This is a genomic window from Nocardioides sp. NBC_00163, from assembly GCF_045206295.1.
Taxonomy (GTDB): Bacteria; Actinomycetota; Actinomycetes; order Propionibacteriales; family Nocardioidaceae; genus Nocardioides.
This window is the reverse complement of sequence record NZ_CP108155.1, coordinates 1863862-1978939: the sequence shown is the minus strand read 5'-3', so window position 1 is coordinate 1978939 and position 115078 is coordinate 1863862. Positions and strand designations below refer to the sequence as shown.

The 115078-nt window shown below is 69.7% G+C and carries 108 protein-coding genes and 2 tRNA genes (2 of these 110 running past the window's edge); 78 read left to right on the top strand and 32 right to left on the bottom strand.

Going from position 1 to position 115078, the window contains the following annotated elements; genetic code table 11:
• The 9 genes from OG801_RS09465 to OG801_RS09425 form a co-directional block, all read left to right on the top strand.
• A protein-coding gene (locus OG801_RS09465; protein WP_406035438.1) for a hypothetical protein crosses the window boundary here: on the top strand, positions 1-513 show its final stretch. Its footprint begins 639 nt before the window's first position; 513 of the gene's 1152 nt are visible here — the last part of the coding sequence; its start codon lies off the left edge, out of view; its stop codon occupies positions 511-513.
• 32 nt (positions 514-545) lie between these two features.
• Entirely contained in the window at positions 546-1475 is a 930-nt protein-coding gene (locus OG801_RS09460) for a glycosyltransferase family 2 protein (RefSeq protein WP_406035436.1), read from the top strand.
• Between the two features lie 49 nt (positions 1476-1524).
• Positions 1525-2559, top strand: coding sequence for a MaoC family dehydratase (locus OG801_RS09455; protein WP_406035434.1), 1035 nt, complete (start codon positions 1525-1527; stop codon positions 2557-2559).
• A gap of 9 nt (positions 2560-2568) precedes the next feature.
• Positions 2569-3363, top strand: coding sequence for an SDR family oxidoreductase (locus OG801_RS09450; protein ID WP_355022122.1), 795 nt, complete (start codon positions 2569-2571; stop codon positions 3361-3363).
• 36 nt (positions 3364-3399) lie between these two features.
• Positions 3400-3954: a histidine phosphatase family protein gene (locus tag OG801_RS09445; protein ID WP_406035431.1), complete on the top strand. Its 555-nt coding sequence runs from the start codon at positions 3400-3402 to the stop codon at positions 3952-3954.
• A gap of 48 nt (positions 3955-4002) precedes the next feature.
• Positions 4003-4662, top strand: a complete 660-nt coding sequence (locus tag OG801_RS09440) for a DUF6758 family protein (protein WP_355022124.1) — start codon at positions 4003-4005, stop codon at positions 4660-4662.
• Between the two features lie 39 nt (positions 4663-4701).
• Entirely contained in the window at positions 4702-5547 is an 846-nt protein-coding gene (locus OG801_RS09435) for a PHP domain-containing protein (protein WP_406035429.1), read from the top strand.
• Positions 5544-6143, top strand: coding sequence for a MarC family protein (locus OG801_RS09430; protein WP_355022126.1), 600 nt, complete (start codon positions 5544-5546; stop codon positions 6141-6143). The genes OG801_RS09435 and OG801_RS09430 overlap by 4 nt, the downstream gene beginning before the upstream one ends.
• A gap of 263 nt (positions 6144-6406) precedes the next feature.
• A complete protein-coding gene (locus OG801_RS09425) occupies positions 6407-7309 on the top strand; it encodes a hypothetical protein (RefSeq protein WP_406035427.1) in 903 nt (300 codons plus the stop codon).
• Between the two features lie 69 nt (positions 7310-7378).
• Here OG801_RS09425 and OG801_RS09420 read toward each other — a convergent pair whose 3' ends face one another.
• Complete coding sequence (locus OG801_RS09420) at positions 7379-8143, bottom strand: SDR family NAD(P)-dependent oxidoreductase (RefSeq protein WP_406035425.1); 765 nt, start codon at positions 8141-8143, stop codon at positions 7379-7381.
• A gap of 190 nt (positions 8144-8333) precedes the next feature.
• Between OG801_RS09420 and OG801_RS09415 the strand changes: the two genes are divergently transcribed.
• Entirely contained in the window at positions 8334-8981 is a 648-nt protein-coding gene (locus OG801_RS09415) for a L,D-transpeptidase (protein WP_355021579.1), read from the top strand.
• 6 nt (positions 8982-8987) lie between these two features.
• On the opposite strand, the gene OG801_RS09410 is transcribed toward OG801_RS09415, so the two are convergent.
• A complete protein-coding gene (locus tag OG801_RS09410; RefSeq protein ID WP_406035422.1) occupies positions 8988-10460 on the bottom strand; it encodes a DEAD/DEAH box helicase in 1473 nt (490 codons plus the stop codon).
• Between the two features lie 172 nt (positions 10461-10632).
• On the opposite strand from OG801_RS09410, the gene OG801_RS09405 reads away from it, so the two are divergent.
• Together OG801_RS09405 and OG801_RS09400 are read left to right on the top strand one after the other, a co-directional pair.
• Positions 10633-11334 carry a ferritin-like fold-containing protein gene (locus tag OG801_RS09405; RefSeq protein WP_355021581.1) on the top strand — a complete coding sequence of 234 codons (702 nt, stop codon included), beginning with the start codon at positions 10633-10635 and terminating at the stop codon, positions 11332-11334.
• On the top strand, positions 11324-12385 hold the full coding sequence (locus OG801_RS09400; RefSeq protein WP_406035420.1) for a C39 family peptidase: 1062 nt from the start codon (positions 11324-11326) through the stop codon (positions 12383-12385). Before OG801_RS09405 ends, OG801_RS09400 begins: the two co-directional genes overlap by 11 nt.
• Before the next feature lie 89 nt (positions 12386-12474).
• Here the strand turns inward: OG801_RS09400 and OG801_RS09395 are convergent, their stop codons facing one another.
• From OG801_RS09395 to OG801_RS09385, 3 genes are all read right to left on the bottom strand, one after another.
• Positions 12475-12786, bottom strand: a complete 312-nt coding sequence (locus tag OG801_RS09395) for a hypothetical protein (RefSeq protein WP_160027379.1) — start codon at positions 12784-12786, stop codon at positions 12475-12477.
• Positions 12787-12941: 155 nt separating this feature from the next.
• Complete coding sequence (locus tag OG801_RS09390) at positions 12942-13163, bottom strand: DUF3107 domain-containing protein (RefSeq protein ID WP_091052608.1); 222 nt, start codon at positions 13161-13163, stop codon at positions 12942-12944.
• A gap of 86 nt (positions 13164-13249) precedes the next feature.
• Positions 13250-13882, bottom strand: coding sequence for a TetR/AcrR family transcriptional regulator (locus OG801_RS09385; RefSeq protein WP_328529078.1), 633 nt, complete (start codon positions 13880-13882; stop codon positions 13250-13252).
• A 127-nt stretch (positions 13883-14009) separates the two neighbouring features.
• Between OG801_RS09385 and moeZ the strand changes: the two genes are divergently transcribed.
• From moeZ to OG801_RS09330, 11 genes are all read left to right on the top strand, one after another.
• Complete coding sequence (moeZ, locus tag OG801_RS09380) at positions 14010-15224, top strand: adenylyltransferase/sulfurtransferase MoeZ (protein ID WP_355021583.1); 1215 nt, start codon at positions 14010-14012, stop codon at positions 15222-15224.
• Between the two features lie 154 nt (positions 15225-15378).
• Positions 15379-15669, top strand: coding sequence for a hypothetical protein (locus tag OG801_RS09375; RefSeq protein ID WP_406035417.1), 291 nt, complete (start codon positions 15379-15381; stop codon positions 15667-15669).
• Complete coding sequence (locus OG801_RS09370) at positions 15666-16292, top strand: class F sortase (RefSeq protein WP_355021585.1); 627 nt, start codon at positions 15666-15668, stop codon at positions 16290-16292. Before OG801_RS09375 ends, OG801_RS09370 begins: the two co-directional genes overlap by 4 nt.
• A 60-nt stretch (positions 16293-16352) precedes the next feature.
• Positions 16353-17222, top strand: coding sequence for a hypothetical protein (locus tag OG801_RS09365; RefSeq protein ID WP_378674863.1), 870 nt, complete (start codon positions 16353-16355; stop codon positions 17220-17222).
• A 21-nt stretch (positions 17223-17243) separates the two neighbouring features.
• Positions 17244-17564 carry an MGMT family protein gene (locus tag OG801_RS09360; RefSeq protein ID WP_406035414.1) on the top strand — a complete coding sequence of 107 codons (321 nt, stop codon included), beginning with the start codon at positions 17244-17246 and terminating at the stop codon, positions 17562-17564.
• Positions 17564-18229 (top strand): lysophospholipid acyltransferase family protein, encoded by a 666-nt coding sequence (locus tag OG801_RS09355; protein ID WP_406035412.1) that lies wholly within the window; start codon positions 17564-17566, stop codon positions 18227-18229. The genes OG801_RS09360 and OG801_RS09355 overlap by 1 nt, the downstream gene beginning before the upstream one ends.
• Positions 18230-18307: 78 nt before the next feature.
• A complete protein-coding gene (locus OG801_RS09350; protein ID WP_406035411.1) occupies positions 18308-19006 on the top strand; it encodes a hypothetical protein in 699 nt (232 codons plus the stop codon).
• Positions 18987-19436 carry a cupin domain-containing protein gene (locus OG801_RS09345; RefSeq protein WP_355021589.1) on the top strand — a complete coding sequence of 150 codons (450 nt, stop codon included), beginning with the start codon at positions 18987-18989 and terminating at the stop codon, positions 19434-19436. The genes OG801_RS09350 and OG801_RS09345 overlap by 20 nt, the downstream gene beginning before the upstream one ends.
• A 3-nt stretch (positions 19437-19439) precedes the next feature.
• Complete coding sequence (locus tag OG801_RS09340; RefSeq protein WP_355021590.1) at positions 19440-19742, top strand: DUF1905 domain-containing protein; 303 nt, start codon at positions 19440-19442, stop codon at positions 19740-19742.
• A gap of 32 nt (positions 19743-19774) precedes the next feature.
• On the top strand, positions 19775-22993 hold the full coding sequence (locus OG801_RS09335; protein WP_406035408.1) for an ATP-dependent helicase: 3219 nt from the start codon (positions 19775-19777) through the stop codon (positions 22991-22993).
• Complete coding sequence (locus OG801_RS09330; RefSeq protein WP_406035406.1) at positions 22990-26226, top strand: UvrD-helicase domain-containing protein; 3237 nt, start codon at positions 22990-22992, stop codon at positions 26224-26226. The genes OG801_RS09335 and OG801_RS09330 overlap by 4 nt, the downstream gene beginning before the upstream one ends.
• A 599-nt stretch (positions 26227-26825) precedes the next feature.
• Here the strand turns inward: OG801_RS09330 and OG801_RS09325 are convergent.
• The gene (locus tag OG801_RS09325; RefSeq protein ID WP_355021593.1) at positions 26826-28631 is read right to left on the bottom strand and encodes a hypothetical protein; all 1806 of its coding nucleotides are present in this window, start codon (positions 28629-28631) and stop codon (positions 26826-26828) included.
• Between the two features lie 37 nt (positions 28632-28668).
• Between OG801_RS09325 and nudC the strand changes: the two genes are divergently transcribed.
• Complete coding sequence (gene nudC / locus OG801_RS09320; RefSeq protein ID WP_406035403.1) at positions 28669-29580, top strand: NAD(+) diphosphatase; 912 nt, start codon at positions 28669-28671, stop codon at positions 29578-29580.
• Between the two features lie 6 nt (positions 29581-29586).
• On the opposite strand, the gene OG801_RS09315 is transcribed toward nudC, so the two are convergent.
• A complete protein-coding gene (locus tag OG801_RS09315; RefSeq protein ID WP_406035401.1) occupies positions 29587-29832 on the bottom strand; it encodes a mycoredoxin in 246 nt (81 codons plus the stop codon).
• Positions 29833-29940: 108 nt separating this feature from the next.
• Here OG801_RS09315 and OG801_RS09310 point away from each other — a divergent pair, with 108 nt between their 5' ends.
• The 4 genes from OG801_RS09310 to OG801_RS09295 all read left to right on the top strand — a co-directional run bounded on the left by OG801_RS09310 (position 29941) and on the right by OG801_RS09295 (position 33063).
• The gene (locus tag OG801_RS09310; RefSeq protein ID WP_355021595.1) at positions 29941-31992 is read left to right on the top strand and encodes an ATP-dependent DNA helicase UvrD2; all 2052 of its coding nucleotides are present in this window, start codon (positions 29941-29943) and stop codon (positions 31990-31992) included.
• Positions 31993-32130: 138 nt separating this feature from the next.
• Entirely contained in the window at positions 32131-32346 is a 216-nt protein-coding gene (locus OG801_RS09305; protein WP_355021596.1) for a hypothetical protein, read from the top strand.
• Positions 32347-32450: 104 nt separating this feature from the next.
• A complete protein-coding gene (locus tag OG801_RS09300) occupies positions 32451-32750 on the top strand; it encodes a WhiB family transcriptional regulator (RefSeq protein WP_355021597.1) in 300 nt (99 codons plus the stop codon).
• Positions 32751-32898: 148 nt separating this feature from the next.
• Positions 32899-33063, top strand: coding sequence for a hypothetical protein (locus tag OG801_RS09295; RefSeq protein ID WP_229788002.1), 165 nt, complete (start codon positions 32899-32901; stop codon positions 33061-33063).
• 111 nt (positions 33064-33174) lie between these two features.
• On the opposite strand, the gene OG801_RS09290 is transcribed toward OG801_RS09295, so the two are convergent.
• Complete coding sequence (locus tag OG801_RS09290; protein ID WP_355021598.1) at positions 33175-34821, bottom strand: GMC oxidoreductase; 1647 nt, start codon at positions 34819-34821, stop codon at positions 33175-33177.
• A 140-nt stretch (positions 34822-34961) separates the two neighbouring features.
• Here OG801_RS09290 and OG801_RS09285 point away from each other — a divergent pair, with 140 nt between their 5' ends.
• Together OG801_RS09285 and OG801_RS09280 are read left to right on the top strand one after the other, a co-directional pair.
• Positions 34962-36062: a dihydrodipicolinate reductase gene (locus tag OG801_RS09285; protein ID WP_406035398.1), complete on the top strand. Its 1101-nt coding sequence runs from the start codon at positions 34962-34964 to the stop codon at positions 36060-36062.
• A complete protein-coding gene (locus OG801_RS09280) occupies positions 36059-36541 on the top strand; it encodes a carboxymuconolactone decarboxylase family protein (protein WP_355021600.1) in 483 nt (160 codons plus the stop codon). The genes OG801_RS09285 and OG801_RS09280 overlap by 4 nt, the downstream gene beginning before the upstream one ends.
• A 251-nt stretch (positions 36542-36792) precedes the next feature.
• Here the strand turns inward: OG801_RS09280 and argS are convergent, their stop codons facing one another.
• The 3 genes from argS to OG801_RS09265 form a co-directional block, all read right to left on the bottom strand.
• Positions 36793-38490 carry an arginine--tRNA ligase gene (gene argS, locus OG801_RS09275; protein WP_406036262.1) on the bottom strand — a complete coding sequence of 566 codons (1698 nt, stop codon included), beginning with the start codon at positions 38488-38490 and terminating at the stop codon, positions 36793-36795.
• 158 nt (positions 38491-38648) lie between these two features.
• Positions 38649-39422, bottom strand: coding sequence for a hypothetical protein (locus tag OG801_RS09270; RefSeq protein ID WP_406035396.1), 774 nt, complete (start codon positions 39420-39422; stop codon positions 38649-38651).
• 206 nt (positions 39423-39628) lie between these two features.
• The gene (locus OG801_RS09265) at positions 39629-39787 is read right to left on the bottom strand and encodes a DUF5679 domain-containing protein (protein WP_091051197.1); all 159 of its coding nucleotides are present in this window, start codon (positions 39785-39787) and stop codon (positions 39629-39631) included.
• A 554-nt stretch (positions 39788-40341) separates the two neighbouring features.
• On the opposite strand from OG801_RS09265, the gene OG801_RS09260 reads away from it, so the two are divergent.
• Positions 40342-41367 carry a PHP domain-containing protein gene (locus OG801_RS09260; RefSeq protein WP_406035394.1) on the top strand — a complete coding sequence of 342 codons (1026 nt, stop codon included), beginning with the start codon at positions 40342-40344 and terminating at the stop codon, positions 41365-41367.
• 11 nt (positions 41368-41378) lie between these two features.
• On the top strand, positions 41379-41933 hold the full coding sequence (locus OG801_RS09255; RefSeq protein ID WP_350717389.1) for a M48 family metallopeptidase: 555 nt from the start codon (positions 41379-41381) through the stop codon (positions 41931-41933).
• Here the strand turns inward: OG801_RS09255 and OG801_RS09250 are convergent.
• On the bottom strand, positions 41843-42493 hold the full coding sequence (locus OG801_RS09250) for a dihydrofolate reductase family protein (protein ID WP_406035392.1): 651 nt from the start codon (positions 42491-42493) through the stop codon (positions 41843-41845). The two genes, OG801_RS09255 and OG801_RS09250, sit on opposite strands and share 91 nt — an antisense overlap.
• 83 nt (positions 42494-42576) lie before the next feature.
• Here OG801_RS09250 and OG801_RS09245 point away from each other — a divergent pair, with 83 nt between their 5' ends.
• Positions 42577-43443 carry a helix-turn-helix domain-containing protein gene (locus OG801_RS09245; protein ID WP_406035391.1) on the top strand — a complete coding sequence of 289 codons (867 nt, stop codon included), beginning with the start codon at positions 42577-42579 and terminating at the stop codon, positions 43441-43443.
• On the opposite strand, the gene OG801_RS09240 is transcribed toward OG801_RS09245, so the two are convergent.
• Together OG801_RS09240 and OG801_RS09235 are read right to left on the bottom strand one after the other, a co-directional pair.
• Positions 43440-43979, bottom strand: a complete 540-nt coding sequence (locus OG801_RS09240) for an NUDIX hydrolase (RefSeq protein WP_406035389.1) — start codon at positions 43977-43979, stop codon at positions 43440-43442. The two genes, OG801_RS09245 and OG801_RS09240, sit on opposite strands and share 4 nt — an antisense overlap.
• The gene (locus OG801_RS09235; protein WP_355021607.1) at positions 43976-45310 is read right to left on the bottom strand and encodes a zinc-dependent metalloprotease; all 1335 of its coding nucleotides are present in this window, start codon (positions 45308-45310) and stop codon (positions 43976-43978) included. The genes OG801_RS09240 and OG801_RS09235 overlap by 4 nt, the downstream gene beginning before the upstream one ends.
• A 56-nt stretch (positions 45311-45366) precedes the next feature.
• On the opposite strand from OG801_RS09235, the gene OG801_RS09230 reads away from it, so the two are divergent.
• The 7 genes from OG801_RS09230 to OG801_RS09200 all read left to right on the top strand — a co-directional run bounded on the left by OG801_RS09230 (position 45367) and on the right by OG801_RS09200 (position 50964).
• Positions 45367-45804 carry a molybdenum cofactor biosynthesis protein MoaE gene (locus OG801_RS09230; RefSeq protein ID WP_355021608.1) on the top strand — a complete coding sequence of 146 codons (438 nt, stop codon included), beginning with the start codon at positions 45367-45369 and terminating at the stop codon, positions 45802-45804.
• A gap of 35 nt (positions 45805-45839) precedes the next feature.
• Positions 45840-46076, top strand: coding sequence for a hypothetical protein (locus OG801_RS09225; RefSeq protein WP_160027430.1), 237 nt, complete (start codon positions 45840-45842; stop codon positions 46074-46076).
• A gap of 33 nt (positions 46077-46109) precedes the next feature.
• Positions 46110-47156: a PDZ domain-containing protein gene (locus OG801_RS09220; RefSeq protein ID WP_355021609.1), complete on the top strand. Its 1047-nt coding sequence runs from the start codon at positions 46110-46112 to the stop codon at positions 47154-47156.
• Positions 47153-47749, top strand: coding sequence for a PPA1309 family protein (locus OG801_RS09215; RefSeq protein WP_406035386.1), 597 nt, complete (start codon positions 47153-47155; stop codon positions 47747-47749). The genes OG801_RS09220 and OG801_RS09215 overlap by 4 nt, the downstream gene beginning before the upstream one ends.
• A complete protein-coding gene (locus OG801_RS09210) occupies positions 47746-50646 on the top strand; it encodes a UPF0182 family protein (RefSeq protein ID WP_355021611.1) in 2901 nt (966 codons plus the stop codon). The genes OG801_RS09215 and OG801_RS09210 overlap by 4 nt, the downstream gene beginning before the upstream one ends.
• Before the next feature lie 54 nt (positions 50647-50700).
• A tRNA-Met gene (locus OG801_RS09205) sits at positions 50701-50774 on the top strand.
• Positions 50775-50890: 116 nt separating this feature from the next.
• Positions 50891-50964: transfer RNA gene (locus OG801_RS09200), tRNA-Met, on the top strand.
• A 45-nt stretch (positions 50965-51009) separates the two neighbouring features.
• Here the strand turns inward: OG801_RS09200 and OG801_RS09195 are convergent.
• Positions 51010-51975, bottom strand: a complete 966-nt coding sequence (locus OG801_RS09195) for a GlxA family transcriptional regulator (RefSeq protein WP_406035384.1) — start codon at positions 51973-51975, stop codon at positions 51010-51012.
• A gap of 70 nt (positions 51976-52045) precedes the next feature.
• Between OG801_RS09195 and OG801_RS09190 the strand changes: the two genes are divergently transcribed.
• The 3 genes from OG801_RS09190 to OG801_RS09180 are packed head-to-tail and all read left to right on the top strand — an operon-like array spanning position 52046 to position 54644.
• The gene (locus tag OG801_RS09190) at positions 52046-53089 is read left to right on the top strand and encodes a saccharopine dehydrogenase family protein (protein WP_406035382.1); all 1044 of its coding nucleotides are present in this window, start codon (positions 52046-52048) and stop codon (positions 53087-53089) included.
• On the top strand, positions 53086-54126 hold the full coding sequence (locus OG801_RS09185) for a lipase family protein (RefSeq protein ID WP_406035380.1): 1041 nt from the start codon (positions 53086-53088) through the stop codon (positions 54124-54126). The genes OG801_RS09190 and OG801_RS09185 overlap by 4 nt, the downstream gene beginning before the upstream one ends.
• 50 nt (positions 54127-54176) lie before the next feature.
• Complete coding sequence (locus tag OG801_RS09180) at positions 54177-54644, top strand: SRPBCC family protein (protein WP_406035379.1); 468 nt, start codon at positions 54177-54179, stop codon at positions 54642-54644.
• A 23-nt stretch (positions 54645-54667) separates the two neighbouring features.
• Here the strand turns inward: OG801_RS09180 and OG801_RS09175 are convergent, their stop codons facing one another.
• From OG801_RS09175 to OG801_RS09150, 6 genes are all read right to left on the bottom strand, one after another.
• Positions 54668-55453: a hypothetical protein gene (locus OG801_RS09175; protein ID WP_355021941.1), complete on the bottom strand. Its 786-nt coding sequence runs from the start codon at positions 55451-55453 to the stop codon at positions 54668-54670.
• A complete protein-coding gene (locus OG801_RS09170) occupies positions 55450-55983 on the bottom strand; it encodes a SigE family RNA polymerase sigma factor (protein WP_355021940.1) in 534 nt (177 codons plus the stop codon). Before OG801_RS09170 ends, OG801_RS09175 begins: the two co-directional genes overlap by 4 nt.
• A gap of 72 nt (positions 55984-56055) precedes the next feature.
• Positions 56056-57015, bottom strand: a complete 960-nt coding sequence (locus tag OG801_RS09165) for an expansin EXLX1 family cellulose-binding protein (protein WP_406035376.1) — start codon at positions 57013-57015, stop codon at positions 56056-56058.
• 115 nt (positions 57016-57130) lie between these two features.
• Positions 57131-59449 (bottom strand): carbohydrate-binding protein, encoded by a 2319-nt coding sequence (locus OG801_RS09160; RefSeq protein WP_406035374.1) that lies wholly within the window; start codon positions 59447-59449, stop codon positions 57131-57133.
• A 147-nt stretch (positions 59450-59596) separates the two neighbouring features.
• Positions 59597-60733 (bottom strand): alkaline phosphatase PhoX, encoded by a 1137-nt coding sequence (locus OG801_RS09155; RefSeq protein WP_406035372.1) that lies wholly within the window; start codon positions 60731-60733, stop codon positions 59597-59599.
• A 122-nt stretch (positions 60734-60855) separates the two neighbouring features.
• Positions 60856-62211, bottom strand: a complete 1356-nt coding sequence (locus tag OG801_RS09150; protein ID WP_406035370.1) for a flavin monoamine oxidase family protein — start codon at positions 62209-62211, stop codon at positions 60856-60858.
• 118 nt (positions 62212-62329) lie between these two features.
• Here OG801_RS09150 and OG801_RS09145 point away from each other — a divergent pair, with 118 nt between their 5' ends.
• The 12 genes from OG801_RS09145 (at position 62330) to OG801_RS09090 (ending at position 76439) form a co-directional block, all read left to right on the top strand.
• On the top strand, positions 62330-62983 hold the full coding sequence (locus OG801_RS09145; protein ID WP_406035368.1) for a hypothetical protein: 654 nt from the start codon (positions 62330-62332) through the stop codon (positions 62981-62983).
• Complete coding sequence (locus OG801_RS09140; protein ID WP_406035366.1) at positions 62980-64833, top strand: YhgE/Pip family protein; 1854 nt, start codon at positions 62980-62982, stop codon at positions 64831-64833. The genes OG801_RS09145 and OG801_RS09140 overlap by 4 nt, the downstream gene beginning before the upstream one ends.
• 138 nt (positions 64834-64971) lie before the next feature.
• A complete protein-coding gene (locus tag OG801_RS09135) occupies positions 64972-66150 on the top strand; it encodes a mandelate racemase/muconate lactonizing enzyme family protein (protein WP_406035364.1) in 1179 nt (392 codons plus the stop codon).
• A 29-nt stretch (positions 66151-66179) separates the two neighbouring features.
• Positions 66180-66938, top strand: a complete 759-nt coding sequence (locus tag OG801_RS09130) for an SDR family NAD(P)-dependent oxidoreductase (RefSeq protein ID WP_406035362.1) — start codon at positions 66180-66182, stop codon at positions 66936-66938.
• Complete coding sequence (locus tag OG801_RS09125) at positions 66935-68074, top strand: aldose 1-epimerase family protein (protein WP_406035360.1); 1140 nt, start codon at positions 66935-66937, stop codon at positions 68072-68074. The genes OG801_RS09130 and OG801_RS09125 overlap by 4 nt, the downstream gene beginning before the upstream one ends.
• A gap of 36 nt (positions 68075-68110) precedes the next feature.
• On the top strand, positions 68111-69331 hold the full coding sequence (locus OG801_RS09120; protein ID WP_406035358.1) for a CaiB/BaiF CoA transferase family protein: 1221 nt from the start codon (positions 68111-68113) through the stop codon (positions 69329-69331).
• Positions 69328-70467, top strand: coding sequence for a hypothetical protein (locus OG801_RS09115; protein ID WP_406035356.1), 1140 nt, complete (start codon positions 69328-69330; stop codon positions 70465-70467). The genes OG801_RS09120 and OG801_RS09115 overlap by 4 nt, the downstream gene beginning before the upstream one ends.
• Entirely contained in the window at positions 70464-71252 is a 789-nt protein-coding gene (locus tag OG801_RS09110) for an enoyl-CoA hydratase/isomerase family protein (RefSeq protein ID WP_406035355.1), read from the top strand. Before OG801_RS09115 ends, OG801_RS09110 begins: the two co-directional genes overlap by 4 nt.
• A 14-nt stretch (positions 71253-71266) precedes the next feature.
• Positions 71267-72454 carry a fumarylacetoacetate hydrolase family protein gene (locus OG801_RS09105; RefSeq protein ID WP_406035353.1) on the top strand — a complete coding sequence of 396 codons (1188 nt, stop codon included), beginning with the start codon at positions 71267-71269 and terminating at the stop codon, positions 72452-72454.
• Entirely contained in the window at positions 72451-73953 is a 1503-nt protein-coding gene (locus tag OG801_RS09100) for an aldehyde dehydrogenase (NADP(+)) (RefSeq protein WP_406035352.1), read from the top strand. Before OG801_RS09105 ends, OG801_RS09100 begins: the two co-directional genes overlap by 4 nt.
• 211 nt (positions 73954-74164) lie before the next feature.
• Positions 74165-75343, top strand: coding sequence for a CaiB/BaiF CoA transferase family protein (locus tag OG801_RS09095; protein ID WP_406035351.1), 1179 nt, complete (start codon positions 74165-74167; stop codon positions 75341-75343).
• A 76-nt stretch (positions 75344-75419) separates the two neighbouring features.
• Positions 75420-76439 carry a LacI family DNA-binding transcriptional regulator gene (locus tag OG801_RS09090; protein ID WP_406035349.1) on the top strand — a complete coding sequence of 340 codons (1020 nt, stop codon included), beginning with the start codon at positions 75420-75422 and terminating at the stop codon, positions 76437-76439.
• A gap of 41 nt (positions 76440-76480) precedes the next feature.
• Here the strand turns inward: OG801_RS09090 and OG801_RS09085 are convergent, their stop codons facing one another.
• Complete coding sequence (locus OG801_RS09085) at positions 76481-79246, bottom strand: glycosyl hydrolase family 95 catalytic domain-containing protein (RefSeq protein ID WP_406035347.1); 2766 nt, start codon at positions 79244-79246, stop codon at positions 76481-76483.
• 297 nt (positions 79247-79543) lie between these two features.
• Here OG801_RS09085 and OG801_RS09080 point away from each other — a divergent pair, with 297 nt between their 5' ends.
• The 10 genes from OG801_RS09080 (at position 79544) to OG801_RS09035 (ending at position 91553) form a co-directional block, all read left to right on the top strand.
• On the top strand, positions 79544-80827 hold the full coding sequence (locus OG801_RS09080) for an ABC transporter substrate-binding protein (RefSeq protein ID WP_406035345.1): 1284 nt from the start codon (positions 79544-79546) through the stop codon (positions 80825-80827).
• Between the two features lie 105 nt (positions 80828-80932).
• On the top strand, positions 80933-81904 hold the full coding sequence (locus tag OG801_RS09075) for a sugar ABC transporter permease (RefSeq protein ID WP_355019295.1): 972 nt from the start codon (positions 80933-80935) through the stop codon (positions 81902-81904).
• Positions 81901-82851, top strand: a complete 951-nt coding sequence (locus OG801_RS09070) for a carbohydrate ABC transporter permease (RefSeq protein ID WP_355019294.1) — start codon at positions 81901-81903, stop codon at positions 82849-82851. Before OG801_RS09075 ends, OG801_RS09070 begins: the two co-directional genes overlap by 4 nt.
• Complete coding sequence (locus OG801_RS09065) at positions 82851-83951, top strand: Gfo/Idh/MocA family protein (protein ID WP_406035343.1); 1101 nt, start codon at positions 82851-82853, stop codon at positions 83949-83951. The genes OG801_RS09070 and OG801_RS09065 overlap by 1 nt, the downstream gene beginning before the upstream one ends.
• A 58-nt stretch (positions 83952-84009) precedes the next feature.
• Positions 84010-85164, top strand: a complete 1155-nt coding sequence (locus OG801_RS09060) for a CaiB/BaiF CoA transferase family protein (RefSeq protein WP_406035341.1) — start codon at positions 84010-84012, stop codon at positions 85162-85164.
• Positions 85161-86330, top strand: coding sequence for an extracellular solute-binding protein (locus OG801_RS09055; protein ID WP_406035339.1), 1170 nt, complete (start codon positions 85161-85163; stop codon positions 86328-86330). The genes OG801_RS09060 and OG801_RS09055 overlap by 4 nt, the downstream gene beginning before the upstream one ends.
• The gene (locus tag OG801_RS09050) at positions 86327-86800 is read left to right on the top strand and encodes a MaoC family dehydratase (protein WP_406035337.1); all 474 of its coding nucleotides are present in this window, start codon (positions 86327-86329) and stop codon (positions 86798-86800) included. Before OG801_RS09055 ends, OG801_RS09050 begins: the two co-directional genes overlap by 4 nt.
• Complete coding sequence (locus OG801_RS09045; RefSeq protein WP_406035335.1) at positions 86797-88095, top strand: L-fuconate dehydratase; 1299 nt, start codon at positions 86797-86799, stop codon at positions 88093-88095. The genes OG801_RS09050 and OG801_RS09045 overlap by 4 nt, the downstream gene beginning before the upstream one ends.
• Entirely contained in the window at positions 88092-88985 is an 894-nt protein-coding gene (locus OG801_RS09040; RefSeq protein ID WP_406035333.1) for an amidohydrolase family protein, read from the top strand. The genes OG801_RS09045 and OG801_RS09040 overlap by 4 nt, the downstream gene beginning before the upstream one ends.
• A 162-nt stretch (positions 88986-89147) precedes the next feature.
• Positions 89148-91553: a glycosyl hydrolase family 95 catalytic domain-containing protein gene (locus OG801_RS09035; RefSeq protein ID WP_406035331.1), complete on the top strand. Its 2406-nt coding sequence runs from the start codon at positions 89148-89150 to the stop codon at positions 91551-91553.
• 50 nt (positions 91554-91603) lie between these two features.
• Here OG801_RS09035 and OG801_RS09030 read toward each other — a convergent pair whose 3' ends face one another.
• From OG801_RS09030 to OG801_RS09015, 4 genes are read right to left on the bottom strand one after another with little or no spacing between them, the layout of a single operon-like run.
• Positions 91604-92584 (bottom strand): D-glycerate dehydrogenase, encoded by a 981-nt coding sequence (locus OG801_RS09030; RefSeq protein WP_355019286.1) that lies wholly within the window; start codon positions 92582-92584, stop codon positions 91604-91606.
• The gene (locus OG801_RS09025; protein ID WP_355019285.1) at positions 92581-93279 is read right to left on the bottom strand and encodes a FadR/GntR family transcriptional regulator; all 699 of its coding nucleotides are present in this window, start codon (positions 93277-93279) and stop codon (positions 92581-92583) included. Before OG801_RS09025 ends, OG801_RS09030 begins: the two co-directional genes overlap by 4 nt.
• Before the next feature lie 16 nt (positions 93280-93295).
• Positions 93296-94063, bottom strand: coding sequence for an SDR family NAD(P)-dependent oxidoreductase (locus tag OG801_RS09020; protein WP_406035328.1), 768 nt, complete (start codon positions 94061-94063; stop codon positions 93296-93298).
• Positions 94060-94920 (bottom strand): fumarylacetoacetate hydrolase family protein, encoded by an 861-nt coding sequence (locus OG801_RS09015; RefSeq protein WP_406035326.1) that lies wholly within the window; start codon positions 94918-94920, stop codon positions 94060-94062. The genes OG801_RS09020 and OG801_RS09015 overlap by 4 nt, the downstream gene beginning before the upstream one ends.
• 149 nt (positions 94921-95069) lie before the next feature.
• Between OG801_RS09015 and OG801_RS09010 the strand changes: the two genes are divergently transcribed.
• The 7 genes from OG801_RS09010 (at position 95070) to OG801_RS08980 (ending at position 102745) form a co-directional block, all read left to right on the top strand.
• On the top strand, positions 95070-96020 hold the full coding sequence (locus OG801_RS09010) for an aldo/keto reductase (protein ID WP_355019282.1): 951 nt from the start codon (positions 95070-95072) through the stop codon (positions 96018-96020).
• A 5-nt stretch (positions 96021-96025) separates the two neighbouring features.
• Positions 96026-96757: a (Fe-S)-binding protein gene (locus tag OG801_RS09005; RefSeq protein WP_406036261.1), complete on the top strand. Its 732-nt coding sequence runs from the start codon at positions 96026-96028 to the stop codon at positions 96755-96757.
• On the top strand, positions 96757-98193 hold the full coding sequence (locus OG801_RS09000; RefSeq protein WP_406035324.1) for a LutB/LldF family L-lactate oxidation iron-sulfur protein: 1437 nt from the start codon (positions 96757-96759) through the stop codon (positions 98191-98193). Before OG801_RS09005 ends, OG801_RS09000 begins: the two co-directional genes overlap by 1 nt.
• Positions 98180-98785 (top strand): lactate utilization protein C, encoded by a 606-nt coding sequence (locus OG801_RS08995; RefSeq protein ID WP_406035323.1) that lies wholly within the window; start codon positions 98180-98182, stop codon positions 98783-98785. Before OG801_RS09000 ends, OG801_RS08995 begins: the two co-directional genes overlap by 14 nt.
• A gap of 33 nt (positions 98786-98818) precedes the next feature.
• Entirely contained in the window at positions 98819-99142 is a 324-nt protein-coding gene (locus tag OG801_RS08990; protein ID WP_406035322.1) for an L-rhamnose mutarotase, read from the top strand.
• The gene (locus tag OG801_RS08985) at positions 99135-99983 is read left to right on the top strand and encodes an amidohydrolase family protein (protein ID WP_406035320.1); all 849 of its coding nucleotides are present in this window, start codon (positions 99135-99137) and stop codon (positions 99981-99983) included. Before OG801_RS08990 ends, OG801_RS08985 begins: the two co-directional genes overlap by 8 nt.
• A 98-nt stretch (positions 99984-100081) precedes the next feature.
• Positions 100082-102745 (top strand): right-handed parallel beta-helix repeat-containing protein, encoded by a 2664-nt coding sequence (locus tag OG801_RS08980; RefSeq protein WP_406035318.1) that lies wholly within the window; start codon positions 100082-100084, stop codon positions 102743-102745.
• 19 nt (positions 102746-102764) lie between these two features.
• Here OG801_RS08980 and OG801_RS08975 read toward each other — a convergent pair whose 3' ends face one another.
• From OG801_RS08975 to OG801_RS08965, 3 genes are all read right to left on the bottom strand, one after another.
• Positions 102765-103457, bottom strand: coding sequence for a sugar phosphate isomerase/epimerase family protein (locus tag OG801_RS08975; protein WP_406035317.1), 693 nt, complete (start codon positions 103455-103457; stop codon positions 102765-102767).
• Positions 103458-103531: 74 nt separating this feature from the next.
• On the bottom strand, positions 103532-105007 hold the full coding sequence (locus OG801_RS08970) for a hypothetical protein (RefSeq protein WP_406035315.1): 1476 nt from the start codon (positions 105005-105007) through the stop codon (positions 103532-103534).
• Positions 105004-105990: a hydroxyacid dehydrogenase gene (locus tag OG801_RS08965; RefSeq protein ID WP_406035314.1), complete on the bottom strand. Its 987-nt coding sequence runs from the start codon at positions 105988-105990 to the stop codon at positions 105004-105006. The genes OG801_RS08970 and OG801_RS08965 overlap by 4 nt, the downstream gene beginning before the upstream one ends.
• Positions 105991-106205: 215 nt before the next feature.
• On the opposite strand from OG801_RS08965, the gene OG801_RS08960 reads away from it, so the two are divergent.
• Genes OG801_RS08960 through OG801_RS08950 form a run of 3 tightly spaced genes read left to right on the top strand, consistent with a single transcriptional unit; the run spans position 106206 to position 109351 of the window.
• A complete protein-coding gene (locus OG801_RS08960) occupies positions 106206-107465 on the top strand; it encodes an ABC transporter substrate-binding protein (protein WP_355019273.1) in 1260 nt (419 codons plus the stop codon).
• Positions 107466-107504: 39 nt separating this feature from the next.
• The gene (locus tag OG801_RS08955; protein WP_406035312.1) at positions 107505-108482 is read left to right on the top strand and encodes a carbohydrate ABC transporter permease; all 978 of its coding nucleotides are present in this window, start codon (positions 107505-107507) and stop codon (positions 108480-108482) included.
• Positions 108479-109351: a carbohydrate ABC transporter permease gene (locus tag OG801_RS08950; protein ID WP_406035309.1), complete on the top strand. Its 873-nt coding sequence runs from the start codon at positions 108479-108481 to the stop codon at positions 109349-109351. Before OG801_RS08955 ends, OG801_RS08950 begins: the two co-directional genes overlap by 4 nt.
• Before the next feature lie 35 nt (positions 109352-109386).
• On the opposite strand, the gene OG801_RS08945 is transcribed toward OG801_RS08950, so the two are convergent.
• On the bottom strand, positions 109387-110151 hold the full coding sequence (locus OG801_RS08945; protein ID WP_355019270.1) for a FadR/GntR family transcriptional regulator: 765 nt from the start codon (positions 110149-110151) through the stop codon (positions 109387-109389).
• Between the two features lie 233 nt (positions 110152-110384).
• On the opposite strand from OG801_RS08945, the gene OG801_RS08940 reads away from it, so the two are divergent.
• Positions 110385-112277: a right-handed parallel beta-helix repeat-containing protein gene (locus tag OG801_RS08940; RefSeq protein ID WP_355019269.1), complete on the top strand. Its 1893-nt coding sequence runs from the start codon at positions 110385-110387 to the stop codon at positions 112275-112277.
• A 59-nt stretch (positions 112278-112336) separates the two neighbouring features.
• Here the strand turns inward: OG801_RS08940 and OG801_RS08935 are convergent, their stop codons facing one another.
• Together OG801_RS08935 and OG801_RS08930 are read right to left on the bottom strand one after the other, a co-directional pair.
• Entirely contained in the window at positions 112337-113104 is a 768-nt protein-coding gene (locus OG801_RS08935) for a hypothetical protein (protein ID WP_406035307.1), read from the bottom strand.
• 14 nt (positions 113105-113118) lie between these two features.
• A complete protein-coding gene (locus OG801_RS08930; RefSeq protein ID WP_406035305.1) occupies positions 113119-113451 on the bottom strand; it encodes a PepSY domain-containing protein in 333 nt (110 codons plus the stop codon).
• A gap of 79 nt (positions 113452-113530) precedes the next feature.
• Between OG801_RS08930 and OG801_RS08925 the strand changes: the two genes are divergently transcribed.
• Both OG801_RS08925 and OG801_RS08920 read left to right on the top strand, forming a co-directional pair.
• Positions 113531-114208 (top strand): response regulator transcription factor, encoded by a 678-nt coding sequence (locus OG801_RS08925; RefSeq protein WP_406035303.1) that lies wholly within the window; start codon positions 113531-113533, stop codon positions 114206-114208.
• Positions 114205-115078: the 5' portion of an ATP-binding protein gene (locus tag OG801_RS08920; protein WP_406035301.1), read on the top strand. 473 nt of this gene lie beyond the right edge of the window; only the first 874 of its 1347 coding nucleotides appear in the window; it begins with the start codon at positions 114205-114207; its stop codon lies beyond the right edge, outside the window. Before OG801_RS08925 ends, OG801_RS08920 begins: the two co-directional genes overlap by 4 nt.

Genomic DNA, 115078 nt, shown 5'->3' with positions numbered 1-115078 from the left:
AAGAGCCCGCCGCCGAAGAACACCTCCCTCGGCTCCGCGACCGTCGAGGTGCTGCGCGGCCTCAATGCAGAGCTGGACCGGCGAGGCCTGGCCTACCCGGCCGCGATGGGGCTGCGCAAGCACGTCCTCGGCAAGCGCCTGATGCCGGAGCTGACGGTCGACGACCCGCGTATCGGGCTCCAGGCACCGCGCTGGACCGCAGCGTTCACCCGCGACCAGGCAGCCGAGCTGAGCGGTCTGGACGCGACCATCCACGGGGATCTCGATGACCTGGCTCCTGTGGACGTACGCGGGATCGACCCGCGCAAGGTCACCGACAAGCAGGTTCGAGACGCCGCGGTGGCTTCCTATGCGGCGCTGCGTACGGACCTCAACAAGAAGCTCGCCGACCCGACCATCCCTGGTGAGGCCATCGACCCGGGGGAGGGCCGCAAGGCCCCGGCGCGCGCCGTCTCCGCCCTGGCCGACCTCGTGGAGTGGTCCGTTCGGCGAGAGGAGCTGGTCCGCACGTAGGGCCTCAACACACACATATTCGGGGGAACTCTTTGTCAAGCAGCTGGAGCCTGCGCCGTCGTCGCAGACTCGCCGAGGAGGCGGGCGGCACGTCGGCCGCGCCGCCACGGATCGCGGTGCTCACCATCGCCCGCGACGAGGGCGAGATGCTCGCCCGCTGGGTCGACCACTACGGCCGGGCGGCGGGTCACGAGAACCTGATCGTCTTCGACGACGGTTCGACCGACGGTTCCACCGACGACCTGTCGTGCACGGTCCAGCGCCTGCCGGGCTTCCGGAAGGGCAACTTCGAGGCCGGCCGGATGGGCCTGGCCAGCGGGGTCGCCCACGGTCTCCTGGGGATCTACGACGTGGTCATCTTCACCGACGTGGACGAGTTCCTCGTCCCGGACCCGGCGAAGTACGCCAACCTGTCCGACTACCTGACCCGGCGGCCCGAGCGGGTGATCGCCCCGTTCGCCCTCAACGTGGTCCACCACACCGCGGTCGAGGGACCGCTGGTCAGCGGCAAGCCGATCGTCGGCCAGCGGGCGTACGCCCAGTTCGCGCCGTTGATGTGCAAGCCGTCGGTCAAGCGGGTGCCGGCCGCGTGGACGCTCGCCTCCCACGGGGTCAAGGCGCCGTACGTGCCCGATCCCGGGCTGTTCATGCTCCACATGAAGTTCGCCGACCTGGATCTGCTGCGCCGACAGGCCGACCGCCGCAACGAGCTCGCCAAGGCGGTGGGTCGCGGCAAGGGCAGCTCGTGGGGACGCTCCGGTGACGATCTCGCCAGCCTGCTGACCACCGCGACCGCCTCGGTGAGCGCCGACGTCGAGGAGTTCGACCCGGCCTCGGTCCTGCCGGCCAGGCTCGTCCGTGAGGAGGACGGAGTGCACCGTGCCGTCGGCCCGGGCCACATCGACAACCTCCGCAACCAGCCGCTGTTACGCATCCCGGAACGCCTCCACGGGATCGTCTGAACTAGGTTACCGTCCGGTAATCCACGCACTCACCGACGAGAGGCCGCAGATGAGCAAGACGAACCCCGGCAACTTCTTCGAGGACTTCCAGGTCGGCCAGGTCATCGAGCACGCCACGCCGCGCACGCTGACCGAGGGCGACCGGGCTGCGTACGGGGCGCTCTACCCGACCCGCTTCGCGGTGCCCTCGAGCGCTGCCTTCGCGGCCTCCGTCGGGCTCGAGCAGCACCCTGTCGAGGAGCTGATCGGCTTCCACATCGCCTTCGGCAAGACCGTGCCGGACGTGTCGCTGAACGCGGTCGCCAACCTCGGCTACGCCGAGTGCCGCTTCCACCAGCCGGTGGTGCCGGGCGACACGCTCTCGACGAAGTCCGAGGTCATCGGCCTCAAGCAGAACTCCAACGGCAAGTCCGGCGTCGTCTACGTACGCTCGACCGCCACCAACCAGCGCGGCGAGGTCGCCATCGACTGGGCGCGCTGGGTGATGGTGCACAAGCGGGACCAGGAGGCCGGCGCTCCCGAGACCGTGATCCCGGAGCTGGCCGCGGTCGTCGACGCGAAGAACCTGATCGTGCCCAAGGGCCTGGACTTCTCCTCATACGACTTCACCGCCGCCGGGGAGCCGCACCGGCTGGCCGACTACGAGGTCGGCGAGAAGATCGACCACGTCGACGGGGTCACCCTCACCGAGTCCGAGCACCAGCAGGCCACCCGGCTGTGGCAGAACACCGCGAAGGTGCACTTCAACGTCGAGGCCCGGCCCGACGGCCGCAACCTCGTCTACGGCGGCCACATCATCTCGCTGGCCCGTGCGCTGTCGTTCAACGGCCTCGCCAACGCCCAGCTCGTCGCCGCGATCAACGCCGGCGCCCACACCTCTCCGGCCTTCGCCGGCGACACCGTCTACGCCTGGTCCGAGGTGCTCGACCGAGTCGAGACCGATGCTCCCGGTGTCGGTGCCCTCAGGCTGCGCCTGGTCGCCACCAAGGGCCGCGACGAGTCGATGACCCTGCGCGGCGAGGACGGCAAGTACGCCCCCGGGGTGCTGCTCGACCTCGACTACTGGGCGCTCATTCCTGCGTAAGGACACGTCATGGCAGTGAAGAAGGCACTCTTCGTCTCCGGCTCGGCCCAGGGGATCGGCAAGGCGATCGTCGAGAAGTTCGCGGCGCAGGGCTGGTTCGTCGGGATCTACGACATCGACGCCGACCTGGCCCGCGACGTCGCGGCTCTTCTCGGCTCCGACTCGGCCATCGGCGGCACGCTCGACGTCACCGACCCGGCGTCCTGGAACGCGGCGCTGGAGGAGTTCGCCACCGCCGCCGGCGGTCGCCTCGACCTGCTGGTCAACAACGCCGGCATCCTGCGTGCCGGCCGCCTGGCCGAGGTCGACCTGGCCCAGCACCACCAGACCATCGAGATCAACGTCAACGGCGTGATCAACGGCTGCCACACCGCCTACCCGTATCTCCGGGCCACGCCCGGATCCGGCGTCATCAACGTCTGCAGCGCGAGCGCGATCTACGGGCAGCCGGAGATCGCCTCCTACAGCGCGTCGAAGTACGCCGTGCGCGGACTCACCGAGGCGCTGGAGCTGGAGTGGCGCAAGGAGGGCATCCGGGTGCAGGCGGTCTGGCCGCTGTGGGTGAAGACCGCCCTGCTCGACGGCAACGCCGCCTCCTCCCACGAGACCCTGGGCATCCGGCTCACCGTCGAGGACGTCGCCGACCAGGTCTGGGAGATGGCGCAGCCGCGCAAGGGGCTGCGCGGGCGAGTGCCGAAGGTGCACACGACCGTAGGGTTCCCGGCCAGAGCGCTCTCGACTGCTGCCGACCTGGCGCCCAACGTACTCGTCCGCGAGGTCAATCGGTTCATCACTCGGGCGTGAGACAGCGGCAGGGCGGACGGCTGGTTGGATGGGGGCATGGCCCTCTACCTCGTCAGGCACGGCACCACCGAGTGGTCCCTCAACGGCCGGCACACCTCCCACACCGACCTTCCCCTCCTACCCGAGGGGGAGGAGGCCGCCAAGGTGCTCGCCTCACGCCTTCAGGACCAGGAGTACGCCGCGGTGCTGACCTCCCCGCGGCAGCGGGCGCTGCGTACGGCTGAGCTCGCGGGCTTCCCCGACGCAGTCGTCACCGACGACCTGGTCGAGTGGGACTACGGCGACTACGAGGGCATCACCACCGACGAGATCCACCGCACCGACCCCGGCTGGAGCCTGTGGACCGGAAAGACCCCCGGCGGAGAGCCCGCGGCCGCCGTCCAGGAGAGGCTGGGCCGGGTCGTCTCGGCCGCGCGCGAGCGCGACGGTGACACCCTGGTCTTCTCCCACGGACACGCGCTGTGCGCCCTGGCCGCGGTGTGGCTGGGACTCCCGGTCACCGAGGGCCGGCTCTTCCGGCTCGACACCGCGACCGTCTCGATGCTGGACGCCCACCACGGGCAGCCGGTCGTCAAGTACTGGAACACATAGTCACCTCCGACGCTTGACCAGACGGATGCCACGGGTCACCGTTGTGGGGTGGCTCTTGCGGTTGGCTGTCCACGCTGCGCGACACCGGTGGCGAGCATCGGTGCCGGCGGCAGCAAGTCGTGTCCCGAGCATGGTGTCGTGACGCCGGTGTGGCGATCCGATGCGGCCTCCTACGAGGACCTCGTGCAGGTCCTCTCGCTGGCCGGTGAGGTGCCCACCTACGTTCCCTGGCCGGTCGAGTCGGGCTGGTCGATCGCCGACCTCGCCGTGGTCGGCGACGAGAACAAGGGCGCGGCGACGCTGCTCACGCTGACGGGTGTGACCCCCGACGACGGACCGGTCGAGATGACCGTCGTCACCGAGGAGGCCGGCGTCGGGCTGGGCGCGCGGTGCGCGCGTACGGATGGACCGGACCCGGGCATCGACGCCTGTGCCGGCCCGCCCACGACGAGGGTCCGGGTCGCCGGGCAACGGCAGCTGGTGCCGCTGTGGCCGATCACCCAGTGGACCAACGGCGCCGAGGAGTGGGAACGGTCCGTGGTCGTCGGCGAGGCCGCCGGCCGCTGGCTGTGGCTGGTCTTCCGCCCGGCCACGGCGATGCTGATGCTCCAGGACGGCTGGCACCTACGCCAGGTCGGGGACCTAGGCGTACAGATGGTCGAGCTGCCCTTCGGTGGCCCCGGTGGATCTTGGTGGAAGTCGCCCTAGGATGGGCGGGTGCGCATCGACCTCCATACTCACTCGCGAGTGAGCGACGGGACCGATTCGCCCACCGAGCTGGTCCAGGCGGCGAAGGCCGCGGAGCTCGACGTCGTCGCCATCACCGACCACGACACCGCTGACAGCTGGGACGAGGCGACCACAGCTGCCGCCGAGGCCGGGATCGAGCTGGTGCGCGGCATGGAGATCAGCACCGACTACGTCGGCCACAGCGTGCACCTGCTGGCCTACCTGCCCGACCGGACCCATCCGCTGCTGACTGCCGAGCTCGCCCGAATTCTGGCCGGCCGGGACGGACGGCTGCCGCTGATGCTGGCCCGGCTCGCGCGGCTCGGCATCGAGGTGTCGCTCGAGGACGTCGCCGCCGTCTCCGGTGATGCCGCCGCCTCCGGGCGCCCGCACCTGGCCGACGCGCTCGTCGCGAAGGGGTACGTGCGCAGCCGCGACGAGGCGTTCAACCGCTACCTCGGGGCCGGCAAACCGGCGAACGTCAGCCGTTACGCGGCCCCGCTCGAGCCGATGATCCGCACCGTCGCCGCTGCCGGAGGAGTCACCGTGATCGCCCATCCCTGGGGCCGGTCCGGACGCGAGCAGCCCGACGAGGCAGCCCTCTCCGCACTGGTCGACGCGGGCCTGTCCGGGCTCGAGGTCGACCACCAGGATCACAGCCCGGAAGTGCGCGAGAAGCTGCGGGTGATCGCCCGCAATCTCGACCTCGTGGTGACCGGATCCAGCGATTACCACGGCACCGGGAAGGTGGGTCACCATCTGGGAGTGAACACCACTGCACCCGCTGAGTACGAGCGGCTCCTGGAGCGCGCCGCCGCAGCCGCGGCCGCCTCCGGACGAGCCACCCCCGAGGTCGTACGTTGACCGAGATCTTCGTCTCCACGTTCGTGACACTCTTCGTGATCATGGACCCGGTCGGCACGATCCCGATCTTCCTCTCGCTGACCGCGGGACAGTCCCCGGGCAAGCAGCGCCGGGCGGCGCTCCTCGCGGTCGCGGTCTCGTTCCTGGTGATCACGATCTTCGCGCTCTTCGGGCAGGCGATCCTGCACTTCCTGCACATCTCGCTCGAGGCGCTGCAGTGCGCCGGCGGCCTGCTCCTGCTGCTGGTCGCCCTCGAGCTGCTCACCGACAACTTCGACGACCCCGTCGCCGCCGCCGGAGCCAACGTTGCCATGGTGCCGCTCGGCACCCCGCTCCTGGCCGGCCCCGGCGCGATCGTCGCCACGATGGTCTTCACCCAGGAGGTCGACTCCGTCGCGGACGGCTTCGGGCTGGGCCTTGGGCTCGTCGTAGTCCACCTCGCCCTCCTGGTCGCGATGATCTTCTCCATCCCGATCCTCAAGGTCCTCAAGGAGTCCGGCGTCCTGCTCATCACCAGGATCGCCGGTCTGCTCCTCTCGGCGATCGCCGTTCAGATGGTCGCCGACGCGGTCACGACCTTCATCGCGAACGCCTGAGGCTGGTAGTCCGAGACGTTCGAGCCCGTCTACCGGGCGGTAACGGGCCGAAGTGTCTCGGACTACCCGGTGGCCGGCAACATGTCGGTGGTCGCGGCCATCATGAGGTCGTGGCTTCCCGCGCCTCTCACTTCAGGCCGCCCGACGTTCTCGGGCGGCCTGGGCTGGTTCGTCCTGTGCGGACGGATCCCTCGGGTGTGCTCGGGCCGACGCCGAAACAGGCGAGGGGGCGGGCGTGGCGGCGGTCGTCGCGGGGGCTCTACGTGCCTGCGTACGTCCCGGACTCACCGCAGCAGCGCGTTCTCGAGGCCTCCGCGGTGGTGCCTGCGGACGGCGCGGTGACGGGCTGGGCCGCTCTGGCATGGCAGCGGGTGCGCTGGGTCGACGGTTGCGACGCTGACGGCAGCGAGCTGCCGGTGACCATCCTCAGCCCGGGATCGCAGGCACGCGTGCAGGCGGGGATCGAGGTGAGCAAGGAGCGCATGCTGCCGAGAACGCGTCAGGTCGTGGACGGGGTGGTGCTCACGGATCCGCATCGGTCGGTGGCGTTCGAGGTTCGTAGAGCGGAGAGGCCGTTGTCGGCCGTACGCTGGCTCGATCTCGTCGCGGCCAGCGACCTGATCTCACTGGCGGAGATGGCGGCCTATGCCGAGACGCTCAGCGGTTGGACCGGCATCGATCGCCTGAGGCGTGCGATCTCGCTTGCCGACGAGAATGTGTGGTCACCGTCGGAGACCGATCTGCGACTCACTCTCAAGGTGCGGATGGGGATCGCGGGCGTGGTCAGCAACCGTCCGGTCTTCGACCTCGATGGCCGCCACATCGGAACTCCGGATGTCCTGGACCTGGAGCGTGGGGTGGTTGCGGAGTACGACGGTGCGCTGCACCTGGCGGGCAAGCAGCGGGCCAAGGACCTGCGGCGTGAGGGCGCCTTCCGGCGCGTCGGCCTGGAGTACGTCACCATGGTCGCCGCCGACCGCCGCGACCCCGCTGACTTCATCAGAAGGACGCACGAGGCACGGGCGCGAGCAAGCCGGACACCGATGGCCGACCGACGGTGGACGATCGACCCGCCATGTTGGTGGACCCCCACCCACACCGTCGAGATGCGCCGAGCGCTGGCGGACTGGCAACGCGAGCGCTACCTGAGGGCCCGCGCTGGGTAGTCAGAGACCTTCGGGCCCGTCTACCGGGCGGTAACGGGCCGGAAGGTCTCTGACTACCTGCTGAGTCGCCTACTTGCGGCCCAGCGACTGGAACTTCTGGAGCACGCCGGACGGGACGACCCGCGCCATGGTGGCCAGGGCCTTGTAGCGCTTGCTCGGGATCGAGAAGGTCTTGTCGGCGTCGTAGTCGTCGAGAGCCTCGCGGACCAGATCGTTGACGTCGAGCCACATCCAGGAGGGGGCCGAGTCGTAGCCGGAGCCGAGGCGCTCGTGGAACTCGGTCTTGGTGAACCCCGGCAGCAGGGCCATCACCTTGATGCCCTGGCCGGCGTACTCGTTGTGGGCCCACTCCGTGAAGGAGTTGATCCACGCCTTGGCGGCCGAGTAGGTGCCGCGGGGCAGGTACGAGGCGACCGAGCCGACGTTGATGATGCCGCCGTGGCCGCGGGCCGCCTGGGCGCCCAGCGCGGCGTGGGAGAGGCGCAGCGGGGCGATGATGAGCACCTCCGCCATCGCGGTCTCCTCGTCGGCGGTGTTGTCGAGGAAGCGGTGCTTGAGGCCGTGACCGGCGTTGTTGACCAGCAGGTCGACCGGGTGGTCGGCGTCGGCCAGGCGCGCCTCGACCTTGGCCAGATCGGCGCTGTCGGTCAGATCGGCGCGGAGCACCTCGACGCCGATGCCGTGAGCGTCCGTCAGGTCCTTGGCGACGCCGTCGAGGCGCTCCTCGTCACGGGCGACGAGGACGAGGTCGTGTCCGCGGGCGGCGAGCTGCTGGGCGAAGGCGAGTCCGATGCCGGCGGTTGCGCCGGTGACCAGGGAGGTGGGGTTCGACATGAGGCAATCCTGCCACCACCGGTCGCGCGGGGGATCCAGGCGCCGGGCCGTCGGTTCGTACGCGGAATCACGGTTTCTGTCTGTCGTGTGACAGTTGACTTGCGGTGATACGTGTTTGGATGATGTTCGACGTGGATTTCGTAGGGGGACTCGGGCGCGTGATGAAGAAGTGAGCCGCACTGCGCGCCACATGAGATCTCGGCCTCTCCGGCGCACCAAGATGCTCTTCGCCGCGTCCTTGCTGACGTCGGCCGGTCTGTTCGTCGGGATCGAGGTCATCGCCGAGCCGGTGGCCAACGGCCGGCCCAGCGTGGCCGACAGCGGGATGAAGCTGGGCGCGGACGCCGGGGCACGCACCCCGGTCTGGCCGCACGAAAGCCAGCGTGAGGCCGCGATCGACCGTCACATCGATGCGCGGATCGCCGCCGCTGAGAAGGTGCTTCCGGACGACTCCGGCACCGGTCGCCGGGCCGTCTTCTCGATCAGCCGGCAGCGGGTCTGGATCGTGTCCGCGGCCGACCGGACGCGGCGTACGTATCCGGTATCGGGCAGCATCTACGACAACCTCGAGCCCGGCACCTACAAGGTCTTCTCCCGCTCCCAGCACGCGAGGGGGATCGACGACTCGGGCCGGATGAAGTGGTTCGTACGCTTCACCAAGGGCCCCCGCGCGGCGATCGGCTTCCACAACATCCCGGTGGACAAGGGCAAGCGCGTGCAGAGCCGCGCCCAGCTCGGCACCCCGCTGTCGCACGGGTGCATCCGCCAGGCCGAGCCGGACGCGAAGGCGATGTGGCGCTTCGCGCGGCTCGGCACCAAGGTGGTTGTGATCCCTTAGACAGGCTCAGGCGTCGGCCTTGGGCGCGGAACCGCCCGAGCCCGATGACCGGCGACGACGGCGGCGACGGGGCGCGGAGCCCTCGGCCTTGGCCTCGCCGTCGGCGGGCTTCGTCGACTCGGCCGACTCGGCGGTCGCCGGAGCAGCGGACTTGTCGACGACCTGGCCACTGCGGGAACGGGTGCGCTGACGGTCGCGGTTGCGGGGAGCGCGCTCGCGCTTCTCGCCGTCCTTGTCGGAGTCCTTGTCCTTGGGCTTCGCAGGCGCAGCGGCCTTGATCCGGCCCTTGGTGCCCTTCGGGATGCCCATGTCGTGGAGGAAGTGCTCCGAGGAGGAGTAGGTCTCCTGCGGCTCGTCGAAGGGAAGGTCGAGAGCCTTGTTGATCATCTTCCACTTGTGGAGATCGGCCCAGTCGACGAACGTGACCGCGACACCGGAGGCGCCGGCGCGGCCGGTACGGCCGATGCGGTGGACGTAGGTCTTCTCGTCGTCGGGGGTCGTGTAGTTGACCACGTGGGAGACGCCGGTGACGTCGATGCCGCGGGCGGCGACGTCGGTGGCCACCAGGACCTCGACCTTGCCGTCACGGAACTTCTGCATCACCCGTTCGCGGGCGGCCTGCTGCATGTCGCCGTGCAGGGGAGAGGCCGGGAAGCCGCGCTCGGCGAGGTCGTCGGCCACGCGCTGTGCCTGCCGCTTGGTGCGGGCGAAGACGACGACCTTGTCGTGGTCCTCGCACTGCAGCAGGCGGCCGATCATCTCGGGCTTGTCGAGGTCGTGGGCCTGGTAGACGAACTGCGCGGTCGCGGGCACGGTCTCGCGCTCGCTCGCGGACTCGGCGCGGATGTTCATCGGGTGGCGCATGTAGGAGCGCGCCAGCGCCACGATCGCACCCGGCATGGTGGCCGAGAAGAGCAGCGTCTGGCGGGTCTCCGGGGTGAGGGTGACGAGCTTCTCCACGTCGGGCAGGAACCCGAGGTCGAGCATCTCGTCGGCCTCGTCGAGAACGAGGGCGTGCACGTGGGAGAGGTCGAGGACCTTCCGGTTGGCCAGGTCGATCAGGCGGCCGGGGGTGCCGACCACGATGTCGACGCCCTTCTCCAGCGCGTCGATCTGGGGGTCGTAGCCCGCGCCGCCGTAGACGGTCAGCACGCGGAGGCCGCGGTCCTCGGAGATCATCGAGATCTCGGCGGAGACCTGCATGGCCAGCTCGCGGGTCGGAGCCACGATCAGAGCCTGCGGCTTGCCCTGCGGAAGGTCGATGTAGTCGCGGTCCTTGGGGGACACGCTGCGCTGCACGACCGGGATGCCGAAGGCCAGCGTCTTGCCGGAGCCGGTGCGGGCCTGGCCGATCAGGTCGGTGCCCTGCAGGGCGACCGAGAGGGTCATCTCCTGGATGGCGAAGGGGGTGGTGATGCCTTTGCGCTCGAGGGGAGCGCAGATCTCGGGATGAACCCCGAGCTCCTTGAACGTTGTCATGATTCGTCGCTACTCGCTTGTCTCATCGAATGCGGCGAGCGACTCACGGGTGTCTCGAGCTTGCCAAGCGAGTGCCACGCCGCGCACATACGGGAACCAGACCACCGCGATATGAAGTGCATTACAGCGGCGCTGGGTCGGTCAAAAGGCATTCTATCGGTAGGGTTCTCCCGTGGTTGCATCGTCAGAGTTCACGGGTCCTCAGGATCCCTTCGGTGATCCTGTTTACAAGGCCGCCGTCATCGACCTTCTCGGAGCGGTCGCCTATGGCGAGGTCTCAGCTGTCGAGCGGCTGACCGACGACGCCAAGATGGCGCCCTCGCTGGAGGACAAGACGGCTCTGCTCGCGATGGCGGCTGCCCAGCACGCCAAGATCCAGCCGGTCCTCGACCGGCTGGTGGAGCTCGGCACCGACCCGTACGCGGCCATGGAGCCGCTGCGCGAGGGGTTCGACGAGTTCCACATCCACACCAAGCCCGCGGACTGGTGGGAGTCGCTGGTCAAGGCGTACGTCGGTGACGGGCTCGCCAACGACTTCTACCGCGAGGTCGCCGGCTTCCTCGACGAGGACACCCACAAGCTCGTGGTCACCACCCTCGAGGACGCCGGGCGGGCCGACTTCATCGTCGACCGGGTGCGGGCCGGCATCGAGGCCGATCACCTCATCGGCGGACGCCTGGCGCTGTGGGGCCGTCGCCTCATGGGCGAGGCGATCACCCAGGCGCAGCAGGTCGCCGCCACCCGCGAGGGGCTCAGCGAGCTGATCGCCGGTGACCACCTCCCCGGTCTCGACCTCGGCGCCATCGGCGAGATGCTCACCCGGCTCACCCAGCGTCACGTCGAGCGAATGGGCAAGCTCGGGCTTGAGCACTGACATCCGCTGGACCGGCTGGGCAGGGACGCAGATCGTCCCCGAAGCCGGTGTGTGGACGTCTTCCGAGGTCAGCCCCGGGTTCTGCTTCGACGAGCTGGTCGCCTCCTGGAACGTTGTGACCCCACCCGGGACCTGGGTGGAGGTCGCGGCTCAAGTGGTCGCCGAGTCGGGGGAGCGGAGCGGCTGGCTGGTGCTCGCTCGCTGGTCCTCGGACCCGGCCTTCGCCTCCACCTCCGTCGCCGGTCAGGACGACCCGGTCGCAGTCGCTTCGGACGACACCATCCTGGGGCGGGACGGGCGCAGGTTCACGCAGTTCTCGTTGCGGCTGAGCCTGCACGGCCCCGCCGGGAGCCAGCCGCGGGCGAGCCTGCTCGGGGCGATCGTCTCGGCCGACGCCCGGGATTCGGCGCCGGCCCCGGGGGCCGTGCCTCGCGGGACGGTGGTGGGTGGCGTACCCGCCTATTCGCAGCAGCTCCACCGTGACCGCTATCCGCACTGGGACGGTGGCGGACAGTCCTGGTGCAGCGCCGCCTCGACCGCGATGATCGCCGACTTCTGGGGCGCCGGGCCGACGGCCGCCGAGACGGCCTGGGTGGACTACGAGACCCCCGACCCGCAGGTGCCGTTCACCGTCCGGGAGGTCTACGACGAGTCCTTCGGTGGCGCCGGCAACTGGGCCTTCAACACCGCCTATGCGGGCGCCCGGGGGCTGGTCGCGTACGTCACCAGGCTCCGCTCCTTCGCCGAGGCAGCCCGGTTCCTCGAGGCCGGGATCCCGCTCGTGCTGGCCGTCTCGCACCAGGCCGGCGAGCTGACCGGCGCCGGGTACGTCACCAACGGTCATCTGCTCGTGCTGACCGGCTTCGACGAGGGTGGCGACCCCATCGTCCACGACCCCGCCTCCCACAGGATCGTCAGCGATGCCGAGGTGCGGGCGACGTACGACCTCGGCGAGCTCGACCGCGCCTGGGCACGCTCCGGGCGGATCGTCTACGTCATCCGGCCGCCGGACGTGGTCCCGCCGGAGCCGCCGGCGCAGCCCAACTGGTGAGGTGCCGGCACGGGGCCGGCGCCACCGCCACAACAGAAGCGGCCCCGCCCACAAGGGGCGGGACCGCTTCGAGGTGACCTGGACGAGGCTCAGGCCTTGGACTTTCCGGTGACACCGGAGGCGACGACCACCAGAACGGCGGCGATCACGACCTGCCAGATGTGACGCCACCAGTCGATGCCGTTGGTTGCGTTGTCCCACGTAGCCGCATGGCCGTCGAACGGCCCGTTGTTCTGGCCGAAGACGAACCAGTAGATGAAGCTGCCGATCAGCATGCCGCCGATACCGCAGACAATCGTCAGCCAGAACGGAATGTTGTCCTTATCGCCCGGCGCGAAGAACTTGCCGAGGGCCCCGATGATGACGCCGCCGATGAGGGTGACGAGGATCGTTGAGATCATGCCCTTTTCCCTTCAGGTTGTGAGTGGCGCCATGAATGCGCCCATCTTTTGATATTGCACCTGTTGGGACTGGAATGCACGGACAACATGGCCCAAACTCGGAAGTTCGCCACCGGAATCAGGGCCATCCCTGAGTAGTGACAGTCCGGAGTGGTTCAGCCGGCGAAGCCGACCTTGCCGACCTTGGCCGGGCCGATCTCGATGTAGGCGAGCTTCTCGGTCGGGACGATGACCTTGCGGCCCTTGCTGTCGGTCAAAGCGAGCACAGCGCCGCCGCCGAGGGCGTCGGCGATGAGCTTCTCCACCGATTCGCTGGACTCCTCGGTCTCTACGACGAGCTCACGGGCGGCCTGCTGGACGCCGATCTTGACCTCCACGGGTCCTCCTTGCGATGGGTCGATCAATGCTCCGGAATCCTCTCACACGGACCGTGAGGAACCCCGCCGTTGCGCTACGAGCGGAATCAATCAGTCTTGGGATAGCCGCCGATGCCGCGCCAAGCGAGCCCGGCGACGAGACGAGCCGCGTCGGCCTGGGAGAGCTCGCCGTTGTTGTGGAGCCAGTAGCGAGCGCTGACCTGGATCTGGCCGACCAGGCCCACGGCGAGCAGGTGGGAGGCGGTGGGAGCGAAGCCGGTGTCCTCGGCGATCACCTCGGCGATCACCTCGGCGCACTCGTTGGTGACCCGGTCGACCTGCTCGCGTACGGCGGGGTCGTTGGTGAGGTCGGACTCGAAGACGAGCCGGAAGGCGCCGGACTCGGAGGCCACGTAGTCGTAGAAGACCTCGACCGTGCGGGCCACACGTTCCTTGTTCTCATCGGTCGACGCCAAGGCCTCCCGGCAGCGATCGATGATCTCGTTCGCGGACTTCTCCAGCAGGGCCAGGTAGAGGTCGAGCTTGCCGGGGAAGTGCTGGTAGAGAACGGGCTTCGAGACCCCTGCCCTCTCGGCGATGTCATCCATCGCGGCGGCGTGGAAGCCGTAGGCGACGAAGACCTCGAGGGCGGAATCGAGAAGCTGGGCTCGTCGTTCCGTCCGGGGCAGTCTCGCCCCTCGCGGTCGAGTGGGGTCGAGCTCGGATTGGTGCGTGGTCACCCCAGCAGCCTACCCGCTGGTACTCGGATCGCGGGACGCGTCGTTGCCTCGTCCACGGATGAGGGAACATGGAGGAGTGCCTGCGGTGTTCAAGTAGGCATACGTACGCCCGAACTGAGGAGCAGTTGTGTCCCTAGCCCCGCTCGTGGAGCCCGCTGACGAGCTGACGATCGACGAGGTGCGCCGTTACAGCCGCCACCTCATCATCCCCGACGTCGGCATGGCCGGGCAGAAGCGCCTGAAGAACGCCAAGGTGCTGGTCATCGGCGCCGGCGGTCTCGGCTCGCCCGCCCTGCTCTACCTGGCCGCGGCAGGCGTCGGCACCCTCGGCATCGTCGAGTTCGACGAGGTCGACGAGTCCAACCTGCAGCGCCAGATCATCCACAAGCAGTCGACGGTGGGCCAGCCGAAGGCCGAATCCGCCGCGGCGGCGATCAAGGAGGTCAACCCGTACGTCAACATCGTGCTGCACGACGTGCGGCTCGACAACGACAACGTGCGCGAGATCTTCACCGGCTACGACCTGATCGTCGACGGCACCGACAACTTCGCGACCCGTTACATGGTCAACGACGCGGCGTACTTCCTGGGCATCCCGTACGTCTGGGGCTCGATCTACCGCTTCGACGGACAGGCGTCGGTGTTCGCGCCGACCCTGACTGACGACGCCCCGTGCTACCGCTGCCTCTACCCGGAGCCCCCGCCCCCGGGCATGGTCCCCTCCTGCGCCGAGGGCGGCGTGCTGGGCGTGCTTTGCGCCTCGATCGGCTCGATCCAGGTCAACGAGGCCATCAAGATGCTGACCGGCATCGGCGAGCCGCTGGTCGGCAAGCTGATGATCTACGACGCACTCGAGATGGAGTACCGCAAGCTGAAGGTCCGCAAGGACCCCAACTGCGCGCTGTGCGGCGAGAACCCGACGGTCACCGACCTGATCGACTACGACGCGTTCTGCGGCGCGATCTCCACCGAGGCGGCCGACGCCGCGGCCGGCTCGACCATCTCGGTCAACCAGCTCTCCGAGATGATCAAGGAGCGCGAGGAGGGCAGCCGTGACTTCGTCCTCGTCGACGTGCGCGAGCCGAACGAGTACGAGATCAACCAGATCCCTGGCGCCGTCCTGATCCCCAAGGGCGAGTTCCTCAACGGCAACGCGATCCCGCAGGTCGCCGAGCTCACCGGCGACGGTGCCAAGCCGCTCGTGTTCCACTGCAAGAGCGGCGTACGCAGCGCAGAGGTGCTCGCGATCGCCAAGGGCGCCGGCTACGCGGACGCGGTCCACGTCGGTGGTGGCGTGGTGGCATGGGTCAACCAGATCGACCCGTCGCAGCCCTCGTACTGAATCGGTACAGCTGAGCATTACTGAACTGTTGGCCAGCGGTGGCTCCTCTGGGGCCGCCGCTGGCTTTATCTGTACGTGGCGATACCGATAGTTTTGCGATCGCAGCTGCGGGGGGCGGAGTTGCATCAATGCCCGAACCTCGGAGGATTCGACGTTGTCCACACGCGCTCGTCTCAGCGCGACGCTCGCCGGTGCCACCCTGGCCGGCGGACTGTTTCTCGGTGCCCCTGCCAACGCGAGCGACCAGGTCCCGGAGCCGGCCTCCGGCGCGGCCGTAGGCTCTGCGATCGACCCGGAGAGGCTGGAGTCGAACGTCGCGGACCCGACCCCTGGCGTACCTCCGTCCTATGTCTTCGCCGGGGTCGGTGCTCTGCTGATGGGGGCGGGGGCCGGACTGGCCGTACGTCGCAAACGGGCTGAGGCTGTGGCACGCTCGGCCGAGTGAGCAACGGTCAACCCAGCCTGAGGACCTTCCTCGGCGAGATCTTCGTCGTCGTCCTCGTGGTCGCGGTCGCTGTGCTCGGCTATGCCGCCTACGACTACTACACCAAGCTCGACGACGCGAAGAAGACCAACGCGACCCCACCGGGGACGACCTCGTCGATCCCGGCCGAGGCGCTGGCCGAGGTGCCGAAGAAGAAGGGCAAGGTACGCGGCGTCTCGATCGAGTCGCTCAACGTGCATGCCGACGTGGTGCCACTGGCCATGGAGGACGGCACGCTCACCCCGCCCGCCGACGCCTCGCTCATGGGCTGGTGGAAGGGCGGCGCGAAGCCCGGGGCCGATGACGGCTCGGTGCTGATCGTCGGCCACACCCTGCACAACGGCGGCGGCATCCTCGACCGGCTGGGCGAGGTGAACGAGGGCGACGAGATCGTCGTGCGGACCAAGGACGAGGAGTTCAGCTACACCGTCCGGTCGGTGCGCGACCTCTCCAAGGAGCAGGTCGCCAAGCGCAGCGAGAGGCTCTTCGACACCGACGGCGAGCCGAGGCTGGTCGTGGTGACGTGCGACGACTGGGACGGCACCTCGTTCCAGGGCAACACCGTGGTGGTCGCCGTCCCGTAACCCAGGGCAGTCGAGCCTCGTTACTTGTGAGTCACATCACCTACAGACCGAGGCCCCCACATGCTCCGCACTCGCCGTTCCGTACGCCGCGCCGCAGCCGTCGCCGCCGGCACCCTGACCGCCGCGCTCGTCCCGGCCCTGATCCCGTCCGCGGCCCACGCCTGGGCCCCGGCCGACACGGCCACCATCACCCCGGGCGTGCAGATGTACACCGGTGGTGCCCAGTGCACCGCCAACTTCGTCTTCGCCGACTCCGCCGCGAACGTCTACGTCGGCTACGCCGCCCACTGCGCGGGTCTCGGTGAGGCCACGGACACCAACGGGTGTGCCGCCAAGTCGCTTCCGCTGGGCACCGAGGTCACCTTCAACGAGGGCGGCTCCCTGCTGAGCGAGGGCACCGTGCTGGGCAAGGGCAAGCTGGCGTACTCGTCCTGGCTGACCATGCAGAAGTCGGGCACGAAGGACGAGAACACCTGCGCCTACAACGACTTCGCCCTGGTCAAGGTGAACGCCGCCGACGCCGGCAAGGTCAACCCGAGCGTGCCGATCTGGGGCGGTCCGACGGGCATCGACACCGACGGCACCGTCGCCGGCGACAAGGTCTACTCCTACGGCAACTCCTCGGTGCGCGCCGACCTGGACCTGCTCTCGCCGAAGATCGGCCTCTCGCTCGGTGACAGCGTCAACGGCACCCGCTGGTCGCACCCGCTCTACAACCTCACCCCCGGCATCCCCGGTGACTCCGGCTCCGGCTTCCTGAACGCCGACGGCAAGGCGGTCGGGACGCTGTCGACCCTGGGTCTGCTTCCGCTCGCCGGGTCCAACAACATCGGCGACATGGACCTCGAGCTGAAGTACGCCCAGGCGAACTCGGGCATCTCCGGTCTGCGTCTGGTCCAGGGCACGGAGCCGTTCAGCCCCATCCTGTAGCACCGCGCTAATGTGCCCGGCATGACGGACCGGGAGGCGTACGTAGAAGCCGTTCTGCGTCTTGTCGAGCAGATCCCACGCGGGCAGGTGACGACGTACGGCGCGATCGCCGATGCCCTCTTCGACGAGTTCGGAGGCGGGCCTCGGCAGGTCGGCGCGGTGATGGCGCGCGAGGGCGCGGGAATGCCGTGGTGGCGGGTGGTGCGGGCCGATGGCTCGCTCCCCGCCTCCCACGGCGAGGAGGCGCGGCAGGCGTATCTCGAGGAGGGCACCCCGCGCCGCGTCTCGGGGGCGGTGGACCTGCGCGCGGCGCTGTGGCTGCCGCCTACGATGAGCACGTGATGTATCGCGTCCTCCACGCCGTCGTGCCACCCCTTCTACGGGCCGTCTGGCGTCCCACGGTGACGGGGGCAGAGAACGTCCCGCGCACCGGTGGCGTGCTCCTGGCCAGCAATCACCTCAGCTTCGCCGACTCGATCGTGATCCCGTCGGTCTCGCCCCGGCCGGTGCACTTCCTGGCCAAGTCCGACTACTTCACCGGCACCGGCCTCAAGGGTGCTGCCCAGCGGGCGTGGTTCGAGGGCCTGGGCATGCTGCCCGTGGACCGCGACGACCCGCAGGCCGCGCTCGGCTCGCTGGAGGTGGCTCTGGAGGTCCTCAACAAGGGTGAGGCGTTCGGGATCTACCCGGAGGGCACCCGGTCGCGCGACGGCCGGCTCTACCGCGGACGCACGGGGGTGGCCCACCTGGCGCTGACCGCCGGCGTGCCCGTGGTGCCGGTGGGTCTGCGGGGGACCGCGGAGCTCCAGCCGGTCGGGTCGAGCCTGCCGCGGCTGGCGAAGGTCACCGTCGAGTTCGGGCAGCCGATCCAGGTGGCCGGGCGCTTCGACGGCGTACCTCTCGGCAAGGCCCGCCGGTCCCTCACCGACGAGGTCATGGAGGCGATCGCCGCGCTGAGCGGCCAGGATGTGGCCGGGGTCTACAACGAGCGGCCCGCCGACGTCTGATCGCAGATTTGCCTGTTGCGCCGGGCCGAGAAGGGGCGCATTCTGGAGGGTGGATCCCTATCAGCCGAGGTGAGGCAGATGGCCACCACGACCGTGTTGCAGGACGAGCTGCGACGCAAGCACGACGAGCTCGCTGGGCGCCTGGCCCACGCTCGGAGCATCATCGCCAGGCCGGAGCAGACCCGCCGGGGCTGCCCGCCGATCGACCAGTTCAACGCCGGTACGTCCCGCCACCTGCACGCGGTGGACGAGGCACTGCTGCCGGCGGTCTCCGCTCACTGCGAGGGCGGAGCCGCTCTGGTCCATGACTACCTCCCCATGGCGCGGCACCTGGAGGTGCTGCTCTTCCACGTGAAGGCGCACGAGTACGGCTCCACCTGGGAGACCACCCATCGGTGGCCGACGCTGTGGGGCGAGGTCGAGGAGGCGCTCATCGACCAGGAGGAGAGGGAGGGCGAGCTGGTCTCGCGCCTCGCCGAGGAAGCCTCCGACGACGAGCTTCTCCTGATCGCGGAGCGGATGGCCGCGGCCGAGCGGAGGGCACCTTCGCGTCCACATCCCCACCTCCCGCACACGGGTCTGCCTGGAAAGGTCGTACGCCGCGTGGCCCGTCCCGTCGACGCCGTCTGGGACGCGGTCGAGAACCGCTCCGTCGGTGGTCCCAAGCCGTTGCCGCACAAGAAGCCGGGGTTGATCTGGCAGTACCTGCTCGGCGACCCGCGCTTCCCCGACGACCCGGCCAACGAGACCCGGCACAATGAGCCGGGTGACCGCTGACTCCATCACCTCCGCCCTTGACCTCGCGCCGCACCCCGAAGGCGGGGCGTTCCGGCAGACCTGGGCTGCCGCCGAGACCGTCACCCTGCCCGACGGGCGGGTGCGCCCGACCGCGACCTTGATCTACTTCCGGCTCCTGGCCGGGGAGTCGTCCGCGTGGCACCGCGTCACCTCGGACGAGATCTGGCTGGCGCACACCGGCGTCGTGTCGCTCCAGTTCGGCGGCGCCGGTTCGGCGCCGGTCGAAGGCGAGACCGTGCTCGTCGGGGTCGACGTCGCCGCCGGCCAGGTGCCGCAGGCGGTCGTGCAGGCGGGGGTGTGGCAGCGTACGGTCCCCTCGACCGAGGACGCGCTCGTCTCCTGCGTGGTCTCACCCGGGTTCGACTTCGACGACTTCGAGCTCGCCCCAGAATCAGGCACTGCGGAGTAGGAGATGGAGTACGCGTTCGAAGGAGCCGTCATCGAGTGGCGCGGACCGGCGCCGTTCTACTACGTGCCGATGCCCGTCGAGGACGCCGAGGACCTCAAGGAGGATGCCCGGGGCCTGGAGTACTGGGGCCAGGTCGCCGTCACCGCCACCATCGGCGCGACCACGTTCACCACCGCGCTCTTCCCCAAGGACGGCACCTATCTGCTGCCGTTGAAGGTGGTCGTCCGGAAGGCGGAGGGCCTCGACCTCGACGACGTCGTCGCGGTGAGGATGCGTCTTGGACATGACGTCCGAGGGGACGCCTGAAACTGTCGGCGCCGTCTGATTGGGTGGGACTCGTGAGTGTCGCCTACCGCCTAGCCCCGCCGCCGAGTGCTGCCGCAGTGCCGGTGCTCGACGAGCACCAGCGGTCGGTCGTGGAGCATCCCGGCGGACCGCTGCTGGTGCTGGCCGGACCAGGGACCGGCAAGACGACCACCCTGGTGGAGGCGGTGGTCGACCGGATCGAGAACCGCGGCGTACGTCCTGACCAGCTGCTGGCGCTGACCTTCTCCCGCAAGGCCGCCGAGCAGCTGCGCGACCGGGTGACCGCGCGGCTGGGGCGGACGCTGTCCGGGGCGGTCTCCTCGACCTTCCACTCCTTCGCCTACGGGCTGGTGCGCCGCTACGCACCGGCCGAGCTCTACGCCGCCCCGCTGACCTTGCTCTCCGCGCCGGAGGCCGATGTGGTGCTGCAGGAGCTGCTGGCCGACCACCCGGAGTCGGTGAGGTGGCCGGAGCGGTTCCGGATGGCGATCGGCACCCGCGGGTTCGCGCGTGAGGTGCAGACCGTGATCGCGCGGGCGCGCGAGCGTGGGCTCGACCCCGACCAGCTGGTGGCGCTCGGCCGGGAGGAGCGCATCGAGGAGTTCGTCGCGGCCGGGTGGTTCCTGGAGCAATATCTCGACGTGCTCGGTGCGCAGTCGGCGATCGACTACCCCGACCTGATCATGCGTGGGGTGATCGAGGCCGAGCGGCATGCGGCCGAGCTCCGGGCCGAGTTCGCGTGTGTGTTCGTGGATGAGTATCAGGACACCGACCCGAGCCAGGTCGCGCTGCTGCAGGCGCTTGCCGGCGACGGGCGCGACCTGATCGTGGTGGGTGACCCCGACCAGTCGATCTATGGGTTCAGGGGCGCCGACGTCAACGGGATCCTCGACTTCCCCTCGCAGTTCCTGACCCGGGAGCGCCGGCATGCGCCGGTGGTGGCGCTGGGGACGACCCGCCGGTTCGGGTCGCGGCTGCTGCGGGCGTCGCGGTCGATCGCGGCGGGCATCTCGGTGCGCGGCTCGATCCCGGCCGCGGCCTACGACACCTTCCGCAACCCGCATCCGCTGGCCCAGGACCCCGGCCGGGCCGAGGTGCTCACCTTCGACACCGACCGAGCCGAGACCGAGCACATCGCCGACCTGCTCCGCCGGGCGCATCTCGAGGACGGCATCGACTGGTCCGACATGGCCGTCCTGGTGCGTTCCGGCCGCACCTCGATCCCGCAGCTGCGCCGGTCGCTGACCGCCGCCGGCGTACCGGTCGAGGTCGCCGCCGACGAGACCCCGCTGGTCCGCGAGCCCGCCGCCGCGGTCCTCCTCGACGCTCTCGGGATCGTCGTCGACGCCGACGTCGAGTCCGACCTCGACGAGCGCTACGTACGCCCCGACCGCTGCGAGGAGCTGCTCACCGGTCCTCTCGGCGGCCTCGACGCCACCGACGTCCGCGCGCTCACGCGCACCCTGCGGGCGAGGTTCCCCGACGTCGCCGCGCACGATCTCGTACGCCGCGCCGTGCTCGATCCGTCGCTGCTCGACCCGGAGGAGAACGGGGACGGCGAGGAGCGGGTGCTGGGGCGGGTACGCCGGCTCGCGGCTCTTCTCGCTGAGGCGCGTGTCGCGCTGAAGGAGGGGGCCGGGGCGGAGCAGGTGCTGTGGACGCTGTGGGACGGTGCCGAGTGGGGGCAGCGGCTGCGGGCGCAGGTGGAGTCGGGTGGTGCGGCGGCGCGGCTGGCCCACCGTGACCTGGACGCGGTCGTGGCGCTCTTCGACACCGCCGCCAAGATCGAGGGCCGCCAGGAGTTCACCTCGGTGGAGACCTTCCTGGCCACGCTTCGTGCCCAGGAGATCCCGGCCGACACCCTCGCCGACAAGGGCGTACGCGGCTCGGCGGTGCGGCTGCTCACCGCCCACCGCTCCAAGGGGCTGGAATGGGGGCTCGTGGTCGTCGCCCACGTCCAGGAGGGCGCCTGGCCAGACCTGCGCCGGCGCGACTCGCTCCTCGGCCCCGACCGGATCGCCCCGGCGCTGCCGGACGGCCGTCACGGCGGGCTGCTGCCGCCACTGACCCGCTCGGCGATGCTCGCCGAGGAGCGCCGGCTCTTCTACGTCGCCGCCACCCGCGCCCGGTCCCGGCTGGTCGTGACCGCGGTGAAGTCGCCCGACGACGACGGTGACCAGCCGTCGCGGTTCATCAACGAGCTCGGCCTGCGCGAGGACCAGATTCGTCACCGCGTCGGCCGGCCGACGCGACCGCTGTCTCTGGCCGGTCTGATCGCCGAGCTGCGCCGCACCGCCGCCGATCCGGCGCAGCCCGACGCGCTGCGCGAGGCGGCCGCGAGAAGGCTGCAGAAGCTGGCCGCCACCGAGGTGCGCGGCAAGCGGATCGCGCTCGCGGCCGACCCGTCGACCTGGTGGGGGCTGCGGGCCCCGACGTACGCCTCGGCCGCGGTGCGTCCCGAGGGCCGTCCGATCACGCTGAGCGCGTCGGCGCTGGAGGCGATCCTGACCTGCCCCGCGCAGTGGTTCCTGGCCCGCGAAGCGGGCGGGGCCGTCACCGACTCCTCGAGCCAGGGGTTCGGCAAGGTCGTGCACGCGATCGCCGAGCAGCTCGCCCGCGGCGACCTCGATGCTGCCACCGTCGAGGACCTGATGCCGTTCGTGGACGAGGTCTGGGGCCGCCTCGAGTTCCGTACGCCGTGGTCCGCTGCCCGCGAGCGCGAGGCGGTCCAGGACGTACTGGCCAGGTTCCTGACCTGGCACCGGCGCCCCGGCGCGCGGACCGTGATCGGCTTCGAGGAGCAGCTGACCGCGAAGGTCTCGCTGCCTAGCGGCGAGACGGTGCGGCTGAACGGCTATGCCGACCGCCTGGAGCTCGACGAGAGCGGCCGGATCGTGGTCGTGGACCTGAAGACCGGGAAGTATCCGCCCACCGCGCAGGAGGTCAAGGAGCACGGCCAGCTCGGCCTCTACCAGTTGGCCGTCGAGCACGGCGCCGCGTCCGAGCTCGCGCCCGGGGCGACCTCCGGGGGAGCGGAGCTTATCCAGCTGCGCCATCCCGCGGGTTCGGGGAGCGAGCTGCCGAAGGTGCAGGTCCAGGCCCCCGAGCCGCCCGAGATCGTCGCCCAGCTGGAGAAGGCGGTGGCAACGGTCCGGGCCGAGGAGTTCGTGGCCCGGCCCGGCAAGCAGTGCGACCGGTGCCAGTTCGTCGCGCTCTGCCCGGCGCAGACCTCCGGATCGGTGCTGTCATGAACGCCGGAACGAGCACCGCGATGAAGGTCGAGACCCCCGAAGAGCTCGCCAAGCTGATGGGCCACGACTGGCTCTACAGCGAGGAGCAGTTCCGCGCGATCACGGCTCCGCTGGAGCCGGCCGTGGTGATCGCCGGCGCGGGATCCGGCAAGACCGCGGTGATGGCCGCTCGAGTCGTCTGGCTGGTCGCTACTGGCCGCGTACTCCCCGGGGAGGTGCTCGGTCTGACCTTCACCACGAAGGCGACCGCCGAGCTGGCCACCAGGATCCGGGAGTCGCTGCAGAAGGCGGGGCTGTGGCCCGAGCGGCGCGAGGGTCCGCCGCGGCCCGGTGAGGAGGACGACGAGCCCACCGAGCCGACCGTTTCGACCTACCACTCCTACGCCTCCGGCCTGCTCTCCGAGCACGGGCTGCGGATCGGCCACGAGCCCGACACCCGGCTGATCGCCGACGCGACCCGCTACCAGCTCGCGGCTCGAGCCGTGGCCCGGCACACCCACCCGGTGGAGAAGCTGACCGACTACCCGAAGCTGGCCGTCCAGCAGCTGCTCGCGCTCGACTCCGAGCTCTCCGAGCACCTCGTCGACCCCGCCACGCTGCGGGCCTACGACCGCAACGAGCGGTCGCTGTTCGCGCTGGAGGTGGCCGACCTCAATGCCCAGCTGGCCGACGGGAAACGGGTCAAGACCAAGCTGACCAAGGTCGAGAAGGCGATCGACGCGATCGACAAGCGCTACGAGCTGCTCGACCTGGTCGACGGCTACCGGCGGCTCAAGGACCGGCTCGGGCTGATGGACTTCTCCGACCAGATCGCGCTGGCCGCTCGGCTGGCCGTGGAGACGCCCGAGGTCGGCGAGATCGAGCGCGGGAAGTTCAAGGTCGTGCTGCTCGACGAATACCAGGACACCTCGGTGGCCCAGGCCCAGATGCTCGCCCGCCTCTTCGGCGACGGACACCCCGTCACCGCCGTCGGCGACCCCAACCAGGCGATCTACGGCTGGCGCGGTGCCTCGGTGAGCAACATCCTCGAGTTCGGCCGCGACTTCCCGGCGAAGGACGGGAGACGCCCCGCCTACTCCCTGACCGTCAACCGCCGCTCCGACGCGCGCATCCTCGACACCGCCAACCATCTGGCCGCCCAGCTCTACGAGGGCCGCGAGAAGGAGCGCCTGGTCGCCGCCGAGGGCGCGCGGGATGGTGAGGTGCGGGTGCATGTCCACGAGACGTACGACGATGAGCTGCTCTGGCTCGCCGACAAGGTGATCGAGGCCCATGAGGCGGTCGGGGAGTGGAAGGAGATCGGCGTGCTGACCAGGGACAACTCGCAGGCGGCAGCGGTCTTCGACGCGCTCACCGCTCGCGAGATCCCGGTCGAGATCGTCGGCCTGAAGGGGCTGCTACGGCTGCCCGAGGTGGCCGAGGTCGTGGCCACGATGGAGCTGCTCCACGATGTCACCGCCAACGCCGCGCTGCTCACGCTGCTCGCCGGTCCACGGTGGGCGATCGGGCCGCGCGACCTGGCCATCCTGGGTCGACGCTCCCGCGACCTGGCCGGCGTCATCGGCGGCGCGGAGGAGTTCGCCGACATCGAGCGGCAGCTGGAGGCGGCGGTCGAGGGCACCGACCCCACCGAGATCCCCTCTCTCAACGACGCGCTGGAGGATCCCGGCGACACCTCCGACTATGACTACTCCCCACAGGCCAGGGAGCGGTTCAAGCTCCTCGCCGACGAGCTCCGCGGGCTGCGCCGGGCGGTCAACGAGCCGCTCCTCGACCTGGTCCGGCGGATCATCGACGTCACCGGCATCGATGTCGAGCTGGCTGCCTCGGTCTCCCCGGCAGCCTCGGCCAGGCGAGACAACCTCGACCTCTTCGTCCAGGCGGTCGCCGACTTCGAGGGTCTCGACGGTCAGGTCACCCTCGCCGCGCTGCTGGCCTACCTCGAGGCGGAGGACGAATACGGCCAGGGCCTCGACGTCGCCACGCCCTCGGAGGCCGACTCGGTCAAGCTGCTCACCGTCCACCGCGCCAAGGGCCTGGAGTGGGACGTCGTCTTCCTGGTCGGGGTCACCCACAAGAAGTTCCCGACCGGCCAGACGCGCTCGTCGTGGCTGACCGTCCCGTCGGTGATGCCCGCTGCCCTCCGCGGGGACCGCGCCGATCTGCCGCAGCTCCACGGCCACGACGCCGACTCGATCGACGAGCTCCTCGCCGAGCGCAAGGAACACGAGCGCGTCGAGGAGCTCCGGCTGGCGTACGTCGCCTGGACCCGCGCCCGCCACATCCAGTTCGTCTCGTGCTGGCGCTGGTCACCCTCGCTCAAGGAGGGGCGTGGGCCGTCGGTCTACATGGACAAGACCCGCGAGGCGCTGCTCCAGTGGGGCGCCAAGCCCGACCGGTGGGCCGAGGTCGTTGTGAAGGGCGAAGAGGAGAGTCCTTACGCCGCGCAGGAGGTCGACCTGCCCTGGCCGATCAACCATCACACTCCAGAGGTGGAGCGCCGTCTGGAGGCGGCGAGGTTGGTCCGGGAGGTGACTCCGGGACCTGACGATCTCGACGACCTCACCCTGCTCGAGACGGTGAACCAGTGGGACGAGGAGATCGAGCGGCTGCTCACCGAGGCGGAGCGTGAGCGCGCTCCGGAGGTGGTCGTACCGCTGCCGTCGTCGCTTTCGGCCACCGCCATGTCGAAGCTGCGCGACGACCCGCTCGGCTTCGCCGCCGACCTGGTCCGCCCGATGCCCCGCAAGCCGTCCTCCCAGGCCCGCTTCGGCACCCGGTTCCACGCCTGGGTCGAGGCCCGCTTCGGCCAGCAGGACCTCTTCGACCCCGACGACCTGCCCGGACGTGCCGACCACGGCATCGAGGACGAGTCCGGTCTCGAGGAGGTCATCGCCGCCTTCGAACAGGGCCCGTTCGCCGACCGCCCCCCGTACCGGGTCGAGGCGGCCTTCGCGATCGTCCTGGCAGGTCAGGTCGTACGCGGCCGGATCGACGCCGTCTATCAGGAGCCCGACGGGAGCTTCCTGATCATCGACTGGAAGACCAACCAGACCCAGAACGCCGACCCGCTCCAGCTGGCTCTCTATCGGCTTGGGTGGGCTGAGCTGATGGGAGTGCCGTTGTCGCGGGTTCGGGCGGCGTTCTACTACGTGCGCTCTGGCCGGCTTGTCGAGCCTTCTGCTCTTTCTGATCGGGAGGAGCTGGAGAGGATCTTGGGCGGGGGGCGCTGACCCGTTTTTCGGGGGACTGTTTGCCGCCGACCCTTTCGGGGAGGGTGTTCTCGGCGTCGCCCGGAGTAAAGGACGGCCTTCGGCCGCCGGCTGACGCCGGTCGCCTTCGGCGATCATCTCGACAAGCTCGATACATCGCCTTGACACCGGTCGTCGCCGAGAATTTTGGCTGGTTATCGGGTCGGCGGCAGGGGTTTGGTGCGGAGATTTGGGTTGGGCGGGGGATTGGGAGCTCGGGCGGTCGGGTCGACCAGTGGAAAGAATTTTCTTTCCGCCCGGGGACCAGCTCGGCAGACGGGTCGGGGAGGCGAACGAATTTTCGTTCGCCTCAGAGATGGCTAGACCGGGGTGGGGTTGTCGGATGGAAGAAATTTTTCTTTCATCCGGAGACCCCATGTCTGGCGTAGGCGTGGAACGGTCACCTTCCGTGGGTGAGTGTGCCGTGGCCACACCCGGGCCGAAGGCCCGTCCTTGACGCCGGTCCAGATCGAGAGACCCTCAAAGAACGGGTCGGCGGCCCAGCCCAGCCAGAGAAATCGGCCCCCATCCAAACGCCAGACCAAGACCCCAACCGAATCCAAACGGCGAGCAGCCGAAAGCTACTTCACCGTCCGCGCAACCTCCGGCAACTCACCCGACTCACGCAACGAGTCGAGCAGGTCGCCGGGCATGATCCAGACGGTGGCAAGTGGGAACGGACGTTCGCGCAGCATCACCGCACCGGTGACGAAAGCCGGCTCGCCGGAGGGGCAGGAGAAGACGATGTCGTCGCCCCACTCCCACTCGCGCTCGACGATGGTGGGCAGCATCCACCACATCAGCCAGTTGCGCTCGGAGTTCATCGCCGAGGGGCGGCGGGGGCAGTTGTCGTCGTAGGCGACGACCGCGTCGGGGTGCTCGGCGAGGATCGAGCGCAGGTCGTCGACGACCGGGGTGGCGTGGTCGAAGTGGTCGTGGAACTTGTCGGAGGCCACGTCGGCGACGGCAGACCCGGCGGTGCCCACGACCAGGACGAGCGCGGTGACGACCACGGCGCGTACTCGGTCAGCTCTCGCTGAGCTCAGCCGAGGGCTGAGCCGGGAGAGGGCGGCGAGGAGCGTCCAGATCGCCAGCGGTACCAGGGCGCACAGGGTCGCGATCAGCCAGAAGCGGTTGTCGTTGGTGAACGACGGGATCGGCCCCGGCTGTGGGAACTCGCCGCCCGGAAGCGCCCACCACCACGGGATCGCGCCGGGGATGTGTGCCGGGGTGGTGTAGGCCCAGGTGGGTGCGTCGGGGGCGACCACGAGGATGGTCACCAGTGAGATCCCGGCGACGATCACCCAGGTCCAGACGAGGACCGCACGGGAGCGTACGGCCTGGATCGCCGCGCACACCCCGGCCAGCACGAGGACCGCGAAGACCGGGTCGATGTAGCGTCCGTAGATCCAGTAGTCGAAGCGCCGCCACTCCATGGTGAACAGCGAGTACTCGTTGCCCCAGTTCAGGCAGCTGAGGACGTACATCGACCCGGCCGCGATCAGCACGAACCCGGCCGGCCCCACCTGTCGTGAGCGGAGCTCCTTCCAGAACAGAGCGGTCACCACGACCAGGCCGACGACCACGACGCCGAAGCTGCCGATCATCTGGGTCCAGGCCTCGCCGGCGAAGGTGTCGACCCAGTACCGGGGGTTGGCCTGGGTGACCTTCTCGAAGAAGCCCTGCGCCTGGATGAACTTCCACGGCACCAGTTGCGCGTGGAACCAGAGCGCGGCCTTGTTGGCAATCACGGCGAGCACGCCAGTGGCGACCAGTCCGACGAGGGCGATCTGCCACCTGCGTACAAGAAAGAAGATCAACCACAGCGCTACCGCAGCGACGAAGACTTGCATCCGGGCATGGGAGAAGAGCGCGAGCCCGGTGAGCAGGCTGAGCAGGAGTACGCCGCGGTAGGTCGGTTTCTCCCATAGCCGGAACGCGGCCAGGGTCGCCAGGACGACGAGCAGCGTGACCAGCCGCTCGGAGAGGATGTAGTCGGCCTGGATCGCGCGCGGCGGTAGGGCCATCACGATGGCGCCGGCGACCACACCCTGCGCCGGCGTGACCCCGCTGAGCCGCACCGCGACCCGAGCCAGCGGCCAGATCGTGAGCATGCTGATCACCAGACCGACGACGATCGCCAGCTGGTAGAACGTGAAGACGTTGGAGGTGACCAGCCACAACGGCGCCAGCAGCACGCCCCACCCGGGGTAGTAACCGGGGGTGTTCAGCTGCGGCGAGTCGAGTCCGAGGACGGTCCGTCCGTGGATGACGGTGCCGATCTCGTCGTACATGAACGAGAGGTTGGAACCCCAGGCGATGTAGACGTTGATCGCCAGAGCGACCACGACGGAGACGACAGCGGCGATGCGCCAGAACCGATCCACGCGGCGGAACATATACCCACCTCATAGGCTCTGACGGGTGGACTCCCCGAAGCTGCCCATCCATCTGCGAATCATTCAGGATCCCCACGACCGCTCCGGCCACCTGCGCGCCGACGACGGCTGGGTCGACAAGGCTTGGTCGGACGAGACCACGAGGGTCCTCGTGGTCGCCGGCAACAGGGTCGAGCCGTCAGGCAGGACCGGCGTGAGGTGGCGTACGCCGGGGGACTCGCCGGAGGGGATCCGGCTGCTCCTCGGAGACACCGCCGAAGGTGCCCGGTTCGCGGTGCTCACCGGTCGCGAGGAGGCCGGCGAGACGTGGCGTGATCTGCGCGGGCTCTTCCCCGCACTGCTCGCCGACACGACCGAGGCGAGCTTCCTGATGCACGCGATCGGACTGGCCGAGTGGCACCGGGCGACCCGGTTCTGCTCCCGGTGCGGCGGCAGCCTCGAACCGCGCTCAGCCGGTCACGAGCTGGCCTGCGCGGAGGGACACGTGATCTTCCCGCGCACCGACCCGGCGGTGATCATGCTGGTGACGTCAGGGGAGCCCGGGAGCGATGAGGAGCGTTGCCTGCTCGGCAACCACACCCGCTGGCCCGCGCCCAACTTCTCCACCCTCGCCGGCTTCGTCGAGCCGGGGGAGTCGCTCGAGGACGCGGTCCGCCGCGAGGTCGCCGAGGAGGTCGGCGTACGTGTCGGGCAGGTCGACTACTTCGGCAACCAGCCCTGGCCGCTGCCGGCCAGCCTGATGCTCGGCTTCTTCGCGCGCGCGGCGTCGACCGAGATCACGGTCGACGAGGACGAGATCCGCGAGGCGCGCTGGTTCACCCGCGCGGATCTCGCCGCGGTCGCGAAGAGCGGTGAGATCAAGCTGCCCAGCGGCATCTCGATCAGCCGCTCGCTGGTCGAGGAGTGGTACGGCGGGGAGCTGCCCGGCTCGTGGTGACCGGCGTCAGACCAGCTCGGCGAGCTTCGCCTTGACCTGAGCGATCGACGGGTTGGTCATCGCGGTGCCGTCTGAGTAGACGAGGGTCGGGACGGTCTGGTTGCCGCCGTTGACCTGCTCGACGATCTGCGCGGCCTCCAGGACCTGCTCGATGTCGACCTCGTCGAAGGTGATGTCTTCACGGCCGAGCTGACCCTTGAGTCGCTGGCAGTATCCACACCAGGGTGTGGTGTACATCGTGAAGCTGCTCATCGGGGGCTCTCCTCATTCAGAACTGTCGGTGCGAGCCAATAGTCTTGGCCTGCAAGGCATAACGTTCCCACCCCGAGGAGCCATTCCCAATTGAACCCTGCCCCGCCCATGACCCCCGAGTCCCTCCTCGCCGCCCTCGACCCTGAGCAACGCCGGGTGGCGGAGGCACTGCGGGGTCCGGTCCGGGTGCTGGCGGGTGCGGGGACCGGCAAGACACGGGCGATCACCCACCGGATCGCCTACGGCGTCGCCACCGGCGTCTACGCGCCCCCGGAGGTCCTCGCGGTCACCTTCACCACCCGGGCGGCGGGGGAGATGCGGCAGCGGCTGAGGGCGATGGGCGCCGGCGCGGTCCAGGCGCGCACCTTCCACTCCGCGGCCCTGCGCCAGCTGCGGTTCTTCTGGCCGAAGGTCTACGGCACCGAGCTGCCCAACCTGACCGAGTCGAAGATCCCGCTCATCCGCGCGGCCGCGCAGCGCCAGCGGATCAACGTCGACCAGGCCCAGGCGCGCGACCTGGCCTCGGAGATCGAGTGGTCGAAGGTCTCCAACGTCCACCCCGACGACTACCCGAAGTCGGCCGAGGCTCGGGGCCGGGAGGTCGGCGGGCTGACGCCGGCGATGGTCGGACACATCTATGCGGCCTACGAGGACGTCAAACGCACCCAGGCGCGCATGGACATGGAGGACGTGCTGCTCCTGACCGCCGGCCTCCTGGAGCATGACGAGCGCGTCGCGGCGCAGGTCAGGCGACAGTACAAATGGTTCACCGTCGACGAGTTCCAGGACGTCTCGCCGCTCCAGTCGGCGCTGCTCGACCTGTGGCTGGGCGGGCGCAGCGAGCTCTGCGTCGTCGGCGACCCGGCGCAGACGATCTACACCTTCGCCGGAGCCGACGCCGCCTACCTGCGTGACTTCCCGAAGAAGCACCCCGGCGCCACATCGGTCGAGCTGGTCCGCAACTACCGCTCCTCGCCGCAGGTCGTGAAGGCCGCCAACAAGATCCTGGAAGGTACGCCGAGCGCCGGTGTCCAGCTGCAGGCCCAGCGCGACTCCGGGCCGGCCGTCGAGCACGTCGAGCAGCCAGATGAGGTCGCCGAGGCCGAGGGCGTCGCCGCCGAGATCCTGCGTCTGCACCAGTCCGGCAAGCCCTACAACGAGATGGCGATCCTGTTCCGGATCAACGCCCAGTCGGAGGCCTACGAGGACGCGCTCACCGCGCGCCGGATCCCGTACGTCCTGCGCGGGGCCGCCAGATTCTTCGATCGGCCCGAGGTCCGCGAGGCGGTGACCCGGATCCGCGGTGCGGCGCGAGGCGGCCAGGGTGCCGTGATCGGCGACGAGCTGCTGGAGTCGGTCCACGGGATCCTCGCCGGGATGGGCTGGACCTCCGAGCCGCCCGAGGGCCGGGGGCAGACCCGCGACCGCTGGGAGTCATGGCAGGCGCTGATCGACCAGGCGCGCACCTTCTCCGCGGCCGGCGGCGACCTGGCCGGGCTCGTCGCCGAGCTCGACCGCCGTGCGGCCGAACAGCACGCACCGGTCCCGTCGGGAGTGACCCTGGCGACCTTCCACGCCGCCAAGGGCCTGGAGTGGGACTCGGTGTTCCTGGTCGGCCTCCAGGACGGCACGATGCCGTTCATCCTCCGTGGCGAGGAGCCGACCCCGGCCGAGATCGAGGAGGAGCGTCGGCTGCTCTACGTCGGCCTCACCCGGGCGCGGGTGGACCTGACCCTGTCCTGGGCGCTGGCACGCCAGCCGGGCCAGGCCGCGCGGCGCAGGCCGTCGCGGTTCCTCGACCCGCTGCGACCGGCTCGGTCCGCGGCGCCGACCCGTCGCCCCGGCTCCGGGAAGGCGCGGATGTGCAAGGCCTGCGGCGGCCCGCTCGGCTCGGCGGCCGAGAAGCGGATTGGCCGTCACGAGGGCTGCGACGCGCCTTACGACGAGGAGCTCTACGCCCGGCTGAAGCAGTGGCGCAAGGAGACCGCCGAGGAGATCCGCAAGCCGGCGTTCGTGGTCTTCACCGACGCGACCCTGGAGCAGATCGCCGAACAGAAGCCGGGCACGCTCCAGGATCTGCAGCGCATCGCCGGCATCGGCCGCAGCAAGGTGGAGACGTACGGCTCGGAAGTCCTTCAGGTGATCTCCGCCGAGGCCTAAAAGTCCTTCACGGAAATTCGTCGAAATCAACGGGTTTAATCGTTTGCGGCCGACCTGTCCGGCCGGTTACTGTTCTTTCATCAAGTAAAGCCGCGCGCCGATGAGGCGCGCCCGACAGCCCCGAAGGAGGTGGCCCCGATGAAGCTCAACATGATTCAGACGCCGATCAATGGCATCGCCATGTCCGCGTGCGGCCACCCCGAGCTGTCCAGCCCGACCTGGGCCACCCCGGCTGCCGGTGCCTTTATGGGCGCCGGTTACGGCACGCGCTTCGAGGGACTCGTGTCCCCGCAGGCGGATGCCATCAAGGTCAAGTCCCACGGGATTCGAGCCTGGAGCTGTCCGACTACGTAGAACCACGTAGTCACAGCAGCCTCCAGGCCGCGGAACCCGAAACCCGGGATCCGCGGCCTTTCTGTTTCTCAAAACCCGCGATCAGTCACAAAGGAGGTGTACATATGACCAGCATTCTCGAGCCCGAGGTCACTCTCGGCGTTCTCCACGACCGCGCCAACCGCTACGACGAGGACCAGCTGCCCTGCCGGGTCAACAACCCGGAGCTGTGGTTCGCCGAGTCTCCCGCCGACGTCGAGTTCGCCAAGACGCTCTGCGCGACCTGCCCCGTGCAGCCGCTCTGCCTCGCCAGCGCCCTCGACCGGCGTGAGCCCTGGGGCGTCTGGGGCGGCCAGCTGCTCCTGCAGGGGAAGGTGATCCCCCGCAAGCGGCCCCGTGGCCGGCCCCGCAAGGACGCCGCCTGAACGACCGAGCACCTCAACACCAGCAGCCGTTTCAACGACGAAAGGCCAACAGCCATGAACCCGATCGTGATGACCATGGGCGCCGGAGCCCGCTGACCAGCAGGAGAAGCAAACAGACATGAACACCAACCGAGTACGGAGCACTCAGATGAACTTGCTTTACGAAGACCTGGCGCGCGCGCAAATGTCCGCGCGCCTGGGAGAGGCGCGTGAACTGCGGCGAGGCCATGCCCTCGTCAAGGCCGCTCGCCTGGGCCGCAAGGCCGAGCGAGCCGCCGTCCAGGCGAAGCTGGCTCTTGCCCGCGCGCTGTAAGTCCCCCATGGGACCCCAGACCTCACCCCTCTGATCGCGGGTGTGGAAGATGACCGGCCAGTCCGAGAAACCCTCGGACTGGCCGGTCCTATGTTTCTGTCCCCATTCGGGTCAGAGGTCGGTAGCGATGATCCTCTCGATGTTCCGCTCCGCGAGGGCGGTGATCGTGACGAACGGGTTGACGCTGGTGTTGCCTGGGATGAGCGCTCCGTCGATGACGTAGAGACCGTCGTAGCCGTGCAGCCGGCCGTAGTTGTCGGTCGCCTTGTTCAGGACGGCGCCGCCCAGCGGGTGGTAGGTCAGGTGGTCGCCCCAGATCTTGTTGGTGCCGAACAGATCGGTGCGGTAGATCGTCCCCTCCTTCTTGTTGATCTTGTCGAAGATGGTCTTCGCCATCGTGATCGAGTCCTGCTTCCACGCGGTCTGCCAGGACAGGTCGACGTTGCCGCTGGCCGAGTTGTAGCTGAACGCTGCCCGGCGCTGGGTCTTGGTGATCGCGAGATAGAAGGACGCGAACGTCTCGAGACCGGCAGGCAGTGGCGCGACCTCGGCGAAGGCGCCGCCGGCGTCCCAGTTGTCGATGCCGGAGCACGGGATCGTCGACTGCACGTCACCGGTCGGGTCCCACATGTGGTTCGCCCGCCCGACCATCACGTTGCCGTTGTCGCCCCATCCCTGGCCGACGTCGCCGTTCAGTGCGGGCAGCGCGCCGGTCGCCTTCATCTTCACCAGCAGCTTGCTCGTGCCGACGCTGCCGGCCGCGAAGAACACCTTGCCCGCGTTGACCGTCTTCGTCGCCACCACGTCGCCGGCGGTGTTGATCTGCTCCAGGACGACGTCGTACCCACCGGCTGCCGCGGGCCGGACCGAGGTGGCCCGGTGCAGAGAGGAGATGGTGACCTTCCCGGTGGCGGCCGCCTGAGCGAGGTACGTCTTCGGCAGCGTCCTCTTGCCGTGGTTGTTTCCGTAGATGACCTCCTGGGCCAGCGCCGACTTCGGGACGCTGCCGTTGTCCTCGGCCATCATGTAGTTCCAGTCGTACACGTCCGGGACGAACGTCCACGCGAAGCCTGAGCGCTGAGCGTGCTTCCGGCCGACGCGTGAGTACTGGTAGTAGGAGGTCCGTTCGAACCAGTCGGGGTCGACGGATCCGACGCCGAGGGCGGCATTGGCCCGCGGGTAGTAGGTGGAGTACATCTCCGCGGCATCCACCGAGGGGAGGACGGCTCCGAAGTTCTCCCGCTTCGGCGTGACGGCCATGCCTCCGTTGACGAGCGAGCCGCCGCCGACGCCGCGTCCCTGGTAGACGGAGATGCCGGCGAAGTCCTCGGCGTCCAGGATGCCGGCATGCTTGGTGATGTTCGTGTCGATGGGGAACCCGAGGAAGTTGCTGAGTGGCTGCTTGGTTCGGGTGCGCATCCAGAAGGCGCGGTGATCTGGGCTGGTGATCTTCGGATGGATCTTGCCGTCGCTCCCTGGTGCGACTGTGGCCCAGTCCTGCCCCATCTCGACCATGTGGACGTTGATGCCGGCCTGGGCCAGCCGCAGGGCCGCGACCGAGCCGCCGTAGCCGGTGCCGATGACCAGCACCGGGACCTGTGCGCCGTTGCCGATCGACGACGCCGCAGCTGATGCCCATGTCGGGCTGGCTCCGAATGCTCCTCCCAGCATCCCGACACCAGCCAGTGAGCCCGCGCCGAGCACGAACCCTCGGCGTGACAGGCCCCGCGACCTGTCCTCTCGTGGTGTGTTGCTCAAGATGACCTCCCTTTTCATCACTGATCTTCATCACTGTTTGCTAGAACATGTTCTAGTATGCCGGTGGGGGTGTCACAGGTTCGCAACATTCACGCAATCCGGCAGAGCAAACCAACAGGGCAACCGGCAAGGGAGATCGCATGGTCAGCGCATGCGTTTGGGGCACGGGAAACATCGGTCGACTCGCGATCCGCGCGGTCGACGCACATCCACGACTCGAGCTGACGAGCGTGCTCGTCCACGACCCCGAGAAGGTCGGCCGGGACGCAGGCGACCTCGCGGAGCTCGGCCGTGATCTCGGTGTCGCCGCCACCGACGACATCGAGTCTGTGCTCGCGACACGTCCGCAGGCGGTGGTGTACGCCGCATCGGGCGACATCCGTCCGGACGAGGCTCTCGCCGACATCGTGCGAGCTCTCGGAGCCGGGGCCGTGGTGGTCACGCCAGCTCTCTACGCGCTCTACGACCAGCGCAACGCTCCGCCGGAGATGCGTGAGCCGGTGCTGGCCGCGATCGCCGAGGGCGGCGGGTCGCTCTTCGTCTCCGGTGTCGACCCGGGGTGGGGCAACGACGTACTGCCGCTGCTCGTCAGCGGCCTGGGCAGCACCGTGGACGTCGTCCGCTGCCAGGAGATCTTCGACTACTCCACCTACGACCAGCCCGACTCCGTCCGCTATCTCGTCGGGATGGGCCAGTCGATGGACTACGACGCCCCGATGCTCGCTGAGACCGTCCCGACGATGGTGTGGGGCGGCCAGGTCAGGCTGTTGGCCCGTGGCCTCGAGGTCGAGCTCGACGAGATCCGGGAGACCGTCGAGCGGCTGCCGCTGGACGAGACGGTGACCACCGCGTCGATGGGCGACTTCGAGAAGGGCACCCAGGGTGCGGTGCGATTCGAGGTCCAGGGGATCGTCGCCGGGGAGCCGCTCATCGTCGTCGAGCACGTCACCCGCATCCATCCCTCATGCGCCCCGCACTGGCCGACGCCACCCGACGGCGACGGCGCCCACCGGGTGATCATCGAGGGGGATCCGCGCATCGAGGTGACGGTCGAGGCGACCGACAAGGCCGGCAACCGGGCGGCGGGCGGTAACGCCACCGCGGTCGGACGGCTCGTCGGCGCGATCGAGTGGCTCGTCGACTCGGCCCCTGGCCTCTACGACGCGCTCGACGTACCGCTGCGTCCGGCGACCGGCAAGCTCGGCGCGGCCAAGGCCGCCCAGGAAGGTGTGACCGCATGATCGTCGACGTTCCCGACGGGCGGGATCCGATCGAGTACGTCTGGGGCGAGATGGTCCCCGGAATCGGTCCGGCTGCCGCCGGCCTCTCGCTCGCGGTCTACGAGCACACCACGCTCGGGCTCCGCGAGTTCGAGGCCGCCCGGTTGCGGATCGCGCAGATCAACGGCTGCGTCTTCTGCCTCGACTGGCGCACCGAGCGAGACGGCGAGATGGTCGAGGAGTCGTTCGCGGAGGCGGTCGAGGAGTGGCGTACGACGGACGCCTTCGACGACCGCACCCGGCTCGCCGCCGAGTTCGCCGAGCGCTACGCGATCGACCACCACGGCATCGACCAGGACTTCTGGGACCGGATGTCGGCCCACTACACCGATGCCGAGATCGTCGAGCTGAGCATGTGCCTCGGATCGTGGCTGGCGTTCGGCCGCCTCAACCACGTTCTGGGCCTCGACACCGCCTGTGTCCTGCCTTCCCGGAGGTAACACGGCGCTGACATTCAGGTGATGCAGAATTTCGGTGTTGCACCCTCTGAAGCGCAGGATTTCGACCTATCGTTGAGCCATGAAGACCTGCGATTTCTGCGGATGCTACGAGGCCGACCCCAACCGCCTCCTCGCGTGGACCACCGCGGTTGAGCGTGGGCGTGCGAAGTCGTTCTGCGAGGCCTGCTCGCGACGTCACGTGCGCTCCATGGAAGCCAAGCTCGACTCCGACTGGTGGGCCTGACCCCACTTCACATCCTCTGTGGCGCCTCGATCCCGAGGAGCCTGAGTCCCTCTGACAGCACTCGCCGGGTCGCCTCGCACAATGCGAGCCGGGTCTGCCTGACCTCACCCTCCGCCTTGAGCACCGGACAGTTCTCGTAGAACGCCGTCAGGGCGGTCGCCAGGCCATAGAGGTACGCGGTCAGGTGATGCGGTTCCAAGGTGTCGGCGACCTTGGCAACCACCGTCGCGAAGCCGGTCAGCTCCAGCGCCAGCCGCTGCTCGGCCGGGTGGAACAGGGTGTTGATGGCGTACGTCTGCTGCGGAGCCTGCGCGAGGATGCTGCACACCCGGGCGTGGGCGTACTGCAGGTAAGGGCCGGTCTCGCCGGTGGTGGCCGACATCCGGGCGAGGTCGAAGACGTAGTCGCGGGCGAGGTTGTTGGAGAGGTCGGCGTACTTCACCGCGGCGTTGGCCACGGCGCGTACGACCCCGGGGCCGGCGTAGCTGGCCGCTGCGGCCTCCTCGGCGGCGTCCAGCAGGGCGGTCAGCGAGACCGTCTCGCCCGAGCGGGTCTTGAACGGCCGGCCGTCGGGGCCGAGCACGGTGCCGAAGCCGATGTGCTGGACCTCCACCGAGTCGGGCAGCCAGCCGGCGGCGCGGGCGACGGCGAAGACCATCTCGAAGTGCTGGCTCTGCCGGTGGTCGACGATGTAGACGACCCGGTCCACAGCGAGGTCGTCGACACGGTGCCGGATCGTGGCGAGGTCGGTGGCGGCGTACCCGAACCCACCGTCGGCCTTCCGCACGATCAGCGGCAGCGGGGCGCCGTCACGGCCGGTGAAGCCGTCGGGATAGACGACCTGGGCGCCGGCCGACTCGGTCAGCAGACCCGATGCCCGAAGGTCGTCGACGACGCCCGGAAGCTGCGGGTTGTAGCGGCTCTCGCCGTCGAAGTCGTCATCGGTGAGGAGTACGCCGAGCCGGCTGTAGGTGGCCTCGAACTCGGCCATCGAGGCGTCGACGAGCGCCTGCCAGAGCGCGAGGGTGGTCGGCTCGCCGGACTGGAGCGCGACCACCCGCTGCCGGGCGGCGCCGGCGAAACCCTGATCGTCGTCGAAGCGCGCCTTGGCCCGCTGGTAGAGCGCGAGCAGCTCGGTCATGCCCAGGTCGGCCACCGTCGCCGGGTCGGTTAGACCCTCGCCGAGCAGCTCCTCGACCAGCATGCCGAACTGAGTGCCCCAGTCGCCGAGGTGGTTCTGCCGTACGACGTCGTGGCCGGCGTAGGCCAGCACCCTGGCCAGGGAGTCGCCGATGACCGTGGAGCGCAGGTGGCCGACGTGCATCGGCTTGGCGACGTTGGGGGAGGAGTAGTCGACGACGACCCGCTGCGGGCTCTCCGGGGTGGGTACGCCCAGGTGGGGGTCGGTCAGCAGGTCGCCGACGACCGCGCCGAGCACGGCCGGGGACCAGGTGATGTTGAGGAACCCGGCGCCGGCCAAGTCGAGGGTGCCGAGGCGATGTATCGAGCTTGTCGAGATGGCGCCCAGATCGACGGCGTCGATGAGGCGGGCGCCGATCTCCCGCGGCGGCACGCCGAGCGGACCGGCCAGCCGCAGCGGCAGGTTGGACTGGAGGTGGCCGAACTCGGGCCGGGTGGCCGGCCGCAGCTCGGGATCGATACCGGCGTAGGCGTCGCCGAAGCATGCGACGACGGCGTCCTGCAGGTATGCGGACAGGGCAAGAGTGTGCTCGTGCACGAGAGTGGTCCTAGGAGGTGAAGAGGGCAGGCTGACGCGAGGGCGGGGTCAGAGACCCATGCCTCGTCGTCGCAGCGCGCTCTTCGTGACCATGTCCGCAAGGGTGCCGGAGGCGTCGGCGCAGGTCAAGCCGGTTCGCCCGCCGCCGTGCCGGCAGAGGCGATCAGGTCCCAGGCACATCCGCAGTAGGGATGCCGCAGCCAGGGCCGGACGGTGGGGGCGTCGTCACGGGCGAGGACCACCGACGCCGACCACGAGGCCGGGGTGCGTCCGGCGAGGTAGGTGCGGGCGTCGCGTACTGCCCAGGAGAGGGCGAGGGACTGCAGCAGCGCGTCCCTCGGCACCTCGTTGCCGACGAGCTGGCTCACGACCACGGCCCTCCGCTCGTCCTCCTCGGCGAGGGCCGCGTCGACGCAGCGTAGGCATGCGGTGACGCCGGGTACGACCAGCGGGCCCACCGTCCAGGTGTCGGGTCCGCTCTCGACGACGAGGTGTGCCCGGCCCTCGCGCACCAGCTCGTCTGCTCGTTCGCGGTCGAGCGGTCCCTCGGAGAGGAGCACGACGATGTCCGGGATGCTCGGCGTTGCCGGCGCAGGTCCGATCAGCGCCCGTGCCGCCGAGAGCAGGGCCGGCGGACCGTCGAAGCCCACCGGTGGTGGCGGGTCGCCGCCGTCGGCGTCCATGAGCAGACCGGCGTTGCCGAGCTGCTGCATCGCGTGCCGCCCGGGCAGGTGGTCGGGCTCGACCGCCCGGCCGGCGGCGAGGTCGGTCAGCAGGCGGCGTACCTCCACGCCGTCCTGCACGATCGCCCGCCGTGGCGGGTCGATGCCGATCTGGAGTCGGGTCTCATCACGTCGTACGGCCACATACCCCGGCCGAATCCGGTAGCGCGTGCTCATGCCGGGGAGTCTCACACCACGCTGGAATTCCTGCACCGACAATCCACAATGCCTGTGGATAACCTGCCGAGGCGTCACCTGCGTCGGCCGAGTCGGCACTCGGGTGACGCTTCGGCCGACGGGGCTGACGCTTCGGCAAAACGTGGCAGCGGCGCCGCCGGACATGCCGGGGACGCCGCCGCGTGGGCTCAGGATGAGCTCAGTGATCAGGCCTTGCCCAAGATGCGGTTGAGGTTGGTGCTGCAGACGGGGCAGACGGCCTTGGCCATCTTGGTGCCCTTGTCGTTCACCCGGATCTCACCGGTTGCCTCGCGCTTCTCCTTGCACTTCACGCAGTAGAACTCGCCGCTCCAGGTCTCCGCCATGACGGCCTCCTTGCCTATATGTAACTGGTCGTCGCGACGGGGTTGTCAGGGAAGCCCGTCGGAAGCTCGTCATGACGAGCCAACTCGACCCTACGACACGCGGCGCTTCCTGCGGCAACACGGGCTATCAAGCGAGTGTCGGCGTGTTGGCGTCATACCGGGGGATTCGGGGCTTTCGAGGACGCATCGAAGGTCTGTCGAAGGCGCTCGCCGAGGTCGCGGAGGCCACCCAAAACTGGAGGGACCCCCGGTGCCTGGATCGTCCTTCGCCTTCCCCTTGCGAAGGCCGTCCGGCGGCGCCGGGGGTCCCACTGACAACGAACTTAAAGAGGATGTGGGAGCGCGTCAACGTGCCACTCCGCGTTGCTTGTGGACAAGATGTGGACAACCCCGCTTTGCTTGGGGACAGCCGGTGGAAGACAAGCGCTTTCCTGTGAGTAACCAAGTGACCGGAAGGAGAATATTCGGTTGAATCAGGACCTTGACCTGGGAAAAGCATTCTCCACCGGTTATGAAGGCAAAAATAGTTGGAGGAAGATTTGGTAGGCGAGCCGTTGTCCCCCGTCGCAGCGCTGCGTCGGATCGCATTCCTGCTCGAGCGCGGGCGCGAGGACACCTACAAGGTGAAGGCGTTCCGAGCCGCGGCGGCAGCGATCCTGCCCCTCTCCGAGGAGGACGTACGCCGCCGGGCGGCCGAGGGCATCCTGACCGAGCTGGGCGGGGTCGGGGCCAGCACGGCCAAGGTCATCATCGAGGCCGCGCGCGGCGAGGTTCCGCAGCGGCTGCAGGAGACCGAGCGCGTCCACGGTGGTCCGCTGACCGCTGCCGGAGCGGGCGAGAAGCTGCGGAGCAGACTCCGCGGCGACCTGCACAGCCACTCCGACTGGTCCGACGGCGGGTCGCCGATCGAGGAGATGGCCTTCACCGCGATCGAGCTGGGCCATGAGTACCTCGTGCTCACCGACCACAGCCCGCGGCTGACGATCGCCAACGGCCTCAGCGCCGCCCGCCTGGAGCGCCAGCTCGGTGTCGTCGACGCGGTCAACGACCACCTCGCCGGACACGGGTTCACCCTGCTGAAGGGGATCGAGGTCGACATCCTCGACGACGGCAGCCTCGACCAGAGCGACGAGATGCTCGCCAAGCTCCAGCTGCGGGTCGCCAGCGTCCACTCCAAGCTCAAGATGGAGAAGGAGCAGATGACGAAGCGGATGGTCACGGCGGTCTCCACGACCCGGATGAACGTGCTCGGTCACTGCACCGGCCGGCTGGTCACCGGCAACCGCGGCACCCGGCCCGGCAGCCAGTTCGACGCCCGCAAGGTCTTCGAGGCGTGCGCCGAGCACGAGGTCGCGGTCGAGATCAACTCCCGGCCCGAGCGGAGAGACCCGCCGACCAAGCTCCTCGAGCTCGCCCGCGACGCCGGTTGCCTCTTCTCGATCGACTCGGACGCACACGCTCCGGGGCAGCTCGACTTCCTCGTCCTGGGGTGCGAACGAGCCGAAATGGCGGGTATCGAAGAGGAACGGATCATCAACACCTGGCCTCGGGATCGCCTGCTGGCCTGGGCGAACAGGTAGTTTCTTGACCTATGGACGGCCCGGAGATCGAGGTGCGACGCAGCAAGCGGCGTCGGCGTACGGTCTCTGCCTACCGTGACGGCGACCGCATCATCGTGATGATCCCGGCTGCGATGTCCCAGCGCGAGGAGGCCGAGTGGGTCGAGCAGATGGTCGCCCGCCTGGAGAAGGCCGAAAGGCGTCGCAAGCCCAGCGACGATGATCTGATGCGGCGATCCGCCGCGCTGAGCGACCAATACTTCGGCGGCCTGGCCAAGCCCGACTCCGTACGCTGGGTCGACAACCAGAACAGCCGCTGGGGCTCGTGCACCCCGGGTGACCGCTCGATCCGGCTCAGCGACCGGCTCCGCGGCATGCCGAGCTGGGTCGTCGACTACGTCCTCGTCCACGAGCTCGCCCACCTCTTCGAGGCCAAGCACAACGAGGCGTTCTGGGCGTGGGTCGACCGTTATCCCCAGGCCGAGCGTGCCAAGGGCTACCTGGCCGGCTGGTCCGCAGCCGCCAAGCTCCCCGCCCCTCCGGGCGAGGAGGACGACGATGTCGAAGGGGCCGAAGAGATCGACTGACCCACGGCGTAGGTGAGCGCGACCGTGCCGAGACTCGTCGAGGCGATGTCCTCGAGCCGGAGCGAGCACGGAAACGGCAGATCGCCGAAGAGTCGCTTGCCGGTGCCGAGCAGCAACGGATGCACGAACAGCCGTAGCTCGTCGATGAGCCCGGCACTCATCAGCTGACGGACGAGATCACCGCTCCCGAGCGCGACGATGGCCCCCTGCCCCTCGGTCTTGAGGCCGGCGACCGCATCGACGACGTCTCCCTCGAGCACGCTCGCACCGCTCCAGGCCAGGTCGTCGAGCGTGCGGGTCGCGACGTACTTCGGGGCGGAGTTGAGGCTCGCCGCCATCGGGTTCGTGTCGGGCTGGGTCGGCCAGAACTCCGCCATCTTCTGGTAGGTCCGCCGGCCCATGACGTACGCCGAGGTCTGGGCGCCGATGTCGGCGGAGAGGACCTCCCCGAGCGCGGCGCCGTACGGCGCGCCCCACCCGCCGTGCTCGAAGCCACCCTCCCGGTCCTCGTCGGGGGAGCCCAGTCCCTGCATGACTCCGTCGACGCTCAAGAACTCCACGATCGCCAGTTTTCGCATGACGACAGCCTGCGCCCTGCTCGAATCGGCTGGCTTGAACGAAATCGACCGGCGATCATCGATAGATGACGGGCGTGACTCCCGAGGTCGTACGACTGCCCACCCACCCTGGGCTGCAGGGTCTGGTGGCGGGCATCGTGGGCTTCCGCGAGCAGTCGGCCGTGCCGCTCGAGCGGCGCCAGCCCGCCGGGACCCTGCTGCCGCTGGTCCTCTCCTTCGGAGACCCGTTCGAGATCGTCGAGGTCGCCGCGGGGGAGGGCGTTGGGACGTACGGGTCGTTCCTCTCCGGCTTCATGCCCGGGCCGGTCTCGACCCGGTCCGGGCGCAGTCATGCGTGCGTGCAGGTCTATCTGACGCCGCTCGGTGTCTCCCGGCTGCTCGGTGTCCCGGGTCAGGAGGTGGCCGGCAGGGTGGTGGCGGTCGAAGATCTGATCCCCCAGCTCGGAGCGTCCTTCTCGGAGCGGCTCGCAGCGGCCGGCACCTGGCGACCGAGGCTCGACCTGGTCCAGTCCGCGCTGCTGGCACGGGCCGGTGGTGTGGCTGGCGATCCGGTCGATCCGCTGGTGTCGTGGCTGTGGGACCGGATCACCGAATCCGGAGGTCAGGCGCGCATCCGGGACCTCGTGACCGAGACCGGATGGAGCCACCGGTACGTCACGACCTGCTTCCAGCGCGCCGTCGGGCTCACCCCGAAGGCAGCTGCCGGTGTCGTACGTTTCGAGCGAGCCGCCGCAGACATCTCGACAAGCTCGATACATCGCCTCGGCACGCTGCCCGTCGCCGAGGTCGCCGCCCGTCACGGCTACGCCGACCAGAGCCATCTGACCCGCGACGTCGTCAGGTACGCCGGTGAACCGCCCTCCGCGCTAGCCGTCAGCCGCCGTCCGACCGCCCACACGGCGCTCGGCACGACCCCGGGAGGTCGGCGCTAGAGGCGAGCCTGGGCGAGCTTGATGAGCTCGATCATCTCCGGCTCGGGATCGGGGATGCCGTCGACCGGCCACCAACGTACGTCCAGCGACTCCTCGCTCACCTCCGGAACCGCACCGGCGGGAGCGACGGCCATGAAGCGTACGTCGAGGTGGTGGACGTCGCCGGACGGCGCACAGAACGGGACCGGGTGCTCGGAGAGCTGCACCAGCCCGGGCAGCGGCGCCAGGTCCGGCACGCCGGACTCCTCACGCAGCTCACGGGCGGCGGCGGCCCACAGGGTCGCGTCGTCCTGCTCGAGATGACCACCGAACTGGAACCAGCGCCGCGCCTTGCGGTGGTGGGTCAGCAGCACCGAGGAGCCGTCGTCGGAGAGCACCACGCACGAGGCCGTCAGGTGGTCGGGGACACACGACTTGAAGACCCCGGTGGGCTCGGCCTCGAGATGGGAGACGTAGCGCTGCCGCAGGGTCTCCTGCGGAGACGACGGCGCCTCCCACGCCCGCAGAGCCGCGAGCGCGTCAGCGTGCAGATTCACTCGTCAGCGTCTCCGCCGAGCAGCTTCTTGAGCTCCTCGTCGAAATCGATCGAGTCGACATCGGGAGCCTCGGCGCCCTCACGGAAGCCGAGCGGGTCGTCGAGGTCGGCCGAGGTGGGCAGCAGCGCCGGGGACATCCAGACGCCGTCGCGCGCCTCGATGCCCTGACGGGTGCGCAGCGAGCCCCACAGGGCAGCCGCGTCCCGCAGTCGCCGCGGCCGGAGGTCGAGACCGACCAGGGTCGCGAAGGTCTGCTCGGCCGGACCGCCGGCAGCGCGGCGGCGGCGTACGGCCTCCTGCAGCTGCGCCGCGACCGGCATCCTCTCGGCGGTGGCCAGGGCGACGACCTCGTCGACCCAGCCCTCCACGAGCGCCAGCACGATCTCGAGCCGCTCGAGCGCCGCCTTCTGTGCGGGCGAGTCGGGCACCTCGAACATGCCTTCCTCGAACATGTTCTGCAGCTGGGACGGGTCCTGCATCGCGGAGAGGTCCAGGCCGCGCATCTGCTCCTCGATGCGCTGCTGCATGGCCTCCATGTTGAGCTCGACGCCGCGCGCGTAGTCGGTCACGGCCGAGACCACGTGGTCACGCAGCCACGGCACACCGGCGAAGAGCCGCTGGTGGGCGGCCTCGCGCAGGGCCAGGAAGAGCAGCACGTCGTCGGTGCTGACGCCCAGGCCCTCGGCGAAGGGCTCGACGTTGACCGGCAGCAGCGCGGCCTGACCGGGCTCGGTCAGCGGGATGCCGATGTCGGAGACGGAGATGACCTCGCCGGCGAGATGGCCGAGGCCGGTGCCGGCCTGGTTCGCGTACAACGCGCCCATCGCCTTGCCGACGAACCCGATCATCGGGCCCATCTGGGCCTTCATGTCCTCGGGGAGCTGGCCGCTCATGGCGGCCGCGGTCGAAGCCGCGACCGGCTCGATCAGCGGCTTCCACGCGTCCAGCGTGTTGACCAGCCATTCGGCCTTCGACCAGGCGGTGGCCGACTTCACGCCGGAGGGGAACGACGTGGTCTCCTCCAACCAGTGGTCGGCCAGCTGGATCGCGTCGGCGACCGCGTCCTTCTGCTTCTGCGAAGGCGTCGGGTCGGGCGAGGACGCGGCTACCTTGCGGGCGAGGTCCATCGCGACGTCCCAGTTCAGCGGGCCGTCATAGGGCTGTAGCAGCGACTGGATCTGACCGAAGATCTGGCTCAGGTCAGGCATGCCGCCGGGGCCTCCGCCAACGCCGCCGATGGGAAAACCACCGAAGAACGCTTCAAAGGGCGTGCCCTTGAAGGGGTTCTCCGGCTCCTCCGGCTCGTCGGGGCCACCTGGGGTCTGACTCATGTGTCCAGCCTACGCGGTTACGGAAGCCCGCTGTCAGCAAGGACTACGCTGTTTCCATGGCTGAACCGAAGAATGGCGCCGTCAAGCTTCTCGACATCAGGGAGACCCCTCTCGATGTCACCGAGGTGCTGGCCGCACTCGACGACGACGCTTCCGGCGGGGTGACGCTCTTCGTCGGCCGCGTACGTGACCACGACGGCGGCAAGGGCGTGACCGGCCTCGACTACCAGGCCCATCCGAGTGCCCTCGCCCGCCTCGCGGATGTCGCCGAGAAGGTGGCCGCCGACCACGGCGTCGCGGGTCTCGCCGCCGTCCACCGCACCGGTCACCTCGACATCGGCGACATCGCCGTCATCGTGGCCACCGCCTCCGGCCACCGTGGCGAGGCCTTCGCCGCCTCCCGCGACCTCATCGACACCCTCAAGGCCGAGGTGCCGATCTGGAAGCACCAGGTCTTCACCGACGGCACCGACGAGTGGGTCGGCGCGCCCTGATGCGCGGCGTTGGCACGACCAAATAGGCTGCGTACGTGGACATCCTGCTCTGGCTCGTACCGTCTGCGGTCATCACCGTGCTGGCGATGGCCTGGGTCGCGTTCCTCGGACGTGAGGGGCGCGAGCAGGACCGCGAAGAGGTCGTACGCCGCCTCGGGATCGCGCTCGAGAAGGAGAAGACGCGCGAGCGCTCGAGAAGGTACGCAGCGCCTCAGCCGCCGCCCGACAGGTCGACCGGAGTCGCGGTCCGTGTCAACCGCGATGCCTCTTAGTGTGCACTTGGTCTTGAATGAGAAGGTGACGCTATGACACAGCGCACCCTGGCCGGCCTTGTCGCCCTGCCGCTCGTGGTTGCCCTGATCGTGATCGCCTGGGTCGTTCCGCTGCCTTTCACGATCTACAGCCCCGGGCCGACGGTGAACGTCCTGGGCGAGTTCGACGGCAAGGACATCGTCCAGGTCGAGGGCCACAAGAGCTACCGCGACGAGGGGCAGCTGCGGATGACCACGGTCTCCGAGACCACCCGCGAGGCAAGGCTCGGGCTCTGGACCCTGCTCGGCGCATGGATGAGCGACACCGAAGCGGTCTACCCGCGCGAGGTCGCCTACCCCGACCAGGGCACCGTCGAGGACGACCGTGAGGCCGGGCAGGTGCAGATGGCCAGCGCCCAGGACGCGGCGATCGCCGCGGCGTTCACCAAGCTCGGTGAGGACGTCGACGAGGTCTCGGTCGCCGAGGTGACCGAGGACGCGCCGGCCGCCGGCAAGCTGAAGGCCGACGACGTGGTCACCAAGGTCGGCGACAAGGCGGTCGACACCCCCGAGGAGGTCGTCGCGGAGGTGCAGAAGGTCGAGCCCGGTGACACGGTCGAGCTGACCATCGAGCGCAAGGGCAAGACGCTCACCGAGACCATCAAGACCGGCGAGAAGGACGGCAAGGCCTTCATCGGCGTCTCGCTGGGAGCGACCTACGAGTTCCCCTACGACGTCAAGATCACCCTCGACCCGGCCATCGGCGGACCGAGCGCCGGGCTGATGATGGCGCTCTCGGTCTACGACACCCTCACCGAGGGGCCGCTGACCGGCGAGAAGAAGATCGCCGGCACCGGCACCATCGACGGTGACGGCAACGTCGGCCCGATCGGCGGGATCCAGCAGAAGATCCCGGGTGCGGCCTCGGACGGAGCCGAGCTCTTCCTGGTGCCTGCCGGCAACTGCCAAGACGTCGAGGGCGCCGAGAACGGTGACATGCGCCTGACCCGTGTAGAGACTCTCGACGACGCCGTCAAGGCGATCGAGACCTGGACCGAGGACCCGAATGCCAAGCTGCCGACCTGTGGGAGCACGAAGTGAACGACACCCCTGAGCCCACCCCTGAGCTCAGCCGCGGTCTCGACCTGGAGACCGACCCTGCCCTGGCCACGGCCGTCCTCGAGATCGAGGCCCACGTCGCCGGCGAGGGCTGGGACGGGCCGGCGAGGCTCTTCGCGCTCGTCGACACCGCCGCGCTGGTCGAGGCCGAGCCCGCGCTCGCCGCGATGATGGGCCTGGATGCTCCCGATCAGGACGGGTCGCTGACCCCGATCGAGCAGGACCAGGTGCCGGTGACGACCCAGCTGGAGGAGGTCCTCCAGACGACCGCCTGGCCCGCCGGGGTCACCGGCTGCGCAGCGGTGGTCGAGCGCCTCGTGCTGCCGCCCGACGCCGACGGCAAGATCCCCGATGACGCCGAGGCGGCCGCGGAGTTCGCCAAGGCGCACCCCGACCGGCAAGAGGTACGCATCGTGGCCGGCGCGACACGTGCTGGTGCTACGTACTGTGCTCTGCGGTTGAAGGCGCACGACGACGACCAGTCGGTCATCGGCGGCGTCGACCTGGTCCCCGAGCTCCTCGAACTGCTGCGTGTCACTCTTGAGGAGAACCCAGACAGCGAGGCTGACGCATGAGTCTGTTCGACGACGACGACCCGGCACAGGCGCCGGCGCGCACACAGAGCACCGGCCGCAACCGATGGCTGGCGATCTCGGCCGTCTCGGTCATCGTGCTCTTCTTCGGCATCAGCGCCTTCGCGGCGATCTACACCGACGCGCTGTGGTACGACGCGATCGACTTCAGCAGCGTCTTCGGCACGGTCTTCTGGACGCGTACGGCACTCTTCGTCATCTTCTTCGTGCTGATGGCGATCATGATCGGGCTGCCCGCGGCTCTCGCCTACCGCACCCGTCCCTACTTCCACCCGGCCGACGACATCGGTGGCCTGGACCGCTACCGCGACGCGATCGCACCGATCCGCACCTGGCTCCTGGTCGGCGTCGCTGGTGTATCGGGGATCTTCGCCGGCTTCTCGGGCGCCGGCCAGTGGCGTACGTATCTGATGTGGCGCCACGGGCACGACTTCGACAAGACCGATGAGTTCTTCGGCAAGGACATCGGCTTCTACGTCTTCGACCTGCCGTGGTGGCACTACCTGGTCAACTTCGCGCTGACCGGGCTGATCCTCGGCACCATCGGCGCGATGATCGTGCACTACGTCTACGGCGGGATCCGGCTCACCGCGCAGCGCGATCGGTTCACCCGCTCCGCGCAGATCCAGCTCAGCGCCATGCTCGGGATGATCCTGCTGGTCAAGGGGCTCGACTACTGGGTCGACCGCTACGACCTGGTCAACGGCTCCGGGCCCCGCCTGGACGGAATGACCTACACCGACGAGCACGCGGTGCTCCCGGCCAACCAGATCCTGCTCGGCATCGCGGTGATCTGTGGGGTGCTGTTCATCCTCAACATGTGGCGGCGCAGCTGGCAGCTGCCGTCGATCGCGATCTCACTGTTCGCGATCTCGGTGCTGCTGATCGGGATGATCTGGCCCGCGGTCGTGCAGGGCTTCCAGGTCCGGCCGAGCGAGCAGGACAAGGAGAAGCCCTACCTGGCCGCCAACATCAAGGCCACCCAGGACGCGTACGGGATCGCCAAGGACGACCTCGAGGTGACCGAGTACACCTCGCAGGCGGAGGCCGACGGCGCCTCGCCCGAGCAGCTCGACGAGACCGCTTCCTCGCTGCCGATCGTCGACCCCGCGGTGGTCCACCGCGAGTTCGAGCAGGTCCAGCAGGGTCGCTCCTACTACTCCGTGCACGAGCCGCTGGACATCTCCACCTACGAGGTCGGCGGCAAGGAGCGGGCGGTCGTGCTCGGCGTACGCGAGCTCAACCAGGCCGGCATCTCCGACTCCGACCGCACCTGGACCAACCTGCACACGGTCTACACCCACTCCAACGGAGTGATCGCCTCCTACGCCAACATGCGCGGAGCCGACGACAAGACCGAGTCGAACCAGATGCAGTGGGCCGAGGGCGACCGCACCGGCCAGCACGACCTGACCTCGGGCCAGGGCAAGTTCCAGGACAAGGTCTACTTCGGCGAGGACTCGCCGGAGTACTCGATCGTCGGAAAGGCCGGCAAGGGCAACCCGGTCGAGCTCGACTACAACTCCGAGGACGGCGAGACCAGGACGACGTACGAAGGTGCCGGCGGTGTCCCGATCGGCTCCAACTTCCGGCAGCTGATGTACGCCATCCAGTTCGGCTCCACGAACTTCCTGCTCTCCTCGCGCGTGAACGAGAACTCCGAGATCCTCTACGACCGCTCCCCGAAGGAGCGGGTGCAGAAGGTGGCGCCGTGGCTGACCCTCGACGACGACGTCTACCCGGTCGTCGTCGGTGGGCGGATCCAGTGGGTGGTCGACGGCTACACGACCACCGACCGCTACCCGCAGGCCGCGCGTGACTCGTTCGCCTCGATGACCGACGACGCCACCCAGACCTCGACCGGGGTGCAGACGCTGCCGACCGATGAGATCAACTACATGCGCAACGCGGTGAAGGCGACCGTGGATGCGTACGACGGCACGGTCACCCTCTACGAGTGGGACGAGGCGGACCCGATCCTGCAGACGTGGGAGGCGGCCTTCCCCGGCACCGTGATGCCGAAGTCGTCGGTCCCGAAGGAGCTGATGGAGCACCTTCGCTACCCCGAGGACCTCTACAAGGTGCAGCGCTACCAGCTGGCGCGCTACCACGTCTCCGACCCGGACGTCTTCTTCTCCGGTAACGAGCGCTGGGCCGTACCCGAGGACCCGAACGACGACAACCACCAGCAGACGCCCTACCGGATGTTCCTCTCCGACGGCTCGGAGGCCGCTCGGTGGTCGCTGACGTCGGCCTTCGTGCCCTACAACCGTCCCAACCTGGCGGCGATGATGTCGGTGGACTCGGACGCCACCTCGGAGAACTACGGGAAGATCCGGATCACCACCGGCTTCCCCGAGGACACCCAGGGTCCGGGCATGGTCTCCAACGAGTTCCGTACGGACAAGGCGATCGCTGACGAGGTCGCCTCGTTCAACCGCTCCGGATCTGCGCCGGTGTGGGGCCAGGTCATCACCTATCCGACGGCGAAGAACGGCCTCCTGTACGTCGAGCCGATCTACGCCCGCCGAGCGACCGCCTCGACCTCGGGGTATGCCCAGCTGGCCTTCGTGCTGGTCTCCTACGACGGACGGGTCGGCTACGGTACGACGCTGAACGAGGCCCTCGAGGTCGCGCTGACCGGCGCCGCGCCGACGCCTCCGACGGCCTCCGATCCCGACGAGGAACCAGCCGAGACCAACCCACCTCCCTCCGGTGACTCACCGGGCGAGGTCGGCCAGCTCCTCGAGGACGCGCGTGCTCTGTTCGCCCAGGCCGACGAGGCCGGCAAGTCCGGCGACTACGCCGAGCGCGAGCGCCTCATCGCCGAGGCTCAGGACAAGGTCGACCAGGCTGCCGACCTCATCTCGGGCGGCTGAGGACACCTCCGATTAGGGGTTCGTTTCCCCTCGCGTGTAATGTTCTTCTTGCGACGCGGGGTGGAGCAGCTCGGTAGCTCGCTGGGCTCATAACCCAGAGGTCACAGGTTCAAATCCTGTCCCCGCTACTCCAAGACGAAGGCCCGGACCGAAAGGTCCGGGCCTTCGTGATTTCGGGCTCGACGAGAGCCAGGCGCCCGAGATTGGGGTTCGGGTCAGTTCGCGGGTAGTGTTGTTCTTGCGACGCGGGGTGGAGCAGCTCGGTAGCTCGCTGGGCTCATAACCCAGAGGTCACAGGTTCAAATCCTGTCCCCGCTACTCCAAGACGAAGGCCCGGACCGAAAGGTCCGGGCCTTCGTGATTTCAGGGCCCGAGCTGGGGGTCGTCGGTCAGCCGGAACGTCGTCCGGTACGCCGTCGGCGTGACGCCGAGCGTGCGGTGGAAGTGGCGGCGCAGGGTGGTGGCGGTGCCCATGCCGCAGCTGGTCGCGATCTGGTCGATCGAGGCATCGGTGCTCTCGAGCAACTCCTGAGCGCGGGCCAGCCGTTGACGGTGGAGCCAGTCGAGCGGGCTGGCCTCCAGCTCCGTCTGCATCCGGCGGGTGAGCTGGCGGGGGCTGAGGTGGGCGTTGGCGGCGAGGTCGGCGACGGTGAGGGGCTGGTCGAGTCGAGCGCGGGCCCATTCGAGAGTGGGGGCGAGCCCGTCCGGGCTGCGTGGCGCCGCGGGCGGGGTGATGAACTGAGCCTGTCCGCCGGTGCGGTGTGCGGGTACGACCATCCGCCTGGCCATGGCGTTGGCCACGGCGGCGCCATAGTCGCGGCGTACCAGGTGCAGGCAGAGGTCGAGCGCTGCAGTCTTGCCTGCGGAGGTGAGCACGCCCCCGTCGTCGACGTAGAGGATGTCGGGCCGTACGTCGACCTGGGGGTAGCGGCGGGCGAGGTCTTCGGCGTGCATCCAGTGAGTGGTGGCCACGCGGCCGTCGAGCACGCCTGCGGCCGCCAGCACGAACGCGCCGGTGCAGAGGGCGGCAAGTCGGGTGCCTCGCCGCTGGGCGGCGACGAGGGCGTCGATGAGCGCCGGGTCCACTCGGTCGTCGAGCTCGTCGGCCGAGGGCACGACGACGGTGTCGACGTGGGCGATCTCCGCGTAACCGGCGGTGCGCACATTGGGTAGCCACGGATGGGGACCGCCTTCAGCGGTGCAGATCACGAGGTCGTACCACTCGCCTGCGGGGGCCCGGTCCGGGCGGTCGGTGCCGAAGATCTCGGAGGCGATCGCAACCTCGTAGAGCATCGCGGTGTCGTGTAGGACGAGCGCAATCCGGTGCATGTCGCAAACTGTACGGTGCATGTCATTTCGGACACTCGTCTCGGCGGCCCGACCTCGACAGGATCGAGGCATGAACACGAACGAACGAGTCCTTGTCTATGGCGCCACCGGTCACACGGGGCGCTTCGTCGTCGACGAGCTGCTGCGCCGCGGGCTCGAGCCCGTGCTCGCCGGCCGCGACGCCGAGCGACTGGCCGCTGGTCCCGCGCGGTACGCCGGCCTCGAGCGGAGGGTGGCCACGGCGGACCCGGCCGGCCTCCGACGTGCCCTGTCCGGGACCGCGGCCGTCGTCAATTGTGCGGGTCCCTTCCTGGACACCGCGCTTCCGCTGGCCCGGGCAGCCGTCGACGCCGGCGCGCACTACCTCGACGTCACGGCCGAGCAGCCGGTCGTGCAGGCGCTGTACCGCGACCTCGACGCGCCCGCCCGGTCGGCGAACGTGGCTGTCGTCCCGGCGATGGCGTTCTACGGTGGCCTCGCCGACCTGCTCGTCACGGCACTCCTCGAAGGGCGTTCGCACGCAGAGGTGGTCGACGTGGCCATCGGTCTGGACCGGTGGTGGCCGACCGCGGGGACGCGCGTGACCGGGGTGCGGAACACCGCGACCCGACTGGTCATCCGCGATGGTGTGCTGGCACCCCTCGAGAGTCCTGCGCCCTTCGAGACGTGGACCTTCGACGAGCCGCTGGGTGAACAGGCCGTCGTCCAGCTGCCGTTCTCCGAGGTGATCACCATCGACCGTCACCTGGAGGTGAAGGAGCTGCGCTCTCATCTCAACACCGGCTCGCTCGACGAGCTTCGCGACGCCGACACACCGGCGCCAGAGGCCGTCGACCAACGTGGCCGCTCGGCCCAGAGGTTCTTCGTCGACGTCGTGGCTCGAGACGGCGGCGACGTACGTCGAGCGAGCGTGAGTGGTCGTGACATCTACGCCGTCAGTGCGCCGATCATCGTCGAGGGTGTCGCCCGCCTCCTGGATGGGCGCCATCACGGATCCGGTGCCTGCGCACCGGGTCAGGTCTTCGACGCCGCCGACGTCCTGAGGACCCTTCAGCGGGACGGCGCGATCGCGGTGCGGTCGACGCGCCAGAGTCCGAGCAAGACGGCAGCGTGATCCGGCGCCGTCCGCTCCACGGCGACGCGGCGTACGACGGCGCTCGCAACTGGCTGGTCCTCTACCGCTCCGTCACGCCTCAGGGCGAGCCGGTCGCGGTCTCGGGCACCGTCGCCATCCCTAGTGGCCGGGCCCCGAAGGGCGGCTGGCCGGTGATCTCGTGGCTGCACGGCACGACAGGTGTCGCCGACGTCTGCGCGCCCTCTCGTGACACAGCCGGCCATCCGACCCACGACTACCTGCAGGTCATGCACGAGACGGTGCAGCGCTGGGTCGACCGTGGGTACGCGGTCGTCGCCACCGACTATCAGGGATTGGGCACCGACGGTCAGCACAGCTACCTCGTCGGTGAGGCCGAGGGACGCGCCGCGGCCGACATGGTGCGCGCCGCACACCAGATGCCTGGTCGGCCGGGACAGCTGAGTGCCGAATGGGTTGCCGCGGGGCACTCCCAGGGCGGCCACGCGGCCCTGTTCGCCGCCGACGTCGCACCGCGCTGGACGCCCGAGCTCCCTCTGATCGGTGCGGTCGGTCTTGCGCCCGGCTCTCAGCTGAGCGGCTTCGTCGAGCAGATCCGCAACCTTCCGCTGCGCGGCATCACCGGGTTCCTGCCGCTCATCATCCGTGGCGTCGAGACCACCGGCGTGTCGATCGACGGACTGCTGACTCCCAGCGCCGACCAGTTGATGCGGCACGCCGAGGATCGCTGCGTCGGCCAGCTCAACGCGTCGGACTCCTGGGGTGCGCTCAGTACCGACCAGGTGTTCCGGCCGGGTGCTGACTTCGCCGCCTTCGACCGGGCGATGGCCGACAACGAGCCGGGCCGGCTTGCGCCGTCGGTGCCGGTGTTCCTAGCGCAGGGCGACGGTGACACCACCGTGCTGCCGGCATGGACGCAGGCGCTGACGTCCCAGCTGACCGCCAACGGTGTTGCTGTCACCTCCGAGACGTACGCCGGGGTCGACCACCGCGGCGTGATCGCCGCTTCGTACGACGACGTCACCGGGTGGATCGACGGGCTCCACGGTCAGAGCTGACCTGCTTCGGCGCTGCTCTCGTCGCCCTACGCCGAGTCCGGCTACTCGCCGTGGACGCTGACTCGGAGGAGGATGCCGTCATGGCCGTCGACGTGCTGGTGGAAACGACGATTCATCGATCGCCGGCCGAGGTGTCCGCGTACGCCGGCGATCCGACCAACGCGCCGACCTGGTACGCCAACATCCGCTCGGTCGAGTGGCGTACGGAGCCGCCGGTGCGGGTCGGGTCGAGGATGGACTTCGTCGCGCAGTTCCTGGGGCGCAGGCTGGCCTACACCTACGAGGTGGTCGAGTGGGTGACGGGGGAGCGGCTCGTGATGCGTACGGCCGATGGACCGTTCCCGATGGAGACGACCTACACCTGGGAGCCTGTGGGGGAGGGCGGCACCCGGATGACGCTGCGCAACCGCGGCAACCCGTCCGGTTTCTCCCGGGTCGCTGCGCCGGTGATGGAGCGGGCCATGCGGCGAGCGACGACCAAGGACCTGGCCAGGCTCAAGGAGACCCTCGAGCCCTGACGACGAGGCAGTCAGCGAGCTCCTCACCGGGTCGGGGCGAACCCTCCCCAGACTGCGATGGAGTCGCCTGAGCTCTGGGCGTCGACGTGGTAGCTGTCGCGCTCGAGATTGCGGACACCAGTCGCGTGGTTGTACTGGCTGGCGAACTCGTGCTGTCCGGCCGGCACGGTGCGGCCTGGCTTGAGGTCCCAGCGGTAGAGCAGCGCACCGCCGGACTCCTGAACGGTGACCGTGAAGTCGTCGCTCGGCAGGGTCCGCCAGTGGCCGGTGTTCCGCACGCCGCCGGTCTGGGCAATGCGCATTTCCACGGTGACTGAGGTGAGCGGCTTGGTGGTCTTCAGGGTCAGGTTGTTCTGAGCCCAGTAGATGTTGCTGTTGGCACCCAACGAGCCTTCGGACCACAACGGCCCGTCCTTGACCCGGCTGCCGTCCGACGGAGTTGGTCGCGCGCTGCCCGAGGTGGGGGCCGGGGCCGGAGCGGTAGTGGTGGGGCGGGCTGATGGCGTCGGAGCGGACGTGACGGTCGTGGTCGCGGACGGGGCCGTGGGAGTGGGTGCGGGTGTGGTGGCCGGCAGCAACGGATCTCCGCCGATGGCGGCGACAGCGACGGCGAGACCGCCGGTCGTCAGGGTGGCGGCGGCGACGAGACCGACGATCGCTGCCCGGGGCCCTGACCTCGCGATCGAACGTGTGCGGCGCCGGACACTGGGGTCGGCCGCGCCGCGCTCCACGCGCGCCAGGATCCGTGCGCGGTTGGGCTCGTGAGCCTCGGCGGCCTCTCGCAGCCGTCGGCTGATCTCGTCGTTCATCGGTTCCTCCCCCCTGTCGCCAATTCGCCGGCCGCTTCCGCGCCGAGCAATCGTTCCAGTTCGGCCATCCCCTTGGAGGTCTGGCTCTTCACCGTACCGACCGAGATGCCCAGCGCAGCGGCGGTGTCCTTCTCCGACAGGTCGAGGGCGTGGCGCATGACCACGCACGCCCGCTTGCGGAACGGCAGCCGGGTGAGCGCGGCGCGGACGTCCAGCACGACCGCAGCGTCCGGCCCGTCCACCAGTTCCGTACTGAGGGACGAGAACAGCGCTACTCGCCGTCGCTCGCGCACGCTGCTCCGGATCCTTTCCCGCGCCAGATTGGCCACTACGCCGCGGGCGTAGGCGACCGGGTGTTGCGCTGCCCGCAACCGGTCCCAGCGCTGCCACAGGGCGACCAGCGCATCGGCGGCGAGGTCGTCCGCCGCATCCTTCTCGCCGGTCAAGAGGTGGGCGAGACGGGCCAGTTCGGAGTAGTGGCGTTCGAAGAAGTCGTGGAACTCTGCGGACACGTCGTCGTCGGCGAGCATCTCCCGCGGTTGCCCTCTCCCTACGATGTGCGCGTTAACAAATCGGCCTGAGCGTAGCAGCGCCCCGCACGGTCAGTGCCGGGCGAGCTGGACCGGGGTCGGCTGCGCGACGCCCGGTTTGAGGGCGATCCCGCGGATGGTCAGCCGCTCACCGTAGATGTCGGTGATCCTGATCTTTCTGCCGCATCCGTTGCCGTCGGCGGCGAGGAAGTAGTTGTAGTCGGTGCGGGGCAACTTTCGCCAGCCGTTGGCGGTCCGGACCTCGAGCGCCGCCAACGGGTTGCGGTGACCGATCGCCTGGATGCCACACCAGTACTGACTGGACCCGTCCTTGTATCGGATGGAGATCGTGCCGGACTCGGCGGGGCTCTGCAGCGTCCAGGTGATCGGGAGCCGGCCGACGGAAAGGTCGGCGAGTTTGGCGAAGGCCTGTTGGCTGAGGTCGATCTGCCCGGGCGCGCAGGGCAACGGGCACTCGTTGACTATCCGCACCTTGATGGAGGCCCCGTTGGCGGCGCGGACCAGAACGTACGCCCCGCATGCCTTGGCCGACTCGTAGTCGGTGTGGTTCATCGCCGCGACCATGAGGTCGTCGGACGGGCCATAGAGGCAGGCGCCATTCCCGTCGCCCGCCTCGTAGGCGGTCGCGACGCCCCGGTAACGGACGGCCGGCCTGATCCGTCCAGTCAACGACCCGGTGGACTCCGCGGATTCCGTGCGAGGGGTGCTGGAAGGCGTACGTGGCCTGCTTTTGGTCGACGGTGTTCGGGTACCGCGGGGCGATGGCAGCGGACTCGCGTCTGGTGGCTGCGCCGAAGCGATCGTGGCATCGGGTGCCGCGGTCGGAGACCCGCTCGCCGACGCAGCCGTGACGGACCCGTCGGTGGTGCGCCACGCGTCGGTGCTGCCCCCGGTGAGGAGCACGGTGACGAGGCAGGCCACAACGCCGACAGCCAGCAGTGCCAGCGGAATGCCGATGGCCCGCCGTTGCTTGCGCAGCGGCTGCGCCGCGCCGTGATTCGTTGTCCTCATGTCCATCCGTTCGGTAGATCGAGTCGACGTTCCGCAGCGCAGTTGCCGCCGGCGCCGAAAAGGTTGCCGCCCCGGCGCAGCCCGCTGACGGGCCGGGGCTCGATGGGCCGTGGGGTCAGGACGGGTCGCCGTACTGCAGACCGCGTCCGTTGGTGCCGATGTAGACGCGGCCGTAGGTGTCGGGGTCGCCGGTGATGACGCCGACGGCGCCGATGGCGCCCCACTGGTGGGCCTTGTCGTTGACGCGTAGCCAGGTGGCGCCCTTGTCTGTGGAGCGGAAGACTCCGGTGGCGTCCTTGACGGTGCCGATCAGGTACAGGGCCTGGTAGCCGGTGCCCGGTTTGGCCTTGCCGAAGCCGAGGGCGGAGGCGGACTGCACCGATTTGAGCGTGGTGAAGTTCAGGCCGCCGTCGGTGGAGTGCAGCAGTCCCTTGTCACCGCCGGCGATCCACAGGTCCCCGGCGATGCCGGGAACGGCCGTGAGGCGGCCGGTGGGCAGGTTGCCTGCGCGGGCGGTGAAGGACGCGCCGCCGTCGGTGCTGGCGTAGAGCGTGCCGCCGGACAGTGAGTAGAAGGTCCTGGCCGAGGAGCGGTCGGCGACGACCACCGCGCCGTTGCCCAGGCCGCCGACCTTCGACCAGCTCGCCCCCTTGTCGGTCGAGCGGTACGGGGCCTGACCCTCCTCGGTCCAGACGATGACGGAGCCGTCCGCCGAGAGCGCGACCTGGCCGCTGTCGGCACTGCCCACCGGCTCCGACTTGAAGCCCTTCCAACTGCTGCCGCCGTCGGTGGAGTAGGCGCCGTCCTGCTCGGCGCCACGGCCGACGCGGACCATCACCGAGGGCTTGGACTGGGCGAAGTCGATGTCGGTGCTGGTGATCATCATCGGGTTCTTGAGCCGCCCGACGGGCACCTTGGCCAGGGAGCCGGAGGTGCCGTAGCGGAAACCGCCGAGGTCACCCATGGAGGAGATGACGGTGGCGCCGCCGGGCGGGGCGATGGCGTCCAGCACCGCGGTCTCCTCCAGCCCTCGAGCGCCCACTCTCCAGTGGCTGGTGCCCCCGCTGTCGGTGGCGTTTGCGTCCTTGCTGCGCCAGATGCCGCTGCCGGTGCCGTACAGCACGTGCCCGGAGTTGAAAGGGTCGATGGCCAGGGCGGTCATCCAATGCCCGGTGCCGGTACCGACGTACGGAGCGCCGGAGGCGTTCCGCTTCGACTTGTCGGCCAGTGCCTTCCAGTGCGCGCCGCCGTCGGTGCTCCGGTAGATCTCGTCCTCGGGCCACCAGCGGTCGAGGGTGGTGACCATCACCGTGGACGGCTTCCGCGGGTCGACGGCCAGACCGGAGAACCCGTAACCGCCCTGGGACGGCGAGACGTTCTTCCACGCCCCGCTGGCGGGCATGTACTTCCACACCGAGCCCGCGGTGACGCCGTTGGGTCCGACGACATCGGTGTACGTCAGGTACAGCGAGCCGTTACCGGAGAGCACTCCGTGCTGTGGCATCTGGCCGGTGGGCTGCCCGGGGACGGCCTGCCAGGTGCTGCCGCCGTCGGTGGAGCGGTACAGGGAGGTGGACTTGTCGGCGACGCCGACGTAGATCGTCTTGCTGTTCTTCGGGTCGTACGTCACGAAGGAGATGCCCACGCCGCTGCTCGCCCCGTCCTTGACGGGGAACGAGGAGACCTGACGCCATGTCACGCCGCGGTCGGTGCTGCGCCACAGGCCGTTCTTGCGGGTGCCCAGCAGCAGGGTCCCGTTGTCCTTGGGGTTGATCACCAGCCGTTCGCCCGCCCCGCGGCCGTCCTCGTTGGCGCCCAGCTTGAAGGGCAGAGGGGTGCGCTTGAAGGTGCGGCCCCGGTTCGTGGAGCGCAGAAGCGCGCCGTTGCCGGCCCACTCGTTGGTGTAGGTCCCCGCCGCGAGGTAGAGCCGCTTGGGGTCGACAGGGTCGGTGGCCACCGAGTCGATGCCCAGCAGGTTCCAGTCCTTCTCACCGACCCAGTCGGTCAGCGGGATCCAGTGCTTGGCCGCCACGTCCCAGCGGTAGGCGCCGCCCATGTCGGTGCGGGCGTACAGCAGGCCCTTCTCCCGCGGGTTGAATACCAGCCCGGTGACGTAACCGCCGCCCACCACCTGGGTGTTCTTCCACCTGTACGGTCCGGACCCGGCCGTCTTGGGCTGGGCCGACTTCACCAGCTTCCGCTGCTGGATACGGGTGCCGCCGGCGGTGGAGGAGCCGTTGGCGTCGAGCACCTTGCCACTGCGCACGGAAACCTGCTGGTCGTAGGCGCTGCCGTCGACCGTCGCGGTCTGCGACCCCTCCTGCGCGAACAGGAGGTACGGCACGACGATGGCGGGCACGCCGACCAGCAGACCGGCGGCGGTCCAGCGCCGGCGGTGACGCCCGCGGCGCGCGCGGTACGTGGGGTTGTTCATGGGGGGATGTACTCCTTGCGTGTCGTTCCCGGAGGAAGGCGGATCCAGGCGACTGGATGACCTGGATCCGCTTCCTAGTGGTCACAGGCACTGCAAAGGGTTGCCGCTGGGCCGGGATCTTTTCAGGTCCGTCTGTCGCGGCCCCGGCTACGCGCGGAAGGGGCCGCTGATCTCGTAGGTGATGCCGCCGCTGGACGAGCCGCTCGTGCCTCGCTGGGAGGAGAAGTACATGCGGTTGCCGGCCGGGTTGAACGCCACGCCGCACAGCTCCGACGAGCTCTGCCCGGTGACGCGGAGGAACGGGGCCACGACGTCGTCGGACGTGATGATGCAGATCTCCATGTTGCCGCCGTCCTCGGCGACGTAGAGGTCTCCTGCCCCGGCGCCGGTGAGGTTGTCGACGCCGGTGAGCGGTGGGTTGCTGGTCAGGTTGTCGTCGTAGACCACGTCGAGGGTGTTGGCGGCGGCGTTGTAGGCCCACACCTTGTTGTCGCCCTTGGTGGTGAAGTAGCAGATGTCGTTGCGGTAGTAGGCGCCTTCGCCGCCGTTGAACAGCTTCATGTTCGACACCTGGTCGCGCGTGGGCGTGGGTGAGCCGTCGGGGTCGGGGACATCGGCCCAGGTGAGGCTCGTGGTGAGCACCTGCAGCTTCCCGGCGGACAGGTCTCCCCAGGTGGTCGGGACGAAGCGGTAGAAGCCGCCGTCGCTCTTGTCCTCGGTCTGGTAGACGACCTTGCGGACCGGGTCGCAGGCTGCGGCCTCGTGCGTGAAGCGGCCCATCGCGGCCCGACGGACGGCGGGCTTGACGCCCCACGGGTCGGTCTCCCAGCTGTAGCCCGTGTCGTGCTCCTCGCACGAGATCCAGGTGTTCCACGGCGTCGGTCCACCCGCGCAGTTTCGGGTTGTGTTGCCGAGGATCCGGTAGGCGCTGGTGATGTTCGCGTTGCTGTCGAACTTGAGGGCGCTCGCGCCTCCGCCGCCGCTGCTCATCTCCGAGTTTGAGACGTAGATCCAGCCGGTTCCGTCGGCGAAGCAGACGCCGCCGTCCGGGGCGCTGTGCCAGGTGTACCCGGTGTTCGCGACAGTCCTTGTCGAGCGGGCGACCACCCGGCTGGTGAACCCTGCCGGCAGCATGATGCCGTTGGCATCGGCGCCCAGGAGAGCGCCATAGGGGCTCGGCCCGGTCTTGGCCGGGTAGGCGATGGCGGGACGAGTGACGCTGAACCCGAAGGCGACGGTTCCAGCGCCGACAACGGCGGCACGTAGGAAGTTGCGACGATCCATGGTGGAGTCCTTCTGGAGTCTCGGCAGATGGAAATGTGCCCGACATACGCTAGAGATCCGGACCCTGGTCGAGGCGTCTTCAGGACGAACAATGCTCAACGCAGAGGCGCCGACCGCGGCGGTCACGCCAGTGCTGCGAGCATCTCGTCGGCGGTCCGTCGGCCCGAGCGGACGGCTCCCTCCATGTAGCCGCTCCATTCGGTGGCGTACTCCGCGCCGGCCCAGTGGATCCGTCCGACGGGCTCGCGCAGGATGGGTCCGTAGTTCGTCCAGACACCGGGTCCGAAGCCGGCGCCGTAGCAGCCGCGGGTGAACTCCTCGGCGCTCCAGTCCTTCTCGACGTACGAGATCGGGGTGGCTGCCTCGCTCCCGAAATAGCGGACGAAGCAGTCGATGACGCCGCGGCGGCGCTCGTTTTCGGGAAGGCTCTGCCAACGTCGCGCGTCGCCTGCCTCGACGAAGCCGATCAGGATGCCGACCTTCGCGCCGGGAGGGGAGACGTCGAAGGTGATCTTGACCGGGCCTCGGTCGGTGAACGCCTGGCCGTTGAGCCCCCGCTCGCGCCAGAACGGCTTCGGGTACGCCGCGAAGCACTTCACGACCGTCCCGGCCGGCACGCGCTGGGTGAGCTGGTCGCGGCCGGCGGGAAGGATCGGGTCGTAGTCGAGCCGTCCGGCGAGGGTCGGAGGCAGGGTGACGAGGACGTGTCGCGCCGTGTGGGTCTCGCCATCGCGGGTGATGGCGCTGGCAGTCTCGCCGGTCTGGACGATCCGGGCCACGGGCGACCGGAACCGTACGTCCTGGCCTTCGGCGAGGCGCTGTGAGACCAGCACCGATCCACCGACGACGCGGTCCTTCTGGGCTCCGCTGTCGGTTGAGGCGAGCGTCTCGAGATCGCCGTTGCTGATCGTGTAGAAGAGCGTGTGCAGCAGGGAGAGGTCGGCTGCGTCGGCCGAGTAGAGAGCCTCGGCCAGCACGCGGAAGTAGGAACGACCGGTGGGCGTCCTCAGGTTGCGACGGATCCATGACTCGAAGGTCTGCCCGTCCAGCAGCGCGGCCTTGGGGTGGGCCCACGGCCGCTCGACGTCGACGCTGCGCGCGAGCCTTTCGTAGCGGGCCAGGCCCTGGACGAGGTCGGCCAGGGCGATCGGGTTGAACTTGGGTGTGGCCCCCTTCTGCGGACCGAGCCGGGTCTGCTTGCCGCCGAGTTCGAGGAGCAGCTCGCCGGCGTCGTTCCAGGTCGGGAAGGTCTCCAGGCCCAGCTCGTCGACGAGCCGGTACATCTCGGTGTGGCCCTCGCCGATCCAGGTGCCGCCGAGCTCGATCGGGTGCCCCTCGAGGATCCCGCCCTCGGTGCGACCGCCGACCCGGTCCCTGGCTTCCAGCACCAGCACGGACCTGCCGGCGCCGGTGAGCTTGTCGGCTGCGCTCAGGCCCGCCAGGCCGGCTCCCACCACGACCACGTCCACATCGGGCATCGCGGGAACCTCCGTTCGCGTCGTACGGCTGAAATCACGGTACGACGTTCTCGGTGCGGCTGCGGCGGGATCGTTGTGCCTGACGGTCTTTGCCGACATTTGGTGACAGGGTTTGGCCATGAGCGAGGACGCGGTCGACGAGGAGAAGACGAGGCTGCGAGCCCTCGGGATGCGGGTTCAGCAGGGGGCTCGGGACCTGCTCCCGACCACGTCGCTGACGTTGCACGGGGGAGAGGTCGCGGTGGCTGTCGGCCCGCCGGGAGGTGGGCACACGTCGCTGGCTCTGGCGCTCGCCGGGCGGCTCCGGCTGGACGCGGGAAGGGTGGAGCTGGACGGGGACGCGTCGCCTCGGGTCCTGCAGGCCGCGGTGGCGCTGATCGACGTGCCGGGGGTCTCCGAGCCCGACGAGGTGGTGCCGTTCCGCACGATCCTGGGCGAGGAGCTCGCCATGGCGAAGCACAAGCCGAGCGCTGCGGCCATCGACGGCTGGCTGGGGGAGTACGACCTCGCGACCGGCATCACCACGCAGGCGGTCCCGCCCGTGCCGCGCCTGGAGATCCTCTCCCGGATGGCGCTGCTGCGGCCAGGCACCCGCTTCCTCGTCCTCACCTACCCTGAACGCCTCGGCCTGCCGGTCGCACAGTGGCTGGACATCGCCAGCGACCTCGCCGGCTCCGAGAGCCGGCCCGGCGTCCTCGTCACCGCGAGTCGTGCGGTCACCATCCCCGCCGGCGTGCGTACGTTCACCATCGGTCCGACGGAGGAAGCATGAACTCGCTGCGTATCGCCCTGACCGAGCTGCGCCGGATCACGGCCGGGCGGCTGGCGAAGCTCGTCATCGTGGCGCTCGTCCTCGTCCCCACGCTCTACGCCGGGCTCTACCTCTACGCCAACCACGATCCGTACGCTCACTTCGACGAGCTCCCGGCGGCGCTCATCGTGGAGGACACCGGGGCCACCACGACCGACGGCACGAAGATCGAGGCCGGGCGCGATGTCGCCGACAAGCTCCTGAAGTCGGGCGACTTCGACTGGTCGGAGACCTCTGCGGCCGAGGCGGAGGAGGGCGTCCGTGAAGGCGACTACTACTTCGCCCTGCGGATCCCGGAGGGGTTCTCCCGGACGCTGACCGGTGCGGAGCGGCTCGACCCGGAGCAGGCGCAGATCCAGGTCATCACCAACGACGCCAACTCCTACCTGTCCACCACGATCGCGACCAACGTCACCGACAAGGTCCGCGACGCCATCGCCAGCGAGGTCTCCGAGCAGGCCGCGGCCAACTTCCTGCTCGGCATCTCCGACCTCCGCTCGGGTCTGGTGAAGGCCGCCGACGGCGCCGCGAAGCTGGAGAAGGGCGCGGTCACGCTGCGCGACGGAGCCGGGAAGCTGGCCACCGGAGCAGGGGACCTCGAGAACGGCCTGAACACCATCGAGGGCAAGGTCACCGACCTGCCCACCAAGACGCGCGAGCTCGCCACCGGCGCCCGCAAGGTCGCCGACGCCAACGGCGAGATCGCCGCCACCGGGCAACGGGCCGCGACCGCAGTCGATGACGCCGTCGCCGCCTACGAGTCGAATCGGGACGACCTCGACGCCCGGCTCCAGGCGCAGGGGCTCGATGAGCAGCAACGAGCCGAGGTGCTGGCCATCTACGACCGCGGCTCCGCCCCGCTCGACCGCGTCGACCAGCGCGTCGGCGACGTCTCCGGTCAGCTCGACCAGCTCGCCACCGGTGCGGACCAGGTGGCCGACGGCAACGAGCAGCTGGCCGAAGCGATGCCCGATCTCGTGGCCGGGATCTCCTCGGCTGCTGATGGTGCCGGCGAGCTCAGCACCGGAGCGACCAAGCTGCATGACGGTGCCGCCCAGCTCGCCACCGGCGCCGGCGACCTGAAGAAGGGACTGCAGGACGGCGCCGCGCAGGCACCCGCCACCAACGAGGAGCTGCGCGACCGGATCGCCTCGACGATCGCCGACCCGGTCGCCATCGACTCGGTCTCCGAGGCGAAGGCATCCTCCTACGGAGCCGGGCTGGCGCCGTTCTTCCTCGCCCTGGGCGCATGGATCGGCGGGTACGTCCTCTTCCTGCTCGTCCGGCCGATCTCGACCCGCGCGCTGGCCGCCAACCAGACCCCGCTGAGGGTGGCCCTGGGCGGCTGGCTCACCCCGGCGCTCATCGGCGTCGCGCAGATGGTCGTCGTGCTCGTGGTCGTCGGTCTCGCCGTCGACATCACGCCGGTGAACTGGCTCGGCACGTTGGGGTTCCTGCTGCTCACCTCCGCGACCTTCATCGCGATCGTGCACATGCTCAACGCGCTCCTCGGCGCGCCGGGCCAGTTCCTCGGCCTGGTCCTGATGGTCGTCCAGCTCGTCACCGCCGGCGGCACGTTCCCCTGGCAGACCATTCCCGAGCCGCTGCACTGGCTCCACCACATACTGCCGATGAGCTACGCCGTCGACGGGCTGCGCCAGCTCATGTACGGCGGGCTCTCCGGGCGGGTCGTCGCCGACGCCCTCGTCCTGACTGCCTTCCTCGTCGGCGCGCTGCTGCTGACCAGCTACGGCGCTCGCCGGCAACGAGTCTGGACGCCCAAGCGGGTGCGTCCGGAGATCGCCATCTGACCGTCGCGCCCATCGATCACCGGTGCTCCCTGAGCACCGGTGATCACTTCTGCCTGCAGACAGCATACAGTTGACAACAGACAAATGATGTCTGATGATTCACGGACTCCATGAAAGAGTTAAAGGGGCCGCCGAACCATGCGCATCACGGGCTATCGCACGCTGACGACCGTGCACGACTGGGGTCGTCCCATCGGCGACGTCAACGGCGCTGTCGGATCGGGCAAGACAGTCGTTCCGATCGTCGTGCTCACCACCGACTCGGGACTGGAGGGCATCGGCCTCGGCCACCACCAGGGCCTCGACGTCGTCTTCCCCGCTCTGGAGGGCGAGGACCCGATCGCCGTGCAGGCGCTCTACGACCGGATGCTGTCGTGGGTCTTCAAGTCCGGGCACGGCGGTGCGGTGTTCGGAGCGATCGGAGCACTCGACATGGCGCTGTGGGATCTCAAGGCCAAGGCGGCAGGCCAACCGCTGTGGCGCCTGCTCGGCGGACGCGACCGGATCGTGCCGGCGTACGCCTCCGGCCTGGACGGTCCGTTGACCGACGACGAGCTCGCCGCCCTCCAGACCCGGTTCGCCGACCACGGCTTCACGGCCGTCAAGATCAAGGGCGGGCTCGATGTCGAAGCCGATCTGCGGCGCCTCCACCTCGTCAGCGACGTCTTCCACGACCGGACGGGTGCCGCGCCGGCGCTGATGCTCGACGCCAACGAGTCCTGGTCGCGCAAGGAGGCCGTACGCCACATCGGCCGCCTCGAGGAGTCGGTCGACCTCGCCTGGGTCGAGGAGCCGGTGCGCCGGTGGGACGTCGATGGCCTGACTCGCGTCTCCCAGTCGGTGCGTGCGGCCGTCGCGACCGGGGAGAACCTCACCGGGCTCGAGCAGTTCCGGCCGCTGCTGCAGGCCAACGCGGTCGACGTCGTGCAGACCGGCAGCGTCTGGGGGATCAGTCACTTCCTGCGCGTGGCCGCCCTCGCGCTCGCCTTCGACCTGCCGGTGAGCCCGGTCGGCTACAACGCCAACCCGATCGCCCACGCAGCCACGGTCGTTCCCAACCACCTCTCGCTGGAGGTGCAGGACCTGCACCTGCCCTTCGGTATCGAGTCCGACCAGGAGATCGAGGACGGGCACCTGGTGCTCGGCGACCTCCCCGGTCTCGGCCTGGTCGTCGACGAGGCGGCGATCGAGCACATGAACGAGGCCGCCGACTGGGGACGCCACGGCGGCCCCCACGTACGTCCGGAGCGAGCCGGTCGCCGGCTCGTCCGCAAGCCGTCGCTTCACCCGCGCTCCCCGGGTGCCTCCCCACGTTGACTCGCTCCACCCACGAAAGGACCAGCCAGATGACGTCCCAGACCCCGACCCGCGGTTGTGCCGTGGTGACCGGAGCGGGTGGCTCGCTCGGCCGCGCCAGCGCCCTACGCCTCGGGCGGGAGGGCTTCTCGCTCGCCCTGCTCGACCTGCCGGGTGACGCACTGACCACCACGGCCGCCGAGGTCGAGGCGACGGGAGCCCGGCAGGCCACCCTGCCTGTTGACGTCCGCGACGCCGATGCCGTGGTGGCCGCCCTGGAGGAGGCCGAGCGCGAGCTGGGGCCGCTCGAGGTGCTGCTCAACAACGCCGCGATCTATCCGGCCACGCCGTTCCTGGACATCCCGGTCAGCGAGTACGACGACGTGGTGGCGGTCAACCAGCGGGCCTACTTCGTCGCCGCGCAGGCAGCGGCCCGGCTGATGGCGCCGCGGGGGAGTGGCTCGATCGTCAACATCGGCTCGATCACCTTCTCCGGCGGCTGGGACAAGCTCGCCAGCTATGTCTCGACCAAGGGAGCGGCGGTGGCGCTGACCCGGGCGCTCGCGCGCGAGCTCGGCCCGCAGGGCATCCGCGTGAACGCGGTCGCCCCGGGTGCCTTCCCGACCAAGGCCGAGGAGATCCACGAGGATCCCGAGGCCTACACGGCCCACGTGCTGGACCACCAGTCCCTCAAGCGGCGTGGCCGGCCCGCCGAGCTGGCGGCGGTGGTCGCCTTCCTGGTCGGTCCCGACGCGTCCTTCATGACCGGGCAGACCCTGAACGTCGACGGCGGATGGAACATGCAATGAGCGATCTCGACAACAAGCTGGACATCTTCGGACACCGACTCACGCCGCGGGAGCTGCGCGAGCGCACCGGCGACACCGAGTCCGTCGCGGGAGTACGCCAGGTCGTCCTCGACAACGGCTCCGAGCGCGGCGTACGTGCGGTGCAGCTGCGCACCTCGGCCGGGCTCGAGCTCGAGGTCCTGGTCGATCGGGCGCTCGACCTAGGCGCGGCCCGGCTGCGGGGTGTCCCCTTCGGGTGGCGCAGCGGCAACGGCTTCCGCCATCCGGGCCTGCACGAGCACCACGACGAGGGCGGTCTGTCCTGGCTGCGCGCCCTCGACGGCCTGCTGGTCTCCGGCGGCCTCGACCACACCCTCTTCGGCGGCGACGTGGACGCGACGGCGTACAACTATCCGCCCAAGCAGACGGTCAACCACGGCCTGCACGGCCGGCTCACCGCGATCCCGGGCCGCCTGCTCGAGGCCGGCGAGGTGTGGGACGGCGACCGTTGCGTGCTGCGGGTGCGGGGCGAGGTCGTCCAGGCGACGTCCTTCGGTGAGCACCTGCGCCTGACCCGCACGATCGAGGCCGACTTCGACGGGCTCGAGATCCGCCTCCACGACGTCGTCGACAACCTCGGCTTCGACCCGACACCTCACATGTTCCTCTACCACCTCAACTTCGGCTGGCCGCTGGTCGATGCGGGCACCGAGTTCGTCGCCGCGATCAGCGAGACCCCGTGGTGCTCGGACTCGGTCGCCGAGCAGGGCGTCTCCTACCGCACCCTCCCCGAGCCGCAGCCCCGGTTCGTCGAGCAGGTCCACGAGCACACTCTCGTCGCCGAGGGCGACGGGCGGCACCGGGTCGCACTGGTCCGCGGCGACGAGACCCTCGGCGTGGAGGTCTCCTGGGACTCCGCCACGATGCCGCACTTCTTCGAGTGGCAGAACCTCCGCAGCGGCCAGTACGCCATCGGGCTGGAGCCCTCGACGCACGCGGTCGCCGGCGACGCCGCCGCCCGCGAGGACCGTTCGATGACCTGGCTCGAGCACGGCGACTCGCGCAGCTACACCACCACGATCCGCGTGCTCGACGGCGCGGAGGACGTCCGGGCCTCCCGCGCCGCGATCCGCGCACTCGGCGACCAGCCCGACTGACCCGCCAACCCACCCAGGCAAGGAAGTCCCGAACCGATGACCACCACACCCCGCATCCTCGAGGGCTACCGCGTCCTCGACTGCTCGATCGCCATGGCCGGCCCGTTCGCCGCTCAGCGGCTGGGTGACCTGGGCGCCGACGTCGTCAAGGTCGAGCCGGTGACCGGCGAGTGGCAGCGCCACGCCGCGGCCGGAGGCGCGCAGGGCAACCAGATCAACGTCTCCTTCCTCTCCCTCAACCGCAACAAGCGCTCGCTGGCCGTCGACCTCAAGACCGACGCCGGCAAGCAGGTGCTGCTGCGGATGGTCGAGACGGCCGATGTGTTCCTCCAGAACTACCGCCCAGGCGTGGCCGAACGGCTCGGCGTCGACTACGCGACGCTCTCGGCGATCAACCCGCGCCTGGTCTACGTCTCGATGTCCGGCTACGGCGAGGACGGCCCCGACGTCGACCAGCCCGGGCAGGACCTGCTGCTGCAGGCCCGCAGCGGCGCGATGCTCTCGACCGGTCGCCACGGCGAGCCGCCGCAGCCGGCGGGGCAGTACCTCGTCGACGCAGTCACCGCGTCCACCGCGTTCGAGGCCGTCTTGGCGGCGCTGCTGCATCGCGAGCGTACGGGCGCGGGGCAGCTGGTGAAGGTGAACATGCTGGACGCGATCACCACCCTGCAGATGCAGGAGCTGTCGGTGTTCGTGGCCGGCAAGGTGCCCCAGCAGCGCAGCGCGGAGCCGCACGCGCACGTCTACATCCGGGCGCCCTACGGCACGTTCAAGACGGCGGACGGCTTCCTCGCCCTCGCCATGCCCGACCTGCCGACGCTGGGCAAGGTCATCGACGAGCCCGCGTTCGCCGAGATGAGCTCGGAGGTGCACGGCTGGAGCCACCGGGACGAGGTCCACCGCCGCACCGCGGACAGGCTGGTGCTGCGTACGACGGCCGAGTGGCTCGACGCCCTCGGTGCCGCCGGCATCTGGTGCGGCCCGGTCCAGGACTACGCGGCCCTGGTCGAGGACCCGCAGATCAAGCACAACGGGACCTTCGTCGAGTACGACCACCCCACCGAGGGCCGGGTCACGACCCCCGGGTTCCCGTACGCCTTCTCCCGCACGCCGGCCTCGATCGAGCGGGGCGCTCCCCTGGTCGGGGAGCACACCGGAGAGCTGCTCGCGGAGGCCGGCTTCACCGGCGAGGAGATCGCGGCTCTGACCGCCGACGGCGTGGTCGCCGAGACCCGTCCCGAGCAGCCGGTCCGATGACCCTGCCGACCTTCCGCGGCCTGACCTGGGACCACCCGCGCGGCCGGGATGCTCTGGTCGCGGCGGCCGAGGCGAGCGACCTGGACCTGACCTGGGACGTCCACCCGCTCAGCGGATTCGAGTCGACCCCGATCGAGGAGATCGCCGCCGACTATGACCTCGTCGTCCTCGACCATCCCCACCTCGGCGACGCCCTCGCACGCGGCTGCCTGCAGTCGTTCGACGACCTCGTCGGTCACGAGCAGGTGTCGGCGTGGGCGGACGCGGCGGTGGGGCCCAGCCTGGCGTCGTACGTCATGGACGGACGGCTGTGGGCGGTTCCTCTCGACGCCGCGACGCAGGTCGCCGCGACACGCACGGGCCTCGCGGACGTCGCCGTGCCGCGGCTGTGGGCGGAGGTCGTCGCGCTGTCCCGGCGGGCGCCGGTCGCGCTCTCGGTCGCGGGCCCGCACGCGCTCCTGACCTTCGCCTCGGTCTGCGTCGCGCTGGGGGAGGAGCCCGGGGGAGCCGAGCGTTTCGTCTCCGACGAGGTCGGACGGCAGGCCCTCGAGCTGATGGCCGACCTGGCCGCGCGGGCGCCGCGCCACACCCTGGACCTCGACCCGATCGGCCTGCTCGCCGAGATGACCGAGGGCGACACGATCGCCCACGTGCCGCTCGTCTACGGCTACGTCACCTACGCTGACACCACGCTCGACCAGCCGGTGCGCTTCACCGACGCGCCCACGCTGGCGCCCGGTACGCGGCCCGGCTCGACCCTCGGCGGGACCGGCCTGGCCCTCACGACACGGTGCCAGGTCACGCCCGAGCTGCTCGACCACGTACGCCACCTCATGTCAGCGCCGGTGCAGCAGGACTTCATCCCGGCGCACGCCGGCCAGCCGTCCGCACGCGCCGCGTGGACCTCGCCGGCGGTGAACGAGCCGGTGGGCGACTTCTACCGAGGCACCCTGGAGACGGTCGAACGGGCGTGGGTCCGGCCCCGTCATCCGGGCTACGTGACGTTCCAGACCGAGGCCGCCGAGGTCGTGCGCGAGGCCCTGGCCGGCTCGGTCAGCACCGCCGCCGCCCTCGCTCGGATCGACGACCGCCACCTGGCCACCCTGCCGCACGAACCGCAAGGAGCTGCCCGATGACCGCACCCGAGTCGACCTGCCCGGAGGTGCTGTTCGAGCAGCGCGGCCACGTCGGCGTGATCACCCTCAACCGGCCCGCCAAGCTCAACGCCGTCACCCAGGAGATGTCCGATGCGCTCGTCGCGCTGGCGCGCTGGTGCAACGACACCGACGAGATCCGCGTCGTGGTGCTCACCGGCGCCGGCGACCGCGCCTTCTGCGCGGGCTCGGACATCGCCGAGCTCGACAAGTACGCCAGTCCGTGGGCATTCCGCAACCGGGAGGACTACTGCGACTCGCTCAAGGTGCTGCGCAAGCCGATCATCGCCGCCGTCAACGGGTACGCCCTCGGCGGCGGCCTGGAGACCGCGCTGATCTGCGACATCCGGCTGGCGTCGACCACCGCGAAGCTCGCCGCCGCCGAGGTGAAGCTCGGCTGGATCGGCGGCGGCGGGATGTCGGCGCTGCTGGCCCGCTCGATCGGCCCGAGCAACGCGGCGGTGATGCTGATGACCGGAGATCCGATCGACGCGCAGCAGGCGCTCGCCTGGGGCCTGGTCAGCGACGTGCTCGAGCCGGACGCCCTCCTGCCGCGCGCCCTCGAGCTCGCCGAGACGATCGCGAGCCGCGCGCCCATCGCCGTCGAGACCGCCAAGGCCAACCTGGCCGCCGCCGCCAACATGCCTCTGGAGCAGGCGGTCACCTACGAGCGCGACATCCAGACCGTCTGCTTCGCGACCGCCGACGCCGCCGAGGGCCGCGCGGCGTTCGCCGAGAAGCGCGCACCCCGATTCGTCCGAGCCTGACCTGAGGACCACCGATGACCGTCACCACCGATTGGGCGCCCGACCTGGCCGCCACCCTGCCCACCGATGGCGCCGTCCCGACGCTCGTGGGGCGTATCTGGGACCCGGAAGCAGGAGGCCCGAGCGTCGTCGTGGTGCGGGACGGCACGGCGTACGACGTGAGCGGGAGGTTCCCGACGGTGCGCGACCTCTGCGAGCAGACCGACCCCGCCGCCGCGGTCGCCGACGTGCCCGGCGAGCCGCTGGCCACGGTGGCCGACCTGCTCGCCAACACACCGCCGGAGGGCCACGACCCCGTCCGTCCCTGGCTGCTCGCGCCGGTCGACCTGCAGGCGGTCAAGGCCGCCGGGGTGACCTTCGTGGTCTCGATGCTGGAGCGGCTCATCGAGGAACGTGCTCGGGGCGAGGCCGATGCCGCGGCCACGGTACGCGCCGAGATCACCGCGGCGATCGGCGGCGGGCTCGACGAGCTGGTCCCCGGCTCGCCGGAGGCGCAGCGGCTCAAGGAGGTGCTGCGCGAGCGCGGCATGTGGAGCCAGTACCTCGAGGTCGGCATCGGACCGGACGCCGAGATCTTCACCAAGGCCCAGCCGCTGTCCGCGGTCGGCACCGCCACCGAGGTCGGGGTGCTGGCCGCGTCGCGCTGGAACAACCCCGAGCCCGAGGTGGCGCTGGTTGTCGCCTCCGACGGCCGGATTGTCGGCGCCACCCTCGGCAACGACGTCAACCTGCGCGACGTCGAGGGCCGCTCGGCGCTCCTGCTGCCCAAGGCCAAGGACAACAACGCCGCCTGTGCCATCGGCCCGTTCGTACGGCTCTTCGACGACGGCTTCACCCTCGACCATGTGCGCGCGATGACGGTCTCGCTCGAGGTGCGTGGCGAGGACGACTTCGAGATGGTGGGCACCTCGTCGATGCGCGCGATCAGCCGCGACCCCGCGGATCTGGTTCGCCAGCTGATCGGCCCGCACCACCAGTACCCCGACGGCGCTGTGCTGCTGCTCGGCACCATGTTCGCGCCCTCCGACGACCGGGACGAGCCCGGCATGGGGTTCACCCACCACTCGGGCGACGTCGTCCGGATCTCCGCGCCCGAGCTCGGCACCCTCGTCAACCGCGTCAGGGCGAGCGAGGAGTGCACGCCGTGGGCCTTCGGCGTCGCCGACCTGATGCGCAACCTCGCCGGAAGGAAGCTGCTGTGACCGTCCTGTCCTCCCGAAACCCCGCCACCGGCGAGGAGACCCCGACCGGACTGCGAGCCACCACCACCGAGGAGGTCGACCGGGTCGTCACGGAGGCGCAGGCCGCCGTGCCGGCGCTGACAGCGCTGGGTCGCGAGGGGCGTGCCCGCCTGCTCGAGGCGATGGCGGACCGGCTCGAGGAGAGCCGCGCCCGGCTCGTCGAGTCCGCGATGTCCGAGACCGGGCTGCCCCGGCCGCGTCTCGAGGGCGAGGTCGGCCGCACCAGCTTCCAGCTGCGCCTCTTCGCCGAGGCCGTCCGGGAGGGCAGCTTCCTCGAGGCCGCGATCGACCACGCGGGCCAGACGCCGCTCGGGCCCGCGCCCGACGTACGCCGCATGCTCGTGCCGCTCGGCCCGGTCGCCGTCTTTGGGGCCAGCAACTTCCCGCTCGCCTTCTCGGTGCCGGGCGGTGACACCGCGTCCGCGGTCGCGGCCGGGTGCCCGGTCGTGGTCAAGGCGCACGAGTCGCACCCGCTGACCTCCCAGCTCGCCTTCGACGCGCTGCGTGCCGCGGTCGAGGACCTCGGGCTGCCGCCCGGGACGGTCGGCCTGGTCCACGGTCGAGAGGCCGGGGCCGACCTGGTCGTCCACCCGCTCATCAGGGCGGTCGGCTTCACGGGCTCGCCCGCCGGTGGCCGGGCGTTGCTCGACCTGGTCAACGCGCGCCCCGATCCGATCCCGTTCTATGGCGAGCTCGGCAGCCTCAACCCGCTCGTGGTCACCCCCGGCGCCGCGGTGGCTCGCAGTGCAGCCATCGCCGAGGGTCTCGCCGCGTCGATCACCGGGTCGGCCGGGCAGCTGTGCACCAAGCCAGGACTCGTGTTCGTGTCGGCCGGGGAGGCCGGCGACGTGCTGGTCGACGAGCTGGCCGCGATCCTGGCCGGGTCGGTCGCGCAGCCGCTGCTCAACGTCGGCATCGCCGACTCCTACCGCGAGATCCTCGTCCGCCTCGCGACGGCGCCCGGCGTCACCGCCGCCGTGACGGCGCAGGAGCAGAGCGAGCCCGCCTGGGCCGCCGCGGGACTCCTGGTGACCGGCTCGGCGGGACTCCCGGAGATCCTCGAGGAGTGCTTCGGCCCCGCTGCCGTCGTGGTGAGGTACGCCAACGAGGCCGACCTCGTCGCCGCATTGAGGCAGGTGCCCGGATCGCTCACCGCCTCCATCCACTCCGAGACCGACGAGTCCGTGCTGACCCGGCGACTCGTCGAGGCGGTCGCCCCGATCGCCGGCCGCCTGGTCTTCAACGGCTTCCCCACCGGCGTACGCGTCTCGTGGGCGCAGCACCACGGCGGACCGTGGCCCTCCACCAACACCCTGCACACCTCGGTCGGCGTCACCGCCGTGCGCCGGTTCCTGCGCCCGATGGTGTGGCAGGACGCGCCGCAGGAGCTGTTGCCCGAGGAGCTGCGCGACGAACACACCGGCACACCCCGTCGCGTGGACGGCACGCTGCACACCTGACCTCAGCCGAGGCGTCAGCCGCGTCGGCCGAGGCGTCAGCCGCGTCGGCCGAGAGGTCAGCCGCGTCGGCCGAGCTGGCAGCGCCCTGCCGGCTCGGCCGACGTACGTGACGCCTCGGCCGACGCAGGCGACGCCTCGGCACTTCTTGCTCTCCATGCGGGCGGAGCCGTACTATTGCGCAAACGATTGATCGCGCGATGGGGGAGTGGCGATGCAACCGGAGGATCTGCCTCTCGCCGGGACCGTGGTCCTGGACTTCAGCCAGTTCCTGGCTGGTCCGGTCGCAGCGCTTCGACTGGCTGATCTGGGCGCGCGGGTGATCAAGGTCGAGCGCCCATACACCGGCGAGATCGGTCGGACGCTCGCGTTCGCAGGTCGCTCGGCGGCGGGGGACACGCTCTCGTTCCACGCGATGAACCGCAACAAGGAGGCGGTCGTCGCCGACCTCAAGGACCCGGCGGACCTGGCTCGGGTGAAGGACCTCGTCGCTCGCGCCGACGTCATCATCGAGAACTTTCGGCCCGGGGTCATGGAACGCATCGGCCTCGACTACGCGAGCGTGCGCGAGCTCAATCCGGGGCTCGTCTATGCGAGCGCCTCGGGCTACGGCGACACCGGACCTTGGGCGAGCCGACCCGGCCAGGATCTCCTGGCCCAGGCGGTCTCAGGAGTGACGTGGCTCGCCGGCGCGGACCGGCCGATGACGGTCGGGCTCTCCCTCGCGGACCACCTGATGAGCTGCCACCTCGCCGAAGGCGTGACCGCACTGCTCGTACGCCGGGCCAGGACCGGCCGGGGCGGGCTCGTGGAGACCAGCCTGCTCGAGGGCATGCTCGACCTGCAGGCGACTCTTCTGACGCGACCCGAGGGCGAGGATCTGGCCGCCTCGCCCCGTCCGATGTCCGCCTGGACCCCGACCGGGATCTTCGCCACCAAGGACGGCTACGCCGCGCTGTCCGGCGCGCCCCTCGACCTGCTCGCGACCACGCTGGGCGACGCCGAGCTGACCCAGCTCGCGGCCACCGGGGAGTGGGAGAAGCATTCCGACCGGGTGAACGACCTGATCGCCGCCGCGCTGGGACGTGACACCACGGCCGCCTGGCTGGACGCGCTGCCTGCGCAGGACGGGTCGAGCGGGTGGCTGGCTCCGGTGCTCACTCTCGAGGAGCTGCTCGCCTCGCCGGAGTTCGCCGCGCTCGAGATGACCCAGGAGGTCGAGCGCTCGGCCCCGGAACCGGGCGGCACGCCCGTGACCCTGAAGACCACGCGGAGCCCCATCCGCGTCGACGGCGAGATCCTCCGCCATCGTCGGGGCGCACCCCGGCTCGGTGAGCACGGCATCCTGAGCGAGGGAGCCGACCCGCTCGGGGGTGACCCGCATGGCCGGTGACGGCCAACCGGCTCCTGCCACGCCGGAGTCGCCGAGTCCCAAGCCGCCGCTGCCGGGCAGAGCTAGGCTGCGGCCCATGGCCACCCTCGGCGATGTCGCAGCCCTTGCCGGTGTCTCGATCTCCGCTGTCTCGCGGGTGCTCAGTGACGCGCCGTCGGCCCGGGTGAGCGAGGCGACCCGCGAGCGGATCGTGCAGGCGGCCAAGGACCTCCACTACCGCCCCAACTTCGCCGGTCGCGCCCTGAAGTCGGCGCGAACCCAGGTGGTCGGTCTGGTGGTGCCCGATCTGACCAACGCCCTGTTCACCGAGCTCATGCACGGGGCCGAGGACGAGGCCGCCGCGAGGGGCTACACCCTGCTGCTCGGCCGCGCCGATGACGTACGTCCCGGCGGCGAGATGATCGCTCGGCTCATCGGCGAGGGACGTGTGGACGGCATGGTCATCCAGGTGGGCGACGGTGTCGCGCCGGCGGGGATGGAGGAGCTGTTGGCCTCGGGCGCTCCGATCGTGCTGATCAACTCCACCTACCCCGGACACGTCGGCTCGGTCGCCCTCGACGACCGCACCGGTGCCCGGATCGCCACCCAGCACCTGATCGACCTCGGCCACGAGAGGATCGCTTTCGCCAACGGCCTTCCCCGGTCGTTCACGGCGAAGCGACGGCGAGTCGGCTACAAGGAGGCCCTTGTCGAGGCCGGGCTACCGGTCCGGCAGGACTACGAGACGCGGGTCGGCTACACCGCCGACAACGGCCGCACCGCCCTGCGGCGGCTGATGGAGCGGGACCCGAGGCCCACCGGGATCGTGGTCGCCAACGTCAACGCCGCCATCGGTCTCCTCGCGGCCGCCCGAGCCGACGGGATCCGTGTCCCCGAGGACCTGTCCGTGGCCACCGTGCACGACTCCTGGACCGCTGAGAACACCTGGCCACCGCTGACCGCGGTCAAGATGCAGTTCTACGACATGGGCCGCGCGGCCGTACGCAGCGTCGTCCGCCGCATCGAGACCGGTGAGATGGCCGACGAGATGATCACCGACCCCGCCCCGGAGCTCATCGTGCGGGAGTCCACGGCGCCACCGGGCCGGGCCGTCTGAGAACTCGGACGCCGAGCTCTCAAACGACCCAGCCGCGGGGCTCAGGGCTCCCGTACGAACGTGACGTAGCTGGATCCGCCCTGACCTGAGACTCCCGAGTTGCCGCCGAGCATGAGCGTGCCGGCCGGCACCTCCTTCCGGAAGAGCACCATCTGCCGGTCGGTGGTGCCCACCGTGGACGACGTACGGGTCCAGCCGCCGTCGGTGAGCCACTGCGGCCACCACACGTTCTCGCCGCGATCGTCGAACGCGACCCACACCGTGGTGGGCTCGGAGATCTCCAGGGTGAGGTACTCGTCGGAGACGACCTTGGAGTCGTCGTTGGCGCCCCTCACCATGACCGTCTCGGCGAGCTCGTCCGGCAGGTCGCTGACCACGTACGCGCGATCGACGTAGATCGGCGCACCTTCCTGCGCGCGCAACATGGCCCGCAGCTTGCTCGGGGCGAGCACGCTCACGGTGTCGCTGACGACCTGGGGCGTGCTGGTCGCGACGCCGTACGTCCTGGAGCCCAGCTCCAGCGGTGCCTGGGCGGCAGAGCCGCCGAGCGGGACGAAGCGATAGCTCGCGCCGGCCGGCGCGATGCGGTAGGACGCGCCCTCGGTGGTGGCGAACCGAAGGACGCCTCCCGAACCGTGCTCGACGAGCCGGCCGCGAGCGTCCCGCACCTCGACCCGCTGACTGGGCCACGGGTTCGCCACCTCGATCCCGCCCTGGCTTCCGGCTTCGATGCCGACGAGCGTGGGCTCACCGTTCCGGATCTCGACGTCGACCCGGTGCCCACCCGGGATCTGGACGGCGCCGGTCACGCTCCAGTCATCCGGGATCGAGGGCGCGATCCGCACCGTGCCGTGGTCGTCCTGCACGAGGGCGTCCTGGACCGTGGAGGCGACGACCGCGTTCCAGGTGTCGTAGAAGCCACCGCCGCGCAGCGGGTCGTGGTTCTTGCTGTGTGCGGCGAAGCCGTTGTCGAACACCTGGAAGTCGCTCGTGCCCTGCTCGAGCAGGTCGACCATGTCATCGGCGCGGTGCAGCCATGCGGCCTGCTGGGCGTCCGAGGCCCACTCCCGGGTCTGGTCGAACACGCGCGTCGTGAAGGTGTCGTGGGCGATCTGGTCCTCTGCGCCGACCACTCGCCACGGCCAGATCGCCTCGAGGTCGGGGTTCTGGGTGTTGTGGTCCTCCTCGTCGGTCGCGGACCAGGCGATCACCTCCTTGCCGTCGCGTACCGTCGTCGGCAGCTCGGGAAGCCGGGGGATCGCCGCCTCGATCTGCTCGGCGAGACGCAGGTTCCCGTGCTCCTTCGTGACCTCGGCCAGGAACGGGAAGATCGTGCGCATGCCCGCCACGTCGGGCGTCGGGTCGGTCGTGTCCCACTGCGTCTCCAGCGCGTTGACGTGGTGCAGGTGCAGCCGCCCGTCGTCGCCCTCCTCCAGGACCGAGAGGTAGAACTCGGCGACGCCCTCGAGCAGCGGATAGGCACGGTCCAGGAGCTCGCGGTCGCCGGTGTATCCGGACTGGAGACGGACGTTCTCGACCAGCTCGGCCCCGGTCGAGAGGATGCGGTTGAGCCATGACGGCTCCATCGCGCTCACGCATGCTTCGGCGGTGCCGTCGTACACCAGGAACTCGGGGACGCAGATCCCGTCGGCCTCCGGCCAGTTCGTCTTCGTCCACGCCTTCATCTCCTCGATCCGGTCGAGGTAGAGGTCGAAGTACGGGGCGTTCTGGTCGGCGGTGTCGGCGCCCAGATTCGCCCACACCGGCTGCCGCAGGTTGAAGTGCCACCACGCGTCCGAGGACCAGTGGATGTCGTCGCGGTACGACGACCACAGGCTGGTCACGCCGCCGTGGCTCGCCGGCACCGCGCCGCCGCTGGAGGCCTTCGCGACGTAGAGCTGCATGGCCCGGAGCGCCTCGAAGTAGCGGGCGGAACCGTCGGGGCTGTCCAGGCGCATCGGCGCCGCGCCGTCCCAGTAACGATGCCACTCGTCCAGGTGGTCCTGCTGCGGGTGGGACGGAACCCGGGTGGCGGTCGCGGCCGCGCGGGCGATGTCCTTGCCGGCCCAGGACGGGACGCCCAGCACGATGCGGAATCTCCCGTCAGCACCCGGGCGGAACTTCAGTCGTACGCCGAGCTCGTCGACGACCTCGGCTTGCACATCGCGTGCCTGGGCCGTCAGTGCGGCCAGCTGCCCGGTGGAGCGGGCGTTCGACTCGTCGGTGAAGGTCTCCGCGACGACAGCCGTGTCACCGTGGGCCCAAACGGTCGGCGTACGGCCCTCCCACAGGCCGAGCTCGGCGGTCTGCTGCTTGTCGGGGTCGGCACCGTCCACCTCGACGATGAGCTGGTCGGAGTCGGCGCGCACGTAGCTGCGCACCGTCATGCCGTTGCCGCGCTGGGTGAGAATCGCGTCGTGCAACGAGAGGCGACCGCGGTAGTCCTCGGCGGAGGAGAGGCCGTAGAGGCCGGGCAGCACCAGCTGGCCGGCCGACTTCAGCTCCGGAAAGGTGTCGCCACGATTCAGCTGGGCGGTCCAGCCGTTGGCTGCCCAGACGCCGGCACCGAGCTCGCCGTTGCCGAGCGGCACGGCCTGGTCGGCGCGCCACGGTGCTGTGGCGAGGACGAGGTCGGAGCGCGACAGCAGGTCCGAGGTGTCGACCCGGAGGGCGTCGTGGAGCCAGGCGGAGGTGGTTCGCGATGCCGCGGGCGTCCCGTCGGCTGCATTCGCGGGGGAGGCGGCGAACAGGGTCGCCAGCATCGTCAGCAGTGTCGTCAAGGTGACCAGTGAACGAGTGGTACGCATGGTCCTTCTTCCCGAGCCGGCTCGCCGTCGGGTGGGTGTCGGCTCGCAGTGAGATCAATCGTTTGACTTGCTCAATCGTTTGAGTGACGCCGATCACTTTGACGTCGTCGGCCGCGGATCGTCAAGGCCTCGAAGGAAGATCGACTCAAACGATTGACCACTCGCAGGGATCTGCTCTAACGTTTGAGCAGTGGTCTGCGTCACACCGCACCCCGCTCGGGACACATCGTCGAAGGAGCCATGTCCATGAAGCGAAATCCACTCGGTTCACGTCACCGGGCGGCCTTGGTGGCCGCCGTGACCTTGCTGACAGCCGCGGTACTGAGTGCCTGCGGCTCCGGCGGAGGAGATGATGCCGCGGGCGAGAAGACCGACTCCGGTGGCGCGATCACCGTCTGGGTCGACCCGCCGCGAGTGCCTGCCGCGAACGCTTTCAAGAAGGCGTACCCCGACATCGACATCAAGATCAACCAGATCGACGGGACCGTCGGAGGCAAGTCTCTCCAGCAGCAGTTCGCCCAGTTCAACGAGGCCGGACAGGGCTGGCCGGACGCCATCTTCTTCCCGTCCAACGACGACATCGCCTGGGCCTCGGGCGCGCAGATCGACTACACGCTCGACCTGACCGACCACCTGCCCGACGTGCTCGACGGCTACGAGGGTTCGATCAACGCCGCCTGCGAGATCGACGGCCAGGTCCGGTGCCTGCGCAACGACGCGGCTCCTGACGTGTTCTGGTACAACAAGGCCTTCTTCGACGCCAACGGCTATGAGGCGCCGACGACCTGGGAGGAGTACGGCGACCTGGCCGTCCAGATCGCCAAGGAGCACCCGGGCAAGATCAGCGGCTTCACCGGCGACGCGTACGCCCCGGACCGCTATCTGTGGGGGTCCGGCTGCCCGACCAACGACCGACAGTCCGAGACCGTCGTCCACATCGACACCGCCGACGCCACGTGCACCCGAGCGGTGGACCTGATCGGCACGATGCTGGAGGGCAAGGCACTCTCGACCGTCGGCATCTTCGATCCGGACGCGGCCAAGGTCGGCAAGGACCTGGTCATGAGCCCCGGCGCGGCGTGGTGGGGCGACTACCTCTTCAACCAGACCTGGAAGATCCCGGCCGGTGAGATGACCGCCGTGGAACCTCTCGCGTGGGACGGTGAGAGCGAGCCCTCCACCGGCAACGAGGGCGGGGGCCTCTGGGGCGTCTCGAACCACATCACGGGCAAGCAGCTCGAGAACACCCTGAAGTTCGCCGAGTTCGTCGCCACCGACCCGAGGTGGCAGGTCGAGCTCTCCACCGGTCTGCCGGCGTACGGTCCCGTGCAGGACGCGTGGGCGGAGAAGCAGGCCAAGGCCAACTACTTCGCCGACAACGAGGCCACGTTCGAGGCGATGAAGAAGGCCAACGACTACGTCGTCGACGGCCACGCCTACATGCTCTACAACACCGGAGCGGTGTGGACCGAGACCATGGCCGCCGCTCTTGCCTCGGGAGGCGACGTCGACCAGGCCTGGACGTCCTTCGGGGACGAGCTGGTCAGCCAGGCGAAGGCGATGGGCTACACGGTCGAATAGCACGACCGCGCACGAGCACCTTCGGCCCGGCACGTCCGGGCCGAAGGGACACCATCCCAGTCACATCGGGGCCTCACGGTGGCCCGGACACATCGGAGGAGCAACATGTCGACCGCCTTGATGGAGGACGTCGCCACCTCGCCGCCTGAACCGGGCGCGCGGCGTCGCCCCCGGCGACGCGTCGCGCGGCCCAGCGAGACGCGTGGCGCCTGGGTGCTGATGGCGCCCTACCTCGTCCTGCTGATGATCGCGGGCATCATCCCCGTCGCGTACGCGATCAAGACATCCCTGGAGAAGGCGCCGACGCCGCTGGACCCCAGCGGGGGCTTCGGGGGCGTGGACAGCTTCAGGACCGTCGTGACCGACTACCGGTTCGTCGACACGTTCGTGAACATCTTCGCGACCCTGGTGGTCTGGCTTCCGATCATGACGATCGGCATCGTCGGGCTGGCTCTGCTGGTCCATGCCAGCCCCGGATGGTTCGGGTCGTCGATGCGGTTCGTCTACTACATCCCCGGGGCTCTGGCAGGCGTCGCCAACCTCGTGCTCTGGGTCTACCTGCTCAACCCGAGCCAGTCCCCGATCGAGGGTTTCTGGCAGGCGCTGGGCGTCGACACCATCAAGCAGGCGGTCGCCGGCCCCGGGAATCTGCCGTTCATCCTGGCCGCGATGATGTTCTTCCAGGGCGTCGGTCAGTGGGTCATCGTGGTCAACGGCGGCCTCAACGGGATCTCGGAGGAGACGCTCGAGGCGGCGCGGCTGGACGGTGCCAACGAATGGCAGCTGGCCTGGCACGTCAAGCTGCCGATCATCCGGCCGTGGATCGGGTACGCGGTGCTGATGAACCTCGCCTACGGGTTCCAGCTGTTCCTCGAACCACAGCTGCTCGACCAGGTCGCCAGCAACGCGCTGGACGATCATTGGACGCCCACCCAGCTGGGCTACGCCTTCGCCTTCAGCAACTACAACTTCCCCGCAGCCGCCGCGATGTCGCTGATCCTGCTCGTGATCACGCTGGGGATCGGCCTGCTGGTCGTCTTCCGGACGGGCCTGTTCGGTGAGGAGGAGCACCGATGAGCCAGACCACCGTGGCCGGGCGCCGAGAGCCCGGGGCGAAGCGAGGCATGTTCGACTGGAGCGTCGGCAAGACCGCTCGCGTCGTCACGATGCTGTTCGTCGCGTGCATGTTCATCCTGCCGATCACCGGCTTCATCGCGATGGCGTTCCGCTCCAACGAGGGCGTCGCATCCGGGGCCGGCGGGCCGTTCGGCTTCGGCGACATGTCGTGGGACAACGTCCAGTACAGCTGGACGCAGGTCAACGGTTTCGGACCCGACGGCGGCGGGCTGTACACCCGCTGGCTGCTCAACACGCTCGCCGTGGCCGGCGGGGGCGCGCTGCTGGCGGTCTTCGCCGCCCTGCCGGCGGGATACGCGCTGGCCCGGCTCCGATTCCGCGCCCGCCGGGCAGTCCTGCTGATCACCCTGATCACGATGGTGATGCCGAACACCGTGCTGGTCATCCCGATCTTCCTCGAGGTGAACGCCATCGGCGCGGTCGGCGAGCTCTGGCCGGTCGGGCTGATCATGGGCTTCTTCCCGTTCGGGGTCTACCTGGCCTACATCCACTTCATGACCACCATGCCCCAGGAGCTCGTCGAGGCAGCCCGGATCGACGGTCTGGGCGAGGTGTCGATCTTCTGGCGGGTCGCACTCCCGATCTCCCGTCAGGCCGCAGTGCTGGTCGGCTTCTTCGCCTTCGTCGCCAACTGGATCAACTTCTTCCTGCCGCTGGCGCTGCTCTCCTCCAACCAGAACAACCAGACCCTCCCCGTCGGGCTGCAGCAGCTGATCGGCGCCAGTCCGCTGTTCAACCCGACCGTCGCCGCCGGGCTGGACGTGAAGCTCTACATGCCGCAGCTGGCCCTGGCGACCTTCATCTCGATGCTGCCGCTGCTGATCGTCTTCCTCGGCGCGCAGAAGTTCCTGATGCGGGGCGAGACGATGGGGGCGGTGAAGGGCTGATGGCCCCGCATCCACCACCGGAGCTCGACCCGCACCCTGGCTACTCGGCCGAGCTGCCGAAGACCCCGCGCCCGATCGTGCTCGTGGGCGCCGGCGGGATCGTCCGTGACGCTCACCTGCCGGCGTACGCGAAGGCGGGGTTCGAGGTCGCCAGCATCACCGACCTCGTCCCCGAGCGGGCCCGGGACCTCGCCGAACGGTATGGCATCCGTGCCGTGCACGAGAGCGTCGCGGACGCGGTCCGGTCGGCTCCGGCCGACGCCGTCTACGACGTCGCCCTTCCGCCCGAGGCGCACGTCGAGGTCCTCGAGCAACTGCCCGACGGGGCTGCCGTCCTGCTGCAGAAGCCCTTGGGAAACCACCTGGCCGAGGGGATCCGCACCCGCGAGGTGTGCCGGCGCAAGGGACTGGTGGCGGCGGTCAACACCCAGCTCCGGTTCGCGCCGTACGTCGTCGCTGCCCGCGAGCTCATCGCTGCCGGCACGATCGGGGAGCTCTACGACCTGGAGGTCCGGGTCTCGGTGCGGACCCCGTGGGAGATGTTCCCGTACGTGCTCGACCTGGACCGGCTCGAGATCAACATGCACAGCGTCCACTACCTGGATCTGGTGCGTTCCTTCCTGGGGGACCCGACCGGGGTCCACGCCGTCACCGTGCGCCACCCCGAGAAGTCCCACGCCAACAGCCGCTCCGACATCGCGCTGAGCTATGGCGAGCGACCGATCAGGGTTGTCGTCTCCACCAACCACGACCACCACTACGGGCCCCGGCACGAGGAGTCCTTCGTCAAGTGGGAGGGCACCCGCGGCGCCATCCGTGCCCAGCTCGGTCTGCTGCTGGACTACCCGCGCGGCGGCGAGGACTCGCTCGAGCTGGTCACCGACGATCGGCTCGATGACGGCTGGCGGCCGGTGCCGTTCGAGGGGTCCTGGTTCCCCGACGCCTTCATCGGCTCCATGGCCGTGGTCCAACGCTTTCTCGAGGGGTCGATTCCGTCTCTGCCCACCGGGGTCGAGGACGTCTTCCGCACCATGGCGGTCGTCGAGGCGGCGTACACGGACGCAGCCCGCGGCGGAGAGCCGCCGGCGTATGACCAGTGACCACCCCTTCCCGCACCGGTCCGCCTCGCCGACCCGCGACCATCTGAAAGGAACGCCGATGAGTGGCACCCGCCTCCGCGCCTCCGACCTGCCCCTGGAGGGCGTCACGGTCCTGGACTTCAGCCAGTTCCTGGCCGGTCCCGTGGCGGCACTGAGGCTCGCGGACCTGGGCGCCCGAGTCATCAAGATCGAGCGACCCGCCGGGGGAGACGCGGGCCGGAGCCTGGCCTTCGCCGGGCGGACGGTGAACGGCGACAGCCTCTCCTTCCACGCGATGAACCGGAACAAGGAGAGCGTGGCGGCCGACCTGAAGGATCCCGCCGACCTCGAGCGCGTACGCGGACTGGTCGCGGAGGCCGACGTGATCGTCCAGAACTTCCGACCGGGAGTGATGGAGCGGATCGGTCTCGACTACGACTCCGTCCGGGCGCTCAACCCGAGCATCGTCTACGGCAGCGTCACCGGGTACGGCGGCGTCGGCCCGTTCCAGGACCGCCCGGGACAGGACCTGCTCGCCCAGGCGATCGCCGGCCTGCCCTGGCTCAACGGGTCGGCCGATGACCCGCCGGTCCCCGTCGGGCTCGCGGTGGCCGACCACCTCGCCAGCTGTCACCTGGCCCAGGGCATCACCGCCCTGCTGGTCCGGCGGTTCCGGACCGGGAAGGGCGGGCTGACCGAGACGAGCCTGATGGAGTCCCTGCTGGACCTGGAGTTCGAGCTGCTGACCACACGGCTCAACGACCCGTCGGTGGAGGTGCGCCGCAAGGGACCCCGGTCGGCCCACGCCTTCCTCTCCGCTCCCTACGGCATCTACCCGACGAGCGACGGTTACCTGGCCATCGCGATGAACCCCGTGCCCACCATCGGGCGGCTGCTCGGGCTCCCCGAGCTGGAGGCGATGACCGACCCGCAGACCTGGTGGGACCGGCAGTCGGAGATCGAGGAGGCGATCGGTGACCGTCTCCGGAGCGACACCCGGGACGCCTGGCTGGCCGTCCTGGACGCCGAGGACGTGTGGTGCGCCCCGGTGCTCACCCTCTCCGAGCTCGTGGAGCACAAGGGCTTCGAGGCCATCGCGATGACCCAGCAGATCCGTCGTGACGGCCTCACCCTGACGACCACCCGCAGCCCGATCCGCATCGACGGCGAGCGGCTGACCAACCCGCGCCCGGCTCCACGCCTGGGCGAGCACGACCTCGAGGGGGACCGATGACCGTCCTGCACGGCATGACCTGGGAGCACGCGCGTGGCTACGACTGCCAGGTCGCGGCTTCCCAGGAGTACGCGCGCCGGACCGGCGTCGAGGTGCGCTGGGAGTACCGCTCTCTGCAGGCGTTCGCCGACGCGCCCCTTGCCGAGCTGGCGGAGCGCTTCGACCTGATGGTCATCGACCACCCCCACGTGCCCCTGGCCGTCGCCGAAGGGGTGCTGGCGCCGCTGGACGGTGCCGGACACGACGACGAGCTGGCCGCCCTGGCCGCCGATGCCGTGGGCAGCAGTCATGCGTCGTACCGCCATGACGGGCGCCAGTACGGCCTGGCCACCGACGCCGCCGCCCAGGTGGCTGCGTACCGCCCGGACCGCCTGGCGGCTCCGCCCCGTACCTGGGAGGAGGTGCTCGACCTGGCGGCCGAGGGCAGGGTGCTCTGGCCCTGCAAGCCCATCGACGCCTACTCGACCCTGTGCACCCTGGCGGCCAACCGAGGGACGCCGGTCAATGCCGAGCCGGGAAGCTTCCTGCCCGAGGAGGACGCGCTGAGCGTCCTCGACCTGATGCATCGGCTCTGCGAGCAGGTGCCGTCGTGGTGCCTGGACGCGAACCCGATCGAGGTCGCCGAGGCGCTGGCCGCCGGCGCCGCCGAGCCGTGGGCGTACGCACCGCTGATGTACGGGTACAGCAACTACTCCCGGGCCGGGTTCCGGCCACACCGACTCAAGTACGTCGACATGCCCGCCGGCCCCCGAGGGGTGGCCGGCTCGCAGCTCGGTGGCGCCGGCGTGGCCGTCTCGGCCCGGTCGCGAGATCTGGACGCGGCCAGAGCGTACGCATTGTGGGTCGCCTCGCCGGAGGTTCAGTCGGGCATCTACTACGACGCCGGTGGCCAGCCCGGCTACGCCTCGTCGTGGGACGACGACCGGCTCAACGAAGACTCCTGGGACTTCTTCCGTGGCACCCGGGCGACCCTCGAGGGCGCGTGGGTGCGGCCGCGTACCGCCGGATATCTGGAGTTCCAGGACACCGTCTCCCCGTGGGTGACGGAGGCCCTGGCCGGCCGGATGACCGACGCCGAGCTGGTCCGCCGGGCCAGTGAGCTCGCCGAGCGCCTGCTCGTCGTGGAAGCCGACGCACACGGCGTCGAGGAAGGAGCATCCCGGTGAAAGTCGAGGAACGCTGGTTCGAGGACTACGCGGTCGGGGAGTCCCGGACCACCCTGGGACGCACGATCACCGAGGCCGACATCGTCCTGCACGCCGGGCAGACGGGCGACTTCTTCCCGCACCACATGGATGCGGAGTGGATGGCCACCCAGCCGGCCGGACAGCGGATCGCCCACGGGACGCTGATCCTCGCGGTGGCGGTCGGGATGACCGCCACCGACATCAACCCACAGTCCATGTCCTACGGCTACGACCGGATCCGGTTCATCGGTCCGGTGTTCATCGGCGACACCATCACCGTCACCGCCGAGATCACCGAGACGTCGCAGCACCGGAAGAAGCCGGACGAGCTCGGCTACGTCCACGAGCTCGTCACCGTGACCAACCAGCGTGGCGAGACGGTGCTGGTGCTGACCCATCTCTACCTCGTCAACAAGCGCGACCCATCCCCACAGGAGGATCCCTCGTGACCCGTATCACCGCCGTCGATGTCACCGATGTCCGCTTTCCGACCTCTGTGTCGATGGACGGATCCGACGCCATGAACAAGGACGGTGACTACTCGGCGACGTACGTCGTGGTGAGCACCGACGACCCGGAGCTGTCGGGCTTCGGCTTCACCTTCACCATCGGGCGCGGCAACGACATCTGCACCCTGGCGGCGCAGCGCCGCGGTGAGCCGTTGGTCGGGCGCGAGGTGAGCGACGTGGTGGGTGACCTGGGCGGGGTCTACCGGGATCTCGCCTCGGACTCCCAGCTGCGCTGGCTGGGCCCGGACAAGGGGGTCGAGCACCTGGCCCTCGCCGCCGTCATGAACGCGGTCTGGGACCTGGCTGCCCGGGAAGCCGGCAAGCCGCTGTGGCGACTGCTGGCCGACATGACCCCCGAGGAGCTCGTCGACGTCGCAGATCTGACCTACCTCAGCGACGCCCTCACCCGGGAGGAGGCCCTGGAGATCCTCCGTGCCGGAGTTCCCCACCGTGAGGAGCGGATCCGCCACCTGGAGGAGACCGGCTACCCCTGCTACACCACGTCTGCCGGCTGGCTGGGCTACTCCGACGACAAGCTGCGCAGGCTGGCCGCCGAAGCCGTCGACTCCGGCTACACGCACATCAAGCTGAAGGTCGGCGCGAACCTGGAGGACGACATCCGGCGCTGCGAGATCGCGCGGGAGGTGATCGGCTGGGACGCGAAGCTGATGATCGACGCGAACCAGGTCTGGGACGTGCCGCAGGCCATCGAGTGGGTCAACGCGCTGGCGCGCTTCGAGCCGTGGTGGATCGAGGAGCCGACCAGCCCTGACGACATCCTCGGCCACGCCGCGGTCCGCAAGGCGGTGGCCCCGATCGGGGTGGCCACCGGTGAGCACGGCATGAACCGGGTGCTCTTCAAGCAGATGTTCCAGGCGGAGGCCATCGACTTCTGCCAGCTCGACTCCGCGCGGCTGGCCAGCATCAACGAGATCCTCTCCGTCTATCTGATGGCGAGGAAGTTCGACGTCCCCGTCTGTCCTCATGCCGGCGGCGTCGGCCTGTGCGAGCTCGTGCAGCATCTCTCCGTCTTCGACTACGTCGCCGTCTCGGGCACGCTCGAGGACCGGGTCACCGAGTTCGTGGACCATCTCCACGAGCACTTCACCGACCCGTGCATCGTCGAGAACGGCGCCTACCGGCTGCCCTCCAGGCCCGGCTACAGCGCGGAGATGCATCCCGCGTCAGTGGCGACGTACGCCTATCCGGACGGCAGCTACTGGGCGAGCCGGTGACGCCTCAGATGATCATCGACAGCCACCAGCACGTCTGGGACCTCACCCGCTCGCCCTACCCGTGGCTCGGTCCCGACGTGCCCGAGTACAACCGGACGTTCACCTTCGACGAGGTCCAGCCGCAGCTGCGGGCGCAGGGAGTGGACGCGACCGTGCTGGTCCAGTCCGACGACCACGACGGCGACACCGACCTGATGATCGAGGTCGCCGAGCGACATCCCGAGGTGGTGGGGATCGTCGTCTACGTGCCGCTGGACCAGCCGGACCTGGCCGCCGAGCGGCTGGAGTCGCTGCGGGGAGACGACCGGGTCGTCGGCGTACGCAACCTGATCCACAACATCCCCGACCCCGACTGGATCCTCCGTCCGGACGTTGCCGAGGGGCTCGGGCTGCTGGAACGGCTCGGGCTCACCTACGACCACGTCTCGGTGCTGCCACGCCACCTCGAGCACGTCGCGACGCTCTCCGAACGGCATCCGGACCTGCGGATCGTGATCGACCACCTCTCCAAACCACCGATCGGCGAGGCCGAGCGGGAGCCGTGGTGGAGCCTCATCGAGCGAGCGGCCGAGAACCCGAAGGTGTTCGGCAAGGTCTCCGGGCTGTACCCGGGTGCGGCTCCGGACGGCTGGACCGTGGCCGGCATCCAGCCCTTCGTCGACCGGGCGGTCGAGATGTTCGGTCCGAGCCGGCTGATGTACGGCGGAGACTGGCCGATCTCCACCGCCGCCGGTGGCTACGAGCGGGTCTTCGCCGGGCTTCGGGACGCGTTGGCCGGTCTGTCGAGCGACGAGCGCGAGGAGATCTTCGCCGGCAGCGCGCGCCGCTTCTACGGGCTCGACGAGCAGCGGCTGGCCGCCGCGGTGGCAGCAGCTCGGGAAACGCTCTGATCCTGTAGAGATCAGATCTTTGCTCGTCTTGATTATCGCAGCGCGGCCGATATCGGTCATAACAGGCGGATGTTTCAGCAAGCATCGACATGACGTGTGATGTCTATTACATTGAAACAACCGATGTTTGCCCCACCTGGGGCGTGAGTCAGGAGGAAGCTGATGGTGGACTTCACGAGACGACGGGTGCTGCAGGCGGCCTCGGCGCTGGCGGGCGGCGCCCTGGTGCAGCCGGTCGTCACCGAGGCGGCCGCGGCCGCCGCCGATGAGCCGGAGACCAATCCGCTGGAGCTCTGGTACCGCCAGCCCGCCGCGGAGTGGCTCCAGGCGCTCGCGATCGGCAACGGCCGGATGGGCGCGATGGTCTTCGGCGGTGTGGCCAGCGAGAAGCTGATGCTGAACGAGGACTCGGTCTGGGCCGGTCATCCGCACAGCTACGACCCGCCTGGCGGAGCCGAGGCGCTCCCCGAGATCCGCAGGATGATCTTCGAGGACAACTGGGTGGGCGCCCAGCGTCTCGCCGACAAGGAGTTCATGGGACGGCCCAGTGAGCAGGCCTTCTACCAGCCGGTCGGTGACCTGCTGCTCGAGTTCCTGGGTCTCGACGGCGAGCCCACGACCTACCGGCGCTCGCTCGACCTGCGGACCGCGACCGCGATCTCGGAGTTCGAGGTCGGCGGCGTGCGCTACCGCCGCGAGTCGTTCGTCAGCCACCCGGACCAGGTGATGGTCGTCCGTCTCACCGCGGACCAGGCCGAGAAGGTCTCGTTCAACGCCACCTTCCAGTCGCCGCAGCAGAGCGACGTGCGGCCCCACGATGCGCGGACGCTCGCTCTGGAGGGCATCAGCGGGGCCACGGAGGGGATGGAGGGCGCGGTCCGTTTCATCAGCCTCGTCCGCGCCGAGACCGACGGCGGCACGGTCCAGTGCGCCGATACCCAGCTGCGGGTGCGCGACGCCACCTCGGTGACGCTGCTGCTCACGATGGCGACCAGCTACCGCAACTACGCCGACGTGAACGCCGACCACGTACGCCGCGCGGAGAAGCCCCTCGAGGCGGCCACCGGGCGAGGCTACGGCCAGCTGCGTTCGGCGCACGTGCGGGACTATCAGAAGCTCTTCGGCCGGGTCGACATCGACCTCGGCACCTCCGCCGCGATCGAGAAGCCGACCGACGAGCGGGTGGCGGTGTTCCGTGACGGCGGCGACCCGCAGCTGGCCGCGCTGTGGTACCAGTTCGGGCGCTACCTGCTGATCTCCTCCTCCCGGACCCCGGGCCAGCCGGCCAACCTGCAGGGCCTGTGGAGCTACAAGATGCAGCCCGAGTGGCAGTCGAAGTACACCCTCAACATCAACGCGCAGATGAACTACTGGCCCGCCGGCCCGGCCAACCTCGCCGAGTGCTGGGACCCGATGTTCGCGATGACCGAGGAGCTCGCGGAGGTCGGACGGAACACGGCCAAGCAGATGTGGGGCTCGGACAAGGGCTGGGTCGCGCACCACAACACCGACGGCTGGCGAGGCACCGCTCCGGTCGACTTCGCCTACTACGGGGTCTGGCCGATGGGCGGCGCCTGGCTCTCGCTGTTGTTCTGGGAGCGTTACGAGTACACCGGCGACAAGGCGAACCTCGCCGAGCACTTCCCGACGCTGCGGGGCGCGGTCGAGTTCTTCCTCGAGACGATGGTGCGCGACGAGCAGTCCGGCTACATGGTCACCTGCCCGTCGCACTCGCCGGAGATCAAGCACCACGAGCAGGACGACGAAGGGGTCAGCATCTGCGCGGGTCCGACGATGGACTGCCAGATCCTGCGTGACCTGTTCACCGCGTTCGAGAAGGCTGCCGAGGCGCTCGGCAAGCACGACCCGCTCGTCGAGCGGGCGCTGGCGATGCGCGAACAGCTGCCGCCCAACCAGATCGGCTACCTGGGCCAACTGCAGGAGTGGCTGATCGACTGGGAGGAGGCTGCCCTGGAGCGCAGCCGCCACGTCTCCCACCTGTGGGGCGTCTTCCCCTCCGACCAGATCAGCCCGTTGCGTACGCCGGAGCTGGCCGACGCCGCCCGCAAGGCGCTCGAGCTGCGCGGCCCGGCGGTCACCACCGGGTGGTCGCTGGCGTGGAAGATGAACATCCGCGCGCGCCTGCTCGAGCCCGAGAACGCCTACCTCCACGTCCAGCACATGCTGCACCCGTCCCGGACGGCGCCCAACCTGTTCGACCTGCACCCGCCGTTCCAGATCGACGGGAACTTCGGCGCCGTCTCCGGGATCACGGAGATGATCATGCAGAGCCACTCCGGGGAGGTCTTCCTCCTGGCGGCGCTGCCGGCGGCATGGCCGGAGGGGAAGGTACGTGGCCTGCGCGCCCGCGGTGGCTTCGAGGTCGACCTGAAGTGGGCTGACGGCAAGGTCGAGGTGGCGCGGATCCGATCGTTGCTCGGCAACCGGCTCCGGCTGCGTACGCAGCAGCCGGTGAAGGTGGCGGGGACGGACGTCTCCCGCCCGGAGGAGAACGTCGTCGAGTTCGGCACCCGGCGCGGCAGCACCTACACCGTGGTTCCGCGGTAGGACGATCTCAGGGCCGGCCGCGGGGGTCCCGCGGCCGGCCCTGAGTCTTTCTACGGGTGGACCGGGGTCGGCGCGGGCTCGCCGGCGAGCACGGCGCGGGCATTGTCGATCGCGAGCATGGCCATCCGATCGCGGGTGGCGCGGCCGGCGCTGCCGATGTGCGGCAGCAGGACGACGTTGGGGAGCGCCAGCAGGTCGGGGTGGACAGCCGGCTCGTTCTCGAAGACGTCGAGTCCCGCTGCGCCGATCGTGCCGTCGGCCAGCGCGGCCGCCAGGGCGGCCTCGTCGACGATGGGGCCGCGAGCGGTGTTGACGAGGACCGAGCCCGGCCCCATCAGCCGGAGCTCCTCGGCGCCGACGAGATGCCGGGTGTCGGGGGTCAGCGGGCAGTGCAGCGACACGACGTCCGAGGCGACCAGCAGCTCGGGCAGCGGCAGCGTCTCGATGCCCAGGCGCGCCGCCTCCTCGCCGGCGGAGCGGGACGGGGTCGCGACGATGCGCATGTCGAAGGCGCGGGCACGTCGCGCCATCGCCAGCCCTATCCGGCCCAGGCCGACGATGCCCAAGGTCGCGCCGCTGCTGACGTCGAGGCCCACGAAGAGGTCCGGCCGCCAGGACCAGGGCTCGCCGCTGCGTACGAACGCGTCGGCCTCCACCACGCGACGGGAGGTGGCGAGCAGCAGCGCGAAGGCGAGGTCGGCGGTCGCCTCGTCGAGCACGCCCGGTGTGTTGGTCACGGTGATGCCACGAGCGGCGCAGGCGGCGGCGTCGATGTTGTCGTGGCCGACCGCCATGTTGGCGACCACGCGCAGCGACGGACCGGCCGCGTCGAGCAGCTCGGCATCGACCCGGTCGGTCAGCAGGCAGACGAGCGCGGCTGCCCCGCGTACGTCCGAGAGCAGTTCCGCGCGGGTCTGCCCGGAAGGATCCGCGGCGCAGGTCACCGGCCCGGGCAGCGTCTCCAGCGCCTGGCGGGCGCGGTCGCTGGGCCGGAAGCTGACGTGCAGCCGGCCTTGGTTCGGCGTGCTCACTCCTGCTCCTCCTCCCGGTCCTCGGCGAGGCTGCGGCGGATCCAGTTCTCGATGCCCGCGACGTGGGCCAGGGACAGCGCGGCGGCGATGCTCGGCTGTCGGTCCGCGATGGCCAGGGCGATGCCGCGATGCTCGCGCTGCGTCTGGTCGAAGGAGTCCTGCTGGGTCACGCCACGCCAGATCCGGGCCCGCTGGGTGCGGTTGGCGACGCCGTCGATGAACGAGCACAGCACGGTGTTGCCCGACGCGCGGGCGATGCGGTGGTGGAACTCCAGGTCGTTGGCCACGACCTCCTCCAGCGACGTCTCGGGCGTGACCGAGTCGACCAGCGCGAGCAGGTCGGTGGCCTCGTCCGGGGGCATCTGCAGGGCCGCCTTCTCGGCGGCCAGCGGCTCCAGCGCCCGGCGTACCTCGAAGAGGTCCAGGACGCTGGAGTCCTGGTGGAAGTCGATGACGAAGCCCATCGTCTCCAGCAGGATCTCCGGCGTCAGGCTGGTGACGTAGGTGCCGTCACCCTGGCGTACGTCGAGGATGCGCATCATCGAGAGCGCACGCACCGCCTCGCGCAGGGAGCTGCGGGAGATGCCGAGCTGGACCGACAGGTCGGCCTCGCGCGGGAGACGGTCGCCGGGCTTCAGGCTGCCGTCGAGGATCATCTCCTTGATCTTCTCGATCGCCTCGTCGGTCAGCGCCATCGGGATCCTGGTCCTCTCACTCGGTCGGTCGCAACCGTAACGTTGCCATGCCGCCGTCGACCGCCAGGGCCACGCCGGCGGTGGAGCCCGAGGAGGGGCTGGCCAGGTACGCGACCGCGAGGGCGACCTCGTCCGCGCTGACCAGCCGGCCGTGCGGCTGCCGCGCGTCCAGTGCGGCGCGCTCGGCCTCGGGGTCGTCGGCCGAGTCGAGCAGGCGCTGCACCCAGGGGGTGGCGGCGGTGCCGGGGTTCACGCAGTTCACCCGGATGCCCTCCCGGAGGTGGTCGGCGGCCATGGCCTGCGTCAGGGACTGGACGGCACCCTTGCTCGCGGAGTAGACGGCTCGTTGCTGGATGCCTGTGGTCGCGGCCACCGAGGCGACGTTCACGATCGCCGCAGCGGAGGAGCTCCGCAGGTGCGGGAGCGCGGCGCGCGAGACTCGTACGGCACCGAGGACGTTGACGTCGAAGACCGCGTGCCACTGCTCGTCGGGGTTGTCCTCGACGGTGCCCTGGGCGCCGATGCCAGCGTTGTTGACCACGATGTCGAGCCGGCCGAAGTCTGCGACCGTCTGCTCCACCGCGGCCCTGATGCTCGCGTCGTCGGTGACGTCGGCGCGGATGCCGAGGGCCTTGGGGTGGATGCCATCGGGGTCGAGGTCGAGGGCCGCAACCTGGGCGCCCCGCTCCAGCAGGACCTCGACGACGGCGGCGCCGATGCCGGAGCCGCCACCGGTGACGAGGGCGACGAGCCCGTCGAGCTCGCGCGTTCCCTGGGCGCTCATGCCTGCGCCCCGAAGGCGACGTACTCCTGGCGCTGGCGGCCGAGTCCGTCGATCTCGATCTCGACGACGTCGCCGGGCTGGATGTAGGGGAAGCGGCCGGAGAGCGCGACGCCCTCCGGGGTGCCGGTCATGATCAGGTCGCCCGGGTCGAGAACCATGAACTGGCTGAGGTGGTGGATCACCGTCGCGACGTCGAAGATCTGGTCGGCGGTCACGGAGCCCTGTCGCGGCTCGCCGTTGACGAAGGAGCGCATGGTGAGCTTCTGGTGCTCGACCTCGTCGGGAGTCACGACCCAGGGGCCGATCGGGCTGAAGCCGGGGGCGATCTTGCCCTTGCTCCACTGGCCACCGGAGATCTCGAGCTGGAACTCGCGCTCGGAGAGGTCGTTGGCGACCACGAAGCCCGCGACGTGATCCAGGCTCTGGTCGGGGGAGTCGAGGTAGGACGCGCGCTTCCCGATCACCACGCCGAGCTCCACCTCCCAGTCCGTCTTGGTGCTGTTGCGCGGGATCGTGACGGTGTCGTTCGGCCCGGCGATCGTGTTGGGAGCCTTGAAGAAGATGACCGGCACCGAGGGCGGCTCCGAGCCGGACTCGGCGGCGTGCGCGGCGTAGTTCATGCCGATGCAGACGATGGCGCCGGGCTGGGTGATCGGGGCACCGACGCGGAGCGTGTCGGCGCCTTCGACGAGAGGAAGGTCGCCCGCGGCGAGGGCGGCGGCGGCTCGCGCCGGTCCGTCGGAGGCCCAGAAGGCTCCGTCGATGTCGTCGGTGAGACCGGCCAGGTTGCGCACCTCGTCCTCGAGCACGACGACGGGCAGCTCCTCACCTGCGGGTCCCAGGCGGGCGAACTTCATGGTGTGGCCTCCAACGTTGATTAATCGGATCTATGGTGGTCTACGAGCGCCGAATACGGCACTCAATGCATATTGACAGCCCAAACATCAGATGTCTAGCCTCGACGTGGCGGTCGGATGACCGTGGAGTCAGAGGTTGAGGAGGGCGGATGGAGATCCCGCTGTTCGGACTCGGCTGTGCACCGATGGGCAACCTGTTCCGGCCGCGCACCGACGAGGACTGTCACGCCACGCTCGACGCGGCCTGGCAGGCAGGTGTACGTCACTTCGACACCGCGCCCCACTACGGGCTGGGGTTGTCGGAGGAGAGGATCGGACGGTTCCTGGCGACGCGTCCGCGGTCGGAGTTCGTCGTCTCGACCAAGGTGGGCAGGCTCGTGCGGCCCAACCCCGCCTGGGACGGGGAGTCCCAGGACGACATGGGCTTCGCGGTCCCGGCGAGCTCGCACCGGGTCCTGGACTACTCCGCCGACGGCGTACGCCGCAGCCTGGAGGAGTCGCTGACCCGGCTCGGCCTCGACCGTGTCGACATCCTCTACGTGCACGACCCCGAGCTGTCCGGTGACCCGGCGGCAGTCGAGACCGCGCTCACCGGCCTGGCGAAGCTCCGCGAGGAGGGCATGGTCGACGCGATCGGGACCGGCTCCCTGTCGGTCCAGGCTCTCACCGCGACGGTCGAGACCGGCCTCGCCGACGTGGTCATGGTCGCCAACCGCTACACGCTCCTCGATCAGTCCGTCGCCGACGGCCTGCTCGAGGCGTGCGACCGGCACGGCACCAGGATCGTCGCCGCGGCCGTGTTCTCCAGCGGCCTGCTCGCCACCACCCCGCGCAGGGGTGCGATGTACAACTACGGCGAGGTGCCCGAGGACATCCTCGAGCGCGCGCTGAGGATCGGCGAGGTGTGCGAGGCCCACGGGGTCGAGATCGCCACCGCTGCGCTGCACTACCCGCTGCAGGATCCGCGGGTCGTGTCGGTGGTGGCGGGCGCAGGCCGGCCCGAGCAGGTGAGGCAGAATCTCGAGCGTCTGGCAGCCACGGTCCCCGACGCGCTGTGGGCCGACCTGGCCGGCCAGGGGCTGGTGCCGTCGTGCGCGTAGCCCTCATGGTCACCTGCATCAACGATGCCCTGTTCCCCGACACCGGGCGCAACGTCGTCCGGCTCCTCCGCCGCCTCGGCGTCGAGGTGGACTTCCCCCAGGCCCAGACCTGCTGCGGCCAGCCGATGGTCAACACCGGCTACCTCGACGAGGCGGTGCCGGTGCTCCGCACCTTCGTCCGCGCCTTCGAGGGGTACGACGCAGTCGTCACGCCCTCGGGCTCGTGCGCCGGATCGGCCCGACACCAGCACGACCTGGTGGCCCGCCGCAGCGGCGACGAGGGCCTGCGGGCGGCGGCGCGCGAGACGTCCGAGCGTGTCTACGAGCTCAGCGAGTTCCTCGTCGACGTCCTCGGCGTCGAGGACGTCGGTGCCTACTTCCCGCACCGGGTGACCTACCACCCGACCTGCCACTCGCTGCGGATGCTCGCGGTCGGCGACCGGCCGATGCGGCTGCTCCAGCAGGTCCGAGGGATCGACCTGGTGGACCTGCCCGGCGCGACCGAATGCTGCGGGTTCGGCGGCACCTTCGCGATGAAGAACTCCGACACGTCGATCGCCATGGGCTCCGACAAGGCCCGGCACGTACGCGAGACCGGGGCTGAGGTGCTGGTGGCCGGTGACCGGTCCTGCCTGACCCATGTCGGAGGCCTGCTCTCACGGCAGCGTGCCGGCGTACGCGTCATGCATCTGGCCGACGTCCTGGCCCAGACCGAGCCTGCCGCGGTGGGTGCCTGATGACCGGCACGTTCGTCGGGATGCCGGTGTTCCCGAAGGCTGCCCGCGAGGCGGTCGGCGACTCCCAGCTGCGCCGCAACCTCGCGCACGCCACCGGCACCATCCGCGCCAAGCGCGCCGCCGTCGTCGGCGAGGTCGAGGAGTGGGAGGAGCTGCGCCTGGCCGGTGCGGCGATCAAGGAGAACGTGCTGCTCCACCTCGACGAGCATCTGGTACGTCTCGAGGAGTCGCTCACGAAGGCCGGCGCGACCGTCCACTGGGCGAGAGACGACGCGGAGGCGTGCCGCATCGTCGGCGACATCGCCGCCGCGCACCACGCCACCGAGGTGGTGAAGGTGAAGTCGATGGCGACCCAGGAGATCGGTCTCAACGAGGCGCTGGCCGCCCGCGGCATCGACGCCTGGGAGACCGACCTCGCCGAGCTCATCGTGCAGCTCGGCGACGACCTGCCGAGCCACATCCTGGTTCCCGCCATCCACCGCAACCGCGCCGAGATCCGCGAGATCTTCGCCTCCGCGATGGGTGAGGTCGGCCGTCCCGCTCCTGACGACCTCACCGACGAGCCCGCGCGGCTCGCGGAGGCCGCCCGCCTGCACCTGCGCGAGAAGTTCCTGCGCGCGAAGGTCGGTGTCTCGGGCGCCAACTTCGCGGTCGCCGAGACCGGGTCCCTCGTCGTGGTGGAGTCCGAGGGCAATGGCCGGATGTGCCTGACCCTTCCCGAGGTGCTGGTCTCGGTGGTCGGCATCGAGAAGGTCGTGCCGACCTGGGACGACCTCGACGTCTTCCTCCAGCTCCTGCCGCGCTCGGCGACGGGGGAGCGGATGAACCCCTACACCTCGGTGTGGTCCGGCGTCACCCCGGACGACGGCCCGCAGGAGGTGCACGTGGTGCTGCTCGACAACGGCCGCACCCGCGCCCTGGGCGACGAGGTCGGCCGGCAGGCGCTGCGCTGCATCCGCTGCTCGGCCTGCCTCAACGTCTGCCCGGTCTACGAGCGCACCGGCGGCCATGCGTACGGCTCGGTCTACCCGGGCCCCATCGGCGCCATCCTCAACCCGCTGCTCAAGGGTGTCGGGCACGACGACCAGACCGACTCGCTGCCGTACGCCTCGACGCTGTGCGGCGCCTGCTTCGAGGCCTGTCCTGTGCGCATCGACATCCCCTCGGTGCTCGTGGAGCTGCGCTCGCAGGTGGTCGACGCTCACCGCGGCGGCGTACCCAAGCCCGAGGCGGTCGCGATGAAGGCCGCCGGCGCGACGCTCGCATCCAGTCGCCGGCTCGGCCTCGCCGAGCGCCTCACCGGCACCGGAATCAGGCTTGCCCGCCGCGCCGGGGCGCGCCCCTGGACACAGGCCCGCGACCTGCCGGACCCGCCGGCCGAGTCATTCCGCGCCTGGTGGCGCCGCACCGAAGGAGGTGCCGATGAGCACCCGTGAGGAGATCCTGGGCCGAGTCCGGCAGGCGCTCGGCGACACGCCCCACCCGACCGCTGAGGTGCCGCGCGGCTACCGGGTCGTCGGCGACGACCTCGACCGGTCCACCGTGCTCGCCCGGTTCGTGGAGAGGGTCGAGGACTACCGCGCCACCGTCACCCGGTGCCGTGCGACGGAGGTCGCCGAGGTGCTCGCACGGGCGGTCGCCGGCCGGAGCGTCGTCGTACCCGCGGGCCTGCCGTGGCCGGTCCCCGGATCCGTCGACGACACCGGGCAGTCGGCCGGCGAGCTCGACGCGATCGACGCGGTCGTTTCAGCGGCCGCGCTCGGCATCGCCGCCACCGGCACGGTCGTGCTCGACCACGGCCCCGGCCAGGGGCGTCGCGCGCTCACCCTCGTGCCGGACCTGCACGTGTGCGTGCTCGGAGCCGCCCAGGTCGTGGCCGGCGTCCCGCAGGCCGTCGCCCGGCTCGACCCGGCGATGCCGCAGACCTGGATCAGCGGCCCGTCGGCGACCAGCGACATCGAGCTCGACCGCGTCGAGGGCGTCCACGGCCCGCGCGCCCTGCACGTCGTCCTCGTCGACGACCTCTGACCCTTCGCCCACCACACCGAGAGGACTCCCACCATGACCCGACACGGCTCCGTGGTCCGGCTGCGCCCCGAGAAGGAGGCGGAGTACGTCGAGCTGCACGCCGCTGTGTGGCCCGAGGTGCTCGAGCGCCTGACCGCGAGCGGCATCCGCAACTACTCCATCTTCCTGCGCGACGGCTGGCTCTTCAGCTACTTCGAGTACGTCGGGACCGACTACGAGGCGGACATGGCTGCGATCGCTGCCCATGACGTGACCCAGCAGTGGTGGGAGGTCACCGCCCCGTGCCAGGAGCGGCTGCCCACCGCCTCCGAGGACGAGCAGTGGTCCACGATGACCGAGGTCTTCCACCTTGACTGAGCCCCGGCGTATCGACGCCCACCACCATGTGTGGGACCTCGAGGTCCGCGACCAGGAATGGACGCGCGATCTCCCGGCAATCCGGCGTTCCTTCTCCTTCGACGACCTCCGGCCCCACCTGGACGACCACGAGATCGCCGGGACCGTCGTCGTCCAGACCGTCGCGGTCGCCGAGGAGACCCCCGAACTGCTCGCGCTGGCAGCGGCCACGCCCGAGATCCTCGGGGTCGTCGGCTGGGTCGACCTCACCGCCTCGGACGTCGCCGACCGGCTCGCCGAGCTGCGCGAGCGCCCCGGGGGAGACCTCCTGGTCGGCATCCGGCACCTGGTGCAGTCCGAACCCGACCCCGAGTGGCTGCTCCGTGACGAGGTGCTGCGGGGGCTCACCGCTGTCGCTGATGCCGGCCTCGTCTACGACCTGTTGGTGCGCCAGCCCCAGCTGCCGGCTGCCGTCGGCGCTGTCGAGCAGGTCCCTGGCGGACGTTGGGTGCTCGATCACGTCGGCAAGCCCGTGATCGAGCCTGCCGCCTTCGACGAGTGGGCGGGACACGTCGCCGCGCTCGCCCGCCATGACTCGGTGGCGTGCAAGCTGTCCGGGCTCGTCACCGAGCTCGCCCCGGACCAGCCGATCGACGCGGTGCTTCCCTGGGCTGCGCACGTCATCGACGTCTTCGGCGCCGAGCGCACCATGATCGGATCGGACTGGCCGGTCTGCCTGCTGCGCTCGTCCTACGGCGGGGTGATCGACCTCGCCGACACGGTGCTCGCCGGGCTCGTCGACACCGGCCGCGCCGACGTCTGGGGCGGCACGGCCGCTCGGGTCTACGGCCTCGCCACCTGATCGGCGTCCCGCGGCTCCGGAAACATTGGAAAACGCTTGCCCGCACCTCGTCTGTGATGTTAGACACATGTCATACGTCATATCTCAAGGAGACGGACATGCAGACTCGCACGACACGCCGCGCCCGCGCGGCGGCGGCCGTGGTCCTGGCAGCACTCGGTTCGACGGTCCTCGTCGCCGGTACGCAGCCCGCCACCGCGGCCGAGACGACCCTCACGGTCCACGTCGCCCCTGACGGCGACGACGCCGACCCGGGCACGAAGAGCCGGCCGCTGCGGACGGTGGAAGCGGCCCGCGACGCGCTGGCCGGACGTACCTCCGCGGAGGACCGAGGCACGGTGATCGTCCATGGTGGCGAGTACGTCCTCGACGACGCGATCGACCTGACCGGTCCCGAGCACTCCTGGGTCACCTACCGCGCCGCGGCGGGGGAGAAGGTCCGCCTCACGGGCGCGCACGCCCTGGAATCCCAAGGCTGGCGGTCGCTCGCGGACCTGTCCGAGGAGGAGCTCGCCCAGCCGCAGTTCTCCTCGAACGCCCGACTCGACTCGCCGGCCCTGCGCGAGGGCGTGTGGGTCTACGACCTGGGCGCCGAGGGCATCGACCCCGGCACGCTCTACAAGAACGGGTTCAACTGGCTGCCGCAGCCCTTCGCTCCCGAGCTCGTCGTCGACGGCGGGACGCAGACGCTCGCGCAGTTCCCCAACCAGGAGGGCTGCACCGGGGCGGACTCCAGCTGTCACCTCTACGGGGACGGCGGCAAGTGGAAGGTGCCCGCGACCAACGACCTCATCCAGTGGACGCTGCGCGACCGGTTCGGGATGGAGCCCGACTGGGCGATCAGCGGGACGACGCCGCGCGCGCAGTTCGAGGACAAGAAGCAGCAGCTCGCCAACCCCGCGGACCGCGACACCTGGTCCCAGGACGAGATGCGCAAGATGACGCCTCCCCTCTACGAGGTCGGTGGTCGTCTGCTCGAGAACAACCGTTACCAGGGCTGGGCGCCTGAGGGGGAGCCGGAGATCATCGACCACGGCACCCGCGGCTTCGGCGCCTACTCCCACATCCCGGTGCAGGCCGACCCGCAGGAGCTCACCGACGTCGACAACACGACGTACGAGACCGAGGCATGGCTCTCGGGATACCTCGGCAACAATTACGCCAACGACATGGTGCGGCTGGTCTCCTGGAGCGGCACCACGATGTACGCCAAGTACCCCTCGATGTACTGGCCCCGCAACGACTACACCAAGGTCAAGGCGATCAACATCCTCTCCGAGGTGGACGCCGAGGGTGAGTACTACATCGACCGCCACGCGGGCAACGACGTCGTCTACTACAAGCCGGCGGGCGGGACGATGGAGGGCAAGAGCGCGACGCTGCGGGCCTTCGACGACAACATCTTCCGGCTCGAGGGCACCACGGGCGTGACGCTGAAGGGCCTGTCGATGTCGGACTCGCTGATCAGCGCGGTCCAGCTGCTCGACGCCGAGAAGACGCTGATCGACGGCGTCGACATCTCCAACGTCAGCATGGACGCGATCCGCATCGGCGAGACCACCGAGTCCATCACCGCGCTGCCCGACTACGAGACCGTACGCGGCGGCCACGACAACGTCGTGCAGAACTCCTACCTCCACGACCTCGGCGGCGGCGGAGTCCTGCTCGGCGGCGGTGACCGCAGCACGCTCGAGCGCGGCGACAACGTGGCCCGCAACAACGAGATCGCTCGTTTCTCGCGGCTTTCGACCTACACGCCGGCCGGCTACCTGTACGGCGTCGGCAACAGCTTCGAGAACAACTACGTCCACGACGCGCCTCACATGGCGGTGCAGATCATGGGCAACGACATGCGCGTCAACCACAACTTCTTCTACGACCTGGTGAAGAACGCCGGCGACCAGGGCGTCGTCTACACCGGACGTGACTACACCTATCTGGGCAACGAGGTCGCGTACAACTTCTTCGACACCATCGGCGGGTCCAACGACGCGTTCTACATGGACGACGGCGTCTCGGGGATGCGGTTCCACCACAACGTGGTGAAGAACGCGCACTCGGGTGTGTTCTTCCAGTCGGGCCACAGCAACAAGGCGACGGACAACGTGTTCATCGACGTCGACCAGACCGGCCACGACCAGCTCTACCACCGCAACGGCGAGACCGGCCTGCCCGTGCCCAACGGCTGGGTGGTGCAGAGCCGCTACAACTCGTTCCTCGACGTACGGCCGGGCGAGAAGTACTCGGCCACCGAGGAGGACGTCGCCGGCTGGCACCGTCACTACACCGACGGCAAGGCCCGCTACTCCGACGGGAAGCCGATCGTGTTCCCGGAGATCGGGGACTGGTACGTCCCGCGCGTCACCGCGACCGGCGAGGACTGCAAGAAGGCCGACTACGCGCCCGACGCCACCAACGGCTGCGACCGCGCGACCGTGTGGGAGAACCCCAACTCCGTCTACGTGCCCGCCCGCAACGCGATCGACCGCTCGGTCATCATCGGCGGCGGGGAGTACCGCGCCGGGGAGAACTCGTTCGCCGACCCGGCCGCGACCTATCGCCTCGCCACGTGGAGCGACAAGATCAACACCAACCTCAGCAAGCCTGCCTCGCTCGAGGCCGCCGGGCTCGACCTCGACACCCTGAGCTTCAGCTACACCGGCGAGGTCGCGCAGACCTTCGGCCGGAAGTGGGTGGCGAACTGGAACCGGCTGGTCACCAGGGACGGCATCGGGCTCCCCGGCGGCCCGGCCGCCGGCTGAGCCTTCTCGGACAGAGCAGTCAGGTCGTCTGCGCGATCCACTCGCGCAGGCGACCTGCCTCGCTCGGCAGCAGCGACATGTCGTCGTCGGGCAGGAATTCCAGCAGGACGTCCGTCGGTCGCCCGGTGGCAGCGAGCATCTCCAGGGCCGCCGGCCAGAGGTCGGCGCGGGCCGCCAACGGCAGGCGCTCGTGACGTGGCCACCAGGAGAACGCATGCACCGCACGTACGTGCGGGAGCAGCCGGGCCAGCCCGGCCAGGGCCACTTCCGCAGGCTCGCCCACCCGGGGCTGCCAGTAGGTGCCGACGTTCGGCCGGTCCACCTCGGCGACTAGATCGAGCGTGGACTCGACCGTGTCCGCGAGCGTCAGGTCGTGGTGCTCGAAGGCGAGCTCGAGGCCGTGGCCGGCCGCCTCGTCGGCCAGTCTCTGTACGCGGCGTACGACCTCGGCGCGCTCGGCGGGGGAGGCCTCGGCCGAGCCGGTGGTGCCGGCCCAGATGCGTAGGCGTGTGCAACCCAACGCCAGGGCCGCGCCGATCAGCGCGACCCCGTCGTCCGGCGTGGCCCGCCAGTAGGTGCCGTAAGAACTGACGACCAGCCCGGCGGCAGCGGTCGCGTCGGCCAGACCGCGCAGGTCGCCGGCAGGCGGGGCGTGGATGTCCGCGCCCCATTCGATGCAGGCCAGACCGGCCTCCGCGGCGGCCTCGAGCACCCGGTCCGTCGGGAGGTGACGGGCCGTGACGGAGCACAGCCCGGGACGCAGCAGGGGCCGGCCGGGGGGCGTGCTCAGAGCGCGCCCCGGTAGGTCGTGCCCAGCGTGGAGACGTCCGTGGGGCGATCTGAGGTGTCCACGCGACGCATGCCGTCGTTGGTCTCGAGGAAGAGCGGCGCCTCGGGATAGCGCAGTTCGTCGTCGAGCGGCACCTTGTCGGTCCATGCGAAGAAGTCGCGCCCGAACACCGCCCGGTCCTTGCGGCCGTAGAGGTGGAGGTCGCCCGCGGTGAGCGGGCTGCGGATGCACCAGTGCACGCCGTGCTCCGCCCACACGGCACGGTTGGTCATCAGCACCGACTGGCGCTCGTCGGGCGTGAGCACCGTCGTCCAGAAGTCCGGGCCCGGGTCCTCGGCGTCGTCGGCGAGGAAGACCAGGTCGTGGGCGTGCCACGCGGTGCTCGGGGCGACGTCGGCCTCGGTGCCCCAGTGGGTCGCCGAGGCGAAGTAGCCGGCCGGGGCCTGATAGTGCGCGTACGTCGCCCGGCAACGCGCCATGAACTCCTCGAGCTCGGCGTCGGGGCGCACCCGGCACACCTCGCGGATGCCGTGCAGCGACAGTCCCATGCCCGCGATCAGCATGGGGGTGTCGCTCTTCAGGGTCGTGCTGGGTGCGACGTACCAGTAGCGGTGGAAGCGGGTCTGGCCGTCCGCGTCGGTCCACGCCGAGCGGGCCACGTGGCGGCACAGCCGCACCGCCTCGTCGAGGTAGCGCTGCTCACCCAGGCGGAGATGGCCGAGCAGCAGCGGCATGATCATCAGGCCGTAGTACTCCGCGGGCTCGAGGATCCCGCCGGTGACCCGATCCTCGGCCTGCCGCCAGGTGCCCGAGGAGTCGGCGTCCGGGACTCCGGGCTCGTGGTGGCGGGCGATGAGGACGTCGAGGTCCTCGCCGATCTCGGCCAGCCCACTGTCGTCACCGGTCACCTCGGAGAGCAGCAGCTTGACCCAGACCCGGGCGTACTCCTGGTTGCAGGTGCCGTCCTCGGCCGGGCGGCCGCCGCCGAAGGAGTGGAGGGCGACCAGGTTGCGGCGGACGACGTCGACGATGCGGTCGACCTCGGCGTCGTCGAGCAGGTGCCGGGCGTGCTTGAGCCCGAGGAGCAGACCGATGCTGCCGGTGGCGTTGTGGATCAGGCCGGTCGTGGCCGACTCCCCGACCTGGAAGCCGACGTGCTTGTACTGGTCGTCGTCCTGCAGGGCGCTGCTCTGGAAGCGCATCATCCGGCGCCACACCTCGGCGGCCCGGTCGTCGGGCTGCGCGGCGAGGAGCTGTGCGACGGCGCCGAGCGCCGGCGCGGAGAAGGCGGCGTGGCCGCTGGTCCAGTCGAGGAAGGTCGCCGGGTTCGTGCCCCACACGCTGTGGTTGTGGAAGCCGTTGATCGCCCCTTCGTCGGTGACCCAGGTCAGGAACCAGCGGGTCAGGTGGGCGAGGTCGGGCGCAGTGGTGGGGGTCGTCACGTCGGTCTCCGGTTTCAAGGTGTCGGTCATGCGCTGGTGGCCAGGCTGGTGGGGTCGACCGGGCGCAGAGGCGGCCGGCCCTCGATGAGGGCACGCACCTCGTCGACGGCGCCGCGGCCCAGGCGGTGCAGCTCACTGCCCTGCGAGCCGGCGATGTGCGGGGTCAGGGTGACGTTGGGGAGGCTCCACATCGGATCGTCAGCGGCCAGCGGCTCGGGCTCGGTCACATCGAGAACCGCGCGTAGCCGGCCCAACACCAGCTCGGTGCGGAGCGCGTCGTGGTCGACGATCCCTCCTCGGGCGGTGTTGATCAGCGTCGCGCCGTCGCCCATCATCCCGAGCAGGCGGGCGTCGACGAGGTGCCGGGTCTGCGGCAGCAGCGGTGCGTGGAGCGAGACGACGCGCGAGCGCGCGAAGAGCTGGTCGAGGTCGACGAGCTCGGCGCCCAGCTCGGTGGCGCGCGCCGCGTCGATCGTGGGGTCGCTGACCAGGACGGTGAGGTCGAACGGGGCGAGCAGCTCGATCAGTGCCCGGCCCGTGGCCGAGGCGCCCAGCACGCCGACGGTCGTGCCGTACGCACCGTCGATGGTGTCGTCGACGGTGAGATCGGAAGCCACTCGCTCGGCGCGGAACCGCTCGGTCAGCGGCAGGACCGACTTCGTCGCCCACAGCACCGCGGCCAGGGCGTACTCGGCGACGGGGCGGGCGTTGGGCTCCACGCCGCAGGTGACCCGGAGGTCACGCTCCCAGGCCGCGGCGGTGAAGAAGTATTTCACCGAGCTGGCGGCATGGACGACCGCGCGCAGCCGTGGCATCCGGGCGAGCGCCGACGCGTCGATGGTCGGCGTGCCCCAGGCGGTGATGAGCACCTCCACCTCGGCGGCACGTGGGTCGTCGTAGGACGTCAGCACCTCGTCGGCATCGATGTCGACGAGCTCGCCCAGCTCGGCCAGGAGGGGTGCATCGAAGAACCGATGCTGAAGATGGGGAGTCATCGCAAAAGCGGCGCGCACGAGGCGGATCCTCTCGGTCGTCGAGGCTGTCGGGGCCGTTTCGGAAACGGCGAGATCTGGGCTTGCCCATTTAAACATAAGATGTGTTATCTTCGTCACGTTGGCGCCCGGGATAGCGCTTTCCTCACTCCGGTGGTCGGCAGTCCGAATCGCCAGAGTCCACGCGAACAACCTCCGTCGGATGAAGATCGACGGACGACGAAACGGAGATTCCTGTGGAGACACGACGCTTGTGGAGGGCGGGTGCTGTCGCAGCGGTTCTGCTTCCCCTGATCGCGACCGCGGCCTGCGGAGGCAACGGCGCCGCCAGCGACGACAGCAAGGAGGTGCGGGTGCTGGTCAACCTGACCGACAACCTCACCAAGGACTTCTGGAACGATCTGGTGAAGCCTTTCGAGGACGAGACCGGCATCGACGTCAAGATCGAGGGTCCGACCGGCACCAACGTGAGCGAGACCTTCAGCTCTCAGCTCGCTGCGGGCACCGCCCCCGACGTGGTGCAGTCGATCTTCCCGGACGACCAGATCGCTCCTGAGGTGCTCGACCTCTCCGACGAGAGCTGGGTCGAGGACACGCCGATGGTCGACACCTACGCCATCGACGGCAAGCGACTGGTCGCCGGTGTCGGCTCCCAGGCGCAGTCGCTCGTCTACTACAACAAGACGGCCTTCGAGAAGGCCGGCGTCAAGGCCACCCCGCAGACCTGGGACGAGTTCGACGCCGCGCTCGGCAAACTCGCCGAGGCCGGCTACACCCCGCTGCAGACCGCGGGCCAGTGGGAGACCGGCCTCCAGCTCCAGCAGCTGTGGCACCCCACCCTCAACACCGAGCAGCCCGAGTGGCAGTCGGCCGTCGCCGACGAGAAGCTGACCCTCGGTGACGCCTTTGAGCCGATGTTCGAGCACTACGCCACCTGGCTGGGCGACGGCTACATCAAGAAGACCGATGTCGGCCTCGACCCGACCACGGCCGACGCCAACTTCATGGACGGCAAGGTCGGGATGTACCCGCTCGGGAGCTGGCTCGTCGCCAGCCTGGACAACGCGGGCGAGCTCCCCTTCGAGGTGGGCGTCTTCTCCCCGCCGGTGGACAAGGGCATGGCCTACCCCGGCCCTCAGGGCGCCACCATGGCCAGCCCCTACATGGTCTACGCCGGTAGCGAGCGCTCCGACGAAGCCCTCCAGCTCGTCGAGTACCTCGTGACCGACCAGGCTGCGATCGAGAGCCAGCTGACCGCCGACGGCGTGTTCCGTGCCGGAGCCTCCGTCGAGCAGTCCCCGGTCGCGACGGAGATCCAGGCGATCATCGACGAGGCACCCGAGCTGGTGACGGTGGGCGAGGGCGCGGGCGACATCCGCCTGCCCGTCGTGGGCCTCAACGACAAGTTCACCGAGATCGTGCAGAGCCTCTACACCGGAACCAGCCCCGAGGACGCCGCGAAGGCGCTCGACGACTGGGCCGAGCAGAATGGCTGACCCCTCGGGGCCACGACGAGGAGAACGATGATGGCTCTCATGAGCGCCAGCAACACCGACACCCCTCCCGCGGCAGCGGACCTGCCGCGGGAGGGAGGGGCCCGGCCTCGCCGGCCGATCGGCCGGTCATCTGGTTCCCGTCCACGCACCTCGCGGTGGGTGGAGGCCTCGATGGTGCTGCCCGCGTTGGTGGTCTTCGTCGGCCTCCTCGTCGTGCCCGTCGGGTACGCCGTCTACTACAGCTTCACCGACTACAACGGCTTCCCGACACAGACTCCGGAGATCGTCGGCTTCGACAACTACGTGAGGCTCTTCGAGTCCGCTGACGTCAGAGGCTCCATGGTCGTGACCGCGATCGTCGCGGTCGCGGGGTCGATGGTGATCAACGCCGCGGCACTGGGCCTGGCTCTCCTGCTGTGGCGGACCACCCGCTTCACCGCGTTCGCCCGGGTGGTCATGTTCTACCCTCACGTGCTCAGCCTGATCGTGGTCGGCTTCCTCTGGTCGGCGATCCTGGGCCCGCAGGGCGCCGTCAACTCGCTGCTGGAGAGCGTGGGGAGCAGCCCGCTCCCGTTCCTCAGCGACGAGACCTGGGCGCTCGCCACCCTGATCCTCGTCATCGCCTGGGCGCAGTTCGGCGTCCAGCTGCTCATCTATCTCGCCGGGCTCCAGGCCGTGCCCGCCGAGCTCTTGGAGGCCTCGCGCATGGACGGCGCCAATCGCTGGCAGACCTTCCGCCACGTCACCTGGCCGGCTCTCGCGCCGTCGGTGACGGTGGCCCTGATCACCTCGATGATCTCGTTGATCAAGACCTACGACGTCGTCGTGTCCCTGACCGGCGGCGGGCCGGCGGGTTCCACGAAGACCTTCGCCTATCAGATCCTCGCCGTGGAGTTCCCCAAGCGGCAGGTCGGGCTGGCCTCGGCTGAGGCCGTGGTCCTCATCCTGGTGGCTGCGATCCTCGCGTTCGGCGTGCTCGCGCTGCGACGCCGTCACGACCAGGGAGTCCAGGAATGAGCGCCCTGCGAGCACTGACGGGTCGCCGGAGCCTGACCGGCGAGCGTCGTACGCCGGCCTGGTACGCCGCGGTCACCGCGCTGTGCCTGTTCATGCTGGTCCCGATGTACCTCCTGGTCGTCAACGCGTTCAAGGACCAGCGCGACATCGTCAGCAGGCCCTTCTCGCTCTCGCCCGGCCAGTTCACGCTCGAGCATCTCGTCGCTGCCTGGAACAACCCGGACTTCGACATCGCGTTCGGCTACGCCGTGACGATCGGGTTGGTCATCTGCGTCAACATCGTCTCCATCGGTGTGTGCGCGCCCGCGGCGTACGTCATCGCCCGTTCGCCTCGCCCTGTGTTCGGTGCGGCGCTGCTGTTCTTCATCTCAGGCATGTTCATCCCGACCCAGGTGATCCTCGTACCGGTGATCTTCGTGCTCCGGGCGCTCGGGCTGATGTCGACGTTCCCCGGGCTGGTGCTCTTCATGGCCTCGGCGACGGTGCCGTTCACGATCTTCGTCTTCACCGGGTTCATCCGGATGCTGCCCGCCTCGCTCGACGAGGCGGCGGCGATCGACGGCGCCGGTCCGTACCGGACGTTGTGGACGATCATCCTGCCGCTCATGAAGCCGATCGTGGCGACCGTGTTCATCCTGAACACCTTGAGCGTGTGGAACGACTTCGCCAGCCCGCAGCTCATCCTGGGTCCCGGCTCGGGCCTCTACACGGTCACCACCGGTGTCTACGCCTCGGTGGGCGAGTACTCCGCCGATTACACGCAGGTGTTTCCCACTCTGCTGCTGGCCGTGCTGCCCATCCTGGTGGTCTTCGTGCTCACGCAGCGCTGGGTGATGAGCGGCCTGGCCGCCGGAGCGGTCAAGGGGTGAGGCGTGGGCGGCCGGGTGGCCGCCCACGCACGGGCTCAGTCCTCGCGGTTGCCGGCGTCGGGCAGGGGCAGCCTGCGGCGGCGCCATGCCTCGAGGATGTGGTTGTTCATCGCGTCCTGCGCCCGCACCGAGTCGCCCTCGGAGATCGCGGCGTGCACGGCCTCGTGCTCACGCAGGGTCACGGCAAACGCGTCGGGTGTGTCGACCCCGTGGTAGCGGGAGCTCTCCAGCGCGTGGTCCATCAGCGTACGAGCGATGTTGCCGGCGAGCCGGTTGCGGGAGAGCTCCATGACGGTCTCGTGGAAGGCTACGTCGGCGGCGCGGAAGACGTCCTCGTCGGCGGTGCTCTCTCGCATCCGCTGCATCGCCCGGTCGAGCTCGGCGACCTGCTCGTCCGATCGCCGCTGGGCGGCCTCTGCCGCCATCACCGACTCGAGCTGGGCACGGACGACGCTGAGCTCGTCGAGGATGCCCAGAGTCTCGTCGTGCTTGATCAAGGCGGAGAGGACCACTCGGTCCATCGTGTTCCACGCCGTCATCGGGCGCACCTCGGTGCCACGCCCGCGCGCGATCGTGACGAGGCCCTTCTCCTCGATGCGCTTCACGGACTCGCGTACGACCGTGCGGCTCACGCCGAACTGCTCGCTGAGCGGTCCTTCGGGCGGCAGCGCGTCGCCCGGAGCCAGGCGCCCGGAGACGATCGCGTCGACGAGCTCGTCGACGACGACCACGCCGAGCATCGGCTGCCGGTCACGCGGCTGGGAGAGGACCGTGGTGGTCCGGGAAAGCGGTTGCGGCATAACCGTAAGTGTAGGACATCGTACGTCGCCGCGACGCTCATCTGACCGTGCGGCGTGGACCCATGCGAGGCATCTCATCATCCAGTCAGCTCTTGACACGTCATATGTATGACATCACCCTAGTTGCGTGGCGTATGTCACACGGAGCTCGTCTCGGAGGCCGCACGGCCACCCTTGGGTGGTCCTTCTGTCTCTCGCCGGGCGCTCCGCCCCCATAGAGAAGGGAACGGACCATGCAGCAACCAATGACGCGCCGCCTGGGCGCGTTGGCCGCGGCGGCCGTCGTAGCGGTCACCGGCTTCGCGGTCACCACGCAAACCGCCGACGCGGCGGGAGGAAAGTGCAAGGCCCTCTGGGTCTCGACCGACGGCAGCGACAAGGCCGCCGGGTCGGAGAGCGCGCCGTTCGCGACCCTGGAGCGTGCCCGCGACCAGATCCGCGACAAGAAGCTCAATGCCCAGATGGGTTGCGACGTCACGGTCAACGTCCGGGCCGGCGAGTACCAGGTGGACTCCACGCTCGAGCTCGATGACCGCGACAGCGGGAGCAACGGCCACGACGTGGTCTACCGGTCGGTGGACGGACCGGGTAAGGCGGTCGTGACCGGCGCGAAGGAGCTGACCGGGTGGGAGCCGTTCCGCGACGGGATCTACAAGACCAAGGTCGAGCCGGGGCAGCGGTTCTACACGCTGTTCGAGGACGGTGCACGAGCCGAGGTCGCCCGTTATCCCAACCGTGGGTCGGAGGACTCGCACGGGCCGTACCTCTTCTCCAAGCTCGGCGAGCCCGAGAAGGAGGCTGTGCGGCAGTGGCTGTACTGGGAGGAGGGTGACTGGGACCCGGCGTGGGACGACACCCCGACCAGCAACCCCTTGGCCAACGCCCAGGTGACCGTGTGGTCCGGTGGCTCCTGGAGCTGGTTCACCGACACCGTGCCGCTCGGTGGGGCCGACTACCGCAAGGGCTTCACCACGCTGAAGTACTGGACCCGCTACGCGCTGGTCAACAGCGGTGGCGGCTCGCGCTACTTCATCCAGAACGCTCTCCCGTTCCTCGACCAGGCGGGTGAGTACTACTTCGACTACGCCAACAACGAGGTCTACTACAAGCCGAAGGGCGACATCAGCAAGGTGCGGATCATGGCGCCGACGGTGAAGAAGCTGATCGATGTGAAGGGTGCGACGCCGGAGCGGCGCGCACACGACATCACCTTCGACGGGATCGGGCTGCAGCACAGCGACTTCGTCGACTGGTACCGCGCGGGATGGATCTCGGCGGGCGACTCGGGTGAGCCCCACAAGTACCCCGAGTACGACCGGCAGATCGAGATGCCGCGCAACCGGTTCGGTGCGATCACTCTGGAGAACACCAAGGACATCACGCTGACCAACCTGCATGTCTCCGACACCGGGTTCATGGGTGTCTACGCCCTGTTCGCCAACGAGGGGCTGAAGGTCACCAACAGCCTGTTCGAGAACATCGGCGCGGACGCGATCAAGATCGAGGGCGGTTGGCCCGGCGAGGGCGACCTGAGCCACGGACACACGATCTCCAACGTGTTCATCGACCACATCGGCGAGCTGGTGCCCGGCGACGCTTCCGGGATCGAGCTGATGGACACCGGCAACAACCTGGTCGAGAACGTCTTCGTCAACCACTCCGCGCGGTACGGCATCAGCCTGGAGTCGCGTCCGGAGGTCATCGACGGCGAGCAGTACACCGACAACAACACCTTCCGCTACATCGAGATCCAGAACGCCGGCCTGGACTCGGGTGACATGGGCGCGTTCTACACGTACGGCGTGGCCAACCAGGATCCGCACCCCGTCAAGAACAAGGTGGAGCAGATGGTGATCGGTGACGTACTGACCGACCCGGTCGGGGAGATGCCCGACTCCGGTACGCGCGGCATCCACATGGACGCCGGCGGCTGCGGGTTCTCCTTCGCCAACATCGAGGTCGGAGAAACCACCGACCAGTCCTACCAGTCCTACCAGTGCAACGAGGTCACCAACGGCAACTGGAACGACGGGTTCGACGCCTCGAAGATGGAGTACGACAAGATCGGCATCACCTCGGAGTTCCCCTACGACGTGACTGCCCAGATCGAGGCGGCCCGCTCCTAGGGACCCGCCCTTGGACGGCTGCCGACCCTGACCTTCCCCTGCATCCACGCAGGGGAAGGTCAGTACGCCTCACCCAGCCGCGCTTGGCCGGCGCGGCGAGCGTCCGCGGGGGACACGTGCGTGACCGAGAGGAGCTCCTCGCGACCGCCGGCCTCCTTGTCGATCGTGAGGATCAGCCCGACGTCTCGGGCGTAGAACTTGTGCTCCAGCACGCCGGGTTCGAGCGTGGTCGTGTCGGCGGTCTTGACCAGGTTGTCGTACGCACCGGCGGGGACGCTGGCGTGTTGGCCGAGGTCGAGGACCTCGCCGTTGTCCTCGGCCTCGCCTGCGTAGTACTCCTGCCGGTAGGTCATGCCGACCTCGGGGGTGGCGGGCATGATGACTCCCGGCTGAGCGGCGTCCACGCCGGCCTCGAAGGATCCTTCGCGAGTGGTGATCGTGCCGTCCTCGAACTCCGCGGTGTCCTCGCCGAGGTACCAGACCGTGCCGGCCTCGTCCTGGGCGTACCAGTCGAGGGTGTCCTCGATGATCTCGCCGTCGAGGGTGACGGTGTCGCGTACGACTCGGGCGGTGGTGCCGTTGGCGATCTCGCGGGTCACAGAGGTGGCGGTGACGACCACCTCGACGGTCTCGCCGTCCTCGGTGGTCTCGCGGTAGGTCCAGCGGGTTCCCGGGTCGAGCGGGAACCAGGGGTTCGTGACCTCGGCGCTGAACTCGGCGGGGTCGAGATCCACCCGCTCGTTGGATTGGGGGAGCGCCTCGCCCCGGGCGCCGCAGCCGGTGGACACCAGGAGGCAGCAGATCAGGGCGACGGAGAGGCGAGGCATCGTACGACCTCGGGTCAGTCGTCCGAGCGGGAGTCGTCGTCACCTTCGGTGCCGACGACCTGGAAGTCCTCGTCGAGCTGGACGTCGACCTGGTTGCCGTCGTCGAGGGTCACCTCGACCTCGTACTTGCTCTCCTCGTCGTCGACCTCGGTCCCGGTGACGGTGCCGCCGCCGGTCTCGGCAAGTGCAACCTGAGACGCCTGGTCGAGGTCCGAGGCGGGGATGGGGCGGTTTTGTGCGTCATCGTCGGCGGACAGGGCGCGTGCTGCTCCGACCGTTCCGGCTGTGACCACGGCCGCGCCGGCGATGATGACGGCGATGCGTTTGCGGTTCAGGTTCGGTTTCATGTCATCGACGCTATGCCGCTCGGATGAGGAGCCGATGAGTCTCTCATCCGGCATTCATCTGCCCACCTAGCATGAACACGTGCGGGTGCTGCTGGTCGAGGACGAGGAGAAGCTCGCCGCGCTCGTCGCCCGTGGGCTGACCGAGCGTGGCGGCGTGGTCGACTCGGTCGCGACCGGCGCGCAGGCGCTCACCTCGGCACGCGGGGGCGAGTACGACGTGATGCTGCTGGACGTCATGCTGCCCGACATCGACGGGTTCGAGGTCTGTCGCCGGCTGCGTGCGGCGCGGGTGTGGACCCCGATCCTGATGCTGACCGCGCGCACCGCCGTGGCGGATCGCATCGCCGGCCTCGACAGCGGTGCCGACGACTACCTGGCCAAGCCGTTCGCCTTCCAGGAGCTGCTGGCGCGCATGCGCGCTCTGGCCCGACGTGGACCGGTGCCGAGGCCGGTGATGCTGGACGTCGGCGACCTGCGGATGGACCCTGCGGCAAGGCGGGTCTGGCGTGGGCCGACCGAGCTGTCGCTGTCGACCCGGGAGCTCACCCTCCTGGAGGCCCTCATGCGTCGGCGCGACCAGGTGCTCACCCGCGAGCAGCTGCTCGCGCTCGCGTGGGGCGACCACCACGACGTCACCTCCAACGTCGTCGACGTCTACGTGCGCTACCTGCGCGCGAAGATCGACCGGCCCTTCGGTGTGAACACCCTGCAGACCGTACGCGGCGTGGGCTACCGACTCACCGCGGAGACGTCGTGAGGGGCTGGCCGCCGTCGCGGTGGCCGCTGCGTACCCGGGTCGCGCTTGCCTTCCTGGCAGCGACCGCCGTCGCGGTCACCGGCCTCGGCGTCCTCGTCCAGCTGCGGGTCAGCGATGCGCTGGAGGACCGTCTCCGGGACTCGGTGGGGGCCGAGGCGGACCGGCTCGAGTCGGTGTCGGGGCGCGACCGGCTGGAAGCCGTCTCGGCCCTCAGTGGCGAGGTCCATGCCCAGGTTCTCAGCGCGCGGGGCGACGTACGGGCCTCTTCCGGCCTGGTCGCGGACCCGCTTCTCGATGCCACGGAGCTCCGGGCATCCGATAGGAGCGGCTGGCTCGAGAAGACGGTCACCGTCCTCGATGACGACGCCGCGGCCGCGGGGAGACCTGATCCGGAACAGGAGAGGCTCGTTCTCCTGGTCAAGCCGATCGAGGAGGGCTACCTGGTCGTCGGTACGTCGCGCGAGGACGCGGACGAGGCCCTCACCACTCTGCGCAACCAGCTGCTGATCGCCGGGCCACTCGCGCTGGCCGTGGCCGGTGGACTCGGATACATCGTCGCCGGCGCGGGCCTGCGACCGATCGAGCGGATGCGCGCCCGCGCGGCCACGATCTCCGCGCGCAGTGCCGGCGAACGCCTTCCGGTCCCAGAGGCCGACGACGAGCTGCGCCGGCTCGCGCTCACCCTGAACGCCATGATCGGGCGCCTCGACGACGGTCTGCAGCGGGAACGCAGGTTCGTTGCCGATGCCAGCCACGACCTGCGTACGCCGCTGGCGCTGATGCTCACCGAGATCGAGCTGGCGCTCGCCGGGCAGCGGACTCCGGAGGAGCTGAGGCAGGCCCTGCACTCCGTCGGCGACGAGGTGCGCC

Coding starts and splice junctions, on each gene's coding strand:
- OG801_RS09455 (WP_406035434.1), top strand. CDS start 1,525: ATGAGCAAGACGAACCCCGGCAACTTCTTCGAGGACTTCCAGGTCGGC.
- OG801_RS09450 (WP_355022122.1), top strand. CDS start 2,569: ATGGCAGTGAAGAAGGCACTCTTCGTCTCCGGCTCGGCCCAGGGGATC.
- OG801_RS09445 (WP_406035431.1), top strand. CDS start 3,400: ATGGCCCTCTACCTCGTCAGGCACGGCACCACCGAGTGGTCCCTCAAC.
- OG801_RS09420 (WP_406035425.1), bottom strand. CDS start 8,143: ATGTCGAACCCCACCTCCCTGGTCACCGGCGCAACCGCCGGCATCGGA.
- OG801_RS09415 (WP_355021579.1), top strand. CDS start 8,334: ATGAGATCTCGGCCTCTCCGGCGCACCAAGATGCTCTTCGCCGCGTCC.
- OG801_RS09410 (WP_406035422.1), bottom strand. CDS start 10,460: ATGACAACGTTCAAGGAGCTCGGGGTTCATCCCGAGATCTGCGCTCCC.
- OG801_RS09395 (WP_160027379.1), bottom strand. CDS start 12,786: ATGATCTCAACGATCCTCGTCACCCTCATCGGCGGCGTCATCATCGGG.
- OG801_RS09365 (WP_378674863.1), top strand. CDS start 16,353: ATGCTCCGCACTCGCCGTTCCGTACGCCGCGCCGCAGCCGTCGCCGCC.
- OG801_RS09360 (WP_406035414.1), top strand. CDS start 17,244: ATGACGGACCGGGAGGCGTACGTAGAAGCCGTTCTGCGTCTTGTCGAG.
- OG801_RS09355 (WP_406035412.1), top strand. CDS start 17,564: ATGTATCGCGTCCTCCACGCCGTCGTGCCACCCCTTCTACGGGCCGTC.
- OG801_RS09350 (WP_406035411.1), top strand. CDS start 18,308: ATGGCCACCACGACCGTGTTGCAGGACGAGCTGCGACGCAAGCACGAC.
- OG801_RS09345 (WP_355021589.1), top strand. CDS start 18,987: ATGAGCCGGGTGACCGCTGACTCCATCACCTCCGCCCTTGACCTCGCG.
- OG801_RS09340 (WP_355021590.1), top strand. CDS start 19,440: ATGGAGTACGCGTTCGAAGGAGCCGTCATCGAGTGGCGCGGACCGGCG.
- OG801_RS09330 (WP_406035406.1), top strand. CDS start 22,990: ATGAACGCCGGAACGAGCACCGCGATGAAGGTCGAGACCCCCGAAGAG.
- OG801_RS09315 (WP_406035401.1), bottom strand. CDS start 29,832: ATGAGCAGCTTCACGATGTACACCACACCCTGGTGTGGATACTGCCAG.
- OG801_RS09310 (WP_355021595.1), top strand. CDS start 29,941: ATGACCCCCGAGTCCCTCCTCGCCGCCCTCGACCCTGAGCAACGCCGG.
- OG801_RS09305 (WP_355021596.1), top strand. CDS start 32,131: ATGAAGCTCAACATGATTCAGACGCCGATCAATGGCATCGCCATGTCC.
- OG801_RS09300 (WP_355021597.1), top strand. CDS start 32,451: ATGACCAGCATTCTCGAGCCCGAGGTCACTCTCGGCGTTCTCCACGAC.
- OG801_RS09295 (WP_229788002.1), top strand. CDS start 32,899: ATGAACTTGCTTTACGAAGACCTGGCGCGCGCGCAAATGTCCGCGCGC.
- OG801_RS09285 (WP_406035398.1), top strand. CDS start 34,962: ATGGTCAGCGCATGCGTTTGGGGCACGGGAAACATCGGTCGACTCGCG.
- OG801_RS09280 (WP_355021600.1), top strand. CDS start 36,059: ATGATCGTCGACGTTCCCGACGGGCGGGATCCGATCGAGTACGTCTGG.
- OG801_RS09270 (WP_406035396.1), bottom strand. CDS start 39,422: ATGAGCACGCGCTACCGGATTCGGCCGGGGTATGTGGCCGTACGACGT.
- OG801_RS09265 (WP_091051197.1), bottom strand. CDS start 39,787: ATGGCGGAGACCTGGAGCGGCGAGTTCTACTGCGTGAAGTGCAAGGAG.
- OG801_RS09255 (WP_350717389.1), top strand. CDS start 41,379: ATGGACGGCCCGGAGATCGAGGTGCGACGCAGCAAGCGGCGTCGGCGT.
- OG801_RS09245 (WP_406035391.1), top strand. CDS start 42,577: ATGACGGGCGTGACTCCCGAGGTCGTACGACTGCCCACCCACCCTGGG.
- OG801_RS09235 (WP_355021607.1), bottom strand. CDS start 45,310: ATGAGTCAGACCCCAGGTGGCCCCGACGAGCCGGAGGAGCCGGAGAAC.
- OG801_RS09230 (WP_355021608.1), top strand. CDS start 45,367: ATGGCTGAACCGAAGAATGGCGCCGTCAAGCTTCTCGACATCAGGGAG.
- OG801_RS09220 (WP_355021609.1), top strand. CDS start 46,110: ATGACACAGCGCACCCTGGCCGGCCTTGTCGCCCTGCCGCTCGTGGTT.
- OG801_RS09210 (WP_355021611.1), top strand. CDS start 47,746: ATGAGTCTGTTCGACGACGACGACCCGGCACAGGCGCCGGCGCGCACA.
- OG801_RS09195 (WP_406035384.1), bottom strand. CDS start 51,975: ATGCACCGGATTGCGCTCGTCCTACACGACACCGCGATGCTCTACGAG.
- OG801_RS09190 (WP_406035382.1), top strand. CDS start 52,046: ATGAACACGAACGAACGAGTCCTTGTCTATGGCGCCACCGGTCACACG.
- OG801_RS09175 (WP_355021941.1), bottom strand. CDS start 55,453: ATGAACGACGAGATCAGCCGACGGCTGCGAGAGGCCGCCGAGGCTCAC.
- OG801_RS09170 (WP_355021940.1), bottom strand. CDS start 55,983: ATGCTCGCCGACGACGACGTGTCCGCAGAGTTCCACGACTTCTTCGAA.
- OG801_RS09165 (WP_406035376.1), bottom strand. CDS start 57,015: ATGAGGACAACGAATCACGGCGCGGCGCAGCCGCTGCGCAAGCAACGG.
- OG801_RS09160 (WP_406035374.1), bottom strand. CDS start 59,449: ATGAACAACCCCACGTACCGCGCGCGCCGCGGGCGTCACCGCCGGCGC.
- OG801_RS09155 (WP_406035372.1), bottom strand. CDS start 60,733: ATGGATCGTCGCAACTTCCTACGTGCCGCCGTTGTCGGCGCTGGAACC.
- OG801_RS09150 (WP_406035370.1), bottom strand. CDS start 62,211: ATGCCCGATGTGGACGTGGTCGTGGTGGGAGCCGGCCTGGCGGGCCTG.
- OG801_RS09145 (WP_406035368.1), top strand. CDS start 62,330: ATGAGCGAGGACGCGGTCGACGAGGAGAAGACGAGGCTGCGAGCCCTC.
- OG801_RS09140 (WP_406035366.1), top strand. CDS start 62,980: ATGAACTCGCTGCGTATCGCCCTGACCGAGCTGCGCCGGATCACGGCC.
- OG801_RS09135 (WP_406035364.1), top strand. CDS start 64,972: ATGCGCATCACGGGCTATCGCACGCTGACGACCGTGCACGACTGGGGT.
- OG801_RS09130 (WP_406035362.1), top strand. CDS start 66,180: ATGACGTCCCAGACCCCGACCCGCGGTTGTGCCGTGGTGACCGGAGCG.
- OG801_RS09125 (WP_406035360.1), top strand. CDS start 66,935: ATGAGCGATCTCGACAACAAGCTGGACATCTTCGGACACCGACTCACG.
- OG801_RS09120 (WP_406035358.1), top strand. CDS start 68,111: ATGACCACCACACCCCGCATCCTCGAGGGCTACCGCGTCCTCGACTGC.
- OG801_RS09115 (WP_406035356.1), top strand. CDS start 69,328: ATGACCCTGCCGACCTTCCGCGGCCTGACCTGGGACCACCCGCGCGGC.
- OG801_RS09110 (WP_406035355.1), top strand. CDS start 70,464: ATGACCGCACCCGAGTCGACCTGCCCGGAGGTGCTGTTCGAGCAGCGC.
- OG801_RS09105 (WP_406035353.1), top strand. CDS start 71,267: ATGACCGTCACCACCGATTGGGCGCCCGACCTGGCCGCCACCCTGCCC.
- OG801_RS09095 (WP_406035351.1), top strand. CDS start 74,165: ATGCAACCGGAGGATCTGCCTCTCGCCGGGACCGTGGTCCTGGACTTC.
- OG801_RS09090 (WP_406035349.1), top strand. CDS start 75,420: ATGGCCACCCTCGGCGATGTCGCAGCCCTTGCCGGTGTCTCGATCTCC.
- OG801_RS09085 (WP_406035347.1), bottom strand. CDS start 79,246: ATGCGTACCACTCGTTCACTGGTCACCTTGACGACACTGCTGACGATG.
- OG801_RS09075 (WP_355019295.1), top strand. CDS start 80,933: ATGTCGACCGCCTTGATGGAGGACGTCGCCACCTCGCCGCCTGAACCG.
- OG801_RS09070 (WP_355019294.1), top strand. CDS start 81,901: ATGAGCCAGACCACCGTGGCCGGGCGCCGAGAGCCCGGGGCGAAGCGA.
- OG801_RS09065 (WP_406035343.1), top strand. CDS start 82,851: ATGGCCCCGCATCCACCACCGGAGCTCGACCCGCACCCTGGCTACTCG.
- OG801_RS09060 (WP_406035341.1), top strand. CDS start 84,010: ATGAGTGGCACCCGCCTCCGCGCCTCCGACCTGCCCCTGGAGGGCGTC.
- OG801_RS09055 (WP_406035339.1), top strand. CDS start 85,161: ATGACCGTCCTGCACGGCATGACCTGGGAGCACGCGCGTGGCTACGAC.
- OG801_RS09035 (WP_406035331.1), top strand. CDS start 89,148: ATGGTGGACTTCACGAGACGACGGGTGCTGCAGGCGGCCTCGGCGCTG.
- OG801_RS09025 (WP_355019285.1), bottom strand. CDS start 93,279: ATGGCGCTGACCGACGAGGCGATCGAGAAGATCAAGGAGATGATCCTC.
- OG801_RS09020 (WP_406035328.1), bottom strand. CDS start 94,063: ATGAGCGCCCAGGGAACGCGCGAGCTCGACGGGCTCGTCGCCCTCGTC.
- OG801_RS09015 (WP_406035326.1), bottom strand. CDS start 94,920: ATGAAGTTCGCCCGCCTGGGACCCGCAGGTGAGGAGCTGCCCGTCGTC.
- OG801_RS09010 (WP_355019282.1), top strand. CDS start 95,070: ATGGAGATCCCGCTGTTCGGACTCGGCTGTGCACCGATGGGCAACCTG.
- OG801_RS09005 (WP_406036261.1), top strand. CDS start 96,026: ATGGTCACCTGCATCAACGATGCCCTGTTCCCCGACACCGGGCGCAAC.
- OG801_RS09000 (WP_406035324.1), top strand. CDS start 96,757: ATGACCGGCACGTTCGTCGGGATGCCGGTGTTCCCGAAGGCTGCCCGC.
- OG801_RS08995 (WP_406035323.1), top strand. CDS start 98,180: ATGAGCACCCGTGAGGAGATCCTGGGCCGAGTCCGGCAGGCGCTCGGC.
- OG801_RS08990 (WP_406035322.1), top strand. CDS start 98,819: ATGACCCGACACGGCTCCGTGGTCCGGCTGCGCCCCGAGAAGGAGGCG.
- OG801_RS08980 (WP_406035318.1), top strand. CDS start 100,082: ATGCAGACTCGCACGACACGCCGCGCCCGCGCGGCGGCGGCCGTGGTC.
- OG801_RS08970 (WP_406035315.1), bottom strand. CDS start 105,007: ATGACCGACACCTTGAAACCGGAGACCGACGTGACGACCCCCACCACT.
- OG801_RS08955 (WP_406035312.1), top strand. CDS start 107,505: ATGAGCGCCAGCAACACCGACACCCCTCCCGCGGCAGCGGACCTGCCG.
- OG801_RS08950 (WP_406035309.1), top strand. CDS start 108,479: ATGAGCGCCCTGCGAGCACTGACGGGTCGCCGGAGCCTGACCGGCGAG.
- OG801_RS08945 (WP_355019270.1), bottom strand. CDS start 110,151: ATGCCGCAACCGCTTTCCCGGACCACCACGGTCCTCTCCCAGCCGCGT.
- OG801_RS08940 (WP_355019269.1), top strand. CDS start 110,385: ATGCAGCAACCAATGACGCGCCGCCTGGGCGCGTTGGCCGCGGCGGCC.
- OG801_RS08935 (WP_406035307.1), bottom strand. CDS start 113,104: ATGCCTCGCCTCTCCGTCGCCCTGATCTGCTGCCTCCTGGTGTCCACC.
- OG801_RS08930 (WP_406035305.1), bottom strand. CDS start 113,451: ATGAAACCGAACCTGAACCGCAAACGCATCGCCGTCATCATCGCCGGC.